This window comes from Vibrio sp. Isolate34 (genome assembly GCF_022397915.1).
Classification (GTDB): Bacteria; Pseudomonadota; Gammaproteobacteria; order Enterobacterales; family Vibrionaceae; genus Vibrio.
Genome location: NZ_JAKEUO010000008.1, coordinates 1 through 115,343 on the forward strand (window position 1 = coordinate 1; position 115,343 = coordinate 115,343).

The 115,343-nt window shown below is 44.0% G+C and carries 94 protein-coding genes (1 of these 94 running past the window's edge); 48 read left to right on the top strand and 46 right to left on the bottom strand.

What is annotated here, in order from left to right:
• Nucleotides 1–239 precede the first annotated feature (239 nt).
• From L1D22_RS10470 to L1D22_RS10485, 4 genes are all read right to left on the bottom strand, one after another.
• Nucleotides 240–989: a sulfite exporter TauE/SafE family protein gene (locus L1D22_RS10470; protein ID WP_239829720.1), complete on the bottom strand. Its 750-nt coding sequence runs from the start codon at nt 987–989 to the stop codon at nt 240–242.
• A gap of 206 nt (nt 990–1,195) precedes the next feature.
• The gene (locus tag L1D22_RS10475; protein WP_050650611.1) at nt 1,196–2,716 is read right to left on the bottom strand and encodes a tripartite tricarboxylate transporter permease; all 1,521 of its coding nucleotides are present in this window, start codon (nt 2,714–2,716) and stop codon (nt 1,196–1,198) included.
• 10 nt (nt 2,717–2,726) lie between these two features.
• A complete protein-coding gene (locus tag L1D22_RS10480) occupies nt 2,727–3,227 on the bottom strand; it encodes a tripartite tricarboxylate transporter TctB family protein (protein ID WP_176681947.1) in 501 nt (166 codons plus the stop codon).
• 247 nt (nt 3,228–3,474) lie between these two features.
• A complete protein-coding gene (locus tag L1D22_RS10485; protein WP_239829721.1) occupies nt 3,475–4,446 on the bottom strand; it encodes a tripartite tricarboxylate transporter substrate binding protein in 972 nt (323 codons plus the stop codon).
• Nucleotides 4,447–5,001: 555 nt separating this feature from the next.
• Between L1D22_RS10485 and L1D22_RS10490 the strand changes: the two genes are divergently transcribed.
• From L1D22_RS10490 to L1D22_RS10525, 8 genes are all read left to right on the top strand, one after another.
• Nucleotides 5,002–5,721: a GntR family transcriptional regulator gene (locus tag L1D22_RS10490; RefSeq protein ID WP_239829722.1), complete on the top strand. Its 720-nt coding sequence runs from the start codon at nt 5,002–5,004 to the stop codon at nt 5,719–5,721.
• 37 nt (nt 5,722–5,758) lie between these two features.
• The gene (gene prpB, locus L1D22_RS10495; RefSeq protein WP_239829723.1) at nt 5,759–6,655 is read left to right on the top strand and encodes a methylisocitrate lyase; all 897 of its coding nucleotides are present in this window, start codon (nt 5,759–5,761) and stop codon (nt 6,653–6,655) included.
• A gap of 159 nt (nt 6,656–6,814) precedes the next feature.
• Nucleotides 6,815–8,017 (top strand): 2-methylcitrate synthase, encoded by a 1,203-nt coding sequence (prpC, locus tag L1D22_RS10500; RefSeq protein WP_239829724.1) that lies wholly within the window; start codon nt 6,815–6,817, stop codon nt 8,015–8,017.
• A gap of 78 nt (nt 8,018–8,095) precedes the next feature.
• Complete coding sequence (gene acnD, locus L1D22_RS10505; protein WP_239829725.1) at nt 8,096–10,750, top strand: Fe/S-dependent 2-methylisocitrate dehydratase AcnD; 2,655 nt, start codon at nt 8,096–8,098, stop codon at nt 10,748–10,750.
• A gap of 9 nt (nt 10,751–10,759) precedes the next feature.
• A complete protein-coding gene (gene prpF, locus L1D22_RS10510) occupies nt 10,760–11,932 on the top strand; it encodes a 2-methylaconitate cis-trans isomerase PrpF (RefSeq protein ID WP_239829726.1) in 1,173 nt (390 codons plus the stop codon).
• 116 nt (nt 11,933–12,048) lie between these two features.
• Nucleotides 12,049–13,953, top strand: coding sequence for a propionyl-CoA synthetase (locus L1D22_RS10515; protein WP_239829727.1), 1,905 nt, complete (start codon nt 12,049–12,051; stop codon nt 13,951–13,953).
• A gap of 159 nt (nt 13,954–14,112) precedes the next feature.
• Nucleotides 14,113–14,592: a GNAT family N-acetyltransferase gene (locus L1D22_RS10520; protein ID WP_239829728.1), complete on the top strand. Its 480-nt coding sequence runs from the start codon at nt 14,113–14,115 to the stop codon at nt 14,590–14,592.
• An 84-nt stretch (nt 14,593–14,676) separates the two neighbouring features.
• Nucleotides 14,677–16,089, top strand: coding sequence for a phosphatase PAP2 family protein (locus tag L1D22_RS10525; RefSeq protein ID WP_239829729.1), 1,413 nt, complete (start codon nt 14,677–14,679; stop codon nt 16,087–16,089).
• Nucleotides 16,090–16,168: 79 nt separating this feature from the next.
• Here the strand turns inward: L1D22_RS10525 and L1D22_RS10530 are convergent, their stop codons facing one another.
• A complete protein-coding gene (locus tag L1D22_RS10530) occupies nt 16,169–16,978 on the bottom strand; it encodes a Cof-type HAD-IIB family hydrolase (protein ID WP_239829730.1) in 810 nt (269 codons plus the stop codon).
• Between the two features lie 185 nt (nt 16,979–17,163).
• Here L1D22_RS10530 and queE point away from each other — a divergent pair, with 185 nt between their 5' ends.
• On the top strand, nt 17,164–17,832 hold the full coding sequence (gene queE / locus L1D22_RS10535; protein ID WP_345772805.1) for a 7-carboxy-7-deazaguanine synthase QueE: 669 nt from the start codon (nt 17,164–17,166) through the stop codon (nt 17,830–17,832).
• Nucleotides 17,833–17,894: 62 nt separating this feature from the next.
• Complete coding sequence (gene queC / locus L1D22_RS10540) at nt 17,895–18,590, top strand: 7-cyano-7-deazaguanine synthase QueC (protein ID WP_239829732.1); 696 nt, start codon at nt 17,895–17,897, stop codon at nt 18,588–18,590.
• Here the strand turns inward: queC and L1D22_RS10545 are convergent.
• From L1D22_RS10545 to L1D22_RS10560, 4 genes are all read right to left on the bottom strand, one after another.
• Nucleotides 18,550–20,583 (bottom strand): tetratricopeptide repeat-containing diguanylate cyclase, encoded by a 2,034-nt coding sequence (locus L1D22_RS10545; RefSeq protein ID WP_239829733.1) that lies wholly within the window; start codon nt 20,581–20,583, stop codon nt 18,550–18,552. The two genes, queC and L1D22_RS10545, sit on opposite strands and share 41 nt — an antisense overlap.
• A gap of 163 nt (nt 20,584–20,746) precedes the next feature.
• Nucleotides 20,747–21,097 (bottom strand): DUF2750 domain-containing protein, encoded by a 351-nt coding sequence (locus L1D22_RS10550; RefSeq protein ID WP_012603863.1) that lies wholly within the window; start codon nt 21,095–21,097, stop codon nt 20,747–20,749.
• A gap of 135 nt (nt 21,098–21,232) precedes the next feature.
• A complete protein-coding gene (locus L1D22_RS10555) occupies nt 21,233–21,850 on the bottom strand; it encodes an OmpA family protein (RefSeq protein ID WP_239829734.1) in 618 nt (205 codons plus the stop codon).
• The gene (locus L1D22_RS10560; protein WP_239829847.1) at nt 21,850–23,115 is read right to left on the bottom strand and encodes a TolC family outer membrane protein; all 1,266 of its coding nucleotides are present in this window, start codon (nt 23,113–23,115) and stop codon (nt 21,850–21,852) included. Before L1D22_RS10560 ends, L1D22_RS10555 begins: the two co-directional genes overlap by 1 nt.
• 445 nt (nt 23,116–23,560) lie before the next feature.
• On the opposite strand from L1D22_RS10560, the gene L1D22_RS10565 reads away from it, so the two are divergent.
• From L1D22_RS10565 to L1D22_RS10575, 3 genes are read left to right on the top strand one after another with little or no spacing between them, the layout of a single operon-like run.
• Entirely contained in the window at nt 23,561–26,737 is a 3,177-nt protein-coding gene (locus tag L1D22_RS10565) for an Ig-like domain-containing protein (protein WP_239829735.1), read from the top strand.
• Nucleotides 26,680–27,252, top strand: a complete 573-nt coding sequence (locus tag L1D22_RS10570) for an Ig-like domain-containing protein (protein WP_239829736.1) — start codon at nt 26,680–26,682, stop codon at nt 27,250–27,252. The genes L1D22_RS10565 and L1D22_RS10570 overlap by 58 nt, the downstream gene beginning before the upstream one ends.
• Nucleotides 27,209–35,752, top strand: a complete 8,544-nt coding sequence (locus L1D22_RS10575) for an Ig-like domain-containing protein (RefSeq protein WP_275665039.1) — start codon at nt 27,209–27,211, stop codon at nt 35,750–35,752. The genes L1D22_RS10570 and L1D22_RS10575 overlap by 44 nt, the downstream gene beginning before the upstream one ends.
• A gap of 201 nt (nt 35,753–35,953) precedes the next feature.
• Here the strand turns inward: L1D22_RS10575 and L1D22_RS10590 are convergent, their stop codons facing one another.
• Together L1D22_RS10590 and L1D22_RS10595 are read right to left on the bottom strand one after the other, a co-directional pair.
• A complete protein-coding gene (locus tag L1D22_RS10590) occupies nt 35,954–37,147 on the bottom strand; it encodes a class I SAM-dependent methyltransferase (RefSeq protein WP_239829737.1) in 1,194 nt (397 codons plus the stop codon).
• 108 nt (nt 37,148–37,255) lie between these two features.
• A complete protein-coding gene (locus L1D22_RS10595; RefSeq protein WP_239829738.1) occupies nt 37,256–38,659 on the bottom strand; it encodes a methyl-accepting chemotaxis protein in 1,404 nt (467 codons plus the stop codon).
• Between the two features lie 88 nt (nt 38,660–38,747).
• Here L1D22_RS10595 and yccX point away from each other — a divergent pair, with 88 nt between their 5' ends.
• Nucleotides 38,748–39,035, top strand: a complete 288-nt coding sequence (yccX, locus tag L1D22_RS10600; RefSeq protein ID WP_239829739.1) for an acylphosphatase — start codon at nt 38,748–38,750, stop codon at nt 39,033–39,035.
• A gap of 51 nt (nt 39,036–39,086) precedes the next feature.
• Here yccX and L1D22_RS10605 read toward each other — a convergent pair whose 3' ends face one another.
• From L1D22_RS10605 to L1D22_RS10630, 6 genes are all read right to left on the bottom strand, one after another.
• On the bottom strand, nt 39,087–39,416 hold the full coding sequence (locus L1D22_RS10605; RefSeq protein WP_017057205.1) for a TusE/DsrC/DsvC family sulfur relay protein: 330 nt from the start codon (nt 39,414–39,416) through the stop codon (nt 39,087–39,089).
• Between the two features lie 179 nt (nt 39,417–39,595).
• Nucleotides 39,596–40,261 (bottom strand): Bax inhibitor-1/YccA family protein, encoded by a 666-nt coding sequence (locus L1D22_RS10610; RefSeq protein WP_239829740.1) that lies wholly within the window; start codon nt 40,259–40,261, stop codon nt 39,596–39,598.
• A gap of 294 nt (nt 40,262–40,555) precedes the next feature.
• Nucleotides 40,556–41,320, bottom strand: coding sequence for an amino acid ABC transporter ATP-binding protein (locus L1D22_RS10615; RefSeq protein ID WP_239829741.1), 765 nt, complete (start codon nt 41,318–41,320; stop codon nt 40,556–40,558).
• A 22-nt stretch (nt 41,321–41,342) separates the two neighbouring features.
• Complete coding sequence (locus L1D22_RS10620) at nt 41,343–42,440, bottom strand: amino acid ABC transporter permease (RefSeq protein ID WP_239829742.1); 1,098 nt, start codon at nt 42,438–42,440, stop codon at nt 41,343–41,345.
• Between the two features lies 1 nt (nt 42,441).
• Nucleotides 42,442–43,647 carry an amino acid ABC transporter permease gene (locus L1D22_RS10625; RefSeq protein WP_239829743.1) on the bottom strand — a complete coding sequence of 402 codons (1,206 nt, stop codon included), beginning with the start codon at nt 43,645–43,647 and terminating at the stop codon, nt 42,442–42,444.
• A 146-nt stretch (nt 43,648–43,793) separates the two neighbouring features.
• On the bottom strand, nt 43,794–44,822 hold the full coding sequence (locus L1D22_RS10630) for an amino acid ABC transporter substrate-binding protein (protein ID WP_017630037.1): 1,029 nt from the start codon (nt 44,820–44,822) through the stop codon (nt 43,794–43,796).
• 481 nt (nt 44,823–45,303) lie between these two features.
• Between L1D22_RS10630 and L1D22_RS10635 the strand changes: the two genes are divergently transcribed.
• A complete protein-coding gene (locus tag L1D22_RS10635; RefSeq protein ID WP_239829744.1) occupies nt 45,304–46,245 on the top strand; it encodes a bifunctional precorrin-2 dehydrogenase/sirohydrochlorin ferrochelatase in 942 nt (313 codons plus the stop codon).
• 168 nt (nt 46,246–46,413) lie between these two features.
• On the opposite strand, the gene L1D22_RS10640 is transcribed toward L1D22_RS10635, so the two are convergent.
• On the bottom strand, nt 46,414–46,896 hold the full coding sequence (locus L1D22_RS10640) for a YajQ family cyclic di-GMP-binding protein (protein WP_017630035.1): 483 nt from the start codon (nt 46,894–46,896) through the stop codon (nt 46,414–46,416).
• A 12-nt stretch (nt 46,897–46,908) separates the two neighbouring features.
• On the bottom strand, nt 46,909–47,967 hold the full coding sequence (locus L1D22_RS10645; protein ID WP_176681133.1) for a 3-deoxy-7-phosphoheptulonate synthase: 1,059 nt from the start codon (nt 47,965–47,967) through the stop codon (nt 46,909–46,911).
• A 206-nt stretch (nt 47,968–48,173) separates the two neighbouring features.
• Between L1D22_RS10645 and L1D22_RS10650 the strand changes: the two genes are divergently transcribed.
• Nucleotides 48,174–49,061 carry a putative PEP-binding protein gene (locus tag L1D22_RS10650; RefSeq protein ID WP_239829745.1) on the top strand — a complete coding sequence of 296 codons (888 nt, stop codon included), beginning with the start codon at nt 48,174–48,176 and terminating at the stop codon, nt 49,059–49,061.
• A gap of 159 nt (nt 49,062–49,220) precedes the next feature.
• A complete protein-coding gene (locus L1D22_RS10655) occupies nt 49,221–49,706 on the top strand; it encodes a DUF4442 domain-containing protein (protein ID WP_239829746.1) in 486 nt (161 codons plus the stop codon).
• Between the two features lie 111 nt (nt 49,707–49,817).
• Here L1D22_RS10655 and L1D22_RS10660 read toward each other — a convergent pair whose 3' ends face one another.
• Nucleotides 49,818–51,173, bottom strand: a complete 1,356-nt coding sequence (locus L1D22_RS10660; RefSeq protein ID WP_017063834.1) for a hypothetical protein — start codon at nt 51,171–51,173, stop codon at nt 49,818–49,820.
• A 28-nt stretch (nt 51,174–51,201) separates the two neighbouring features.
• Here L1D22_RS10660 and L1D22_RS10665 point away from each other — a divergent pair, with 28 nt between their 5' ends.
• A complete protein-coding gene (locus tag L1D22_RS10665; RefSeq protein ID WP_080967362.1) occupies nt 51,202–52,110 on the top strand; it encodes a S1-like domain-containing RNA-binding protein in 909 nt (302 codons plus the stop codon).
• Between the two features lie 368 nt (nt 52,111–52,478).
• Here the strand turns inward: L1D22_RS10665 and rsmF are convergent, their stop codons facing one another.
• The 4 genes from rsmF to L1D22_RS10685 form a co-directional block, all read right to left on the bottom strand.
• On the bottom strand, nt 52,479–53,900 hold the full coding sequence (rsmF, locus tag L1D22_RS10670; RefSeq protein WP_239829747.1) for a 16S rRNA (cytosine(1407)-C(5))-methyltransferase RsmF: 1,422 nt from the start codon (nt 53,898–53,900) through the stop codon (nt 52,479–52,481).
• A 169-nt stretch (nt 53,901–54,069) separates the two neighbouring features.
• Nucleotides 54,070–56,727 (bottom strand): MlaD family protein, encoded by a 2,658-nt coding sequence (locus L1D22_RS10675; protein ID WP_239829748.1) that lies wholly within the window; start codon nt 56,725–56,727, stop codon nt 54,070–54,072.
• A complete protein-coding gene (locus tag L1D22_RS10680; protein WP_239829749.1) occupies nt 56,714–57,997 on the bottom strand; it encodes a paraquat-inducible protein A in 1,284 nt (427 codons plus the stop codon). Before L1D22_RS10680 ends, L1D22_RS10675 begins: the two co-directional genes overlap by 14 nt.
• A 54-nt stretch (nt 57,998–58,051) precedes the next feature.
• Nucleotides 58,052–59,848 (bottom strand): ABC transporter ATP-binding protein, encoded by a 1,797-nt coding sequence (locus L1D22_RS10685; protein WP_239829750.1) that lies wholly within the window; start codon nt 59,846–59,848, stop codon nt 58,052–58,054.
• 89 nt (nt 59,849–59,937) lie between these two features.
• On the opposite strand from L1D22_RS10685, the gene L1D22_RS10690 reads away from it, so the two are divergent.
• The 14 genes from L1D22_RS10690 (at nt 59,938) to rmf (ending at nt 81,422) form a co-directional block, all read left to right on the top strand.
• Nucleotides 59,938–60,429 carry a GAF domain-containing protein gene (locus tag L1D22_RS10690; RefSeq protein WP_017630025.1) on the top strand — a complete coding sequence of 164 codons (492 nt, stop codon included), beginning with the start codon at nt 59,938–59,940 and terminating at the stop codon, nt 60,427–60,429.
• Nucleotides 60,430–60,526: 97 nt separating this feature from the next.
• Complete coding sequence (gene proQ / locus L1D22_RS10695) at nt 60,527–61,150, top strand: RNA chaperone ProQ (RefSeq protein WP_017057223.1); 624 nt, start codon at nt 60,527–60,529, stop codon at nt 61,148–61,150.
• 17 nt (nt 61,151–61,167) lie between these two features.
• A complete protein-coding gene (gene prc / locus L1D22_RS10700) occupies nt 61,168–63,162 on the top strand; it encodes a carboxy terminal-processing peptidase (protein ID WP_239829751.1) in 1,995 nt (664 codons plus the stop codon).
• A 323-nt stretch (nt 63,163–63,485) separates the two neighbouring features.
• On the top strand, nt 63,486–64,169 hold the full coding sequence (locus L1D22_RS10705; protein WP_239829752.1) for a hypothetical protein: 684 nt from the start codon (nt 63,486–63,488) through the stop codon (nt 64,167–64,169).
• Between the two features lie 218 nt (nt 64,170–64,387).
• A complete protein-coding gene (pepN, locus tag L1D22_RS10710; RefSeq protein ID WP_239829753.1) occupies nt 64,388–66,994 on the top strand; it encodes an aminopeptidase N in 2,607 nt (868 codons plus the stop codon).
• 205 nt (nt 66,995–67,199) lie between these two features.
• Nucleotides 67,200–67,418: a DUF2835 domain-containing protein gene (locus tag L1D22_RS10715; protein ID WP_086711486.1), complete on the top strand. Its 219-nt coding sequence runs from the start codon at nt 67,200–67,202 to the stop codon at nt 67,416–67,418.
• Between the two features lie 228 nt (nt 67,419–67,646).
• Entirely contained in the window at nt 67,647–72,488 is a 4,842-nt protein-coding gene (locus L1D22_RS10720) for an NAD-glutamate dehydrogenase (RefSeq protein ID WP_239829754.1), read from the top strand.
• Nucleotides 72,489–72,778: 290 nt separating this feature from the next.
• Nucleotides 72,779–73,789, top strand: coding sequence for a quinone-dependent dihydroorotate dehydrogenase (pyrD, locus tag L1D22_RS10725; RefSeq protein ID WP_239829755.1), 1,011 nt, complete (start codon nt 72,779–72,781; stop codon nt 73,787–73,789).
• Nucleotides 73,790–73,995: 206 nt separating this feature from the next.
• Nucleotides 73,996–74,544 (top strand): cell division protein ZapC, encoded by a 549-nt coding sequence (locus tag L1D22_RS10730; RefSeq protein ID WP_239829756.1) that lies wholly within the window; start codon nt 73,996–73,998, stop codon nt 74,542–74,544.
• Nucleotides 74,545–75,052: 508 nt separating this feature from the next.
• Entirely contained in the window at nt 75,053–77,173 is a 2,121-nt protein-coding gene (gene rlmKL / locus L1D22_RS10735; RefSeq protein WP_239829757.1) for a bifunctional 23S rRNA (guanine(2069)-N(7))-methyltransferase RlmK/23S rRNA (guanine(2445)-N(2))-methyltransferase RlmL, read from the top strand.
• 25 nt (nt 77,174–77,198) lie between these two features.
• Complete coding sequence (locus L1D22_RS10740) at nt 77,199–77,459, top strand: glutaredoxin family protein (protein WP_019823251.1); 261 nt, start codon at nt 77,199–77,201, stop codon at nt 77,457–77,459.
• Complete coding sequence (locus tag L1D22_RS10745) at nt 77,437–79,353, top strand: ABC transporter ATP-binding protein (RefSeq protein WP_176681145.1); 1,917 nt, start codon at nt 77,437–77,439, stop codon at nt 79,351–79,353. Before L1D22_RS10740 ends, L1D22_RS10745 begins: the two co-directional genes overlap by 23 nt.
• Nucleotides 79,354–79,362: 9 nt before the next feature.
• Nucleotides 79,363–81,087, top strand: a complete 1,725-nt coding sequence (locus L1D22_RS10750) for a DUF3466 family protein (RefSeq protein WP_239829758.1) — start codon at nt 79,363–79,365, stop codon at nt 81,085–81,087.
• 161 nt (nt 81,088–81,248) lie between these two features.
• On the top strand, nt 81,249–81,422 hold the full coding sequence (gene rmf / locus L1D22_RS10755) for a ribosome modulation factor (protein WP_010440780.1): 174 nt from the start codon (nt 81,249–81,251) through the stop codon (nt 81,420–81,422).
• A gap of 270 nt (nt 81,423–81,692) precedes the next feature.
• On the opposite strand, the gene fabA is transcribed toward rmf, so the two are convergent.
• Entirely contained in the window at nt 81,693–82,208 is a 516-nt protein-coding gene (gene fabA, locus L1D22_RS10760; RefSeq protein ID WP_029223508.1) for a bifunctional 3-hydroxydecanoyl-ACP dehydratase/trans-2-decenoyl-ACP isomerase, read from the bottom strand.
• 70 nt (nt 82,209–82,278) lie between these two features.
• The gene (locus tag L1D22_RS10765; RefSeq protein ID WP_239829759.1) at nt 82,279–83,931 is read right to left on the bottom strand and encodes a Lon protease family protein; all 1,653 of its coding nucleotides are present in this window, start codon (nt 83,929–83,931) and stop codon (nt 82,279–82,281) included.
• Nucleotides 83,932–84,120: 189 nt separating this feature from the next.
• On the opposite strand from L1D22_RS10765, the gene matP reads away from it, so the two are divergent.
• The 4 genes from matP (at nt 84,121) to L1D22_RS10785 (ending at nt 86,687) form a co-directional block, all read left to right on the top strand.
• Complete coding sequence (gene matP, locus L1D22_RS10770) at nt 84,121–84,576, top strand: macrodomain Ter protein MatP (protein ID WP_239829760.1); 456 nt, start codon at nt 84,121–84,123, stop codon at nt 84,574–84,576.
• Nucleotides 84,577–84,599: 23 nt separating this feature from the next.
• Complete coding sequence (locus tag L1D22_RS10775) at nt 84,600–84,908, top strand: DUF3634 family protein (RefSeq protein WP_239829761.1); 309 nt, start codon at nt 84,600–84,602, stop codon at nt 84,906–84,908.
• Nucleotides 84,909–85,012: 104 nt separating this feature from the next.
• Nucleotides 85,013–85,324 (top strand): hypothetical protein, encoded by a 312-nt coding sequence (locus L1D22_RS10780; protein ID WP_146489727.1) that lies wholly within the window; start codon nt 85,013–85,015, stop codon nt 85,322–85,324.
• Between the two features lie 142 nt (nt 85,325–85,466).
• Nucleotides 85,467–86,687 (top strand): hypothetical protein, encoded by a 1,221-nt coding sequence (locus tag L1D22_RS10785; RefSeq protein WP_239829762.1) that lies wholly within the window; start codon nt 85,467–85,469, stop codon nt 86,685–86,687.
• An 82-nt stretch (nt 86,688–86,769) separates the two neighbouring features.
• Here L1D22_RS10785 and L1D22_RS10790 read toward each other — a convergent pair whose 3' ends face one another.
• Entirely contained in the window at nt 86,770–87,372 is a 603-nt protein-coding gene (locus tag L1D22_RS10790; RefSeq protein ID WP_345772806.1) for a DUF2971 domain-containing protein, read from the bottom strand.
• 323 nt (nt 87,373–87,695) lie between these two features.
• Nucleotides 87,696–88,295 (bottom strand): porin family protein, encoded by a 600-nt coding sequence (locus L1D22_RS10795; RefSeq protein WP_239829764.1) that lies wholly within the window; start codon nt 88,293–88,295, stop codon nt 87,696–87,698.
• 1,018 nt (nt 88,296–89,313) lie between these two features.
• On the opposite strand from L1D22_RS10795, the gene L1D22_RS10800 reads away from it, so the two are divergent.
• Nucleotides 89,314–89,682: a regulator gene (locus L1D22_RS10800; protein ID WP_239829765.1), complete on the top strand. Its 369-nt coding sequence runs from the start codon at nt 89,314–89,316 to the stop codon at nt 89,680–89,682.
• A 211-nt stretch (nt 89,683–89,893) separates the two neighbouring features.
• Here L1D22_RS10800 and L1D22_RS10805 read toward each other — a convergent pair whose 3' ends face one another.
• The 11 genes from L1D22_RS10805 to L1D22_RS10855 form a co-directional block, all read right to left on the bottom strand.
• Nucleotides 89,894–90,787 carry a DUF4435 domain-containing protein gene (locus L1D22_RS10805; protein ID WP_239829766.1) on the bottom strand — a complete coding sequence of 298 codons (894 nt, stop codon included), beginning with the start codon at nt 90,785–90,787 and terminating at the stop codon, nt 89,894–89,896.
• The gene (locus L1D22_RS10810; RefSeq protein ID WP_239829767.1) at nt 90,784–91,893 is read right to left on the bottom strand and encodes an ATP-binding protein; all 1,110 of its coding nucleotides are present in this window, start codon (nt 91,891–91,893) and stop codon (nt 90,784–90,786) included. The genes L1D22_RS10805 and L1D22_RS10810 overlap by 4 nt, the downstream gene beginning before the upstream one ends.
• Nucleotides 91,894–92,421: 528 nt before the next feature.
• Complete coding sequence (locus L1D22_RS10815; RefSeq protein ID WP_239829768.1) at nt 92,422–93,789, bottom strand: zonular occludens toxin domain-containing protein; 1,368 nt, start codon at nt 93,787–93,789, stop codon at nt 92,422–92,424.
• Complete coding sequence (locus L1D22_RS10820; protein WP_017067264.1) at nt 93,789–94,130, bottom strand: DUF2523 family protein; 342 nt, start codon at nt 94,128–94,130, stop codon at nt 93,789–93,791. The genes L1D22_RS10815 and L1D22_RS10820 overlap by 1 nt, the downstream gene beginning before the upstream one ends.
• Nucleotides 94,130–95,722, bottom strand: a complete 1,593-nt coding sequence (locus L1D22_RS10825; protein WP_239829769.1) for a hypothetical protein — start codon at nt 95,720–95,722, stop codon at nt 94,130–94,132. Before L1D22_RS10825 ends, L1D22_RS10820 begins: the two co-directional genes overlap by 1 nt.
• Before the next feature lie 166 nt (nt 95,723–95,888).
• Nucleotides 95,889–96,089 (bottom strand): hypothetical protein, encoded by a 201-nt coding sequence (locus L1D22_RS10830; protein ID WP_239829770.1) that lies wholly within the window; start codon nt 96,087–96,089, stop codon nt 95,889–95,891.
• Nucleotides 96,090–96,129: 40 nt separating this feature from the next.
• Entirely contained in the window at nt 96,130–96,354 is a 225-nt protein-coding gene (locus tag L1D22_RS10835) for a hypothetical protein (protein ID WP_017067261.1), read from the bottom strand.
• Between the two features lie 3 nt (nt 96,355–96,357).
• The gene (locus L1D22_RS10840; RefSeq protein ID WP_239829771.1) at nt 96,358–96,699 is read right to left on the bottom strand and encodes a DUF1293 family protein; all 342 of its coding nucleotides are present in this window, start codon (nt 96,697–96,699) and stop codon (nt 96,358–96,360) included.
• Entirely contained in the window at nt 96,687–97,799 is a 1,113-nt protein-coding gene (locus L1D22_RS10845) for a replication initiation factor domain-containing protein (protein ID WP_239829772.1), read from the bottom strand. The genes L1D22_RS10840 and L1D22_RS10845 overlap by 13 nt, the downstream gene beginning before the upstream one ends.
• Entirely contained in the window at nt 97,789–97,989 is a 201-nt protein-coding gene (locus L1D22_RS10850) for a hypothetical protein (RefSeq protein WP_239829773.1), read from the bottom strand. The genes L1D22_RS10845 and L1D22_RS10850 overlap by 11 nt, the downstream gene beginning before the upstream one ends.
• A gap of 2 nt (nt 97,990–97,991) precedes the next feature.
• Nucleotides 97,992–98,618 carry a hypothetical protein gene (locus L1D22_RS10855; RefSeq protein ID WP_239829774.1) on the bottom strand — a complete coding sequence of 209 codons (627 nt, stop codon included), beginning with the start codon at nt 98,616–98,618 and terminating at the stop codon, nt 97,992–97,994.
• Nucleotides 98,619–98,750: 132 nt separating this feature from the next.
• Between L1D22_RS10855 and L1D22_RS10860 the strand changes: the two genes are divergently transcribed.
• Nucleotides 98,751–99,119: a DUF3693 domain-containing protein gene (locus tag L1D22_RS10860; protein WP_239829775.1), complete on the top strand. Its 369-nt coding sequence runs from the start codon at nt 98,751–98,753 to the stop codon at nt 99,117–99,119.
• Nucleotides 99,120–99,277: 158 nt separating this feature from the next.
• On the opposite strand, the gene L1D22_RS10865 is transcribed toward L1D22_RS10860, so the two are convergent.
• From L1D22_RS10865 to L1D22_RS10875, 3 genes are all read right to left on the bottom strand, one after another.
• On the bottom strand, nt 99,278–101,002 hold the full coding sequence (locus L1D22_RS10865; RefSeq protein WP_239829776.1) for an ATP-binding protein: 1,725 nt from the start codon (nt 101,000–101,002) through the stop codon (nt 99,278–99,280).
• Nucleotides 101,002–102,186, bottom strand: a complete 1,185-nt coding sequence (locus L1D22_RS10870; protein ID WP_239829777.1) for an FIST N-terminal domain-containing protein — start codon at nt 102,184–102,186, stop codon at nt 101,002–101,004. The genes L1D22_RS10865 and L1D22_RS10870 overlap by 1 nt, the downstream gene beginning before the upstream one ends.
• A 116-nt stretch (nt 102,187–102,302) precedes the next feature.
• Nucleotides 102,303–102,668, bottom strand: coding sequence for a hypothetical protein (locus L1D22_RS10875; RefSeq protein WP_239829778.1), 366 nt, complete (start codon nt 102,666–102,668; stop codon nt 102,303–102,305).
• Nucleotides 102,669–102,926: 258 nt separating this feature from the next.
• Between L1D22_RS10875 and ccoN the strand changes: the two genes are divergently transcribed.
• The 10 genes from ccoN to uspE all read left to right on the top strand — a co-directional run bounded on the left by ccoN (nt 102,927) and on the right by uspE (nt 111,905).
• The gene (gene ccoN / locus L1D22_RS10880; protein WP_165903505.1) at nt 102,927–104,354 is read left to right on the top strand and encodes a cytochrome-c oxidase, cbb3-type subunit I; all 1,428 of its coding nucleotides are present in this window, start codon (nt 102,927–102,929) and stop codon (nt 104,352–104,354) included.
• Between the two features lie 11 nt (nt 104,355–104,365).
• Nucleotides 104,366–104,986: a cytochrome-c oxidase, cbb3-type subunit II gene (gene ccoO / locus L1D22_RS10885; RefSeq protein ID WP_004742292.1), complete on the top strand. Its 621-nt coding sequence runs from the start codon at nt 104,366–104,368 to the stop codon at nt 104,984–104,986.
• A 9-nt stretch (nt 104,987–104,995) separates the two neighbouring features.
• Entirely contained in the window at nt 104,996–105,172 is a 177-nt protein-coding gene (locus tag L1D22_RS10890; protein WP_004742291.1) for a CcoQ/FixQ family Cbb3-type cytochrome c oxidase assembly chaperone, read from the top strand.
• The gene (gene ccoP, locus L1D22_RS10895; RefSeq protein ID WP_008221952.1) at nt 105,172–106,146 is read left to right on the top strand and encodes a cytochrome-c oxidase, cbb3-type subunit III; all 975 of its coding nucleotides are present in this window, start codon (nt 105,172–105,174) and stop codon (nt 106,144–106,146) included. The genes L1D22_RS10890 and ccoP overlap by 1 nt, the downstream gene beginning before the upstream one ends.
• A gap of 85 nt (nt 106,147–106,231) precedes the next feature.
• A complete protein-coding gene (locus L1D22_RS10900; RefSeq protein WP_239829779.1) occupies nt 106,232–106,711 on the top strand; it encodes a FixH family protein in 480 nt (159 codons plus the stop codon).
• Nucleotides 106,712–106,716: 5 nt separating this feature from the next.
• Entirely contained in the window at nt 106,717–109,089 is a 2,373-nt protein-coding gene (locus L1D22_RS10905; protein ID WP_239829780.1) for a heavy metal translocating P-type ATPase metal-binding domain-containing protein, read from the top strand.
• Entirely contained in the window at nt 109,089–109,325 is a 237-nt protein-coding gene (gene ccoS, locus L1D22_RS10910; RefSeq protein WP_239829781.1) for a cbb3-type cytochrome oxidase assembly protein CcoS, read from the top strand. The genes L1D22_RS10905 and ccoS overlap by 1 nt, the downstream gene beginning before the upstream one ends.
• Nucleotides 109,315–109,989, top strand: a complete 675-nt coding sequence (locus L1D22_RS10915) for a sulfite exporter TauE/SafE family protein (protein WP_239829849.1) — start codon at nt 109,315–109,317, stop codon at nt 109,987–109,989. The genes ccoS and L1D22_RS10915 overlap by 11 nt, the downstream gene beginning before the upstream one ends.
• An 86-nt stretch (nt 109,990–110,075) precedes the next feature.
• On the top strand, nt 110,076–110,822 hold the full coding sequence (locus tag L1D22_RS10920) for an FNR family transcription factor (RefSeq protein WP_017632474.1): 747 nt from the start codon (nt 110,076–110,078) through the stop codon (nt 110,820–110,822).
• Nucleotides 110,823–110,954: 132 nt separating this feature from the next.
• Entirely contained in the window at nt 110,955–111,905 is a 951-nt protein-coding gene (uspE, locus tag L1D22_RS10925; protein WP_176681181.1) for a universal stress protein UspE, read from the top strand.
• Nucleotides 111,906–112,026: 121 nt separating this feature from the next.
• Here uspE and ttcA read toward each other — a convergent pair whose 3' ends face one another.
• The 4 genes from ttcA to L1D22_RS10945 all read right to left on the bottom strand — a co-directional run.
• Nucleotides 112,027–112,920 carry a tRNA 2-thiocytidine(32) synthetase TtcA gene (gene ttcA / locus L1D22_RS10930; RefSeq protein WP_008221945.1) on the bottom strand — a complete coding sequence of 298 codons (894 nt, stop codon included), beginning with the start codon at nt 112,918–112,920 and terminating at the stop codon, nt 112,027–112,029.
• 297 nt (nt 112,921–113,217) lie between these two features.
• Nucleotides 113,218–113,868, bottom strand: coding sequence for a DUF2987 domain-containing protein (locus L1D22_RS10935; RefSeq protein ID WP_239829782.1), 651 nt, complete (start codon nt 113,866–113,868; stop codon nt 113,218–113,220).
• A gap of 122 nt (nt 113,869–113,990) precedes the next feature.
• Nucleotides 113,991–114,842: a glucosaminidase domain-containing protein gene (locus L1D22_RS10940; RefSeq protein ID WP_239829783.1), complete on the bottom strand. Its 852-nt coding sequence runs from the start codon at nt 114,840–114,842 to the stop codon at nt 113,991–113,993.
• Nucleotides 114,835–115,343: the 3' portion of a hypothetical protein gene (locus L1D22_RS10945; RefSeq protein WP_239829784.1), read on the bottom strand. The gene runs 307 nt beyond the window's last position; the window shows 509 of its 816 coding nt (coding positions 308–816); its start codon lies beyond the right edge, outside the window; its stop codon occupies nt 114,835–114,837. The genes L1D22_RS10940 and L1D22_RS10945 overlap by 8 nt, the downstream gene beginning before the upstream one ends.

Genomic DNA, 115,343 nt, shown 5'->3' on the forward strand with positions numbered 1-115,343 from the left:
CATGGATAGCCTCGGCTTCAAGACCGCAAAAGCATTTAGCCTCAGAGTTCGGTTTAAGAGTTAGTGTAATAAGTGATGCTGTCTGGTGAGACTTTACTATTTTAAAGCCTTCCCAGAATGACGATAGGAAAGTATGATTCGGCATGAAAACGGTAGTTTGTGTATGATTTTTGTTTGGCGACTAAACCATATCACTTACTACCGTTTTTGTTTTTAGTTCCCGCTAATCCGCGATGAACCTAAAAAAAGTAAGCCGTGATTAAGAAACTCGCGATGATCACTGTGTTACGAACATATTGTTGTGGGATTCGGCGAGAGATTTTTGCCGAGTAATAGCCACCAACCAAGGTCCCCATCAAAACGGCCATGCCGGAAGGCCAATCAATCGAGCCATTTACGATAAAAAACACGATTGCCGCGAGTGATGCACAAGCGGAAACAAGCAGCTTAATCCCATTCATCACGTTGATATTGGTGTAACCCGCCAGAGCCAAATAGCTCAATGTGACGATACCTAATCCCGCATTAAAATATCCGCCATAGATACACACGATCAATAGCAATAAAGCTGAAAAGAAGGCGCCAGCGCTGGTGGCGTGTTTGTGTTTTGCTGTCGCTTGTTTCAGCCATTTATTTAATGTTCCACCAAAGGTGAAAAGTAGGGCAGCGAACAGTAATAACCAAGGTACAGATTGAGTAAACAGTGCCTCTGGCGTGTGAAGCAGTAAGAAAGCACCAATACCACCGCCAATCACACATAGAGCAATGGTCAGTTTAAGTTGTTTGGTACCCGATTGGATCTCATGACGCAGTGCGTAAGCACCACTGATGTAGCCTGCACAGGATGCAAAGGTATTGGTCGCGTTGGCTGCGATAGGAGGCACGCCAGCAAACAATAGAGCGGGGAAGGTGATGAAGCTGCCTCCTCCGGCAATTGAGTTAAGCACGCCGCCAATTACGCCTGACAAGAATAGAATCAACCAATCCATAGTTTTAGAATCCAATGCGTTAAATGACTGGTTACCTTACTTGATTTTGTTATTAATATCAGGGATATGTGTTTTTCAGGAGTCGGATTGTGAGTTCGCTACCATCTTAGAGTTGTGTTCATTCTTGAGAGCAGGTACGAAAAAAGGAGCCTGAGGCTCCTTTTGTTTAGTTTAAAGTAAGTGATGTTCGCTTGCTTTATCTGAGTCTAAACTTCAACTGGTTTTGCTCTAAAGCTCTTGAATAGCTTGACCAGAATTGGGCTAGAAAGAACCAATACAGCCAAGATAGTGAACGTCATGGTGATAGGGCGTTCCCACAAGAAACTAAGCTCTCCATCGCTGATCATCAGTGCTCGTCTTAAGTTTTCTTCCATCAAGCCACCTAAGATAAAGCCAAGCAATAACGGGGCGAGTGGGAAGTTGGCAAGCCTTAATGCTATCGCTGCCATCGCCACTAGTAGCATCACAAATACGTCCATTGTGTTGAATGACACTAAGTAAACGCCTGTGATAGAGAAGAAGATGATCATTGGCAGTAATACTGTTCTTGGTACTGCCAGCAACTTAGAGATGTAAGGAATAAGCGGTAGATTCAAGATAACCAGTACGATGTTGCCAAAGTACATCGAGATAATCACCGACCAGAATACATCTGGGTGCTCAACGAACAGGCGAGGACCCGGTTGGATGCCGTAAGCGATCAATGCACCCAGCATGATAGCCGTTGTGCCAGAACCCGGAATACCCAGCGTCAGTAGCGGAACGAATGAACCACTTGATGCGGCGTTGTTTGCAGATTCTGGAGCAACAAGACCACGAATACTGCCTTTACCAAACTCTTTCTGTTTGTCTTTCGGTGCAAGGCTACGCTCCATGCCGTAACTTAAGAAAGCAGCGATGGTTGCGCCAGCACCCGGAAGTACGCCAGTAAAGAAGCCAAGAATCGAAGAACGAATCGAAACCGGAGCAACCTCTTTAATCTCTTCTTTGGTCACTTTCATGCTACCGATGTCAGACATCTTTTTGCTTTCTTCAGCGCTGTTGTCTTGCTCAGGTTTAAGAATACCCATTAGAGTTTCACCAAGCGCGAACGTTGCCATCGCCAACAATAGGAAGCTGAAGCCATCCATCAGATCCGTTAGGCCGAATGTGAAACGCTCAACACCAACACCTTTGTCGATACCTACCGTTGAAAGCATCAAGCCTAAGATAGTCATCATCCATGCTTTGATAACCTGTCCTGGGCCTGCAAACGCCGCTACAGCTGATAAACCTAATAGCATCAGTGCAAAGTAGTCAGAAGACTGGAAGCTCAGTGACACGCTTGCTAGAGCGGGTGCAGCGATCAAAAGCATGATTGCTGAAAGCGTACCACCAGTAAAAGAAGAGTAAGCAGCAAGGGCTAGTGCTTTACCTGCTTGGCCTTTTTGTGCCATTGGGTAGCCGTCGAACGCTGTTACCACAGTAGAAGAACAGCCCGGAGCGTTGATTAGGATTGATGACGTTGAGCCACCAAATACCGCGCCGTAGTAAACGCCAGCCATTAAGATTAGGCCTGATGATGGGTCTAGGCCGTAAGTGATAGGGATCATCAGAGCAATGGCTGAGATTGGACCTAGTCCCGGGAGCATCCCGATGAAGGTACCTACAAAACAGCCCACGATTACCATCATGATGTTCATTGGCATCACAGCGGTAGAAAGTCCTTGTAAAATTCCGTCTAACATAATGTTATCCCTACCAAAGAGTGAAGATTAAACCAGGCTCTAGGTAGATGTCTAAGCCTTGAGTTAAAAGAAGAAAGAACGCGATAACGAAAGGAAACGACGCGCCAAATAAAATAGATTTACGGCGCTCACCCAGTAGGTAGAAGCCCGCCAATAGGAAGAAGCTTGTTGCTAGAACGAAGCCAAGATATGTCAATCCAACGCCATAAAATGCCATCAGTACTAAGAAACCAATAAGTAGCTTCCAGTTTAAAGGTGCGGTTTCACACTTGAGCTTTTTGTCTGGCTGACCAGTCACAAGCAGGATCAGCGACAGCCCGATACCGATGAAAGTCAGCAGGGTAGGCAGTGTTCGCGCGGTAAAGGGTTCATATTCATCACCGGGAAACAGCGGAATCAGGGTGGTTTGGTAGCCGTAGCACAAGCACGCCAGCATAAAGATCAAAGCTCCGAGGCGATCGCCTGAAAGCAAAGATTCCTTACTGAAAAATTTGGTTGGTAAGTCCGACATATCCAACTCCATTTGGGTGGTGTAGAAAAGTAAAAAACCGTACATGAGCGAGTCAATGAAATGTCTGGGATCACTAACCGAAGGTAAGCGAATTACGATGCTTGAACTTAGCAAGCCACTTGCATTTACAACGAATCAGCAAGCGTGAGTAATACGTCTACGAATAAACAAAGGAGTTTGAAGTTAACTCATGTACGGCGAAACAAGGAAAGAGTAAGAGGGCACAAAGACCCTCTATCGTTGTTGGTTATTTCAAGAAACCAAGCTCACGCATTAGGTCGCCCATCTGTTTTTCTTGGTCTTCTAGGAAGGCGTAGAAATCTTTGTCCGCTTTGTAGTTATCGATCCAACCGTTACGGTCACGAACTACTTGCCACTCATCGGTTTTGTACATTTTTCCTAGAGCTTCATTCCACTCATCGATTTTCGCTTGGCTAGTATTTGGCGCCGCGAAGAATCCACGCCAGTTAGCAAATACAGTTTCATTGCCGTATTCAGTTAGTGTTGGAATGTCTGGCGCTGCCTCAAGACGTTTTGGTGCCGTTACAGCCAGTACTTTTACCTGTCCAGACTTAGACATCTCTAGTACTTCACCAAGGCCAGTTGAAAGCAGTTGGGTTTCGCCAGAAAGCAACGCAGCCATCGCTTTACCGCCCGCATCGTAAGCAATGTAGCGAACCTTTTTCGCATCAAAACCTTCGCCCTTGAACGCCGCAGCAACTACAAGGTGGTCCATGCTGCCACGAGCTGAACCGCCAGCAATTTTTACTTTACGAGGGTTTGTTTCGAATTCTTTTACCACGTCTTCCCACGTGTTGTATTTAGAATCAGCAGAAGCAACGATTGCGCCGTAATCGGCAATGGTTGCAGCAACAGGTGTTAGGTCACGAAAAGACTGTGGGAAAATACCCGTTAGAGAGCGCACAACGATAGGTGTTGAGTTCACCATCAGTGTGTCTTCTTGGCGTTGAGCCGTTTCAATTAGGTGTGCAATGGCTTTACCGCCGCCACCACCCGATAGGTTTTGGAAAGAGACATTTTCTACGATGTCTGATTTCACCAGTACATCACCAGTACCACGAGCTGTCATATCCCAACCGCCACCAGCGCCGCCAGGGATTAGGAAGTGGATTTTCTCTACGTCAGCAGCAAAAGTGTTAAAAGAAAAGGTTGCTGTGATGATAGAAGCCGCAAGAGTAGGTTTCAGTGCCTTGAACATGGTTCACGTTCCTTATGTAGGGGATCTCTTCAATGGAGAGAAACTTATGTTTTATATTCAGCTGCTAAACACACGAGTAGGGTATTGCTTAGCAGATGAAGTTAAAGTTAACGGTGTGTTAACGAATTGTCTTTAATGCGGCGATATTGAGAATAAAGAACATTGGGTGAATAAAGTTCATAAAGTTCACGGCAAGGTGAGCTAATGCCTTTATTCGTTGAGAGACATAACGTTTATCGTTGAACTCACTGACAAATATAGGTGAAGCGGTGTTTGGCAACTTAACTTGGTTAGTTGTCGACACATTGCTTTGACCAGCTTCAAGGTAAATAAAGGTTTAGTGAGGTGTAGTTTTATTAAATTTATTAATTAACAACGATTTAGTTTGATTTTGCGCTTGGTTTGTTCGTATTTAAGCTGATTAAGGAAAATACTACCTTAGTCTAAATTGTCGACAATTAACTTGATTGTCGACAATTTAATCGTGTATTTTATGTTCATGTTGTTAAATTGTTGACAGTTTGAGGTCAACAATGAGTAGTGAGCAGAGTGAATATGAATACTGCGATAAAAGATCTCACCTTAAGTACAAATACGAAAACTCGTGTGAACGATAAAGAAAACACCAAGTCAGAAAACCTGACGGAGTATTTGGTTGAAGCAATAGTCAACGGCGAGTTAGCGCCGGGCAGCAAGATCTCGGAGCCTGAGTTGGCTAAACGCTTTGAGGTCAGTCGTGGTCCTTTACGTGAAGCGATCATGCGGGTTGAAGGGCTAGGGCTTATTGAGCGTATTCCTCATGTCGGGGCGCGAGTTATTACATTCTCAGCAGACAAACTGCTTGAGCTTTACGCGGTGCGAGAGGCATTGGAAGGCATGGCTGCGCGACTCGCAGCAATACACATCACACAAGAAGAACTTATCGGCCTTGAAGGATTATTGTCGACACACTCTCAGCATATAGATGAAGTAGAGGGCTCCTCCTATTTCCATCAACACGGCGATTTCGATTTCCATTATCGAATCATTAAAGCCAGCCGCAACAGCAAACTCATTTCTCTATTGTGTGATGAGCTTTATCACTTATTACGCATGTATCGCTACCAATCGCCTAGAGCGCAGTCTCGACCAAAAGAGGCGCTTGATGAACATAAATATATCCTACAAGCAATTCGTAACCGTGATGAAGAGCTGGCAGAAATGCTGATGCGACGACATATCTCCGGTAGTCGACTGCTTATCGAACAACACATTCAATCCAAAGATATGGATTAACAGGCTTACAAATAAACAATTAACAGGGAGCGTCATTATGAAGTTATCAGCGGGAGCAAAGTTCCGAAAAGCTGTACAAGACAACGATCCACTGCAGATCGTCGGCACGGTGAATCCGTACTGCGCGATGATGGCAAAGAACTTGGGTCACCAAGCTATCTACTTGTCTGGCGGAGGTATCGCCAATGCGTCATATGGTTTACCTGATTTAGGTATCACCACATTGAACGATGTGTTGGTGGATGTGGAACGCATTACCAACGCGTGTGATTTACCTTTGCTGGTGGATATCGATACAGGATTTGGCGGCGCATTTAATATTGCACGAACCATTCGAGCAATGGAAAAAGCGGGCGCTGCTGCCATTCATATGGAAGACCAAGTGGCTCAGAAGCGATGTGGTCATCGACCAAACAAAGCGATTGTTAGTCAGCAGGAAATGGTCGATCGAGTAAAAGCGGCAACCGATGCAAGAATCGATGAGAGCTTTGTGATTATGGCTCGTACCGATGCTCTGGCCGTAGAAGGCATAGACAGTGCGATTGAACGTGCGATTGCCTGTGTCGAAGCGGGGGCGGACATGATTTTCCCTGAAGCGATGAATCAACTCGATCAGTACGTGAAGTTCTCGGCGGCACTGAAATCAGCAACCGGTAAGCATGTGCCTATCTTGGCTAACATTACCGAGTTTGGACAAACACCGCTCTACAACTGCAAAGAGCTGGCGCAATCTCATGTCGACATGGTGCTTTATCCACTCAGTGCATTCCGCGCAATGAACAAAGCGGCAGAGAATGTTTACAAACACTTGTTAGTTGAAGGCAATCAGGAAGCACTGTTGGATTCAATGCAAACTCGTAAAGAGCTCTATGAACACCTGAATTACCACGACTACGAGAACAAGCTTGATCAATTGTTTTCGAGTGAAGAATAAAACCAGTTTCAAATATTAAAACATCAACTTAATCCAATAACGTGAATGGTTAGTCAGCCACATCGGGTCCGTGAAATCGAGTGAGATAGTCGTGGTCATCGAATACAAATAGTCAGCACCAAAGAGTGCAGGGCGGCTAACCCAGAGAAGGAGTTCATCATGTCTGTATCTTTGAGTGATAAAGCAACTGTCGATAATGCTTCAACAGTAAACCAACAAGAAAGCGCAAAACCAGCAAGTACACCAGCGATTGGCGGTGCTGGTCTGCGTGGCCAGAGTGCTGGAACCACAGCGCTGTGTACCGTAGGAAAATCAGGAACAGGTTTAACTTACCGTGGCTATGATATTACCGACCTTGCGAATCATGCTCAATTTGAAGAAGTGGCGCACCTGCTACTAAGAGGCCATTTACCAAGCGAAAAAGAACTAGACGATTACAAAACATTGTTGGTTGGCTTACGTGGCTTGCCTCAACCCTTGAAAGCCGCTTTAGAGCTTATTCCTGCCGACGCTCATCCTATGGATGTGATGAGAACAGGTTGTTCAATGTTGGGTAACTTAGAGCAAGAATCTGACTTCTCTGAGCAACTATCGGCAACAGAACGTATGCTTGCGCTTTTCCCTGCCATTATCTGCTATTGGTATCGCTTCAGTCACGATGGCGTTCGCATTGATACACAAGACCAAAGCGAAGCATGTTTGGGAGGTTACTTCCTGAAGATGCTAACGGACAAATCGCCGAGTGAGCTGCATAAGAAGGTGATGCACTGTTCGCTAACGCTTTACGCAGAGCATGAGTTTAATGCCTCTACCTTTGCGGCTCGTGTTTGTGCATCAACACTGTCGGATATCCATTCGTGTGTAACAGCAGCAATTGGCACATTAAGAGGCCCTCTCCATGGCGGTGCGAATGAAGCGGCAATGGAAATGATCCAAGATTGGACAACTGCCGATGAAGCTGAAGCGAACATCATGAAGATGCTTGCGAACAAAGACAAAATCATGGGCTTCGGTCATGCCATTTATCGAGAGAGTGACCCACGCAACGCACTAATTAAACGTTGGTCAAAAGAGTTAGCACAAGAAGTGGGAGACGAGCAGCTTTACGCGGTATCTGAACGTGTAGAAGCGGTTATGAAGCGTGAGAAAGGCCTGTTCTGTAATGCGGATTTCTTCCATGCTTCTGCCTATCACTTCATGGATATCCCAACCAAACTATTTACGCCTATCTTTGTGATGAGTCGCCTTACCGGTTGGACGGCGCATGTGTTCGAGCAAAGAGAAAATAATCGCATCATTCGTCCAAGTGCAGACTACACCGGGCCAGAGCATCAAGACTGGCTACCTATACATTTACGTTAATCCTTTTGTTTCAAGGCGACTCATATATCGAGCTGTCCTTGAGAGCCAATGAATAGAATTTTAGATAATGGTGGATGTATGTCTGATGTGAAAATAGAGAAAAACCAGAGCGTTGAACAAAATATAGGCGTTGAAAATAGCCAATACAGAAAGGTTCTTCCGGGAACTGGCTTAGAATATTTCGATGCCCGTGAAGCGGTAGACGCGATATCTCCGGGCAGCTATAAAACCTTGCCGTATACGTCGAGAGTATTGGCAGAGCAATTGGTAAGACGCTGTGATCCAGCTGCTCTTGAAGATAGCTTGAAACAAATCATCGAACGTAAGAGCGACTTAGATTTTCCTTGGTATCCAGCACGTGTCGTGTGTCATGACATTCTGGGTCAAACTGCTTTAGTTGATTTAGCGGGCTTACGAGATGCGATTGCTGACCAAGGTGGGGACCCAGCCAAAGTAAACCCAGTAGTCGAAACTCAACTGATTGTTGATCACTCCTTAGCTGTGGAACATGCTGGGTTTGATAATGAAGCGTTTGATAAGAACCGTGCAATTGAAGAGCGTCGAAACGAAGACCGTTTTCATTTCATTGAATGGTGTAAAACGGCGTTTAAAAACGTCAGTGTGATTCCTGCGGGTAACGGAATTATGCACCAGATTAACCTGGAAAAGATGTCTCCGGTTATTCAATCTAAACAAGGTATAGCGTTCCCAGATACCTGTGTTGGTACCGATAGTCACACTCCTCACGTTGATGCGCTGGGCGTTATTGCGATTGGTGTCGGTGGTTTGGAAGCCGAGACGGTAATGCTAGGTCGTCCGTCGATGATGCGCTTGCCAGACATCGTGGGCGTTAAACTAACCGGTCAGCGACAAGAAGGCATTACGGCGACTGATATTGTGCTCGCAATTACTGAGTTTCTTCGTAGTGAAAGGGTGGTTTCAAGCTACTTAGAATTCTTCGGTGAAGGCGCGCGTGCATTGACTATTGGTGACCGTGCGACTATCTCAAACATGACGCCTGAATACGGTGCCACGGCAGGCATGTTCTACATTGATGAGCAGACCATTCAATACCTTAAATTGACAGGTCGTGATCCGGAGCAGGTTGAGTTAGTCGAACTTTACGCTAAGCAAACAGGACTGTGGGCGGATGATCTCGATTCGGCTCAATATGAGCGTGTGCTTGAGTTTGATTTGTCGAAAGTTGAGCGAAACCTCGCAGGACCTTCGAACCCTCATCGCCGCTTACCAACCAGTGAACTTGCACAGCAAGGTATCAGCCAAGCTGCTTGGAAAGAGCAACATGCTGAGCAATATAGTGATGACCAAATGCCAGATGGTGCGGTGATTATCGCAGCGATTACCTCATGTACCAATACCAGTAACCCAAGAAACGTAGTGGCGGCAGGGCTAGTAGCTAAAAAAGCCAATCAACTTGGTTTGGTTCGTAAGCCTTGGGTTAAAACGTCATTTGCTCCGGGGTCTAAGGTTGCCAAGCTCTATTTAGAGTCAGCAGGTTTACTTCCTGAACTGGAACAGTTGGGTTTCGGCATTGTCGGCTATGCATGTACGACTTGTAACGGTATGAGCGGGTCGTTGGATCCTGAAATCCAACAAGAGATCATTGATCGCGACCTCTATTCCACCGCTGTGTTATCGGGCAATCGAAACTTTGATGGTCGAATCCACCCTTATGCAAAACAAGCCTTTCTAGCCTCACCGCCATTGGTGGTTGCTTATGCGTTGGCGGGTACGATTCGCTTTGATATCGAGAAAGACAGTTTAGGTACAGACAACAACGGTAAGCCAATTTACCTAAGTGATTTGTGGCCAAGCGACGTGGAGATTGATGCGGTTGTCGGTGAGCATGTTAAACCACAGCAGTTCCAACAAATTTACGTGAAAATGTTCCAGCCAGATGATGAGCAGCTAAGCAGCGAGCCGCTTTATGACTGGCGACCTCAAAGTACTTATATTCGCAGACCACCTTATTGGGAAGGAGCTCTTGCGGGAGAACGAAGCCTTTCAGGTATGAGACCGTTAGCGATTCTTGGTGACAACATCACCACGGATCATCTATCACCTTCAAATGCGATTCTCGCTTCGAGTGCGGCAGGTGAGTACTTGGCGAAAATGGAAGTGCCGGAAGAGGACTTTAACTCTTACGCGACCCATCGAGGCGATCATTTAACCGCGCAACGAGCGACGTTCGCCAACCCGAAGCTGTTTAATGAAATGGTGAAGGACGCTGGAGAAATTGTGCAAGGTTCATTGGCACGAGTAGAACCCGAAGGTCAGGTCACTCGTATGTGGGAAGCAATAGAAACCTACATGAATCGCAAGCAACCTTTGATTGTCGTTGCTGGCGCAGACTACGGACAAGGTTCATCACGCGATTGGGCGGCCAAAGGAGTTCGCTTAGCGGGTGTTGAAGTCATCGTTGCAGAAGGGTTTGAGCGAATCCACAGAACCAACTTAGTCGGTATGGGCGTATTACCCCTGCAATTCAAAGTGGGAACGGATCGACATACTTTAGAACTGGACGGCACTGAGCTTTACGACGTTTACGGCGACATTGAAGCGGGTTCTGATTTGGCGTTGGTCATCACTCGTAAAAGCGGTGAAAAGCTTGATGTGCCAGTGATCTGTAGATTGGATACGGCAGACGAAGTAAGTGTGTACAGCGCTGGTGGCGTATTACAACGCTTTGCCAAAGACTTTCTCGCGCAATAGGAGCCTGTGATGAACATTAAACAGATAAAAGTCCCAGCAACTTATATGCGTGGAGGAACCAGCAAAGGTGTTTTCTTCTTCTTGAATGACTTACCCGAAGCGGCGCAAGTTGCGGGGCCTGCGAGAGACGAGTTTCTTCTGCGTGTGATTGGCAGCCCAGATCCTTATGGTAAGCAAATTGATGGTATGGGAGGCGCGACGTCCAGCACCAGTAAAACCGTCATTGTGTCGAAGAGTGATAAAACCGATCACGATGTTGACTACCTCTTTGGTCAAGTGGCAATAGACAAGCCATTTGTCGATTGGAGTGGTAACTGCGGTAATTTGTCTGCGGCGATTGGTCCGTTCGCCATTCATACTGGATTAGTTGATTCAAGCCGTATTCCTGAAAACGGTGTGTTCGAAGTGCGAGTATGGCAAGTCAATATCGAGAAAACCATTATTGTTCATGTGCCTATCGTGGACGGTGAAGTTCAAGAGTTGGGCGATTTCGAACTCGATGGTGTGACTTTCCCCGCCGCTGAAATTCAGGTCGATTTTCTAGACCCGGCAGATGGGAGTGGGTCGATGTTTCCGACGGGAAATGTGGTCGATTTCTTAGATGTCCCGGAGTTAGGTTGCATCAAAGCGACTTACATCAATGCTGGGATACCGACCATTTTTGTTGATGCTGAATCGGTCGGATATCAAGGCACTGAGCTTCAATCAGATATCAATAGTGATCCAAACGCCTTGGCATTGTTTGAGTCTATCCGAGCACATGGCGCAGTCGCGATGGGACTTATTGATTCGTTAGAACAAGCTGAATCACGCCAGCACACCCCAAAGGTTGCCTTTGTGGCCAAGCCTCAAGCGTACCAAGCTTCAAGTGGCAAGTCAGTTGCTACGGATGATACTGACCTGCTGGTACGCGCTCTGTCTATGGGGCAGCTGCATCACGCCATGATGGGCACAGCTGCGGTTGCCATTGCTTCAGCGGCGAGTGTTCCGGGTACGCTAGTGAATTTAGCGGCGGGGGGRGGCTCTCGTGACTTTGTGACCTTTGGGCACCCATCAGGAACGCTAAAGGTCGGAGCTAAAGCGCTAGAGACAGAAAGTGGATGGAAAATCGAGAGGGCGATTATGAGTCGTAGTGCCCGAGTGATCATGGAAGGTGCCATTCGTGTGCCTTTTCCCAAGTAAAGCGATTGTCGTGAACGGTTAAAGGTTCCGAAAACAACGCTGAGAAAAGAGTGCAACCAAGTGCTACTGCTAAAGGCTAGCCGCTTGGAAAATGGATAAATCATGGAGGAGGCACTATGTCTGCTACAAATCGAATGACTAGAAAAACGGATTACATCACCGAGTATCAATGGGCGAGGGAAGACCCAAACTCATTTTGGGAAACACAATCACAAGCGATTGATTGGTTTGAGTCTCCAAAAACGATATTACAAACGGACGATAACGGTATTGAACGCTGGTTCCCTGATGGCGTGATGAATACTTGCTGGTTGGCTTTGGATTATCATTGCGAAAATGGCCGTGGTGATAAGGTCGCGCTGATATACGACTCGCCAGTTACGGGCATTAAGTTGACTTACACTTACAATGAGCTTCGCGAACAAGTGGCTAAAACCGCTGGTATGTTGGCGGAACAGGGCGTCACCAAAGGCGATCGTGTAGTCATCTACATGCCAATGATTCCTGAAGCGGCTATGGCAATGTTAGCCTGTGCTCGGTTAGGTGCGGTGCACTCTGTGGTGTTCGGTGGATTTGCTCCGCACGAGCTTGCGGTTCGAATTGAAGATGCTGAACCTAAAGTATTGATCACCGCCTCATGTGGCATCGAAATCAACAAGGTTCTACCGTATAAGCCGATGGTTGACCGCGCAATCATGGATAGCCGCTGGAAGCCAGAGAAAGTTGTAGTTTTCCAAAGAGAGCAATGCCTTGCTGAGTTAAACAATGAGCGTGATTTGCATTGGCAACAAGCCGTTGCTAGCGCTGAGCCTCATGAGTGTGTACCTGTTTTAGCAACTGATCCGTTATATATTCTCTACACCTCGGGCACGACAGGCAAACCCAAAGGCGTGGTCCGCGATAATGGCGGCCATGCGGTCGCGATGAAATACTCGATGAGTACCATCTACGATATGCCGCAAGACGGTGTATTTTGGGCGGCTTCCGATGTGGGTTGGGTCGTTGGGCATTCCTATATTGTCTATGCACCTTTGATTCATGGTTGTACGACGATTCTGTTTGAAGGTAAACCAGTGCGAACGCCTGATCCGGGCGCATTCTGGCGAGTGTGTGAAGAATACAAAGTCGATGTTCTATTCTCGGCGCCAACGGCATTCAGAGCGATAAAAAAGGAAGACCCAGAAGGTGAGTTGCTCATCAAGTATGACTTGTCATCACTCAAGTCGATCTTCATGGCCGGCGAGCGTTTAGACCCGCCAACATTGGATTGGGTTGAATCTCATACGAGCAAACCAGTTATCGACCATTGGTGGCAGACCGAGACGGGTTGGGCTATCTCAGCTAATCCGACAGGGCTAGAGTCTTTACCGGTGAAAGCGGGCTCTTCAACTAAACCTGTGCCGGGTTATCAAGTGGAGATCCTCAATGAGTTGGGTGAGCCTGCACAAGCTAACCAACAAGGCTTCGTCGCACTTAAAAGACCGCTTCCACCTGGCTGTTTACCGACGGTATGGCGCAACCATGATAGGTTCGAATCGGGTTATTTAAGTCAATTCCCAGGTTATTATGTCTCGGGCGATGGTGGTTATCTCGATGAAGAGGGTTACCTATTTATCATGGGACGCATTGATGACGTGATAAATGTCGCAGGGCATCGTTTGTCTACTGGTGAAATGGAAGAGATTGTTGGTGGTCACCCTGCCATCGCTGAATGTGCCGTGGTTGGTATTCACGATGAATTAAAAGGTCAGCTTCCTCTTGGGTTAGTTGTTCTGAAAGATGGCGTGAAAGTGGATGGCGAAGACCTTCAAGCTGAGCTGGTGGGTAAGGTTCGAAATGAGATTGGTGCTGTCGCATGTTTTAAGCAAGCCTTAGTGGTCGAGAGGCTTCCTAAGACGCGTTCTGGCAAGATCTTACGCAGAACTATCCGACAGATAGCCGAAGGTGAACAATACGTGGTGCCTTCAACCATTGACGACCCAACAAGCCTAACGGAAATTGCCGAAAAGCTTGGTAAGTAGATTCCAATCTAAATCAAAAATGGTCACTTTATGTGGCCATTTTTGTATTTAAAACACTCAGTTCAAACAACGGATTAATTCAATAGCTTGTATAGACACTCACTGCAAGTAAACTAGACTCTGTTTAGATATTAATTGGGTTTTAGAAGCGTACTTGTCATGAACGTCATTTTAAGGGCTGCAAAGCATACCGATCTCGAGCAACTTAACGAGTTAATGTTCGATCTTCATCACCACCATCACATTGCTTGTCCTGAGCATTTTAAAACAGCAGAAGAGATAGAGCAGGAGAAGAGTATTGCAAGATACTTAGATGACCCTGAATGCTTGGTGTATGTGGCGTTAAGAGGTGAACTGATTGTTGGTTTCATTTCTGGACATTTTTGCGAGCTTATCTCTACTGTGAGCAAACCGGTTCAGATGGGCAGTGTTGATGAACTTTTTGTTTTACCAGAATACCGAAAAGCAGAAGTTGCCCAGATGCTGTTTAATCGTGTCGAGTCTACTTTTGAAGACTACGGAGTGACTCAGGTTTTTGTTGAGGTTTGGGACTTTAATTCACCTGCCAAGGACTTCTATCAAAAAATGGGGTTCACACCTCACATTCAATGGATGAGGAAGGCTTTGAATAAAACATAGACAGCGATTTTGTGTGGATTTAATTACAATAGGCTCGATGCATTAGCAGTCTTTATTTTTTTCTATTATTTTTAGGTAAATTCGTTGGTTATTCGATATTTATTAGTTCTTATTCTGTCTATTTTGAGTACTACTTCCGCTTGGGCGAGCAACACCTTGCCTGATCATATTGCGGGCGCCTTATGTGTAGTGCGTGCTGATAACCAAATTGTGTTGGTTGATGAACTGATCACAGGTCAATTATCTCTGCCGGGTGGCACGGTTGTTTCTGGGGAGCCGACAGCTATCGCAGCGCAACGTGAAACTTGGGAAGAAGCCGGTTTGTCCGTCACCGTTGGTGATGTGTTGGGTTACACCGACAGCGCCGTTGTGTTTGATTGTGTCTCTGATTCTGAAGTGATCAGTTATCAAGCTCGAAATGAGCTAGGTGGTTTTGAACTTCCTATCTGGTTTGCTCCTCACTATGGGGTCGAGGTCAGCAGGGCGATGTTACTTCCTCCTAATGAGTTGGAATCAAACCAGTACCGTTACCCAGAACAGTGGTCTGAGATTAACGAACTGTTTCTTTCTGCGACGGATCAGCCAGTGACTTATGTGACTGAGCTGGTGGGCGCTGCGCCGAAAGTTCACCAAGTCGAATTGAACTGGATTGTTTCACTTCAAAACACGTTCGATAATTTACCGAGTGTGTTTTCTAATACGGTACTTTTGACTGACTTACTCGCAAAGTCTTGGGTTTTCATCATTATCCTTCCGTTGATTGCTTGGTATTTTGGCCGTAATTTTGCGTTGAAGTTTGGTTTCACGTTGATATCAGTAACGCTGCTTACGCTAATTGCCCACCAAGGCTTTGGCTTTCCACGACCGCACGCTTATCTTCCAACACTGAAATTGGTGATGAGCAGTGGCTATAGCTTTCCAAGCCAACTAGCGGCTCTATGGGTTAGTTTGACTTTGTTGGTGCTTTGGAAGCTTAAACGCCTGTTTGAACAGAAATCGTTGTTGATTGTGATAGCCGGTCTACTTTGGATTATGTTGTTTAAGTCTTACTCAGGCAGTGCTTTCTTTAGCGATGTCTTGATGGGAGGCATATTAGGTGCGTTAACAACGTGGCATATCGTGAGGTTAGACACTAAGCCTGATGTTGATATCAGTGTGTTATTGAGCTCTAAAGGTGTTTGGTGGGGGCTGTGCCTACTATCAATTGTTCTAACCGTTATCTGGCCATTGCCAACCTTCTCATTCTGGGTGGCTATTTTGATGACGATTGCTTGTTTGGTGACGTTAACGGATTCAAAACCTTTGGTTGGTCAGTTCTCATTTAGGGTCGTAGCTGGGGTTATTGTGATGTTACTTGCCGGTAACCTGTTGATCAGTTGGGCTGGGAGCTTTGTCTCTTTTAGTGGCATCGCTTCCTTTATTGTCGAAACGTTACGTTTTCCAATATTGATTCTATTTGGTGTTGTCGCATTCCGTCTGCCTTGGGCTAGGAAATAGCTAAACTACTCGTGTTAAATAAAAGAAGGCTGTGCACTGTACAGCCTTCTTTGTTTCAACGATACACTATCGAAAATGCTTATGAGTTGAAGATAAACTTTTCAATCGCAACAGCTACGCCGTGGTCATCATTGCTTGCTGTAATGTAGTCAGCTAGCTTCTTGGTTTCTTCCATTGCGTTATCCATTGCAATCCCAAGGCCAGCGTATTCAAGCATATGGTGGTCGTTTTCAGCATCTCCCATACAGATCACTTCTTCGGCTTTAATACCTAAGTGCTTAGCGATTGCTTCAATACCCACACCTTTGTTTGAATTTGGGTTTAAGAACTCTAAGAAGAAGGGTGCACTTTGCACGATGGTAAACTGAGTCTTTAGTTCTTGTGGCAACTTGCTGATGATTTCGGTCAACTTGCTAGGCTCAGCAACAATCATGGTCTTGATGATTTCGTGATCGTCTTCTAGTTGAGAAAAGTCGAACTCGGTAATGTCTAAACCATTAATGCGTGCTTCAATGCCAGTGTATTCGTTGTTCTCTGGTGTAATTAAACCATGAACCTTGCTGAATGCATGAACGTAACCACCTAGCTGTTTAGCAAGTGCTGCGATTTCTTTCGCGGCTTTACCATTGCTGATCTCGCTGTGAATGATCTCTTTTGTCGACACATTCTGAACCATAGAGCCGTTGTAGAAGAGCACAAAGTCATCTTCGCCGTTGATTGAAAGCTCATCGAGTTTACTTTGCATGCCTTCTAAAGGGCGACCAGAAGCCAGAACCACTCTCACACCTGCAGCACGAGCTTTAGCGATCGCGTCTTTGTTCTCTTGAGAAATCACTTTTTCACTGTTAAGCAGTGTGCCATCCATATCAAGAGCAATCAGTTTGTACATGTTGTTCCTTACTAAAAAATTAAAAGCTAACGAAATCTAATGGGCGAAAGGATAAGGGAACTTGAAACTTCAGGCTAGGGCTTTGATCAACTGATTTATCAGTACTCATTTGTTTGACCAAAAGAGGTAAGTGCTTTAAGGTCTGCGGTTGATTAATTTCATCAAATAATTGAGCTGAGGGAAAGTTGTACAAGATTAATGAAATGTTTGAAACCATCCAAGGCGAGGGCGTATTTACCGGCGTTCCTGCTGTTTTTGTTCGTCTGCAAATTTGCCCAGTTGGCTGTTCTTGGTGTGATACCAAACAGACTTGGGAAGCATTGCCAGAAGATGAAACTAGCCTTGGCGATATCATGGTTAAGACAGAGGATTCACCCACTTGGTCAGCCATTGATGCCCAAGGAATCGTCAATGAATATATCAAGCAAGGTTACACGGCTAAACACATTGTGATTACTGGTGGTGAGCCGTGCATTTATGATCTTGTCCCGCTTACTGAAGCGTTTGAGCAACACGGTTGTCGTTGTCAGATTGAGACCAGCGGTACGTCAGAAGTTAAAGCAACAACTGATACTTGGGTTACTGTGTCACCGAAAGTGGCAATGAAAGCGAAACTGGAAATTTTAGACAGTGCCTTACAACGCGCTAACGAGATTAAGCATCCAGTAGGAACCGGAAAAGACATCGAACAGCTAGATGGTTTACTAGAGCGAGCGGATGTTTCGAGCGACACAGTAATCGCATTGCAACCGATTAGCCAAAAAGACCGCGCGACACAGCTTTGTATTGATACCTGCATTGAGCGCAATTGGCGTTTATCAATCCAAACTCACAAGTATTTGAGCATCGCGTAGTTGGTTAGATCGCATAGTTGGTTAGATTGTAGATAGCTCGTCAGTTTTAGGTAGGAATGAAAATGAAAAAAGCAGTGGTAGTATTCAGTGGTGGTCAAGACTCAACAACATGTCTTGTTCAAGCATTAAAAGAGTATGACGAGGTTCATGCGATTACATTTGATTATGGTCAGCGCCACCGACTAGAAATTGAAGTGGCTGAGTTATTGTCAAAAGAACTGGGTGTGAAAGCACATAAAGTGATGGATGTGACTCTGTTGAATGAGCTAGCGATCAGCTCTCTAACACGTGACGATATTCCTGTATCACACGAGCTTCAAGAGAATGGTTTACCGAACTCATTCGTTCCTGGTCGTAATATTCTTTTCTTAACGCTGGCAGGTATTTACGCGTACCAAATCGGCGCTGAAACGGTGGTTACCGGTGTGTGTGAGACTGACTTCTCTGGCTACCCAGATTGCCGCAATGACTTCGTAAAAGCGATGAACTCTGCGCTAGTACAAGGTATGGACAAGCAGCTGGACATCAAAACGCCACTGATGTGGTTGAACAAGGCTGAGACATGGGCGTTGGCCGACCAATACTCAGCACTTGAGCTTGTTCGCAACAAAACCCTGACCTGCTATAACGGCATTATCGGTGATGGTTGTGGCGATTGTCCTGCGTGTGAATTACGTAAAGTCGGCCTTAATGATTACCTAGATGACCGTGAAAGCATCATGGCTGAGTTGGTTCGCAAACAGGCTGAGAATAAATAACATCAGGTAAGTATATTGGGTCGTTATAGGCATCGATGATGCAGTTCGGGCCATTACTCTTCGCTTGATAAAGTGCTTGGTCAAGAACTGAGTACAAGTCATCAAAGTCACTTAATGCGTTTGAGGTTGCTAGGTAAGCAAAGCTCGCGGTCACATTAAGTGGCTTTTTGCTTTCTGACAAGAAGACCGTGCTTGATATAGCGTAGTGCAACTCTTCAACGCGCTCCCGTACTTCAGAAGGTTTTGTATCGGTCAGCATGATGACAAACTCTTCTCCGCCTAAGCGGCCAAACAATTCACCATTCATCAAGTGTTTTCTTATTTGCTGACTAACATGAACCAGTGCTTTGTCGCCAGTAGGGTGGCCATGTTGGTCATTTATCTTTTTAAACTTATCTAGATCGAGCAAAACAAGAACGTGTAGCTTGTCCTTACCTTGACAGCGTTTTACTCGCTTAATTCTTCGTATTATTTCGGTGCGGCCATATGCTTTGGTCATTGCGTCAATGGCTGCTTTAGCACGAACAGTTCTGTTTACCAATACCGTAAAGCTTGCAGCACACAGCAATAGAATCACAATGATGTTGTACATCCATCTTTGATGTTCCATCTTTTCAATTTGAAGGCGGTCGAGTTTCGTTTGATGTGTCAGAAAGGAGCTTTCTAACTCTTGCTCATATTTTGCGTGTGTCAGGTCTAGTGCTTCAAAGGCTAATCGGTTATCAATGTCTCGTGCTTCCATCTGTATGGACGAGTAGCGTTGGTAGAAGTAAAACGCTTGCTGGTAATCGCCCAGTGATTGATGAATATCAGAAAGTTGAAGAAGAGCCCTTGCGATGTATTTATGTCTAGTCACTTGTTCAGCTAACTCTAACGCTTGTTGCGCATAATTGAGCGCTTCTTCCATGAGTTTTTGCTCTTCGAACATATCGCTGATTGCCAAATAAGCGTTGATTCGAATGACATCGTTGTTGAGCTCGCTGGAAGCAGAAAGAGAGTCGACTAAATAGTTTCTTGCTAAATCATAGTCATTGGTTTGTGTGTAAGCCTTACCCAAACCAAGATTGGTTAGAGCGATACCGTAGCTATGAGATGAGGCACTCAGTAGCACTTTAGCTTGCTTAAAATGGGTAATCGCTAAATCATTTTGACCTTGATTTAGATACAGGTCAGCTAAGCTATGATGCACTTGAGCTTTCATTAAATCGGAAGCATCAGCCCTGAGTACCAGCGCTTCTTCTAAGTACTGCGCCGATTTATCGTATTGCTTTAGTTCTTTGAGTAAATTGCCCACATCATTGTATATTCCTGAAATATCATGCCCTTGTGGGAATACATTGATCAATGCGAGGTAGGTGCTTAGCGCTGCTTGATAGTCACTGCGGAAATGGTGATTGTTGGCGATGACTCGATAAGTCCCAAATTTTGGCAAGACTGGGTCGGCAATGTCATGCAGATCGGATTGAAGAGCGGAGCAGTAGTAGTTCGCTTGATGGTATTTCGCTTGCTCGTTTAGGGATCGGCATAGTTGGTATTTCAGTAGCGCTCTGCCGGTGAAATCACTGCGCGATTGCATCTTCGCCAGCAAAGTCAAAAAGCCTTGTTGTGCTTCTTCATATTGACCTTTGCCGTCTTTCATCAGAGCAGAAATAAACGCTTCTTCAATTGCTTGATATTCGCTGTCATTTGAAGCTATTCCATAGAATGGTTGATCACGGTGACTCATGTATTGATACAAAAGAGACGATAAGTAAAGCTTATCTCCGTAAATCGTTGAGCTCGTATAACGTGTTTGCAGCATGTTTAACGCACGCTCAGGAGAGTGGTTCAAAGTCGAGAGGTAAAGCGCATTCCAATCAGCGTTTGGAGTAGCGTTAGTGTCTAAATTGGAAGAATAAATGGATGACTTGTGGTCACGATCTGAAATCGATACTTGGCTATAAGAATTAAAACTAATGAGAAGAAGAAAGGTAACGAAAGCAGAGTGAATCACAAGAAAGTATCAATCAGATAAAGAACGATATTCTATGATTAATTTGATGTTGCTTCAATTTTTGGGTGGTGTATGTAGGAGGTTGTGCGAGGTGGATCTCTAATTAAACGAGTTTTATCAGAGGTATATCGGCCGTACGTATTCGCACGGCCGATATTGGAAATTAGATGTATAATTTCGCTAGGTCAGAAGGCTCAAGCTCTTTGCCTTCTAGTGTTGCATTCCAGTTAATACCAACAAGAACGCCGTCTTCAGCAAGAGTCAGTAACCAATCTTCTACAAAGATATCTAGTGGAATTTCTAGTACTTCAAAGTCAGCCCACTCTTCAACGTTGTGAGTTTGAGCATCTTCTTTTGAAGACCAGAAAGGCATCACTTCGCTGTTTTCGAATTCACTTGAGTCACATGCTAGCCAACCTTCTTCATTGCGAAGGCCCCATACCAGTTTAGTTTCTTGTGTTTCAGAAACGAAAAGTTCTAGATTTGCTTGAGTATCAGCTGTTAGTTTGCTCATGGATTAATTCTCTATGTTGATAACGAGGCAAGATTAACATTATAGACGGCTTAGGTATATGCTATTCAAGGAATTATCACCATACTGAAACGTTAACTTAAGAGAACGTTTCAGTATGGTAAAGTAGTACTGAAGCTACTTTTTAATTTTAGTGAAGATATGCCACTCTTCTTTGATGTTACCTTTGAATCCAGCCACAGAAGCGACCACTTTTCGGTGAAGTGCATGGTTGATTTCGGTGTCATCACTACTGAACTCAACATCACCATGACCAACGATGTTGACTCTCGAAGGCTGAATGCCGTTACTGATCAGTGCTCGCCTTACATTCGATGCTCGTTGTTTAGAGAGCTTCAAGTTGTGTGCGGCATTACCCACCTTGCTGGCATAACCTTGTAACTCGATGGTCGTGCTTTCGTAACGCTTCAAAAATGCAGCCATCTGGCGTATCTGGGTAAGGAAAACCGGGTTAATTTCTGTAGAGTTATTGGCGAAGAGTATGTGGAGTTCTTTCTTCTCCGACGACTCGAAATATGAACCACAACCGTCGTTATCTATCTCTGCACCCATTTGCGTATCGGGGCATAAATCACGTGCATTGATTACGCCATCGTTGTCATCATCTTGCAGATCGTAAATTTGAGTGACAGGCGGGAGAGCGCGATATTCAAATTCGCCTTCATTGTTTTCAGCTAAAGCATTGGTAGATACAACCATGAAGCAAAGCGATAATACTGTGTTTGTAAGCTTCATTAATATTCCACCTTCTCATTCCATTCTTCAGGGATTTCAACTCGCAAACCAATCAATAGGTTACCAGTTGCGTTCATTACGCGATATTTTGCGTATTGCTCGTCATACTTAGCATCCAAATAGCCTTTACGAGCTTCAAACAGCTCATTCTCAGTGTTAAGTAAATCGAGAAGGGTTCGCTTACCGATGCGGTATTGTTTCTCATATGAGATAACCGTGTCTGATGCCGAGTCTACGTGGTCAGATAGGAACTCTTTCTGCTGGACCGTCAAATCCAGAGCACTCCAGGAAAGACGTAAGCTCTCTTCGACATTGCGGTACGTGCTCTCACGAAGATCCTTGGCTTTGTTCAGTTGGTACGCGGCGCTTTCAGCGCGGTCTTGATCTGAACCACCATTATAAAGATTGTACCTCAAGCGAACCATTGCAGAGAACTCATCACTACTGCCTTCTGTACCACCGGCATCATCACGCCAGGTTTGCGCTGCTTCAAAAGACACAGTTGGGTAGTTGGTGCTTTTCGATTGCTTGTATTGAAACTTTGCAGAATCAACGTCGGCTTGAGCTATCTTGATCACAGGGTGTTGATTGAAGGCTTTTGCTAGGGCGCCATCGACAGTGTATGGAATAGCACCAGCATCAGCACGAGGGAAGGTGAGCCCTAGTGGAGATTGACCAACAAGTCGCTTGAATTGAGTATGGGTATCAAACAGGTTATTTTGAGCCGCGAGTAGGTTGCCATGTGCTTTTGCAATACGAGCTTCTACTTGAGACATATCTGCTGTCGAGCCAATCCCAGATTCGACGCGTCTGCGGATATCGCTGTATATCTCTTTGTGCGTAGCTAAGTTGCTTTCAGAAAGTGACAGCACTTCATAGGCCTTCACTGCGTCGAGGTAGACCTTCGTTACCTCTAGTGCAATGTCTTGAGCGTTAGATAACAGCTGGTAGCGCACTGACTCAGCATCGGCTGCTGTACGGTCGATATCATTCGATGTATTAGCACCGTCCCATATTAGTTGGGTTAGTGTAATCGTTGCTTCTTTACGAGTTAGGTCGGTTGTATCGGCATTCGTGGCAAGGTCTGTGTGTTCGTATCCTATGCCACCGTCTAAATCGATACTAGGACGGTAAGCACCGCCAGATGCATCATTCAGATAGCGTTTACTAATGTATTCGTTGTAAGCACTTTTGATTTCAGGGTTACTTTCTAAAGTGAACGCAACGGCTTGCTCTAGGGTTTGTGCTGTCGTCGGTAAGCTCATAGAGATAGCTAACCCTAATGTTGTCTTTTGAAGCCTATTCAATGTGCATCTCCCTAAAATTAGCTCACATCTAAGTCTTGAATTCGTGCAGTTATATACAAAATTTAGATGAACCGCCAAAAAAATCACGATCGCTAAGCTTGCGTTCGCAAATGGTTGTCAAAATGTTAACCGATCAGTGTGCGTCTTATGGTGCTTTTATACACGTCAATCTTACGTTTCTAAATCTATTATCTTCCGCGAACACAATAACTTATATTGCTGGTATGAGCACTAAGATTGTTATGTGATGTGATCGCCGTCATTAGCTTGTCACTCAACTTGTTAAATACTATATTCATAACTAGGAATTATATGACTTTAAGTGTTATATTTTAACTAATATTATAAATAAATTGTCACTATTTTGACGTTAATGACAAGAAATGCTTTTTTAGGGGTTTATATGGACATGACAACATTGAATTTGACTGGTGCTCTTGCATTGGGCCAGCGCATTGTTATTTCGGTGGATGGTACGATTAAAATCCTAGATGAAGGACAACCGCTACAAGCAGGGGACGTTGTTCTTGAATCCTTAAATGAATCCAATAACGCTCAGGTATCAGTGAAACGTTTTGCGCCAGAAGATGGCGAAGTTGAACTTGACCAGGATATCGCAAATATCTTTGCCGCATTAGAAGAAGGTGAAGACCCGACTGAGTTAGGAGATGAGTTCGCTACCGCTGCTGGTCAAAATGGTTCTAGTTTAGCAACTAGTGGGACCATAGAGCGTGATGGCGAAGAAACAATCCCTGGTACTGAGTTCATCACTACGGGTTTTGAAGCTCTAGGCTTATCTCGTACTCAAAGTTTAAGCCTTCTAGAGCAATTCCGTTCGTTTGAGCAACCAGATAGTCTAGGCACAGACAGCGAGACAATCGGTGACACAACAGCTCCAGATGCGCCAACACTGACACTTGATACGGACTCTGGCTCAGCGGCGGATGATTTCTTAACCAACGACGGCAGCTTCACAGTCGGCGGCATAGAAGAGGGTGCGACAGTAGAATACCTCGTTGACGGGGAATGGACCACACAAGCGCCCACGCCAAGCGAAGGCGCCAACACCATCACCGTTCGCCAAACCGATGCAGCGGGTAATACATCAGGCAACAGCGAGCTGACGTTCACTCTAGACACAACAGCTCCAGATGCGCCAACTCTGACACTTGATACGGACTCTGGCTCAGCGGCGGATGACTTCTTAACCAACGACGGCAGCTTCACAGTCGGCGGCACAGAAGAGGGTGCGACAGTAGAATACCTCGTTGACGGAAACTGGACGACAACCGCACCAGTACCAACGGAAGGTGACAACACGATCACCGTTCGTCAAACCGACGCAGCGGGTAATACCTCTGGCTCAAGCGAGTTGATGTTTACACTTGACACTCAAGCAGCTCAAGGCATCGTTACTGTTGATAACATCACAGACGATGATGTCATTACGGTCACCGAACAGGGTCAAACTATTGCTGTTACGGGCCGTGCTACTGGTGGTGATATTGAGTCTGGTGACAGTGTCACTGCGACAATCAATGGTAACGAGTACACAACGACGGTCAATGAAGATGGCGGTTGGCAACTTGATGTGAGCGGTGAAGACCTTGCCTTAGATACCAATTTTAATGTCATTGTAGAATCAACAGATGCTGCAGGTAACAGCAGTAACTCTACGGGGATCTCTGAGCATAGCTATGACGATACTCCGCTAATCGTCAACCTTAATGTCGATCCAGTTACCGATGATTCAATCATTAATTCAAGTGAGGCTCAGGGGTCTATCACTATCACTGGCTCTGTGACCGGTGATGAATTCTCATCGGGTACTGTAAGCTTGGTTATCAATGGCAACCAATACACGGGTGTTGTCAATCCAGATACAGGCTTATTTGAAATCGAGGTTAATGGTTCAGACTTAGTTGCAGATAGCGATACGATTATTGATGCCTCTGTGTCCGTCGTAAACGACATTGGCCAAGTGGGTGATGCTGAGTCTACCGAGAAATACTTTACTGATACATCTGCAACCGCAGTGATCCGAGTTGATCGCATTACTACGGATGACACGATTAACGCGGAAGAAAGCCAAGGTAATGTGTTCGTATCTGGTCGAGTTGGCTTTGATGCTGGACCGGGAGATACAGTTACTCTCGATATCAATGGAAATACGTACACAACTACTGTTCTAGGCGACAAAACTTGGTTTGTAGAGGTTTCAGGCCAAGATCTTGCCAACGATACCCAATTTAATGCATCGGTTTCTGGTATTGATGACGCGGGAAACCCATATACGGCCACGACTGTTTCAACGCATACGGTCGATCTTGAAGCCAACAAAGGTAGCGTGACGGTTGATGACATCACAGCCGATGACGTGATTAACAAAGCCGAAAGTGGACAAACCATCACGGTTAGCGGTACGGCGAAAGGTGGTGACATCAGCGAAGGCGATGTTGTGACCATGACCATCAATGGTACCGAGTACACCACCACCATGGATGGCGATGGCAACTGGACAGTGGATGTGGCGGGCAGCGATCTGGCGCAAGATGCCGAATTTGAAGTTTTGGTCACATCAACCGATAGCGTAGGCAATTCAGTACAAAGTAAAGTGATATCTACTCACGAGGTTGATACCGATATCAGCACCCCGACCATCGATCTGGTGGCGTCGAGCGACAGCGGCGACAGTGACACAGACAACCTGACTAACGACAAGACGCCGACGTTCGCGCTGGGCAACATCGACAGTGATGTTGCGGGCGAGGACATCGTGGTGCTCAAAGACGGCGTTGCCCTCGACGGCACGCTGGAAAAAGTGGACGGCACGTGGCAGTTCACCCCGAGCGCGGACCTGGCGGATGGCACTTACGACCTGAGCGTGAAAGTGACGGACGATGCGGGCAACAGCGCGACGTCGACCGAKCTTGAAGTCATCATCGATACGGTCGCGTCGGCGACCATCACAATCGATGATGATATCGCAGGCGACGACATCGTGAACGCAGCGGAAGCGGCTGGTGACGTGACCATTACGGGTACCGTGGGTGGCGACGCCAAACCTGGTGATACCGTGACGTTGACGGTGAACGGCAACTCAACCGATTACACAGGCACGGTGAAAGCGGATGGCACTTACAGCATCAATGTACCGGGCAGCGAGTTAGTTGCGGATGCRGACAGCACCATCGTGGCGAGCGTGAGTGGCACCGATGAAGCGGGCAACCCGTTCACGGCGACGACCGAGGCAAGCGGWGACAACAAAGACGGTGGTTACGAGGTTGATACGGGTATCAGCACCCCGACCATCGATCTGGTGGCGTCGAGCGACAGCGGCAAAGAAGACGCTCACGGCAGCGACACAGACAACCTGACTAACGATACGACGCCAACCTTCACGTTCGGCAACATCGATGATGATGTTGAGAAAGTGGAAGTGTTCAACGGCACGACCTTGCTGGGTGAAGCGGTCAAAGATGCGAATGGCNTACGGGTATCAGCACCCCGACCATCGATCTGGTGGCGTCGAGCGACAGCGGCAAAGAAGACGCTCACGGCAGCGACACAGACAACCTGACTAACGATACGACGCCAACCTTCACGTTCGGCAACATCGATGATGATGTTGAGAAAGTGGAAGTGTTCAACGGCACGACCTTGCTGGGTGAAGCGGTCAAAGATGCGAATGGCGTGTGGACCTTCACGGCGACAGACGGTCAGCTGACAGAAGGTGCGAATAGCATCACGGTGAAAGCGACGGACGATGCGGGCAACAGCGCGACGTCGACCGATCTTGAAGTCATCATCGATACGGTCGCGTCGGCGACCATCACAATCGATGATGATATCGCAGGCGACGACATCGTGAACGCAGCGGAAGCGGCTGGTGACGTGACCATTACGGGTACCGTGGGTGGCGACGCCAAACCTGGTGATACGGTGACGTTGACGCTGCAGGCAGAAGGCCAAGACGCGACGACGTACACAGGCACGGTGAAAGCGGATGGCACTTACAGCATCAATGTACCGGGCAGCGAGTTAGTTGCGGATGCNCATCGATACGGTCGCGTCGGCGACCATCACAATCGATGATGATATCGCAGGCGACGACATCGTGAACGCAGCGGAAGCGGCTGGTGACGTGACCATTACGGGTACCGTGGGTGGCGACGCCAAACCTGGTGATACGGTGACGTTGACGCTGCAGGYAGAAGGCCAAGACGCGACGACGTACACAGGCACGGTGAAAGCGGATGGCACTTACAGCATCAATGTACCGGGCAGCGAGTTAGTTGCGGATGCRGACAGCACCATCGTGGCGAGCGTGAGTGGCACCGATGAAGCGGGCAACCCGTTCACGGCGACGACCGAGGCAAGCGGWGACAACAAAGACGGTGGTTACGAGGTTGATACGGGTATCAGCACCCCGACCATCGATCTGGTTGCGTCGAGCGACAGCGGCGACAGCGACGAAGACAACCTGACCAATGACAAGACGCCGACGTTCTCGTTGGGCAACATCGATGATGATGTTGAGAAAGTGGAAGTGTTCAACGGCACGACCTTGCTGGGTGAAGCGGTCAAAGATGCGAATGGCGTGTGGACCTTCACGGCGACAGACGGTCAGCTGACAGAAGGTGCGAACAGCATCACGGTGAAAGCGACGGACGATGCGGGCAACAGCGCGACGTCGACCGAKCTTGAAGTCATCATCGATACGGTCGCGTCGGCGACCATCACAATCGATGATGATATCGCAGGCGACGACATCGTGAACGCAGCGGAAGCGGCTGGTGACGTGACCATTACGGGTACCGTGGGTGGCGACGCCAAACCTGGTGATACCGTGACGTTGACGGTGAACGGCAACTCAACCGATTACACAGGCACGGTGAAAGCGGATGGCACATACAGCATCAATGTACCGGGCAGCGAGTTAGTTGCGGATGCGGACAGCACCATCGTGGCGAGCGTGAGTGGCACCGATGAAGCGGGCAACCCGTTCACGGCGACGACCGAGGCAAGTGGAGACAACAAAGACGGTGGTTACGAGGTTGATACGGGTATCAGCAAACCGACCATCGATCTGGTGGCGTCGAGCGACAGCGGCGACAGCGACGAAGACAACCTGACCAATGACAAGACGCCGACGTTCTCGTTGGGCAACATCGATGATGATGTTGTGGAAGCGGGCATCGTGGTGTTGAAAGACGGCGTTGCTCTAGAAGGCACGCTGACCGAAGAGCAAGACGGCACTTGGAGCTTCACGCCGAGCGCGGAGCTGGAAGACCGCACTTACGACTTGAGCGTGAAAGTGACGGACGCTGCGGGTAATAGCGACACATCAGACGCACTCGCAGTGACCATCGATACGGTCGCCAATGCTGGTATTTTTATCGATACCATCACTAAAGACGGAATCATCAATGATGACGAGGCCCAAGCCAATGTTACTATTAGTGGTTATGTCACTGGTGACGCTCAGCCTGGTGATACGGTCAGCATCTGGTTGAACGAGGGGAGTGGCGATTCATTGGTCGAGGTACAAGTCTCAGAAGTGAAGGATGACCAAGGCCGCTACACATTCTCAGCTATCGTTGCTGGTTCCGAGTTAGCAAATAACAACGCAACATCACCTCAGGTATTTGCAAAAGTTACTGGTACTGATGCTGCAGGCAACACGTTCGAGGCCAGTGAAAACGAATCGTACCAAGTTGACCGTAGTATTGTGTTTGATTTCACTCCTACAGACGGAACCTTTAATGATGGTGATAACATTATTAATTTCACTGAACAAACCAGTGTTAACGTCAGTGGGTTTGTCAACGAATCTGCGACAATAAACTCTATTACATTCACTGACTCTAATGGAGATACCGTGGTTATTGATGGCTCTTCCGTAGTGCAAGAGGTGATTGATAATGGTGATGGTACCTCGTATACCGACTTCGTTATTACGGGCGTCGATGTGAGCGACTTAGAAGACGGAGATTTGTCCGTTGTGGTCAATGCAACAGATGAAGCGGATAATACTTTTGACTCTTTGGCGAAAACGATAGAGAAAGATACCGCTGCACCAGATGCACCGATGATTACCAATATTACCGACGATTCATCTGATGACGATTATTCAGTTGTTACCTTACATGGTACAGGTGAGCCAGGTCTCGAGATTAAGATATTTGATGAAGATGGAAACCTAATTAATCAAAACAATACCGTCACTGTCGATGGCGGGGGTAATTGGTCGTTTGATATTTCAGACTTAACCAATACTCAAGTCAACGACAATGAATTCTTCACGGCTACCCAAGTCGACGTAGCAGGTAACGAGAGCGATGCAAGCGAGACGGTGCATTATTACCATGGTGACTTTGATCCTGCGCTTAATGAAGGCAGTGATGACTTTGTGCTGCTTGGTGAAGGTGACGATGTTCTTAAAGTCAACGAAAATGATGCTAATGATAGTATGGTTGCGGATGGTGGCGCGGGTAATGACAAAGCTGTGTTTGATTTTAGCATTGAACAGGCAAGTATTGTGCTAAATGCCGACGGCTCTGTGACTATCTCTGAGAATACTGGCAGTGGCGACGTGAATACCTTCATCGAGTTTGAAGAGTTCGAATTTGAAGGCGGTGATAAGAAGAACTTTGATGAGCTGTTCTCACCAACCATCGAGATTGATCGAGATGAAGATGATGTAATCAACAGCGATCGTAGTACCATCAATTATACGGTTGGCTTGCCCTCTGGCGCAGTTGCTGGCGCGACGTTGATAATCATGGCGGAAGGGCAAGCAATTGCACAAAGCCCAATCACGTTAACTGATGACCATATCAGTACTGGTTCTTTAAACTTCGACATTGATGCTGCCTTAGTGGATTCAGAGCTTAACGTGTCAGCGACCCTTGATTATGGAAACAACTATACGTTCAGCGATAACGATGCCTTGGCGATGAATGATGCTCCTAATGCAGACGACTTCACAGTTGAGCTTTTAAGTGAGTCAAGCGCTAGCTTTAGCTTCGATGAGCATGTGACCGACAATCAAGATGAAGATGCGCTGACGCTATCAATTGATCAAGAGCCAGAGTTAGGCACTCTGTACATTGTTGATGGTGATGTTCGCACTGAAGTAACAACTGGTACGCAAATTAGTGAAAGTGACGTTGTAGAATATCAGCTCCATGATGATATCAATGAGTTTATGAGTTTTGATGCGTCAGACGACTTTGATGTTGCCGACAACACCGTTTCTGAATTTACCGCAGACAATGGTGTCGTGATCACTGGCGGCCGATTTGAAGGTGTTCGCCCAGATGGCAGTGGTAACGAAACGAGTAGCAAGCTATACAATGGTCAAGAAGGCAGCGTTAAGGCTGGTGCCGAAGGACTGGGAGTTGGCGACCAAGAAATCGATGTGAGTCAGAAAGATTTTATTGCCGTAGACTTTACTCACGTCGGCGGGGGCAACACAGATATTACTATTACACAAGCTAATGTGAAGATCGGTAGTATCTGGGGTAACTATGAAGACGGTGATAGCGCAGACGCTCAGATCCACATATTACTGTTTAAAGGTGGTCAAGTTGTTACAGATGCAAATGGAGACCCTGTTGAGTTTGTTTTCGATGATAGTGTTGACCCGTCTGTCTATGATGGCTCAGGCGAGTTTGTTGCCAATATCCATTATGAGGGCGGTTTTGATGAAATCCGCGTGTTTACCACCAAAGGTGGTACAGAAGACACCAGCGATAACTCAAACATTACCTTACAAGGCGTCGATATAATTGATGCAGCGGTATCAGAAGAGATCGCTTACACCGCCGCGGATAGCGATAAGGGCGAAGATGGCGGTGTGATCACCGTGAGCAGTTCAACAACGGATAGCTCAATAACTACGCCAACGATTGATCTTGTTGCATCAAGTGATACGGGTGACAGTGATACAGACAACATCACTAAAGATACAACGCCAACCTTTGCTCTGGGTAATGTCGACAGTGACGTCGCTGCCAATGGCATTGAGGTACTTAAAGATGGCGTCGTCGTGCAAGGCGATTTAGATCAGATTGATGGGGTGTGGTACTTCACTCCAAACAGTGAAGTTGCTAATGGTAGTCAGCAATGGAGCGTTCAGGTAACTGATGATGCTGGTAATACAGCGACCTCCCTTGAGCTCGAAGTGACCGTTGACACTGGTGCTGCAGCCACGATATCAATTGACGCGATTGCTGGCGACGACATTCTCGATGCGCAAGAGGCATCCAAAGACGTCGTTATTACAGGCCGTGTCGGTGGCGATGCCGAGCCAGGAGATAAGGTGACATTGACTCTAGATGCTGGCGACGGTAGCCCTGTTAGTACGTATACCGGTGATGTTTTATCAGATGGTACATACCGTATTAGTGTTCCGGGCAGCGAATTAGCTTCAGACACCGATGCAATCTTGGTAGCAAGTGTGTCTGGTGAGGATGAGGCTGGAAACGCCTTTACGGCAACGACAGAGGTTAGCGGAGACAATCAAGATGGCGGCTATCATGTAGATAAGGCGCCAGTCGTTAAACCAACTGAAGTTAGCACCGATGAAGACCAATCGATACTCATTACCTGGGACTCTTTGGGTGTGACTGACAGTGATTCCAATGAATCTTCCTTGTCCGTCAGCATTACCACCTTGCCTGATGGTGGTCAGTTACAGTACTTTGATGAGGTTGATGGCTGGCAAGCGGTAGCAGCAGATCAAGAGTTGGATAAGTCAGTATTTGACAACAACCAGGTACGATTTGTACCAGACAACAACCTGTCTGGTAGCAGCCAAATTGGTTTTGAAGCATCTGACGGTGTCAACATGAGTGAATCAGCCACGTTGACCATCAATGTGACACCTCTCGCTGATACACCAAATCTAAGCCTAAAAACGCCAGATCCTGACTTGCCGTCGCAGGAGTTTAATGTTTCGACTTGGGACAATGTGGTCATCGATGATTCGACGTATGGTAGCGGCAGTGGGGTGCCAGGTAGTGATTTGGTTGCGCAGCTATCTCAACTGGATACAGCGGATGCGGCGCAGTCTACGACGGCGAATGCTGAGGATAGTGCGAGTACAGCGACTGACCCGGATCAAGCGGTAATAGTAACTGGACTCGTTTACTTGGAAGCCAACGTGTCTTATGACTTTGTTGGGCGTGGGGATGATAGTATTGCGATTACTTTGGGTGGACAGCTAGTCGATGAGGGCCGTTGGGGCGACTCGAGCGGTGATATTCAGGGTTCGGCGTTTACGCCAACGGAGTCAGGCTACTACCCAATTTCGATTTATCACCATAACCAAAGTGGACAGGGCAACTTTAACGTTGATGTATCTATCAATGGTACTGATCCTGTTGACTTGGCGAATAGCCAGCTTTCAATCGTGACTGACGAAGGTTCAGCGCAAGGTACAGACGTGCGTCTTTCTGCGTTGCAGACTGATGATAATGGTTTCGAGTATTATGAGACATATTCAGTTAATGAAGGGCGTCAAGACACCGCCATTCCATTGTCGGAAATTGATGCATCATTGACTGATACCGACGATTCAGAAACCTTGTCGGTTCTACTCTCTGGTATTCCTGTCGGGGCCACTATCAGTGATGGCAGTAATACCATTACCATAAACGGTTTGACAGATGAAAATGATCAGCCTATTCAGCCAATTACTGTCACTGATTGGGCACTTGATAATTTGACTGTCACTCCGCCACTTGGTAGCCATGAAGACTTCACCTTAACAGTCACAGCGGTGAGTTCTGAGAAAGGCAACGACAGTCAAGCACAAGCATCACTCGATATCGAGGTAGTGGTGCATGAAAGTGAGCCTACGCTAACAGAAAGCGACGCCAATTCTGCCAATGAAGATCAGATGATTACGGGTAATGTGTTAGCGAACGACAGCGATGCTGACGATGTGCTGCAAGTGGTCGGTGTTAGGATTGATGGCATTGACTATCACGTGGATCAGCCGATAACCCTTGATGAAGGTACGTTTACTATCGACGTTAATGGTAATTATAGCTTTGAGCCTAAAGACGATTGGTCAGGCAGTGCTCCGACAATCGAGTACACCACCAATACAGGAGCCAGTGAGTCACTTAATCTTGAAGTTACACCTGTTGCTGATGCACCAAATCTAACGGTGAGTTTTGGTGATTCGACTTACAGTAATACGACAATAAACTCTAGCCTTTATCAAAAGCTAATTTTTGCTGATTCATCGACAAGCCTATCTGATTCAGAGCACGCAGAGTTAGGTCATAGCGATATCGGTAAACAAACCAGTGATATTAAAGTTGGAAAAGACCAAGTCGATCAATTAACTGGTGATATCGGTAGTTGGGTTAAAGATGGCAATGACTGGGTGATGCAGACCAATGGAGATGACGTCTTTGTTGGTGGTCAGGGCAATGACAATATTGTAGGTGGTGATGGCTCGTCACTTGATTTAGGTCTGGATACAGTGGTTTACACTGGTAATCTTTCCGACTATACGTTTGATTTTTATAATAATCATGGGAATACTGACAAACCATATTGGCATGTTGTAGATAAACGCGGTATTGATACTCAAGACGACAATACTCCAGTATCAGAAGGCGAGCACCTTTATGAAATAGAGCGCCTAATCTTTGCTGATGCCATCGTCGAGCTTAATGCAGATGGTACGCACACTGTACTTCAAGAGGTTGTAACAGAGCTGAATATCTCAGCTTCCGTATCGGACCGTGATGGTAGTGAGTATCTTGATGAAGTACGTATTAGTGGCTTGCCGGATGATGCCCAAATCTTCGATAAGGACACGGGTCAAGTTGTTGGTATCAAAGATGGTGATGACTGGGTGATCGATGTAACAGGACAGTCAACTCAGGCTGTGAATTACGACACCCTAGCTGTTAAGTACCAATCAACAGAGACCTTGGACATTGACGTCACTGCCGTGACCAAAGAAGTCGGCTTGGATAGTGACCAAGCTGGCAATACGACCACGGTTAATAGTGGTGCTAGTGCGGATGCTATAGCTGATCAAGGCGGTGATGTGCCAATAACACTTATCTCTCTAGTCATTGATTCTTCTGGATCTATGGATGATGTCCCAAGCGGGCTCTCCGACATGAGAATTGAATACGTGTTGGAGGCATCCATTTCTTTATTAGATAATGTTAAAAGCCAACATGGTAGTGGTGATGTCTTAGTACAGCTCGTTGATTTTGATACGAGCGCATCTTTAGTCGAGAGTGGTAGAGGAGCGAATACCAGTGTTTGGATGACGGTATCCGAGGCGATTTCCATATTGCAAAAAGCGTCAGATACTGTAGATAAGTGGAACTATGATGGTGAGTTCGATCCAGATGGGTGGACTAACTATGATTCTGGCTTGGATGCAGTGATGGAGGGCTATAATGAAAGCCAAGTGACTAATATCAAAGGTGAAACCAATGATGTTATTTACTTCTTGAGTGATGGTGAAAGTAATAGGGGTAATATTGGTTCAGACTGGGCTCAGTTTATGGCGGATAAACAGGTAACTGCAGTTGGAGTGGGCGATCCTAGTCGGGTACCGGCTGACGGTCTTATTAAGGTAGCGGGTAGTGCAGAAAATGTTGTTTATATTCCTGACTCAAAAATCACTACAGATCTACCTAAATTGCGGCCAACTATTGGTGTTTCTGGCTCGTTGCTGATGGCGATAGCGGGGGCTGAGGCGGCTGCCATCGTGATTGATGAGTCGAATGCACAAGTGGCTCAGTTTATTAATCAAGATGGCGATGTATCTGTTGCACCTTCTGGATTAAGCTTCACCAAAGATACTGTCGGTAATGAGCTGGTTGTTGATACCGATTATGGTGTATTCCGTATTGGTTCAGATGGTTCTTACTATTTCCAACCAAGTGACACTGCGCCGACAATTGACGAAGGTAAGGCTGTTGGTTTCGAGATCGTGCTTTTGGTCGAAGATAGCAATGGTCAAACGACTGAACAGTTGGTTACACTGAATGTCAGCCACAATGGTCAGGTTAACCGTGTTGAGTCCTCGTCTTCCACTGCTTCCACTGGCGATGACCAAGTAAGAGGAACTGATGGTGATGACGTCATCCTCGGTCATGCAGGTAATGATGTCCTCGATGGTGGCTTAGGTGATGACTTCCTTATGGGCGGCACTGGGGATGACATCCTAATTGGTGGTTTGGGCAATGATATTCTGACCGGCGGTGCGGATGCGGACTTGTTCAAGTGGGTCGATATGGGTAGCTCAACCGATACCGTTACCGACTTTGATTATGATGAAGGTGACCGCATTGATTTAGCTGACTTATTTGCTGACCTCAAGGATGATCAGCAAGAGCTTGCCGTCTTGCTCGCTTCACTGCAAGATAGTGACCCGCACTCTGGTGAAGGTGGTGGTTACACTGTCACTATTAGTGAGCATGATGACGTAGCAGAGCTGACGATTACGAAAGGTGATCAGACTATGCAGATTGACTTTAATGGAGCGGATACCACGGACATTACTAGCAGTTTGCTAGATAGTTTGAAAACACTAACTAATGATTGACCAGTCAGAGTTTCAGGCGCTTAATCAACGCCTGAACTCGCTTGATTACCCTTGGGCTGTATTTATCCCACGCTAATATAGCTTCAAGTTCAGTGGTTTAGCCTGGATAGGCCGAAAAGAATAAGACCACCATTTTCAATGGTGGTCTTTTTTATGATAAATGTTTGGCTCGGAAGCTTGAGAGCGAGTCAAGGAACTTGATTACAACACCTTACAAGCAAAACCTTTTAGGTAGAAACCTTCTGGGTAGGCTGTGTCTGTTAGGTGGTCGGCTGCTTGTTCGAAGCGCTCTACGAACTTAACAGTTCGGCCTGCGTCTAGTGCTGCATCGGCGATGATCTTTTGGAACAAATCTGTTCCCATTAAGCCAGAGCAAGAGTAGGTGAGTAGAGTACCGCCTGGTTTCAGGATTTGCATTGCAAGCATGTTAACGTCTTTATAGCCGTTAGCGCCTGAAGTTAGGTTGTTCTTGCTTGAAACAAACTTTGGTGGATCCATGATTACTACGTCAAACTTAGTACCTTGGTCGCGGTATTCACGAAGCAGTTTGAAGACGTCGGCGTTAAGGAATACTGCGCGCTTTTTAGAGATATCAAACTCATTCAGTTCAGCGTTCAGCTTCGCCGTATCAAGAGCAAGTTGAGATACATCAGCGTTGATAACACGCTTTGCATCACCTTTCAGTGCGTAAAGGCCAAAACCACCAGTGTATGAGAAACAGTTAAGAACATCTTTGTTTTTAACGTACTTCATCGATTCTTTACGGCTATCACGTTGGTCCATGTAGAAGCCCGTTTTGTGGCCTTCCATAATGTTCACGCTGATTTTTACGCCATTCTCTTCAATCACGATTGATTTAGGTGGCTCTTGACCATGAAGTACACCGACAACTTGCTCTAGGCCTTCTTTTTTACGAACTGCTACGTCTGAACGCTCGTAAATGTTGCAGTCTGGGAAGCACTCGATTAGAGCTTCAACCAATACGCTTTTGTTATATTCAGCGCCTGCACTTAACAGTTGGCAAACTAGAAAGTCTTGATACTTATCGATAGTGATGCCAGGCAAGCCATCAGACTCTGCAGCTGTTAGACGGTAACCCGTTAGACCGTCACGTTCGATGATTTCTTCACGTAAAGACTGTGCATCTTGAATTCGTTTTACGAAGAACGCCTTGTTGATTTCTTCTTTTTCAAATGTCCAAACACGAGCTCGAATTTGAGAAGCCGGAGAGTAAGCTGCTTTTGCAAGCCACTGACCATTTTGAGCATATACGTCTACAGTTTCACCTTGTTGTGGCTCGCCTTCGACCTTATCGATACCGCGTGAAAATACCCAAGGGTGTTTGCGGCGTAGTGATTTATCTCGGCCTTTAGCTAGATGAATTGAAGGAGTCATAATTTACTCTGTTTGTTGAATTTGAAGGAGGGGTATTGTCGGGGAAGTACAGGTGAAAAGCAAATAAGAAAGGGCTGCAGAAGCAGCCCTAGTAACGATATTTAAAGATTAAGCCTTGAGGCCTGTTAATAAGCCTTCCATTGTGTCGCTTTGCTTACGAAGCTGATCAACGTTGGCATTACTCTTACTGATCATTTCACAGATGCTGTCTGATTGATGACGAATCTCTTCGACACTCTGTGCAATGTTGTCAGCTACAACACCTTGTTCTTCAGCTGCGGTAGCTATCTGAGTGCTACTGTCTGAAATCGATAGATTCTTTTCAGCCAGAGAGCCGATTTCAACGTTAACTTCAGACATTAATGTTTGTCCTTCGTTTGCGTTGTTAACCGTCACTTCCATCAGTTTTGTTAGCGATTGGCTGTTACGTTGTAATGATTCAATCATGCTTTGGATTTCAACCGTTGCTTGCTGTGTTCTTCCTGCAAGAGCACGAACCTCATCTGCAACCACAGCAAAACCACGTCCTTGTTCACCAGCTCTAGCTGCTTCAATAGCGGCGTTTAGAGCAAGCAGGTTAGTCTGTTCTGAAATACCATTGATGGTTGTGACAACTTCATCGATCTGTGCAGCATTCGCATCAAGCTCTTCTACTGCTTGCGAAGCCGATTGGATCTCTTGAGATAGACTTGAGATAGATTGTAGAGTATTCGAAACTTTCACTTGGCCACTTTGAGCAACACCTCGAGCATCCATTGTTTGAGAGCTAGAATCGTGTGCAAGGGTTGCCACTTCACGAATGGTTGCTGCCATTTGTTCGGTAGCACTTGCTAGGCTATTCAGGTGCTCTTGCTGATTACCTGAAATGTCTGAGCTTTGCTGCGTTGATTGGTTCAAGTCCGAACTGATTTGCTGCATAAGTGCCACAGATTCTTGTATAGAAAGAACCATGTTTTGTTCACGCTCGGCTACCTTATCGATAGTGATAGCAATTTCACTGAATTCATCACGAACTAAGAAGTAGTTCATACGACAAGTTAAGTCACCATTCGCCAGTGTGTTCAGTGCTTTGTTCATCGAGAACATGGCACCGCCAATGAAGGTCATGATGTAGTAAACACCTAGTGCAATCAGCGTTAGTGTTACCGCGATGATAGATACTTGAGTTGTAGATAGTGCAGACCAAAGGTTTTGATCGTGGTTGGCCACTAAACTAAATGCGCCATTCATGACTGAAACAGAGCCTGCGCCATAGCCTAAAGAGATGCTATCAGAATTACTAACGAGTTGAGCAACTTGCTCTTTCGTGAGTTGACCCGCTTCAATAAGCCCTTTCATCAAGAGCATTTCTTCTTGATAAAGGTGAGCCAGTAATGAATCCGCAGCACTATCTAAAACAAGCGTTAATATAACCAGAGCCAGAAGAGGTAATAAGAAGAGTAGATAGAACTTTTCTTGGATTTTTAGGTGAATGAGATATTTATCAATCCAACGAAATGGGATTTCTTTCATAATCGTTATACTCGAAGTAAGTCCACCAATAAGCGGTGAATGAATAGAAGCTCAACTATATCATTCATATAATTTATGAGGCAACGTTATGGAAAGTTCCCAATTTATTTTTGTCGTGTCAGGCGTAGTTCAGTGTGTTGGTTTTCGTTATCACACCAGCAGACAAGCGCAAGCTTTGAGTATTTCCGGTTATGCTAAGAACCTAAATGATGGCCGAGTTGAAGTATTAGCGGTTGGAGAGGTTGAACAAATTGAGAAGCTATACGAATGGCTAAAAATCGGGCCTAAGAGTGCAGTAGTTGATGGTGTAGCAAAACATCAAGTCGGAGAGAAAGAACGACAAAAGGTGCGTGTTGGGGAGTTTAAAATACTGTAGCTCACTCACTACAGTATTTATATTCAGAAATGATCTAAAGCCGGTTAGTCTTTACAAGCATTTCGCTGGTTTAGGTAGGCCTGCAAGTTTAGTCGCTTGCTTCGCTGGGCCTTTCTTGAATAGCTTGAATAGGTATTTACTGTTGCCTTTTTCTGGGCCGTGAGCCTTTTCCATCGCTTTAACTAGCATGCGAACTGCTGGAGAGGTGTTGAACTCTTCGTAAAAGCTCCTTACAAAATGTACGACTTCTAAGTGCGCATCTGTAAGTTCAATAGCTTCATCTTGAGCAAGAATTTCAATCATACCTTCTTCCCATTGTGTGTAGTCCAATAGGTAGCCTTGAGCATCGGTTTCGATTTGCTTGCCGTTATATTCAAACATGTTTAATCCAGAATCCAGTTAACTATCCAGATAGGGTAATGACCAAGTTTACTTTTCTCAATAGATTTATAGCGATCTCAAGAAATATTGCAGCTATCAAAAGAATTCTGGTGCTGATAGACACAAAAAAGCCCAAGAGCTGGGCTCTTGGGCTAGATATTCTTCAGTTATGGGAGTGATTAGTCGTCGCTACCCATGATGCCTAGAATGCTTAGTAGACTGATGAAGATGTTGTAGATTGATACGTACAAGCTGATCGTTGCTGAGATGTAGTTAGTTTCACCGCCACGAATGATGTTTTGCGTTGTAAGCAAGATAACACCAGTCGAGAATAGGATGAACATACCGCTCATTGCCAATGATAGCAGAGGCATTTGTAGGAAGATGTTTGCAACCATACCTACAAGTAGTACAACGAAACCAGCTAGTAGCATGCCGTTAAGGAATGACAGGTCACGCTTAGTAGTAAGAGCGTAAGCTGAAGCACCCATAAATGCTAATGCGGTACCGCCAAGTGCAGTTAGGATGACATCACCCATGCCTGCGCCAACGTACATATTTAGGATTGGACCAATGGTGTAGCCTAAGAAACCTGTAAATAGGAATGTGAAGACTAGACCCATGCTGTTGTCACGGTTCTTTTCAGTAAGGAAAAGTAGGCCGTAGAAGCCAACTAGCATGATGATAAGACCAGGGCGAGGAAGGTTCATCGCCATAGATACGCCTGCTACAACAGCAGACCAAAGTAGTGTCATAGACAGTAGAGCGTAGGTGTTACGCAACACTTTATTGGTTTGCAGAGCACTTTCTTGAGATGCTGTGCGTGAATACATAGGGCTGTTCATAATCTTCCTCGTAAGGTGACTTCAATAGTTATTAGTACATTTATGGGGGTGAAAGTTCGAAAAATCAAGTCTTTCATTCCTCTTGTATACGTAAAATAATAATCAAAATAGTCGGTTAAGTGTTTTTGAAGGTGTAACAAAGTATTTCTTTAGGCTGTAATTAAGCATAGCTAAGATACGATGTTCAACCTTTGGTCGATCTATTCCGTTACTTAAAACTTTAAAAGCTATCTATAACTTTGAAAAATAAAGAGGCGACCTAAGCCGCCTCTGTAGTTTATGCATCATAACACATTAATGGTGTAAGATTTGGCTTAAGAAGTTCTGAGTTCTGTCCGATTGCGGATTTTCAAAGAAGTCGACAGGGTTGTTCTCTTCGATGATTTCGCCAGCGTCCATGAAGATAACGCGATCCGCTACCTCTTTAGCAAAGCCCATTTCGTGCGTCACACACAACATGGTCATGCCTTCTTCTGCAAGCTCTACCATTACATCTAACACTTCACGAACCATTTCTGGATCGAGTGCTGATGTTGGTTCATCAAACAGCATTACTTGAGGGTTCATACACAAAGAACGGGCGATAGCTACACGCTGTTGTTGACCACCTGAAAGCTGACCTGGAAACTTATCTGCTTGCTCAGGGATTTTTACACGCTCTAGGTATTTCATCGCAATCGCTTCAGCTTCTTCCTTCGGCATCTTTTTGACCCAAATAGGCGCCAGAGTACAGTTTTCTAATACTGTAAGATGTGGGAACAGGTTGAAGTGTTGGAAACACATACCTACATCTCGGCGCACGGCTTCGATGTTCTTTAAATCCTCAGTCAGTTCATTTCCTGAAACGAAGATATGACCTTTTTGATGTTCTTCCAATCGGTTGATACAACGGATCATCGTAGATTTCCCTGAGCCAGAAGGGCCACAGATAACGATTTTCTCGCCTTTCTTAACTTCAAGGTTGATGTTCTTGAGCACGTGGAACTCACCATACCACTTGTTCATGTCTTTAAGTTCAATCATCAACTCTTGCGATCCTGGGTTTAGTTGTTGCGTCATAATACGTCCTTGATCTTATTAACTATCGTTTGTGACCGGTGTGAAGTCTGTTCTCTAGCCATATCGAGTACCTCGACATGCCAAAACAGAACACCCAGAACACTAACGCGACAAATACATAACTTTCTGTTGCGAAGCCTAACCACTCAGGGTCTGTATTCGCTGCTTGGCCAATACCCAACACATCAAACATACCGATGATAAGTACCAGACTGGTGTCTTTAAATAGGCCAATGAATGTGTTCACGATTGATGGAATAGTGATTTTCAACGCTTGAGGAAGAATAATCAGTCCCATCTTTTTCCAATAGGTTAGACCTAGTGCATCTGCTGCTTCGTATTGACCTTTAGGAATCGCTTGTAGACCACCACGAATAACCTCTGCCATATAAGCCGCACTAAACAACACCACACCAACAAGAGCACGGATGAGCTTATCGGTTTCAGAACCTGCGGCTAAGAATAGAGGTAGCATTACCGATGCCATGAACAGCACGGTAATAAGAGGAACGCCACGCCAGATTTCGATGTACACAGTACAGATACTGCGAATGATCGGCATCTCTGAACGACGTCCGAGGGCAAGTGCAACACCGATAGGAAGCGAAACCACAATACCCACTAATGCGATGATCAATGTAACCAGTAGGCCGCCCCATTTATGGGTATCAACAACTTCTAGTCCAAACACACCACCGTATAACAAACCAGCGATTAGAAATGGGTAGATGTTTACGAAGAACAACCAAATCCACGTACGCTTAGGTGTTTTTTCATAAGCCAATAAAGCGACAAAAATGGCTAACGTTGCGTAGAAAAGGCGAGGGCGCCACAGTTCAGCTTCAGGATAGAAACCGTACATGAACTGGTCCCAACGAACACTGATGAATACCCAGCACGCGCCGTCACTCGTACATGCATCGCGAGTCGTGCCGACCCAATCTGCATTTAAGAATGCCCAGTCAAAGGTTGCCCAAAGTAATGAGAATGCGATGTAACCTAAAACCAGTGTCACTACGCTGTTAATAGGGCCGTTAAAGAGATTTTTCCTTAACCAGCCAACCATACCAACTGTGTTAGCGGGAGGCGGAAGATCAGGTTGAAATTGATGTGTGCTCATATTATCTCTCCACCAATGCGACTTTACGGTTATAGATATTCATTAACGCGGAGGTCAATAAGCTCAGAGTCAGGTATACGCCCATGGTCATTGCAATGATTTCAATTGCTTGACCTGTTTGGTTAAGCGTCGTACCTGCGAATACAGAAACTAGGTCAGGGTAACCAATCGCCATTGCTAGCGAAGAGTTCTTGGTTAAGTTTAAGTATTGGCTCGTAAGCGGTGGAATGATGATACGTAAAGCTTGCGGGATGATAACCAACTTAAGTGTGCGAGAACGTGGTAGTCCCAAAGACATTGCAGCCTCTGTTTGACCATGGTTCACCGCATTAATACCCGAACGAACGATCTCTGCAATGAAAGATGCCGTATAGATACTGAGAGCTAACACAAGGGCTGCAAGCTCAGGAATGATGCTGATACCACCCTTAAAGTTAAAGCCTTTTAGCGCAGGGTATTCAGCTGAAATAGGCATACCCATAACAAAGTAAACAACCAGAGGTAAACCAACGATTAAACTCGCTGCGATGCGAAACATCGGCGTTTGTTGCCCAGTCAGTTTCTGTTTGTTGTTAGCCCAAATATTGACTATCACAGTAGCGATAATACCGATGACCAGTGCAGCAATAACGAAGCTGCTTCCTTGCTCTAAAACAGGCGCCGGGAAATATAAGCCACGAACATTCAAGAAGATGGCTCCACCCAGGCTCAGACTTTGACGAGCTGATGGTAGAGCTTGAAGAACGGCGAAATACCAAAAGAAAATTTGAAGTAATAGAGGGATATTTCGGAAGATTTCAATGTAAACCGCTGCACATCGGCTAACTAACCAGTTAGAAGATAAACGAGCGATACCCATACTGAAGCCAAGAACGGTGGCTAAAATAATACCCAGCACTGAAACTAGGGCGGTGTTTAATAAGCCGACGACGAACGTTCGACCATAAGAGAAGGTTTCGTCATATTCGACGAGCGTTAATCCGATACCAAAACCGGCTTCTTGACTCAGAAAGTCAAAACCAGTGGCAATGCCTCGGGCATCAAGGTTGGTAAGGGCATTATTTACGATGGTGTAGAAGAAAGCGCCGAGTGCTCCGATGGCAATGATCTGAAAAACAACAGATCGGAAAGTCGGGTTGTATAATAGGTTGGCACTTTTTGCTTCAGGCTTTTCCTGGGAAGGAGTAAGAGTGTTGTTAGGTTTCATACTGCAATAACCTCAAATCCATTTAACAGTTAGGGCGGAAAAACCGCCCTAAATCGTGTTACTCAAATATTCATTTTCTGTTTGTTGCTACCACACAAGATGTGCGTGATAGCAACGGTTACGAACAAGTAATCACGTAGGTGCTATTAACGGATTGGTGGAGCGTACATAAAGCCGCCCGCATTCCATAATGCATTTACGCCACGAGAGATTTGAAGTGGAGAACCTGTACCAACAGTACGTTCAAAACTCTCACCGTAGTTACCAACTTGCTTAATTACTTGGTAACCCCAGTCGTCACGAATGCCAAGGCCTTTACCTTTAGGACCGTCTACACCAAGAATACGCTTGATGTTTGGATCTTTTGACTTAAGCATTTCGTCTGCATTTTTAGAAGAGATGCCGTATTCTTCCGCGTTAATCATTGCAGAAAGTGTCCACTTAGCAACGTTAAACCATTTGTCATCATCTTGACGAACAACAGGACCTAGAGGCTCCTTAGAGATGATTTCAGGAAGTACCTGTGCAGATTTAGGATCAGCTAGGTTTAGACGTAGTGCGTATAGACCTGATTGGTCTGTTGTTAGCACGTCACAACGACCTGCGTCGAAACCTTTAGACGTTTGTGCTGCTGTATCAAATACCACTGGCTTGTAAGACATGCCGTTGTTACGGAAGTAATCGGCTAGGTTAAGCTCAGTCGTTGTACCTGATTGAACACATACAGAAGCGCCATCAAGTTCTAGAGCACTTGTAAGACCTAGATCTTTCTTAACCATGAAGCCTTGACCATCGTAGTAGTTAACGCCTACGAAGTTCAGACCTAAAGCGGTGTCACGATGTAATGTCCATGTTGTGTTACGAGATAGTACGTCGATTTCGCCAGATTGAAGCGCAGTAAAACGCTCTTTTGCTGTTAGAGGTACATACTTAACTTTGGTCTTGTCACCGAGTACAGCCGCTGCAAGAGCTTGACAATACTCAACATCAATTCCTTCCCATTCACCTTTTGAGTTAGGGTTAGAGAACCCTGGAAGACCTGTACTTACACCACAAGTTAAGAAGCCTTGAGATGTGACTTTGTCCAGAGTGCTTTCTGCCGCTGATGCCGATGTTGCCATCATCGCAGTTGATGCAGCTACTACTGAAGCAAGAAGTGTTAGTTTATTTGTCATTTGTATCCTTCCTTGTTAACCAGGTGACACCTGATACTCGTGCTCGTTTGAGTTTTTCTATATGTGTTGCGTTTTCTATGACCTTGTTGCCCAAATCAAACGAGTTGCATTTTGCAAATGAAACTGTGTGCGATTTAAACAACTATTTATAAGGTTAGGAAAGGATCCGTAGTTTCACAAATGTATAATTTAAAAAGAATTTTGAATGAAATCACAAATCCGAACACATTTAGAATGACCAAATGTTAACTGAATGTAAATAGTGCAAGGGCTCACACTGTTGGTGCAACAAGATTTAGATTTTTATATTGATAATCGACTAGATAAATATTCTGAATTAATCTCACACTGATGAAACATTCGCCTTGAAAAAGATTGAAATTTGGTCAATAAATATTTTTATTACACTTGGATAGTTATGAATATGCTCCAAATTTGGTAGCATGGCTGAATAGTTATTGAAGTCGTCTCAAGGAAGAACATGCGTTATTTCCCAATGTTTTTGGATGTAGAAAATAAGCCAATTTTGGTGGTTGGTGGGGGTGAGGTTGCTTGCCGTAAAGTCGACAGTTTGTTACGAGCTGGAGCAAATGTGACTTTGGTTTCTCCCAAGGTAGCGCCTTACCTAAAGCAGCTTGTTGATGAGAATAAACTTCACTGGGTTCAGAACTTTTATTCGTCGCAGATCATATCGAAAGATTACTTGCAGGTTTGGGCTACAACAGACAACCCAAGCCTGAACCATCAAGTGTATAATGATGCGAAAAAACTGGGTATTTTAGTCAATGTAGTTGATGATTTACCTTACTGCGATTTCATCACGCCTTCGATGATAAATCGCGGAAGAATTCAAATTGCGATCTCTAGCGGTGGTGCTTCACCTGTTTTAGTGCGTAATATTAGAGAAAAACTCGAAACAGTACTGCCACAAAATATAGGTTTGATTGCAGACTTCGGTGCATCAAAACGCAATTCAATCAAAGAGTCATTCCCAACCGTCGATGAGCGTCGTAAGTTCTGGGAGCGTTTCTTGTCATCTAGTTTTATTGAGCAGATAACAGACCGAGAGCAGTTAGAGTCTTACTATCAACAAGCGCTATCGCAAGGTATTGATAGTGAAGGACAAGTAACTTGGATTGAGTTCGAGCAAGACATAGAGCTGTTACCAATGAAAGCTTTGCGTCTAATGCAGGAAGCGGAACTGGTTCTTGCTCCGAGTGATTGCCCGTTTGAGTTTATAGACTTATGTCGCCGAGATGCGGAAAGGGAAAGCTATGCGAATAGTGGAGAGCTGTCTACTAAGCTCGAGCAAGCAAGAGCTGAGAGCTTACGTGTCTGTGTGTTTATTCCACCAGCGAGTGTTGAGTTCAATTTACTGGTAGGCAAAGACCTGAAACTGTCTTCTGCCAAGGTGTTGAGTTAAAAGACAGAGATGCTAGTTGTCTTCAAGCTGGCCCCTAATACGCTAGTCACAACGGCCAGATAAATAAAAAGCCACTTCCGATAAAGAAGTGGCTTTTTGCTATGTTAAATGCCGCATTAAACTGATTAGTGAGCAGCGAACAAGAGCCGCTGCACATAGCCAGATTAATTAATCGCGGAAGTTATCAAACTGGAAAGGTTGACCAAGTTCACCGTTACGAACCAGTGCCATAACCGCTTGTAGATCGTCACGCTTCTTGCCTGTAACACGAACTTTTTCGCCTTGGATAGCCGCTTGAACCTTAACTTTGTTGTCTTTGATTAGCTTAACGATTTTCTTAGCAACATCGGTTTCGATACCTTGCTTGAAGATAACCGTTTGGTGCCAAGTGCGACCTGTTTGGTCTGCAGCCTTCGCTTCCATCGCGTTAGGATCAACATTGCGCTTTGTTAGGTTGCTACGAAGGATATCGCGCATTTGCTTCAGTTGGAAATCGTCTTGAGCAGTCAGTTTTACCGACTCATCTTTGTAGTCGAAGCTTGCATCAACGCCGCGGAAATCGAAACGAGTCGATAGTTCACGGTTAGCATTGTCTACAGCGTTGCGTAGTTCTACTGATTCTACTTCAGAGATAATGTCAAATGATGGCATTGTGTTATGTCCTTAAGCTAAGTTTCTATCTTTAATTGCAGTTGCAAGCATGTCTAGCATAGTTGCAGTATCTTCCCAGCTTAGGCATGGGTCAGTAATAGACTTGCCGTATTCTAGGTTGTTGATGTCAGTCATTGGCTGGTTGCCTTCTTTAATGAAGCTTTCTGCCATTATGCCTGCAATTTGATTCTTGTTAGATTTGATCTGGTCACAAATGTCTTGTGCAACTTCTAACTGCTTACGGTGCTGTTTCTGACAGTTAGCGTGGCTAAAGTCTACAACCAAACGTTGAGGCAGGTCGAATTCAGCAAGTTGCTTACATGCGATGTCTACTGATTCAGCGTCGAAGTTAGGACCCTTATCACCACCACGTAGAATAACGTGACCGTATGGGTTACCAGAAGTACGGTAAACCGTCATGCGGCCGTTCTTGTCTGGAGAGTAGAAGTAGTGTGAAGCATGCGCAGCACGAATCGCATCGATAGCGATCTTGATGTTGCCGTTAGTCGCGTTTTTGAAGCCAACTGGGCAAGAAAGAGCAGAAGCCATTTCACGGTGAATCTGAGATTCTGTTGTACGAGCGCCAATTGCACCCCAAGTGATAAGGTCTGCAATGTACTGACCTGTGATCATATCAAGGAATTCAGTCGCTGTTGCTAAGCCAAGCTTATTGATGTCTAGCAGTAGCTTACGCGCTTTGTTCAAGCCCGTTTCAAGTGCATATGAACCATCAAGGTTTGGATCGGTAATCAGACCTTTCCAACCTACAACCGTACGAGGTTTCTCGAAGTAGGTTCTCATTACCACGAACAATTCGTCTTTGTATTGCTCTTGAATCTGGCTTAAGCGCTCAGCGTAATCAAGTGCCGCTTCTGTGTCATGAACAGAACAAGGGCCAACGATAACTAATAGGCGGTTATCACGACCAGTTAGGATATCTTCGATTTGGCGGCGAGAATTTGCAATACGCTCAGCAACGTCGTCAGTAATAGGGTGTGCATTGCCTAATTCGGCAGGAGTTGGCATAGGACCCAGTGCTTGGGTTCTCAACTCATCAGTTTTTAATGGCATGTGATAGCTTTTTATTCTATTGCGAAGTGGTTAAGATAACGGAATTGAACAGAGGAATAAACTCTCTTGAGTCAAAGTTATCTCAGTTATTGCTAATATTCTTATTTTTATCAGCAGGCCAGCGTCAAATAAGGGATTTTCACTTGTATTAACAGGCAGCTATCGGTATTTTCGTTTGAACACAACATAAAAATGCTGGAGCAGCAATGACTCAAGAAAATCAAAGCACTTTGCACCCAGAACTTGTCTTAGGTGATGTGCTGCCTTCTTATAACGATAATAATAATTCTACCCACTTGTACGTATCTCTGTCTGAATTGGTTATGGACCGAGTTTTCTACCATCCATCGATTGAAGACCATTTAGATACACTTTCTGATATTGAGAAAACCTCTTTAGATGCCATCCTTGGTGGCAAGAGTGTCGAAGAACATTTTGTATCAACACTGGTTGTAGCGATTCAAGCCGCAGTTCTACCTAATCATACCTCAGTGCGCATCGCGTTGAGCAGTGCTGATAGCTACAGCTTCCGTTCGTTGTTAGGCGGAAATTGCGAAGCTGAGGAAGTGAACCCGGCACTGGGTGTTCGTGGTGTAGCTCGCTATGCGACACCAGAATACAGCAAGGCTTTCGCTTTAGAGTGTCAGGTGATTAAGACACTACGTGAGCAAGGCATCAACGTTGAAGTGGTTGTGCCTTACGTTCGTGCGTTAAGCGACGCTGCGAAGATCATCGACTTGCTAGCAGAGCAAGGTTTACCACGCGGTCTTAACGGTCTGAAAGTGCTGTTCTCGTGTGATGTACCGTCTGCGGTACTATTGAGCGAACGTCTACTGCATTACTTTGATGGTGTCGTTGTGAATGTCGACAGCCTAGCGTCTTTCACTCTTGGCGTAGACAAACAAAATGAAGCGCAGCAACATGCTTTCGATCCGCAAAACGAAGCGGTGATTACTTTGCTGGACATGATTGTTAAAGCGACCCTGCATGCGAAGAAGCCAGTATTGTTAGTCACGCAAGGTTTAGTCGATTACCCACGTCTACAAGGTTACATTGCTGACCTTGAAGGTGTTGAAACGGTCGTGACTGCGTAAATCGATTAGCTTGCCTGATAAGCTGATTTAAAGCGCTAATGCTTTGAGAATGAAAGAGATATCATTGTGCGATGATATCTCTTTTTTGTAACATTTTTTTGACATTCTTGTTGCTAGTCGATTAACTGGTCTGATGACTAACTTAGCTAGGTAATTCGAATGTTGACCCCTCTACAAAAAGCAAATTTCTACTTAAGCATGTTTGGCTTTTTCAAAGTCCCACTCATCTGGTTGTGTCGACCAAAACTGCTCGCGCTGGACAACCAACATGTCGAAGTGAAAATTCCGCTTAAAAGGCGTACCAAGAATCACCTTAACAGTATGTACTTTGGCGTTTTGGCTGTTGGTGCGGATGTCGCGGGCGGCTTTCTTGCGATGAGTAAGTCGCAACAGCAAGGTGAAAAGATCTCGTTGGCTTTTAAAGAGGTGACGGGTAAATTTTTGAAGCGTCCTGAGGGTGATGTGCATTTCACTTGTCACGACGGTGAGCTGATCAACACTATGTTGGCAGAAACTATGTCGACCGGAGAGCGAGTCAATCAACCCGTAACCATTGTCGCGACTTGTCCATCTTTACATGGTGACGAGCCGATGGCTAAGTTCACGCTAACGCTCTCGATTAAGAAAGTCCCATCCAGAAAATAGTCATCAAAGAAATAGGTGCTGGGTAAGAAGTTATGGGGGAATTCTCGAAGTGTTGAAACAACGGTATGTGAATGGTTTCCACATACCGTTATAGAGAACTTTATAACGGCTCTATGACTCTTGAGTGATTTGCTCAATATCAACGATTTTGGAACGGTTCATAACGATTTTCCAACGGTAGTAGGTTGGTTCGTTATCATGGTTGTTCTCTTTGATGATCAGGTTGAGAAGATGACGTTTTTCTACTGATTCGCGGCTAACTTGCCCTTCATTCAACCGGTAGATCTTGTTCGAACCCTTATCCATCAATCGTGTCAGCGCTCTCAGGCTGATTGATAACGTTTCACGAGTCTCCTCATAACCACTCATAAAGGTCGAGGTCGACATCTCAGTATGAGATCGGTAATGCAAGATTTGCTCTTCACGTTGCACCACACGCTTTTTACGGATCGACTGAATGCGATCTGCAAGCTTAGAAAAGTTTGCGTAGTCCAACCATTCCAGTTTATGTCCAACAGATTTATTGGTCGTTGGGTCATAGTAGCGGCGCTTCCATTTCGGTTTACCTTTACGCAGCCAGCGCCAAAGGATGTCTCTCAAGTCATCTTTGAAGATCTCACGCAACGCGTAGATGAAAGACATCGCCACGATGAAAGAGGCGGTAATCTCACCAAGAAAGTCACGAGCCAAGATCACAGTAGTGGTCACGACGACCATCACCAAACCGGTTGCAATGCCTTTCACTGCACGCTTAACGTTCTTGCCCATCGATGTCGTCTTTTCTTTAAGCACGATAGGGTGTTCAATTAAACGACGCAGCAAGCGCATCTTGTTACTCAAACGGGTAACATCTTCTCGAACTCTTGCTGAGTTGTAGCGGTTTAGTTTACGGTGCGCGGTCTCTTTATCACAAAGCGTTAAGAGTCGTTCTTTAATCGTTGAATACTCACTGCCACGTGGCATGTGTGAAACCAGAGATAAGAACTTTTGCTCGGTGTACCAAGATAGATAGTTATCGATATTAGCGTAGTAACGTTTAAGGTTTTCTTCGTAAGGGATGCTTCGGCGTAGCTTCTTCAAGATATCTAAAGCCAGTTCAATAACTTCATCCACTTCATCAGCCGTTACGTCGTCACTATCTGTCTTGTTTAAGCTGCTCACGGCCTTATCTAAAGCAATAACGTATTGATATGCGAACAAACTCAAACTCACACGGTACTGAGTCGTTGATAAGCGCCCCCGTTTTGCCAAGCGACTGTGTACCAAAGGCAACAGTGTTTTATCACTGTAATATGCACGCTTTTGAGTGATCGAGCTGTAAAAAAATGCGCTTTCAGAAAGCACTTCAGGAGTCAGTCCAAGTTCACCGGGAATGAATAGATAAACGTCCATGTCGAGCTTTTTTGTTTTAGCCATGGCATGGTTAATTTTAAGTGTTATCGCATCTTGTTTATCAACGGTGATCAACGATGGCTCCTAGAATGTAAAAATATGAATGAAACTAGCGAAAGCATATCAGAGATCACGTATAATCTCCGCCAAATTTAAAGTAGAGACAATCTTGATGATTAATATTGGTCAAATAAACAACTTAGAAGTAGTAAAACAAGCAGACTTCGGTGTATTCCTTGACGCTAGCGACTATGGAACCGTGTTGCTGCCGAAACGATTTACTCCTGAAGGTGTTGAAATTGGTCAAAAGTTAGATGTTTTCTTATACATTGATTCTGACAACCAGATCGCTGCAACGACCGAAAAACCGATTGCTCAAGTAGGGCAGTTTGGTTTGATGACCGTTGAAGGTGTAAACAGCACTGGCGCATTCATGAGTTGGGGCGTGAAAGGTAAAGACCTACTGGTTCCTTTCAGCGAGCAACGTGGCCGTTTAAACGAAGGTCAGTCAATTTTAGTATATGTATATATTGATAAAGCATCTAGCCGCATTGTAGGTACAACAAAGTTCAACAAGTGGTTAGACAACACGCCTGCGACTTATAAGCAAAACGAGCAAGTGGATCTTATCATCGCTGAACGTAGCCAATTGGGTTACAAAGCAATCGTGAATGGTGAGCACTGGGGCATGATTTTCCCATCTGACATCATCGGTAAGCTGTTCATCGGTAAAACCTTGAAAGGCTACATTAAAAATGTTCGTGAAGAAGACGGTAAGATTGACCTGTCTCTTCAGAAGATTGGTGTGGCTAAGATGGATGATCTAAGCACTAAGATTCTAGATTTGCTTGAAAAGAAAGGTGGCTTCTTGCCATTGAACGACAAGTCTTCACCGGATGCGATTTTCTCTGCATTCAGAACCAGTAAAGGTACGTTCAAAAAGACCATTGGTGGTTTGTACAAGTCTGGTAAAATCTCGATCGACAAAGAAGGCATTCGCTTAACTAAATAAGCGGGTCTGTCGGTCAAAAAGAAGCCCAAACCTTCCTGTTTGGGCTTAGGGGAAAGGGCTCCGAAGAGCCTACGCTAATCGTTTTAATTGTTTATCTAATAGATTGAAGTCTAGTTTAATTTTTCTGATATGCGATTTTTGATAACACAAATAGTGACTTGAATTGATGTTTTTGTAATTAAGCGTTGATTCAACAACCTTTTTATTTGCGTTGCCTGAGTTAGTCTCTCCAAAAATAGATTGAATAGAAAAAGCCCAAACAACCTGCGTTGTTTGGGCTTTTTGTTTGTTCGTCTTTATCGCTCTGTTCAGGGATAGAGCATGTGCTAAAAGCTAAAAGCTAAAAGCTAAAAGCTAAAAGCTAAAAGCTAGAACAGGTTCTTATCGCGCACTAGCTCACGTGGTAAACCGTTCTTAACTCGGTTGCCAACCCATTTACCAAGGCCAATGATCGCACCGTTGTATTTAACCAGTACTTCGCCTTTACCTGATAGACCTTCAGGGCGAACATCTCGTCCCATGAACCATTCGCGAGCATCTTCGATAGTCAGTTCTACAATGTTGGCTTCGTTGCCTGTCGCGAGCGTAGTCGCCACTTGGTGTTGCCAGCGGTAGCCCTTTTTATGGGTTTCTGCGATCTTGATGCCCATGCGAGAGAAACGGAACTCACCAATCATCGGCTCTAACGCTTCAGGGAATAGCCATACGTCTTTGTCGCGTGTCCATACTTGAGTATCGTTTGGTAACTCAATATCTAACGCAGTTGAAAGTTGTTCAGCCACTTCTTGTTGCGCTTTTTTCGATGCTTTCTCGAATGGAAACTTACCTAAACGCTTTTTCACTTCTGGTGGAGTTACAGACGCCAGCTTGCGAATACGTGCAACGAAGAAGCCTTCAGAGTCATAAACCTGAGGGAAGATGTGTAAGAAGCCTTCTTCTGTCGTTGTCGCTTTAGCATCTTCAAACAGTGATTCTAAAGATTCAAATTCAACCGCGTCACCAAAGGTTTCTTTTAGGTGATGACACACTTGTTGGTTCTCTTCCGTGCTTAACGTACACGTTGAGTAAACCAGAACTCCGTTAGGCTTAAGGGCGTGGAATGCACTTTCGATGAGGTCTTTTTGGGTATCTGCGATGTCAACAACAGATTGATAAGTCCAGTTCTTCATTGCGTCAGCGTCTTTACGAATTGTGCCTTCGCCAGAGCAGGGAGCGTCTAACAACACAGCATCGAATTGTTCTGGTAGCCATCCACCAAATACACGGCCATCAAAATTACTGAGCGCTGCATTTCTTACGCCGCAGCGTTCAATGTTAGCGTGAAGCACTTTAACTCGGCTTGCTGCGTATTCATTTGCAACCAACACGCCACGGTTATTCATGAGTGCTGCAATCTGCGTGGTTTTAGAGCCTGGAGCCGCAGCCGTATCTAGCACTGCTTGGTAGTTTTCTTCGCCTTGGAAGAGTGCAGAAGGTGGCATCATTGAACTGGCTTCTTGGATGTAGAAAAGACCAGACATGTGTTCTGCCGTATTACCTAGAGGCGCTTCACTTTCATCGGCTGTAATCCAAAAACCTGTTTCACACCAAGGTACAGGTTCCAGTTCCCAGCCTTTCTCTTTTGCTCGTACTAGGAAGTCTTCAACACTGATTTTCAGTGTGTTGACTCGAATACTTTTACGAAGTGGTTTTTGGCATGAGGCAACAAAAGAAGCCATATCTAGGTGACTAGGCATGATCGCTTCGATGTGCGTTAGGAATTCTTCAGGAATATATACGTTAGCGTGCAAAAGAGTATCTCGAATTATTGCATTAATGCGGGGAGTTTAAAGCAAAATGAGGTCGTCCTAAACCATATTTACGGCAAACAACAAAAATGCAGCCGAATGGCTGCATTTTGATGAAGAATTAATCTTCGTTAAGCTGTATTAATTTGCATGGAGCTTTTGTGGATTCACTCTATGGGCGAGGAATCGCGGTTCTCCACGATTTCCACTCATCTTCTGCTTGAGGATATAGGTAGAAAGACTGATCTTCGCTTGCCACAGGCTGAAGTTCACTCGTCGGAGGCGTTGAGAAGGTAATTCCGCCTCTTAATAAACTGTCTACCGTTCCGGCTTTGATGTTTGCACCAGAGAGACCGATAGAGACATCGACACCCGACACGTTCCAGAACACTGTGTTTGCGCGGATCAGATACGCGTAGTCAGGCTCTATTTGAATCGTAGAGATGATGCGATCAGCAAACTCGCCTAGTTGAACATCGATAACACTACCGATTTCTAGTTCACGGAATAGGATAGGTGTGCCTTCGGACACCGAGCCTCGCGTTTCGCTTTGTAGCTGGAATATCTTGCCTTCAGGCTGAACTGGCCCTTTGCTAAGCTTAAATTTCGTACTTCTGTCACCATTGCCCGGATCTACGTTGATGTGCTTAGAGAGAAGCGCAGAGACGTTTTTGATGCCATTAAGGCCGATCTCAGGTTCTGCCAACCAGAAGTGACTGTTCGCCACGGCAATCTTGTCAACGTACTCAGGTAAGATTCGCGCGGTAATTTCAATGCCGCCTTTATTGAAGTTAGGAATCACCAAAGTAACCTCACCAACAGTGACACCTTGGTATTTGATAGCCATACCCTTGCTGACTTCTTGATCGCCAGAAGAGGTGATAGTGATCGCACGTCCGAATTTACGAGCTGATTTCGAATCGCTATAAAGCTTCCACACATCGCCCAGTTTGTTGTCGATACCCGGCAGCGAATCAAACGCGATACCACCTTGTATCAATGTTTTAACAGGCGCGGCTTTAATGCTGATTCCAGATAAAGATGCATCCACTTCTACACCTGAACGGTTCCAGAAAACTGTGTGCTTATTGATTAAGTGTGTGTAGCGGTTTTCAATCGTGACTTTAATTCTCACGCCACCATCAGCCAATTGGAAATCTGAAATGCTACCCACTTGAAGGTTCCGGTAGAGTAGTGGACTGCCTTTAGAAATCGAAGGTAATTCACTCGCAAACAACGACAGCGTTTTAGAACCCGATTGGTTGAACTTCGCTATCTCTGCCAGTGATTTACTTTGGAACAGTTGGTAGTTGCCTCTAGCTTGATCTTTGCCTTCACTTACAAAGCTGATTGAGCCTGTTAGAAGCTGTTTAGCAGGCGGAACGGTCACACTCAGGCCTGATTCTGTTAACTCAGCTGTCGCGCTGCCAGTAACGAAGAATCTGTTGTTGCTTTTGATAAGGTGCGCGTATTCGTTGTCGATCAACGCATCCATGAACACTTCGTGTTTGTCGCTGCCCGTGCCTACACCGTCTACCAAGCCCACTTTGATGATTGAGCCAACCGCAATGCCTTTGTAAAGCAGTTGGGTACCGACATCCAAGCCGAATGAATTGTTTGAAGTTAGACGAATCGCGACTGACTTCTCTTGCTCTTGGCTGTACTCGGTTTGACGAATCGCAGTAAAGCGGCGTGCTTTTTCACCTTCACCAGGTACTAATGTTAAGAAGTTACCTGTGACCAAGTTGGCGATGTTCTTCATGCCCGTCAGCGATAGCTCTGCTTCTTCAAGAACGAATTTACTGCCACTGTTTAAGAAGTCACTGAATGCAGGTTGGATTGCCGCTGAAGCAACTACGTGCTCACGACCTTCGCTTAACGACAAATCGGTAATTTGACCAATTTCGATACCGCGGTACATAATTGGAGCACCCGTTGCGCTGATCTTATTGTCATCGGGTACGGCGATCTTAATTGAAATACCACGCCCCGCTGTTTTGAGATCAGGGTAGAGCTTGAACTTGGTATTCATTTCTACCGGCTGACCATCTCCGGGTGAATCCACTGCGATAGAACCCCCTAATAACGCACTGAGGCTTTCTAAGCGAACATCTACGCCCGAGAATCCGATACTTGCGCCTAAACCGCTCACGTTCCAAAAACGGCTTTGGTCAGTGATGATATGACTGTATTCGTCTTTAATCGCTGCTTGGATCGTTACTGATTTACCGCTTTCGTTAAGTTGGTAGTTGTAGACCTCACCGATCGGAATCTTACGATAAACAATTTGAGAGCCGACAGATACGCCACCCAAATCTTTTGTTGTCAGTGATATGTTCAAGCCATCGGCAGCTAATAAGTCAGAAGGCGCAGATTCTAAAGCTTGGAAAACAGTTTCTGGCTCTTGTTTCGTTTCACTTGGGTGAATCGCAATGTAGTTACCGGATACCAACGCATCTAGCCCAGAAATTCCAGACAAGCTTGCGGTCGGCTTCACTAACCAAAAGCGTGTACCTTTTGAAAGCAGCTTTTTCGCTTCAGGGTAAATATCAGCATCAACGTAAATATTGGACAGGTCTTTGGACAGTGTAATGTCACGAACCATACCTACCTCTAAGCCTTGGTAGCGAATGGTGGTGCGTCCTGCGATTAACCCTGCTGCATCCGAGAAGTAGATCTGCACACGTTGCCCAGCATCGTGAACCGATTTCATTACCAACCAACCGGCGAGAGCGACGGTAAGTATTGGCAGAATCCACAAAGGTGAGATGCCTTTGTTTTTCCTAACTTCTGGTGAATATGACGTTTGTGATTGGTTATTGTTGTTCATTCACTGACTCATCTTTAGAGGTATAGTTATCCCAAATTAGCCTAGGATCTAAGCTTTCCGCTGCGAGCATCGTCAGAACAACAACAACGCCAAAAGCGACTGCACCATAACCTGGTGTGAAGTTTAAAATTTGTCCACGGTCGACCAATGTCATCATGATCGAAATAACGAACAGATCCATCACGGACCATTTGCCTACCCATTTCACGATGAAATAGACGGTCATTCGTTGTCTGTGATAAAGCGCTCGCTTCATCTGAATACAAATCAAGATGTAAGCCAGCCCAAGGATTTTGGCTACTGGGACGACAATACTCGCCACGAAGATGATTATCGCAATACCATACATATCGCTGTTAATCAGAGAGGCAACGCCGGAGATAATCGTATCTTCGAGCCTCTGCCCGTTAGTAATAAGAATAGAAATAGGAATGACGTTGGCAGGCACAATGGCTACTGACGCGGCAAACAACAATGCCCATGTTTTTTTAATCGAGTAAGGCTTGCGGTGATAGAGGTCGTGATGGCAACGAACGCAACTATCGCCTTCCGGTTGAGATAGGTGACAGTTATGGCAATGAACATTCTTCGTTTCGGCAAACACGTAATCAGATTCTTTAGCCCATGCTTCCCAGTAACGTCTTACACTAATCCGGCTAACTAATAGCACGCTAAATAGTTGCAGTAAAATGAGCCCAATCAAGCCGGGACCAACAAAGATGTCGGAGTAGTCTTGTAGCTTAAAGCACGAGATCGCCACACTCACTAAGAATACATCCAACATCATCCAATGCTTTAGGGTTTGGATAATGGCTAATGAATAACGAAACGGCGTAAAGAGTCCGAAACGAAGTGACAGGTGGCTGATAAGTACAGAAGTACAGACCAGCAAGGGTGCGATGGAACTACAGAATAGGATTAACAAGCCAAGTAGCGGGAAGCCTTCACCCATTAAGGTAAACACACCAGATGGCAGAGTTGCAGGTATCATCACCCCAATTAGGCGGATGCTAATGAAATCAAAAAAATGAGAAGGGATAAAGAGCAACAAACAAGTAACGGCGATTGCTAGGTTCCCAGACAGGCTAGGGGTGCCGCCTCTATAAAGTTGAGTACCACATCTTGGGCAATAAGCGGATTTCCCTAAAGGGATGTCCATTTTATCGACGGGGAGTTCGCAGCCCTGACAAAGGCGCACTGAGCTGCTATCGCATTGATGTTTAGTTGATAAGGGGTTGGTAACGGATGGGGAGGTCACGCGACCTCCCAAGTTGAAACGTCAGTCAGGCTCGATGCCCGACTTAAAGGCTCAGAACCACAAACATCAGGCGTGCGATTGCACACTGCCGTAGAGTGTTTGATAAAGTCCTTGTTGTTCAACCAATTCACCATGTGTTCCCGTCTGTGTGACTTGCCCATCTTCTAAAACATAGATTAGATCGGCTTGTTTCACCGCTGATAATCGATGAGCCACTATCAAAGTTGTGCGATCTTTCAAAAACTCGCTTAGAGCTTTATGCAGTGCCGACTCTGTGGCTGTATCCAGTGCGGAGGTCGCTTCGTCAAGAATAACAAACTTAGGATTGCTCAGCACCATACGGGCTATTGCTAGACGTTGTCGTTGACCGCCAGACAGTCGAACTCCGTTCCTACCAATTTGTGTATCCAAGCCATTACTCAGTTGCTTAATAACATCTTGCATTTGAGAGACTTCAAGCGCACGCCATAGCGACATTTCATCGTATTCAGCGCCAAGGGTCAGATTATGCCTCAATGTGTCGTTAAAGAGTATAGGTTGTTGTAAAACAACGGCAATTTCATTACGGATAATATCAAAGCTGATGTCATCAGTTTTTTCGCCGTTATAGCGTATACAACCTGAATCGGCTTGATAAACCCCAATCAGCAATTGGATTAAAGTCGATTTACCGCCGCCACTTGCACCCACCAGAGCGACCTTTTTCCCAGCAGGGATGTGCAGCGATAGGCTATTTAAAACAGTGTTTTCTAATGTGTAAGAGAATGTAACGTTTTCGATGTCTACCGTCACTTCTTGGTTTTCATTGAAAGGGTTTACCTTACTCACCGGACGATGCTCTTCTTCTAACTTAAGAAGATCATTGATTCGTTGTAGTGCCGCCTTCGCGCTATACCAAGAGAATTGAATCCCTAGCAGCTCTTGAACCGGGCCCAACATAAACCACAAGTAACCGAATACCGCGAAGATTTGACCGATGGTTAAGTCACTGAATAGCACCATTAACATCGCGACAGCGCGGAAAAGTTCAAAGCCTAATAGGAAGAGCAGAAACGAAACACGTCCAGCCGCTTCAGATTGCCATGCGTATTTATCGGCATCGATTCTTACTTGGTTCGCTTGAACCTTCAATTCATCAAGGAAGATTCGTTCTTTATTGGCAGCACGTAGCTGATAAATGCCATCTAAGGTTTCAACTAAGCGATTCTGAAAACGTTCGAAAGACTTGTTTTCGTACTTTTTAAGATGCTTAACCTTGCTGCCTAGTTTACGAGAGAAATAAATAACAACAGGATTGACCAGTAGAATAAACAGTCCTAAACGCCACTCTAACCATAACAACACAATCGCAGTGCCGAACACCGTTAAGAAGCTGATCAGGAACTTAGAGAGCGTTGAGCCAATGAACTTATCGATTGTCTCTATGTCTGTTATTAGGTGAGCATTAATACCTCCGCTGCCTTTGGTCTCGTATTGTCTAATACTAATGCGACCAAGCTTATCTATCATCTTGCTACGCATTTGATAGGTAATTGTTTTGGAGACGAGTGTAAATTGACGCCCTTGTAGAATGTTCAACGCTTGGCTAACGGTACGCATGATAATGACTAACAGCAAAGTCAGTGCAATATAGCCAGTGGGTGTCTGCAACGATGTTGGAAGTAGGTGGTTCATCATTTCTAAGCCAGAAGCCGGCTTATCAAGTAATACTTCATCAACCATTAATGGCATGAGCAACGGGATAGGGACACTGATGAGAGTTGCAAGTATGGCAATAATGTTAGCAAACAGTAATTTGGACTTGTGTTTTTTTACTTGAGTTATTAACCAAGAACGGCTAATAGTGTCTTCTGAATTGTTCATTGTAATGAGAATAAGTCCTATTTAGTTTGATGGCCGCATTCTACTGCGTTCTCTTGATAATGGAAGTCTCAATTTAATTGGAAGTTAATATGAAAATAGAACATTACCAACGCTTAACCAAACAAGCCGTTGCATTAATTGAATCAGAAACCGATCTAACTGCTAATCTTGCTAATATCAGTTCTTTATTATTCATGGAATTGGATGATTTGAATTGGGCGGGTTTCTATTTAATGAAGCAGGATCAAGCTAAGGAAAAAGACGAACTTGTACTGGGTCCTTTCCAAGGTCAACCTGCTTGTGTGCGAATTCCGGTAGGGCGTGGAGTGTGCGGAACTGCGGTTGCGACGAATACAGTTCAGCGCATTCATGATGTTCATGAGTTCGAAGGTCACATCGCTTGTGACGCTGCAAGTAACTCAGAAATCGTTATTCCGTTCTCTATTGGTGGAAAAATAGCGGGTGTTCTTGATATCGATAGCCCAAATGTTGGCCGTTTTTCTCAAATTGACGAGGACGGATTGACATTTTTCATGGCAGAAGTGGAAAAGCTGCTTAATTCGCACGCGAACAAGGCATAAATTATTCTCTTACTGTGGTTTTTCCCAAGCATCTCTCTATAATACGTAAAAATATTTTCTTAATGCTCGCGGAAAACCGCAAAAACCAGGAACCCACATGGAAAACACTGAAAAGTTAAAAAACAGCAAAGAAGTTATCGCATATATTGCTGAATGTTTCCCTAAATGCTTTACTCTAGAAGGTGAAGCGAAGCCACTTAAAATTGGTATTTTTCAAGATCTTGCTGAACGTCTAAATGAAGACGAAAAAGTAAGTAAGACTCAGCTTCGTGCAGCGTTAAGACAGTACACATCATCATGGCGTTACCTGCACGGCGTAAAAGCTGGCGCAGAACGTGTTGACCTAGACGGCAACGCGTGTGGCACACTAGAAGAAGAGCACGTTGAACACGCTAAAGCTACACTTGCTGAAAGCAAAGCGAAAGTTCAGGCTCGTCGTAAAGAACAAGCACAAAAAGCTCGTGAAGAAGGCAAAGCGAAACCTAAGGCGAAGAAAGCTCAACAGCCTCGTCGTCAAGCGCCTAAAGCACCAAAAGTAGAAAAGCCTGTAGAAACACGCGCTTTGAACGCTGACGAATTCATCGCTGGCAAAGAAGTAAATGTGAACATGGGTAAAGGAAACATGGCTGCGACCATTGTTGAAATCAATAAGGAAGATGTGCGTGTTCAGTTAGCAAACGGCCTACAAATGGTTGTTAAAGCGGAGCACTTGCGCGCTTAAAGGAGATACTCCTACGCATGAAATGCCGTTCAAAATTGACACTGATTGCTGCTAGCTTTTGGCTAGCAGCTTCAGCTCAGGCTCTCGAAGCCAAATTAGATCAGGACGATTTACCTCTACTCGCTCCTGAGGTCCAACACGAAACTGCTAGTAAACGTGTTACTTCTCGATTTACTCGTTCTCACTATAAACACTTCAATCTCAACGATGATTTCTCTCAAGCTATCTTTAATCGTTACTTAGAGATGCTGGATTATAATCGTAATATCTTCACTCAAGCTGATATTGACTCTTTCTCTGCGTCATCTAAACAAATTGATGATCAGCTGAAATCGGGCAATAACCAGATTGCATTCGATGTTTATAATCTGTCTATGCAGAAGCGTTTTGAACGTTTTCAATATGCATTGTCTTTGTTAGATACTGAGATTAAGTTTGATACCGATGAAAGTATTGAGCTCAATCGCAGTGAAGCAGAGTGGCCAAAAGATATCGCTGAAGTGAATGAGCTTTGGAGAAAACGCGTTAAATATGATGCGTTGAATCTAAAACTTACTGGTAAAGAGTGGCCAGAGATTCAAGAAGTTTTGGAAAAGCGTTACAACAATGCGATGAAGCGTATTACGCAGTCGCACAATGAAGATGCTTTCCAGATCTACATGAACGCATTCGCGCGTGAAGTTGATCCGCACACCAGTTACCTTTCTCCAAGAAATGCAGAACAATTCCAATCTGAGATGAATCTATCTCTAGAAGGTATTGGTGCTGTGCTTCAGATGACAGACGACTACACCGTTATTCGCTCTTTAGTCGCTGGTGGCCCTGCGTCTAACAGCAAACAATTGAGTGATGGCGACCGCATTGTCGGTGTTGGTCAAGATGGCGAAGAGATTGTTGATGTTATCGGCTGGCGTTTAGACGATGTAGTGCAACTTATCAAAGGCCCGAAAGGGACTAAAGTTAAGCTGCAGATCTTGCCAGATGGTAAAGATGCAAAAAGTCACGTTGTCACAATTGTTCGCGATAAGATTCGTTTAGAAGACCGCGCTGTTAAATCAGAAGTGATCGAGAAAGACGGCAAGAAGATTGGTGTACTAGAAGTACCAAGTTTCTACGTTGGCCTTTCTAAAGATACCGATAAACTGATCACTGAGCTTAAAGAGCAAGGTGTTGAAGGTATTATTGTTGACCTTCGAAACAACGGTGGCGGTGCACTGACTGAAGCAACTGAACTCTCTGGTTTGTTTATCAAAGAGGGGCCTGTTGTTCAGGTTCGTGATAGCTACGGTCGTGTTAAAGTGAACAGCGATACTGATGGCCAAATCAGTTACCAAGGCCCGTTAACGGTATTGGTGAATCGCTACAGTGCTTCAGCATCTGAAATCTTTGCAGCAGCGATGCAAGATTACGGTCGTGCAATTATCTTGGGTGAAAACTCTTTCGGTAAAGGCACGGTGCAACAGCATCGCTCTTTGAATCATATTTATGATTTGTTCGATAAAGAGTTAGGCTACGTTCAATACACAATCCAGAAATTCTACCGAATCAATGGTGGTAGTACGCAAAACAAGGGCGTAGTGCCTGATATCGCTTACCCAACGCCAATTGATCCTGCAGATACTGGTGAAAGTGTTGAAGACAACGCTCTTCCTTGGGACAGCATCGACAAAGCGAAGTACTCAGTGTTACAGCGTAACGATGAGCAGATCGCAGCGTTGACGGCTAAACACCAAGCTCGTATCGCAACAGACATGGAATTTGGCTTTATCGCGCAAGATATTGAAAAATATAAGGCAGATAAAGACGACAACGACCTTTCTTTGAATGAAAAGGTTCGTCAACAAGAGAGTGATGATGCGGATGCGCTTCGCCTAGAGCGTATTAACCAACGTCAAAAAGCCGCTAAGTTAGAGGTATTTAAAACGTTGGATGATATTCCAAAAGACTACGAAGCCCCGGATGCGTATCTTGATGAATCAGTTGCTATCATGCTGGATATGATCAAGAAATAAACAAAATACCTGTTATAAGGTGATTGTTTAAAGACGTACTATTTAAAAAGCGAGCTTAGGCTCGCTTTTTTTGTACCTGCGTTCTTGCTTAGAATAATGTCACGTTAACTGCATGCTTCCTCGCTTTTTAACTTGTTCCATAACCACTGTTATTTGATTTTCGACTGTGAAGTGCACCGTAAAAATAACTAAACTTAAGTATTATTTTTCGAGTGATAATGACATTTAAGTTACTTCGCACTTAAAATTTAGTGACTTGGATCATATTTTTTCGCTTTCTATTCATTACGTGCCTAAGCTTAAAGAAAACGAGGGGGACGCTTATGAAATGGATTCTACTATTTTTATCTTGTTTAAGTTTTGTTGCTTTTGGGAGCGAGGTCGCTTCGAGTAGCCAACAATCAAAAAGTGATAGTAATCTATCCCATTTTGACCTTCCTTTACTGCTCGGCGATTGGTATTTGATGAATCCTGATCCAGAGCAAGGTAGTGAAAACTTTAGAGCGATCAAGCTCACTCTTGATTCAAACTACTCATTCACTATCGATATCCAAAAGAAAGACTACAGTGTCGATCATTGGGAAGGTTTGTATAACGCCAATGAAGACACGATTATTTTGGGTTTGAATACCTCAGAACCTCAGGTTTACGCGTACAGCAGTAATCACAACATGCTGAATCTTAACGGGGTTATGTTCACCAAGGCCTTGCCAAATGCATTGGCGGGAATCTGGTCAAGTGCCGAATTGTCCGGAAGTGATTTACGTGCAAGTAACATTCAAAAAATGGATTTAGTCCTTCAACCAGACTTCATATTCATGTTCCGAGTTTCCGATGAAGAAGGTGGTGAAGTCATTCGTCGCGGGGTGTATTACACCGAGGGCGACCAACTAGTGTTACTTTATGAAAACGGTGAACACGGTACTCGATATACACTGAACAGCGATGTGTTAACGCTGCAAGGTGAAGAGGGAGATATGTTTGCGGTGCTCAATCGCATTCGATAATCGAGAGTTTTAGCAGTAAAGTCGTACTCGTTGATAATATTGTGCACAGTTCATTTCTTAGGCGTTCCTATCTGATTTGATTGATAAAATAGCAAAACATGGAGGCATTTTCTTACAATGCCTCCTTTTTTTAATATTCCCCTTGTTTTATTGGCGCTCAACCTTTAGATATATACAGTTAAAAAATAATTACGTATAACGATCAAAAGGAACCCGTCATGGCACATACACCTCAAGCCAAGTATCGTAAAGATTATCAATCACCATCTCACACGATTTCTGAAATCGATCTTACTTTCGATTTGTACGACTCAGCATCCATCGTTACGGCTGTTTCTAGTGTTAAGCAGGAGAAAGACAGCGCGACATTAGTACTTGATGGTGAAGGCTTGAAGTTGGTTTCTGTTTTGGTTGAAGGCAACGAATGGACTCAATACGAGCAGTCTGAAACTCAACTTACGCTGAATGACCTTCCAAAAGAATTCACTCTCACCATCGTTACTGAAGTTAACCCTGAAGGGAACAGCGCACTTGAAGGCTTGTACAAGTCGGGTGGCGCGTTCTGTACTCAGTGTGAAGCTGAAGGTTTCCGCCGTATTACTTACTACATGGATCGCCCAGATGTGTTGGCGAAATTCACCACAACGGTAATCGCAGACAAAGCAGAGAACCCATTCTTATTAAGTAATGGTAACCGTGTAGATGAAGGCGAAGCTGAAAACGGTCGTCATTGGGTGAAGTGGCAAGACCCACATCCAAAACCAGCGTACTTGTTTGCTTTAGTTGCGGGTGATTTCGATGTACTTCGTGACGCATACACCACACAATCGGGTCGCAAAGTTGACCTAGAAATCTTTGTTGATAAAGGTAATCTAGACCGTGCAAACCACGCGATGGTTTCTTTGATTAACTCAATGAAGTGGGACGAAGAGCGTTTCAATCTTGAATACGACTTAGACATCTACATGATCGTAGCGGTTGATTTCTTCAACATGGGTGCGATGGAAAACAAAGGCCTAAACGTATTTAATTCTAAGTTTGTTCTAGCAAATGACCAAACCGCAACGGACACAGATTACCTAGGTATTGAAGCGGTAATCGGTCATGAATACTTCCACAACTGGACCGGCAACCGAGTGACTTGTCGCGATTGGTTCCAGCTGAGTTTGAAAGAAGGCTTAACGGTATTCCGCGACCAAGAATTCTCGTCTGATCTTGGTTCTCGCGCAGTAAACCGTATCAACAATGTACGTATCATTCGCGGTCCACAATTCGCAGAAGATGCTAGCCCAATGTCTCACCCAATTCGTCCAGAAAAAGTGATAGAAATGAATAACTTCTATACTTTGACAGTGTACGAAAAGGGCAGTGAAGTGATCCGTATGATCCACACATTGTTGGGTGAAGATGGTTTCCAAAAAGGCATGAAGCTGTACTTCGAACGTCACGATGGCACGGCCGCAACATGTGAAGATTTCGTAGCAGCAATGGAAGACGCATCGGGTGTTGATCTGTCTCAGTTCCGTTTATGGTACAGCCAGTCTGGTACGCCAACGCTGTCTGTTGAAAGTCACTACGATGCAGATAAGAAACAATATACGTTAACAACTCGCCAAGTAACGGCACCAACGCATGAGCAAACTGAAAAGCAGCCCCTGCATATCCCTCTAGATATCGAACTGTACACAGCATCAGGTGATGTAATTGAGTTACAATGTAACGGAAAGCAAGTTCATAACGTACTTGATGTGAAAGAAGCGGAACAAACCTTCGTGTTTGAAAACGTTTCTGAACAACCAATCCCATCACTGCTTCGTGAATTCTCTGCGCCAGTGAAATTGGAGTACGACTATTCAGATGAAGAGCTTATCTTCTTGATGGTGAATGCACGCAATGAGTTCTCTCGTTGGGATGCAGGTCAAATGCTATTAGCGAAGTACATTCTGAGCAACGTTGAGAAGGTTCAACAGGGTCAAGCGTTTGAGCTTTCTGATTCTGTTGTTGATGCATTCCGTGGCGTACTGCTGAGTGATTCACTAGAGCCTGCGTTTATTGCAGAAATGCTTTCTCTACCAAGCCACAATGAAGTATCAGGTTGGTATGAGCGTGTTGATATTGATGCGGTCGCATCGGTTCTTAACTCAATGAAGGTAACACTGGCTACAGAACTTGAAGACGAACTGGTTGCGGTTTATCACAGCAATGCACTAGCCGAATACACAATTGATCACGATTCGATTGGTAAGCGCACTTTGCGTAAAGTTTGCCTAAGTTACTTAGCGCATACAGAGCAGGGTAACGATTTGGTTGTTGCAATGTACCAGCAGGCAAACAACATGACAGATACAATGGCAGCGATGGGCGCGGCAAACAGCGCACAATTGGCATGTCGTGAAACTTTGATGGCAGATTACAGCGACAAGTGGAAACACGACGGTCTTGTTATGGATAAGTGGTTTGCTCTGCAAGGTACAAACCCAAGTTCAAATGCGCTTGATGTGATCAAAGAATCTATGTCACATCAAGCGTTTAGTTTGAAGAACCCGAACCGAATTCGTAACTTGGTTGGTTCATTCTTAAACATGAACCCGGTACAGTTCCATGACAAGTCTGGTCAGGGGTATGCGTTTTCAGGTGAGATCTTACGTGAACTAAACAGCAGTAACCCACAAGTTGCTTCACGTCTGATTGATCCACTTCTTAAATTCCGTAAGTACGATGATGAGCGCCAAGCGCTTATCAAGCAGGAACTTGAGACATTGAAGGGCATGGATAACTTAGCAAAAGACTTATTTGAGAAAGTAACAAAAGCACTAGAAGCTTAAGTTAAGCGTTCTCAAGGTTAACGGTTTACTTATAACTGTTTATTTATAAAGAAAAGTCATCAGTGGTAGAGAGTATCTGCCACTGATTTTTTGTTTCTGCTTCATCGAATTTTCGATAAGCTAGAGCAGTTTCAAGCTCAGTTTCACCGTCAGACATCGTTAAGTGCCAAAACATTCCGGCACTGTATATTTATACAGGTATCGTATGAATCACTATATTTTCCAACTTAACATCTCATATCAGCAGTTTTTGGCCAGTTATTCTGGTGCGGCAAGTAAAGTTCAAGTGATAACAACAACCGGATTACGTTTACAGTTGCCTGCAACTCGGTTCAGACCATTTCTTACACAAATAGGGGTTAGAGGGCAGTTTAGACTGACAACTGACCAAAAAAATAAGTTTATTAAGTTAGAAGCTCTGTAAACCTTGGCGTGCCTAGTGAGTTAAAAGGAATCTTAATCACATAATCAAACATTTCACCTCTTACCACCTCCAAAACAATTAACTATTTTTCAATAATGCTTTTACAATAAATGAATGCATTACCTTTGCTTAACTCGTTAGTAGAAAAGCGCTCAATGGCACGATTCAAACACCAGATTAAGTGATCCCCCTAATAATAAAATATAATTCTAATTGTGGAGTGTGACTATGACCGCACGTGAAACTGTGGTTCCAGTTTTACTTGAAAAAGTTTACAAGCTGATTCAAGACAAACTTGACCTTGCTCATCGACCTCTCGTAACTCAACTTGCTCAACACTTGTTTAGTAACGTTTCTCACGACGACCTAACTCAGAGAAACGAATCCGATTTATACGGTGCTGTAGTTAGCTTATGGCATCACATCAATGAAAAGAAAGCCGATGAAATTTCTGTTCGTGTTTTTAACCCGACAGTAAGTCGCCAAGGCTGGCAGTCTACTCATACTATCGTTGAGATAGTGGTACCAGATAGCCCATTCCTCGTTGATTCTGTAAAAATGGCATTAACTCGCCTCGACCTCTCCTCTCACCTTATGCTTCACAACCCAACTCAAATTTCTCGTTCTGACTCAGGAAATGTTGTCGGTGTGAGTAACGATGAAGGTGTATTCCAATCGCTTTTCCATATTGAGGTTGACCGTCTTAGTAGCAAAGCTGAGATGACAGCACTTAAAACGGAACTGTTGGATATCTTTACGGATACTGGCCTTGTTGTTAACGACTGGCTAAAAATGGTTGAAAGACTGAAAGAAGTCACCAACCAAGTTGAAAAGCAAAAAGAGACAATTCCGGTAGACGCTCAACGCTTCGATGAAACGCTGGCTTTCCTTCGCTGGTTAGGCGAGCACAACTTTACGTTTATGGGTTACAAGGAATACGACCTTGTGTCTGTAAATGGTGACACTGAACTGCAACCGACTAAGGAGCAAGGCCTTGGTTTGTTCGCGAATTCAGATCGCGTACGCAACGTTAAGCTGTCTGAGTTTTCTGACTCGGCACGTTTAGAAGCGAAAAAACCGTATGTACTTATCGTAACGAAGGGCAACACGGCTTCACGAATTCACCGCCCAGCTTACAATGACTACATCGGTATTAAGAAATTCGATAAGAACGGCAAGGTAATTGGCGAGCATCGCTTCACTGGTCTTTACACTTCTGCTGTTTATAACCAAACCGTTGAAACGATTCCTCTAGTTCGCGAGAAAGTAGAGCGTATCTTAGACGCGAGTGGTTACCGTGAGGGTTCTTACTCTTACAAAGCTCTGCACAATATTCTTGAAAACTACCCACGTGATGAACTGCTTCAAGCTCGAGAAGAAGAGTTACTTGAAGTGGGTACAGGCGTAGTTCAAATGCAAGATCGTGATCTTCTGCGTTTGTTCGTTCGCAAAGACCCGTTTGGCCGTTTCTTCAGCTGTATGGTTTACGTAACAAAAGATCGTTACAACACTGAACTTCGCCGTCAAACACAACGCATCTTGAAGCAGTACTTTGGTTGTGAAGAAGAGGTTGAATTTACAACGTACTTCTCTGAAAGCCCACTGGCGAGAACGCACTATATTGTTCGTGTTGATAACAACAACATGGATGTGGACGTGAAAACAATTGAGCAAAATTTAATGGAAGTATCGTCTACTTGGGATGACCGCCTGTCTGAATCAATCATTGCAAACTTCGGTGAGAGCAAAGGCCTTCCATTGTCGAAAGAGTACATGCGTGCATTCCCACGCTCGTACAAAGAAGACATGATGCCAGGTTCTGCAGTAGCGGACATCGAGCGTTTAGAAGCACTGAGCGAAGACAACAAACTGGGCATGCTTTTCTACCGTCCGCAAGAAGAAGCGGCAGATTCTAAAGCCGTTCGTTTGAAGTTGTTCTACCACAGCGATGAGCCAATTCACCTTTCTGATGTGATGCCAATGCTTGAAAACTTTGGCCTGCGCGTTATTGGTGAATCACCTTATGAAGTGCGTAAAACCAACGGTGTGACATATTGGATCCTTGATTTCTCTATGCTACACAAGAGCGACAAGACCATTGATCTTCGTGAAGCTCGCGATCTTTTCCAACAAGCCTTTGCGGCAATTTGGGCGGGTGAGTTAGACAGCGATGGTTTCAACCGCTTGGTATTGGGCGCTGGTCTTTCTGGACGTGAAATTTCAATCTTACGTGCTTATGCTCGTTACATGCGTCAAGTGGGTTTTCCATTCAGTCAACAATACATTGAAGATACATTGTCTCATTACCCTGAACTAGCTAAAGGGTTAGTAAGCTTATTCGGTAAACGTTTTGACCCTAAACTGAAGGGCAGCGCGAAAGGACAGAAAGACCTTATTAGGAAGATCACTGAACATCTGGATCATGTTGAGAGCCTGGACGATGATCGTATTATTCGTCGCTACATGGAAATGATCACTGCAACGCTTCGTACTAACTATTACCAAGTCGATGAGAACAAGCAGTCTAAACCTTGGTTGGCTTTGAAAATGAGGCCAAGTGAGATTCCAGATATCCCTGCGCCGGTTCCTGCATTTGAGATTTTTGTCTATGCACCGGATATTGAAGGTGTCCATCTACGCGCCGGTAAAGTTGCTCGTGGTGGTCTTCGTTGGTCAGATCGTCAAGAAGATTTCCGTACTGAGATTCTGGGCCTAGTTAAAGCACAACAAGTTAAGAACACGGTAATTGTACCTGTGGGTGCTAAAGGTGGTTTCGTTTGTAAGCGTCAACACACTATGTCTGGCCGTGACGAGATTTTCGCGGAAGGTCAACGTTGTTACAAGCGCTTCATCCGTGCACTACTAGATGTATCAGACAACATCATTGAAGGTGAAGTCATCCCACCTAAGAGCGTTGTGCGTCACGATGAAGATGACCCTTACTTGGTTGTTGCTGCCGATAAAGGTACGGCGACATTCTCAGATCTAGCAAACTCGGTCGCTGAAGAGTACAACTTCTGGCTAGGTGATGCATTTGCGTCTGGTGGCTCTAACGGTTACGACCACAAAGCGATGGGTATCACCGCAAAAGGTGGCTGGGAATCGGTTAAGCGTCACTTCCGTGAAATGGGTATCAACTGCCAAACGACAGATTTCACTGCGATCGGTGTGGGTGATATGGCGGGTGACGTGTTTGGTAACGGTATGCTGTTATCTAAGCACATTCGCCTACAAGCTGCGTTTAACCACATGCATATCTTTATCGATCCGAATCCAGATTCAGCATCAAGCTGGGTAGAGCGTGAGCGTCTGTTTAATCTGCCTCGTTCAAGCTGGGAAGATTACAATAAAGACCTGATTTCTCAAGGTGGTGGCATCTTCTCTCGTCAAGCGAAGTCTATCTCTCTAACACCTGAAATTCAAAAAATGCTAGGTACCAAGAAAGCGTCAATGGCACCGAATGATTTGATCAAAGCGATCTTGTCTATGCAGGTTGATCTACTTTGGAATGGTGGTATCGGTACTTATGTTAAGTCTTCAAACGAGACTCATACCGATGTCGGTGACCGTGCAAATGACGTGTTACGTATCGATGGCCGTAACCTAAAAGCTAAGGTTGTTGGTGAAGGCGGTAACTTGGGCATGACTCAACAGGGTCGTATTGAATATGCGTTAACGGGTGGTCGAGTGAATACCGACTTCGTTGATAACGTTGGTGGTGTTGACTGTTCGGATAACGAAGTAAACATTAAGATCTTCCTAAATGGTTTGGTGTCGAATGGTGATCTCACCGTTAAGCAACGTAACCAAGTGCTTGAGTCAATGGAAGACGAAGTTGGCGAAATCGTACTCGATGATGCTTACTGCCAAGCTGAGTCAATATCTGTTACTGAGCATCAAGGTGTCGGCTTAGTGAAAGAGCAAATCCGCTTCATCCACACAATGGAGAAAGCGGGGTACTTGGATCGTGGTTTGGAATATATCCCAGATGACGAAACGCTTCTAGAACGTGAGAAGCAAGGTCAAGCACTAACAAGACCTGAACTATCAGTACTGATTGCTTACGGAAAAATGGTGTTGAAAGAAGATCTCGTGAGTGATGATATTGCGAATGATGAGTTCCATGCTCAACAGTTGATGCAATACTTCCCAACCGAGTTACGCCGTAACTACTCTCAACACATGGATAACCATCCACTTCGTGCTGAAATCATTGCGACAGCACTGGCTAACCAAATGGTTAACGAAATGGGTTGTAACTTCGTGACTCGTTTGCAAGAAGAGACGGGCGCAAACATTGTTGATATTGCGAATGCTTACGCAGCATCTCGTGAGATCTACGGCTTGGGCAAAGTGCTTAAGAGTATTCGTGAACTGGATAATATCTCAAGTTCTGAAGCTCAATATGAGTTGCTTTACCACGTGCGCCGCACGCTGCGTCGTCTAGCGCGTTGGTTGCTAAGAAACCGTACTGGCAAACAATCAGTGAACGCCTTGATTGAATTGTACCAAGGTGATGTGGTTGCTATTACTGAGAAACTGGATGAAAACCTAGTCGCTTCAGAAGTAGAAGAGCACAAAGCAATGGCTCAAGTATGGATTGACCAAGGTGTAACGGCAGAACTGGCGAATTCAGTGGCTCGTTTGTCTAGCTTGTACTCAGCACTGGATATATCCACAGTGGCTCGTGAAACGGGTAAAACAGTACAGCAAGCGTCTAAGCTTTACTTCAACCTTGGCGACCGTTTGTCTCTGCACTGGTTCTTGAAACAAATCAATGGCCAAGCGGTAGATAATAACTGGCAAGCGCTGGCACGTGCGGCATTCAGAGAAGATCTGGATTGGCAGCAACGTCAGTTAACTGGCCAAGTTCTTAACTGTGGTTGTGGTTCAGACTTAGATGTTATTAAAGCATTGGACGACTGGATGGAAAGCAACTCAGTTTCTCTACATCGTTGGGAAAGCATCTTGAACGAATTCAAAGTGGGTTCTGTTCATGAGTTTGCTAAGTTCTCAGTGGCGTTACGTGAGTTGATGCTACTGAATCTAAACTGTATGTCGAAAGACTAATAGTTAGATAGAAACGAAAAACTATAAGGGCAGGCCATTAGGTCTGCCTTTTTCGTTTGGCTAAACAGCTTTTGCTGGATTCATTACAATTGAATCTGATGATTGAGGCATAAAGAATATTCCAAATGGATAATCTGAGCTTGAAACGGTAACGTTTGCTTAATAATGAACCTCATTCGTTAGCAAACTCGATTATCTTACCCTTACAGTCAGTAATAGATTGAATAGTTGGGTAAATAAGTAAATAATATCGCCCCGTTTACACGGGGCTTTTTTCTATCGGAGGCACAATGCTTTACCGTCTAGCCAGAACTGGCTTTTTCCAACTTGATGCCGAAAAGGCACATGATCTTGCAATTCAAAATTTCAAACGCTTCACAGGCACACCTATTGATCTTTTGTATCGCCAACAATTACCTCACCGACCTGTAGAGTGCATGGGTCTTAATTTTAAAAACCCAGTTGGCCTTGCGGCTGGCCTAGATAAAAACGGCGAATGTATTGATGCATTTGGCGCAATGGGTTTTGGTTTCGTTGAAGTAGGGACTGTGACTCCTCGTCCGCAAGCGGGTAACGACAAACCTCGTTTGTTCCGTCTTGTTGAAGCAGAAGGCATCATCAACCGCATGGGCTTTAATAACCTAGGCGTAGATAACCTTGTTGAGAATGTTAAGAAGTCGAACTACGACGGCATCTTAGGCATTAACATCGGTAAGAACAAAGACACACCAATTGAAAAAGGCGCTGAAGATTACTTGATTTGTATGGAGAAGGTATATCAATACGCTGGTTACATTGCTGTGAACATCTCTTCACCAAACACTCCAGGACTTCGCTCTCTTCAATACGGCGAAGCACTAGACGATCTATTGTCTGAACTGAAAACGAAACAATCTGAACTAGAAGAGAAGCATGGTAAATATGTACCTCTTGCTCTTAAGATTGCTCCGGATCTAAGTGACGACGAAATCAGCCAAATTTGTGAATCATTGATCAAAAATAAGATCGATGGTGTGATCGCAACAAACACAACATTGGATCGTTCAATCGTTGAAGGCATGAAGCATTGTGACGAAGCGGGTGGCCTAAGTGGACGTCCAGTTCAATCTCGCAGTACTGAAGTTGTTCGTAAACTTTATCAAGAGCTTGGTGACCAACTGCCGATCATCGGGGTAGGTGGTGTTGATTCGTATGTTGCTGCAAAAGAGAAAATGATGGCAGGCGCTAAGCTTGTACAAGTTTACTCTGGTTTCATTTACAAAGGTCCAGGCCTTGTAGGCGACATCGTTAAAAATCTTTAAACGACAAGACGCTTTTATTTCTGAAAAGCGACAATCTGGCATCGTCTTAATAAAAGAGACACTGTAACTCACTGAGTTGTAGAGAAAAGCGACAAGAAAGAGGAATTCATTTCCTCTTTTTTTTTGCCTATTGCTCCGTAAAATTACTGTAATTGAAGGTAATTTTGCGTTTTACCTAATGGAATGGTTCAACAGTGTGAGACGAAATGATGCTTAAACCTAGCGATACATGGAGTTGGTATTACGATGAGCAGCAATGTTCATTAATGCTAAACCTCGGAGAGGATATGATTTTCAAAACGAATCTGGTCCGCAATAAGCTGGTGGACTGCGCGTTTCGAGATAATGAATTCACCGTTGATGATGCATCTTCATACCAAACCTTCAAAGAACAAATTTCTGGCTTAGAACTGTCTGAGCCTCGCCAAGCTGAATTGGCACTTTATTGTGTGGCAGCAAAGCGCTTCCATAAGCCTGTTCAGCCTAAGAGTTGGTTCTTCGACTCACAAGGCTCTGGCCATGAATCCCCTCAAGAAGGGGATATTGTACAAATGAAAAACGAGCATAGCTTAGGATATTTCATTGTATTAGAAGTGGGAGAGTGTGCGAGCCTATGTGCATTTGTCGACCTAGAAGAGTTCCTGTTAACGCCTTCAAAAGGGCTTCGATTTGGAGACTCAATTAAGGTGATGCACGATAGAATGATAGACGCGAACGCTATCCTTCATCAGAGACACATAGCGATGGTAGGTTAACCTCCAATCTAGTACATCATTTCTACCACGCATCGCAGCACACAAACGTATAAACTTTCCTCAGAATCGGCTTAATAGCCGATTTTTTTGTGCCTAAAAAACCTCATCCTGATAAATACATTACTGCTTAACCATTTAAATAGTGAACTTACGACTATTTTTTTCACCTTAATTTCTGCCTGTTTTCATCGCCAGAAGAGTAAATTTACCACCTTTATTCCCTGTTTTTGGTCTTTTGTAGTTAAATTTCACCCATGAATCGCCATTGGTATATACCAATTAAAGGGTGAATATAAATTCACATTGCTTCTTTGGTTAAGAAGTGGTCAGAAATGGAGTTGGTTTGATAGGTCTTGTGTTCTAAGGGGATGTGGGTAAGCGATCGCTTCAAGACTGTGCATTTGCTAGCCAGTTAGTCGAAAGATTCAATGAAAAGACGCGTTTAGTGTGATGCTCTAGTTACAAATTCAGGTATAATCGAGCTCATTTTTATCAATAAAAGAACACTATGAATCAATATCTAGCGGTTACCTCAAACGGCCTTGAGAATTTATTAGTTGAAGAACTAACCCAACTAGGGATTACAAACGCAAAACCTGTTCAAGCAGGTGTTAAATTCAAAGCGACCAATGAGCAAATTTATCGTTGTTGTTTGTGGAGCCGTTTGGCTTCTCGATTTGTACGTGTCCTTTCTGAATTCACTTGTATGGACGACATGGATTTGTACCTTTCAACCACTGCGGTTAACTGGGTAAATCAATTCCATAGCTCTAAACGTTTTGTTGTTGACTTCAATGGTACGAACAACGAAATCCGCAACAGCCAATACGGTGCGATGAAAGTAAAAGATGCCGTTGTTGATTGCTTCGAGAAGAAGTCTTTACCACGTCCTTCTATCAGCAAAGAGAACCCAGATGTTCGTATTCACGTTCGTCTACACCGTGATAAAGCGATTCTTGGTGTTGATATGGTGGGCAGCGGTCTTCACCAACGTGGTTACCGTCCAGAATCAGGTCGTGCTCCGTTGCGTGAAACACTAGCTGCTGCAATCCTTCTTCGTAGTGGTTGGGATGCAACGAAACCTTTCTTAGACCCTATGTGTGGTTCTGGTACGTTAGTGATTGAAGCTGCAATGATGGCTGCAAACCTAGCACCGGGTGTTAAACGTCAGAAATGGTGTTTTGAATCACTAGAAGATTTCGAACCTGAGCTTTGGGCTGAAGTTAAAGCTGAAGCGAATGTTCAAGGCCGTCGTGGCGTTAAGAAAGTAGAATGTAAGTTCTATGGTTACGACAACGATGAGCGCATGATCAAAACAGCGCGCGACAATGCTCGTCGTGCTGGTGTAGAAGATCTGATTGAATTCGAAGTAGGTGATGCAGCAAAACTTAAACGCCCTACGGAATTTACTGATGGTGTGATTGTTTCTAACCCACCTTATGGTGAGCGTCTGGGTACAGAGCCTGGCCTAATCGCACTTTACACCGCATTCGGTGCGCAGCTTAAAGCGGAATTTGGTGGCTGTAACGCATCTATCTTCTCTAGCTCTGACGAGCTACTAAGCTGCTTACGCATGCGTGCAGACAAACAGTTCAAGTTGAACAACGGTGCGTTACCGTGTCACCAAAAGAACTACTCAATTTCAGATCGTCCGATGTCAGAGCGTCCAACCGGCGAGCAAGAACAACTAATTGCACCTGATTTCGCGAACCGTCTTAAAAAGAACATCGGTAAAATTGGCAAGTGGGCTAAGAAAGAGCAATTAGATTGTTACCGTATCTACGATGCTGACTTACCTGAATACAATGTAGCGATTGATGTATACCCAGGTCACCTTGTGATTCAAGAATATGCAGCGCCTAAAGATGTACCGGAAGAGAAGGCAAAACGTCGCTTAACCGATATCATCCGTGCTTCTATTCAAGTAACAGGCGTTGAAGCAAACAACGTTGTGCTTAAAGTGCGTCAGAAGCAGAAGGGTCGCTCTCAATACCAGAAACTGGCTCAAGACTCATCGAACCTAGAAGTGAACGAATACGGCGTGAAGCTGATTGTTAACCTTCACGACTACCTAGATACTGGCTTGTTCTTAGATCATAAAATCACTCGTCGTCGCATCGGTGAGATGGCCGCAGGTAAAGATTTCCTAAACTTGTTTGCTTACACCGGTAGTGCATCTGTTCATGCTGCAGTAGGTGGCGCTCGTTCTACAACTACTGTTGATATGTCTAATACCTACCTAGAGTGGGCGAAAGAGAACATGGAGCTTAATGGCCGTGTTGGTCGTCAACATCAATTTGTGCAAGCTGATTGCTTACAGTGGTTGGTTAAAGAGCAGGGTTCTTACGACCTGATCTTTATTGATCCACCTACGTTCTCAAACTCTAAGCGTATGGATCAATCTTTTGATGTTCAGCGTGATCACATTCAATTGATGGAAAACCTTAAGCGTCTTCTTCGTGAAGAAGGCACGATTGTGTTCTCTAACAACAAGCGTCACTTCAAAATGGACTTGGAAGCTCTGGATGAATTAGGTCTTAAGGCTCAGAACATCTCTGCTAAGACGCTTCCATTGGACTTCTCTCGCAATAAGCACATTCATAACTGCTGGTTGATTACTCACAAGTAGTTAAGAGATTGTATAAGGATATATAGTGCTGACTCTCTACAGTACAGAAGGGTGCCATCTATGTGAGATGGCATTCCAACTCACGGAACAGTTAAATATTAGCCATCACGTCAACGTTGTCGACATTGCATTCGATGATGAGCTCTTTTCCCGTTACGGGGTCACTATTCCGGTGCTCAAATTTGAAAGCTCTGATCTTTCTCAAAGCTCAGAGCTTAACTGGCCATTTGGCTTGTTAGAACTTAATGATTGGTTAAAGAAGAATGGCATTACTTACAATTCATAATGGGCAATTAGCGTTTGGCGATCACCCATTATTAGATCGTGCGGACTTCGCGCTGCAAGAAAACGAACGTGTGTGTTTAGTAGGGCGCAATGGCGCTGGTAAGTCGACACTGATGAAAATCCTATCTGGGAACATCATCATGGACGACGGCAAGATGCAAATCACGCAAGATGTGGTTGTGTCTCGTCTGGAACAAGATCCACCGCGTAATGAGCAAGGTACAGTTTATGACTATGTTGCTGGTGGCCTTGCTGAAATCGGCGAACAGCTGAAGATCTATCATGATCTTCTGGATCTCATCGCGACAGACCCAAGTGAAAAGAATCTAAACCGCCTTACTCGCGTTCAAGAACAACTGGATCATGCTAATGCATGGCGTTTTGAAGATCGTGTAAGTAATGTATTGGCGGCACTTAAGCTGACCGCTGAAACCAAGCTGACAGATTTGTCTGGTGGTTGGCAACGTAAAGCAGCACTTGCTCGTGCACTTGTATGTGACCCTGACGTGCTTCTGCTCGACGAACCGACTAACCACTTGGATGTTGCGACCATTGAATGGCTAGAGGGCTTCCTGAAAGACTTCCGCGGTTCAATCATCTTTATCTCGCATGACCGTGCGTTCATTAAGTCGATGGCTACGCGTATTGTTGATCTTGATCGCGGTAAATTGAGTTCTTTCCCGGGTGATTACGAAAACTATCTTGTTGAGAAAGAAGAAGCGCTTCGTGTTGAAGAAATGCAAAACGCCGAATTCGATAAGAAGCTTGCTCAAGAGGAAGTTTGGATTCGTCAGGGCATTAAAGCTCGTCGTACTCGTAACGAAGGCCGCGTTCGTGCGCTTAAGAAGCTACGTGAAGAACGTTTGAACCGTCGTGAAGTGCAGGGTAAAGCCGTTATCCAAATCGATGATGGTCAGCGTTCTGGCAAGATTGTATTCGAAGCTGAAAATCTTAACTTTGGTTTTGAAGGCAAAGAGATTGTTAAAGACTTCAGCTTTAACATCATGCGTGGCGATCGTATTGCTCTGATTGGCCCGAATGGCTGTGGTAAGAGTACGGTACTTAAACTGTTGCTTGATCAACTTAAGCCAGACTCAGGTCGTCTACATTGTGGTACTAAGCTTGAAGTCGCTTACTTCGATCAATACCGTGAAATCCTAGACCCAGAGAAGTCGGTGATTGATAACCTTGCTGATGGTAAGCAAGAAGTGACTGTCGGCGGCCGTGAGCGCCATGCACTAAGCTATCTTCAAGATTTCTTATTCTCGCCTAAACGTGCTCGCACGCCTGTAAAAGCGCTATCTGGTGGTGAGAAAAACCGTCTGTTATTAGCTCGTATCTTCCTAAAATCGAACAACTTGTTGATTCTCGATGAGCCAACCAACGATCTAGATATCGAAACTTTGGAACTTTTAGAAGATTTGCTTGCCAACTATCAGGGTACGCTTCTTTTAGTGAGCCACGACCGTCAGTTTGTTGATAACACAGTGATGACAAGTTGGATTTTCGAAGGTAATGGTGTTATCGAAGAATTTGTTGGTGGTTACCATGATGCTCAGCAGCAAAGAAAGCAGGCATTAGAGTACCGACAGGTTGAAAAGCCATCAAAGCCTGAGAAAGTAGTTGAGGAAACTCCCAAAACTGCGCCAGTTAAGGCTAAACCTAAGAAGTTATCGTATAAGCTACAACGAGAACTAGAAGCGCTACCAATGCGTTTGGAAGAATTGGAAACTCAAATTGAAACTCTTCAGGAAGAAGTCAACGATCCTAGCTTCTTTTCAAAATCTGTAGAGCAGACACAACCAGTTTTAGATAAGCTATCTGCAGCAGAGCAGGAGCTTGAAGTTGCTTTTGAGCGCTGGGAAGAGCTCGAGGCGCTACAACAGGAAAGTTAAGAAGTAATAATGACTTGTACTAAATTTAAATTAACAACAGTTGCAGCCCTAGTTTTGGCTGCAACTAATGCCAACGCTGCACTTTACAAGGTAGTTGAAGTCACTCCTTCGATTACCGGTGCATCTGAGATTTTTGGCGTAGCGATCCAGCCTGGTAGTGCTACCGACGGAACGGATGACCTTGCACTAGGGTGTTTTGACTCAGCTGCAACAAACTGTGCTGACACTACATTCAAACTTGCTGGTGAAACTCGCAATACGGTTGAAGCGGTAAGCTACCGCGAAGAAGTGCCTTTCGCTATGGATGCTCCATTTCAATACATCCAAGAGTTTGATGATTTCGAAAACTATTGCTACCGAGAACTAAGATACTCTACATGTGAGAGTTGGGCTCAAAATCGTTGGAACGACACTTGGAGCAAGGAAAGAAATGATCTTACTCATGTAAATGCGAAAGCGTTTGTTGAAGGTGGGGATACTTTTGAAACTCGCAATACGGTAATCAATTCTTTAGATGAGAATGCCCAACCTGTGGGGATCAAATCCAAAGATGATATTCGCAATAATGCATTGTTTACGACGACAGCGGCGCCAACTGGAGCTTCAGAAACTCGTGCTTGGAAAGCGATAACGGCAAGCAATGGTACCGTTTACAATGTAGGTAGTGTCTCTGAAGAGTTTGATCCGACTGACACTTCTGAACCAGATAAGGCGTTTGCTTCTAAAGCGGCAATTTGGGATGGTACAACAACAAAAGAAATTGATTGGATCAGAAGTGGTAATGCCCAACAAGGCGATTATTTTGCTCAAGGCAGTATGCGCTCAATCGTTGAATCAAACTCTGTTTTCTATGGTGTTGGCTATAATACGGCTGATGGTAGTGGTGATCGACAAGACATGAATGCCAGTATTTTTGTGAGTGACTCTCTAGACCTTACTAGTGCAACATGGACGACTACACAGATTAGCGGTGCAGAGGTAAAATCTGGTTCATCGAATGACGATGCTAGATACAGTAACTCCGTTGCGACTGATATTAACCAGAATTTGTTTGCTGTTGGTTATTCTAAGCGTAATGGTTATGTGCCAGAAAGTGGTAGTGCGGGTAACAAGATTTTTGTTGTAACTGATGCTAAAAACCCGACAGCAACGTATTTGTCTGGTGGTATCTTCTTCGGCGGTTCGAGCGGTGAAGCTAAAGCAGTTAACAACTTTAATGAGTTTGTTGGCCAAATAGATGCAGAAACCACTCGTGAGGTTGATGGTAGTGAAAGAAGACACAGAGGCTTTATATATCCTTATAACGTATCTTCATCAACTGAAGCTCGTCGTGTAGACATCTTTAATGGTCAGGCTTGGTGGCTAGATGATCTAACAAATGGTGCAAACGTAGATGGGCAAGATTACTCTGATGCTAACAACTATTTCCGTGTTATTGATGCGACAGATATTAATGATGCTGGTGTAATCTCTGCAACCGCAATTAAGTGTACGGTTGGTGGCAAGGCACAAGCATATGACACAACTTCTCACAACTCATACTGTGGTGGCGCTGCGTCTAACGCGGTAGAAGAGGTGGTAGCCGTTAAACTGGTTCCAATTGCTGGTGCTACTAAAGCTGATATCCAAGCTCGTAGTGCCGATTCAGAAAAAGTTGATCGCCAAGGTGGTAGCCTAGGTTGGTTAACTTTGACTGTGCTTGGTCTGTTAGGGTTCCGCAGAAAATTTAAATAATTTTATCTCTTGAGCCCGAGTTCACAATTCTGAACTCGGGCTTTTTTTCACCTTGAGAAAAGTGAAAATCTGATCGATTCTTAAAGTTGGAGTCACAAAAACTCCGCGAAGTTGTAATCATTGTATGTTAGTAAATGAAACACCCGTATGAGGACTGCACTATGAAGAGACAAAAGCGTGATCGACTAGAACGAGCACAATCTCAAGGTTACAAAGCTGGTTTAAATGGTAGGTCGCAAGAAGCTTGCCCATATAGCCAAATGGATTCTCGGTCTTATTGGTTAGGTGGTTGGCGAGATGCCAAAGATGATAGAAATGCAGGTCTCTATAAATAGATAGGGCGCAACGAATTCAAGGTCAGGGCTCCATTGTTGATTGCAACAATTGGAGCCTTGTTAGTTTCTGAGAGACAAAAAGGTAATTAGAGCCGATATGTGCTGGAGACGGTCTGATCGCTCTTAGTGAGTTCACTAAGTAGATATAGCTGGTGGACTGACATTAATTCCATTACTAAAATGGCAATGTGCCTTAACGCACTATAACTAAATATATTGAGGTAAAAATAAAGCAGCCATGGGCTGCTTTATTAAAAATCTTATATTTAATTAGAATGCTGACGTATCTTGGAAAAGGCCAACTTTCAAATCTTTAGCAACATAGATCTCTTTACCATCAACCAGTACGCGACCATCCGCAAGGCCCATAACTAGGCGACGGTTAACAACGCGCTTCATGTGAATTTCGTAAGTCACTTTTTTCGCAGTAGGTAGAATTTGGCCTGTGAATTTCACTTCGCCTACGCCTAAAGCACGGCCTTTACCTTTGCCGCCAACCCAACCAAGGTAGAAGCCAACGAGCTGCCACATTGCATCAAGCCCTAGACAACCAGGCATTACAGGGTCACCAGGGAAGTGACAGTCGAAGAACCATAGGTCAGGAGTAATATCCAGTTCAGCAAGAATCAAACCTTTACCGAAATCACCTTCAGTCTCAGACATTTTAGTGATGCGATCCATCATCAACATGTTCGGTGCTGGTAGTTGAGGACCTTCTGGCCATAATTCGCCTTGGCTTGATGCTAGAAGCTCTTCGCGAGTGTAAGAATCACGTTTGTTTTGCATTATCAATTACTCCGATTTTTGATAGGTGCATTTTAGTGAACAGGTGTACGCTAAACAAGTCCGATCAGTACTAGACAAACCAGTTTTTAATGCGTCCAACAATTCCAATAGGGTGCTCATGTCTTTCAAAGTTTTCAATACGTTCCGCGATTTTACTCAGAACGCTTTCTTGTTCGTCGTCTCTAAATGGCTTGTTCATAATCAGAGGAATAGCTTCATCTACATTAGACACAGACCAAATGTGAAATTCTTCATTTTTGATGCTTTCAATCAGGTCAGGCTTTAACGCAAGATGCTTAAGGTTCGATTTTGGAAGGATCACACCTTGTTCGCCTGTTAAGCCTTGGTGCTTACATACATGATAGAAGCCTTCGATTTTCTCGTTAAGTCCACCAACGGCTTGTACTCGACCAAATTGATCAACGGCACCTGTAACGGCAATTTGTTGGTTAATCGGGTATTCAGACAAAGCGCTCACCAGAGAACACAGCTCCGCAAGAGAAGCACTATCGCCATCGACTTCGCAGTATGATTGTTCAAACACCACTGAAGCGGCATACGGCAGGGGATCTTCAAGATTCAGTGCACTGCTTACGAATGCTTGCATGATCATCATGCCTTTTGCATGAAGGTTACCGCCAAGTTCAGCTTTACGTTCAACATCGGCAATATCACCATCACCAAAGTGAATAACACACGAAATTCGAGCTGGCTCACCATAAGATATCGGGTGTCCCGGAACATCGATGACAGTCAGACCGTTAACTTGACCAACTTGTTCACCTTCAGTTTCGATAATGACTTGGCCATCTCGAATATCATCAAGGGCGCGTTCTGGGAGGTATGATTCACGGTTGTATTTGTGCTGCTGAGCTTGTTGGATATGGTGGATGTCAATTTCACCATTGTCAGCCTCAATCAAAGCTTCATTTAGTAGCGCGTTGTGCCAAATAGGACACAGCGGAATATAGCTTTGATCTTCAGTTTCTCTTGCGCCAGCGGTGAGAATTCCAGTCAGCGCTTGTTGCGTAATCTTTGGCAGCTCATAACGCTGTTGAAGCCACTTAAGGTATCCAAGGTATTGAATTAAAGTCTCTTCTGAAATTTTAACATCTTGCTCTATTTCACTGAATAGACAAAAGCCCGTTTGAATATCGCTGTCTAGATAATCAAGGTCACCTAATTGAGCTCTGTCTCCAACCACAATCAATTTAATGTTGTAGGTAAGAGGTAACGTCGGGGATTGATTCAAGTGTTCAGGGTTGCTGTTGATTGGTTCTACGGCCTCACCAAGAAGCGCAGATTTCAGCAATAACCAGCTTCCTGGATTTGCCAAGATCAAGTTTGCTGAAACGATCAGATAACCATTGTTTGCTCTAGCCAACAAGCCAGGTTTTGTCGCAATCACTTTGCCATCTTTTGATTGAACTTGATCAAACAGAGAAGCAGCATTTAAAGATTCAGTTTTTATAACTGGTAGAGTGTGGTCATCTAAAGCTTTGACTAAAGATTCAACAATCATTTGACGATAGATCGAGTTGTCCGGAGCGTTTACGAGTAAAACACGCGAAAGGTTAGATAAGCGGACAAAGCGTGTTAGCGCGTCTTTGAATCTATGTTGAATGTCTGAAAACGGGAGAGGCGAGATGTCAGGGAATTGCTCTAATTGAGCGCTATATTCTTCGTACTGAGGCGTAACATGTCGCCAATCTACTTGAGTCATTTAAGTTTCTGATTATGATAATGTGGTAGGGAGTATATAGAAAAACCGATCTCGCTTGTAGCTCTATGTTGTAGTTACTAATCACTAAGCGAATATAAGTATGATATTGGTCTATTCTTTCAAGACAATAATTGTTAAACAGCTCATTATGGGTTACGCTGTCACCAAGGTTAACTATCGAGATTAGACATGAAATATCAGCAACTTGAAAACTTGGAATGTGGTTGGAAATGGAACTATCTGGTCAAAAAATGGAAAGAAGGTGAATCGATCACCTGCCATATTGATTCAAGTGAAGCTGATGTTGCTATACAAGCCTTATTGAAGCTCGAACACCAGCCGACAGGCGTTCTTGAGTGGATATCGAACAACATGTCTCCAGAGCTCGATAACAAGCTTAAACAGGCCATTAGAGCCAAGCGTAAGCGTCACTTCAATGCGGAACAAGTTCACACTAAGAAGAAATCAATCGACCTAGATTACCGCGTATGGGAAAAACTTTCCCAAAGAGCAAACGAATTGGGTTGTACGCTATCTGATGCTATCGAATACTTAGTTAGCGAAGCATCTCGTAGTGAACAAGCCAGCAAGACAGTGACCAACCTTAAGGAAGACCTGAGTAAACTTCTTTCTGACGATAAATAATCATAAACTGTAATGGTGACATTATGATGTACGTAATCTTAATTGGTGCAGCGTTGGTCTTTTGGTTAGTTGTTATTGATAGACCAGTACTAAAAATAAAATTCAACGATGGGGCGATCGAGCAAGTTAAAGGTCATCTACCACCGAGCTTCAAGCATAACCTTCATGAGATTGGTCATAACAACGCTTTTAAAGGTGAGTTAAAAGTATATGCGAAGCGCTCGGGCTACAATCTTAAGTTTACCAAAGACATACCTAAAAACGTTCAACAGCGTATTCGCAATGTGTTCCCGCATAATGGTTTTAAGTCTAAAGGCTCAAAGAAAGCGTAATTGTTGAGAAATACGCCTTACTTGGTAAACCCTCATACTTAGTTAATCCTTCACTTTCCTTAACTATCTGCATACTGTTCTCACTTCCTAACAGAGAGAACAGTATGAGATATCTAATATTCTTGTTGTGTTTTGTATCCCCATTCGCATTTCCTGATGATGCATTGGTCAACCCTGTAGCCAAAAAGATCAAAGTCACTGTTATGAAAGGCTTCAACAAGAGTAAAGTTGATTTCGATGGCTATTGCGATCTAATGATTGAGATGAAGCACTCTAAAGGCTATACAAGAATTAAGAGGGTGAGAACATCGGGCGATAGTAAGGTTTGTAAACAGGCTAAAAAGCACCTACCAAAGGAGAGAAAGTTCAAATACAGTTTCCCAGAAAAGTATATTCGTCTCCATATCGCAAATTAACGGGGTTAGTGCACTATAACTAAATCACCTCAATTTTATTGAAACAATTTCGTGAACCAATCTCTAATTTCTATTAATATTAGTTTTATTATAAAGGCAGCATATGCCGATAAAAGGCAATTAGGGCAAAGGAAAGTTACGGTTGTTGTTAGCAAATAAAAGTTACTCCCCCGAAGTTATTGAGATCTCAAGGAAGGTCACAATCAATGTTGAAGCTCGCTTTAATCGATGGTTAATCTCACCAGAATATAAGCTTGCGCAATCGACAGTAGATACGTTACTAAGTTTGGAAAATAGGTATTGTGATAGCGTCATATTTGATGAATCCGACCGTATTTCTCATAATCAACGTATTTTATTACGTTGCGAACAAGACCGAGTGAATGCACGTCGCGAGAAGGTGGCAGCTAAACAACAGACATTGCGATATGTGATTGACGATGTCAGCGATGCGGCATCGGCATTAATGTTAGAAAAGCTGCAAGGAACCTTAATCAGTTCATTGTTTTCAGAATTACCAGACTACAATCAGTTCGCTAGTGTTGCCTATTCACCGTCTTTAAACTTTTCTAAACTCCATGAAATATCAGCGAAAAGTAGACCGCTGAGCTCAAGTTTAATCGAGTTTGTTTCTAACCGTGAGTTTACTGAAAAGTACGGCAAGAAGTCTAAAGTGATTCTCGATCCTAAAGTGGCAGCACGCCAAATTGGCATTGAGAACTGTCGCTTATTATTCCCTCTGTTAATGAGCCAGCAATTGATTAAGTGGAACGATGGCAACATCAAACACATCACGCCAAAGGTGTGGCAACACTTAGTCGTTACGTCCAATGCAACACGAATCCGTCTTCAAGAAACATCGGTTAAAGAACCCAATGTAGGGATTCTACTTGGTGTTTTGAGATCTCTACCTTTATTTTTGATTTGTAACCATTTTTCTTCAACTTTTGAAGACGCATTGGTGAAAACCATGATCGAATACCGAGACGCAAGTGACAAGCACGATGAATATTATGCTTGTGCTGAGATTCTTCCAAACACTCAGTTTCTTGAGTCCATGGTAGGACAGCTAGAACTTAAGCTACTTAAAAATCTTGTTGAATTTATTGATTGGAGCCCAAGTAATCAGTTTATTAAGAGAGCACTTCTTGAGGAAGTGAATGACATTCCTGTACTTGAGAGGACGATCTATGGTGCGGCTCTGGCCCAGGGAAGAAAGTTCTCTATTTTCGAAGCTTTAGATAACAGCGAGTTATTCAACGTTAAGCACCGACCTTACTGGTTTTCTACTGTTCAAATGTCTTTGGCAACGATCGAAAAAATGCAAGATCGAGTGCTCGGCAAATTGACGAATACTATGTAGTCAAAGAGGGCCCACATTGAAAGTGTGGCTCTCTTTTTTTGTTGCACTGTCACATTTAGTGCTTCGATTTATATAGGTTAGTCTAGGTGACGACTTCGAATGTATATGAATCTCGCTTCGCGACAGCCTGTTTAACGGGGATTCCAAGGCTTTGACATGTCATCAAGACCTTTAGCTTTCTGTCTGCAGGGGCGTGCTCTGAAAGGATAACAGCGCTTAAACACTCTTTATTTAGATACAGCTTATTTCCGATGATCTCTTCATCGGACAACACCCAACGAAATTCCTTTTCATAACACCAGTTTGAATGTTTAACTTTAAAGATGTCCGTTCCCCGCTTTGAAGTTTTTGATTCATTTAATGACGCTAAGCTTAATATGCTTGGGTCGTCTTCATATTGGACTTCAAAACAGTTGAGGTTCAGCTCTCCGTTATAGTGATTGAGGTCATACTCGATACACATACCTTTGAAGTTGTCGCCATATTGAGACCAAAGTATTGGATGGTTATTCGATTGGGAGAAGCACATAACCTTGAAATTATTCTGAAGTCTTGTGTCGGGTAGAAGGTTGAACTCAAAAGGGTTATTAAAGGTTTTAGCGTAATCAAACCACAACGAGCACTCAGATATCGACTGTATGTTTCTATCGTGGAGTGATCTGAACTTATAAAGTTTAGGCAACATATCAAACACCTAGTTTACAAAATTGCTTGATGTTAACACTTTAACTCACAATAGAAGCCTGAATGCATAGCATTTGATTGCCCAATCACTTAATTTAATCATATAACTGTTTGATAGATCAAAATTTAAACACTAAATGGTGGTCTGTTTAAGTCTTTTTTGCTGTGTGGAGCTAGGCAATAAATCTCTTGGATTTTTCGAATAAGATACAATGTAACTTTATTCGTGGAGAAAGTTACTCTATAAAGTCGAAATCGAGTAGGGAAAGTGAATGTTTAAAAGCCGAACTCAAAAAGAACGGCTTAATTTGAATTGAATCTGGATTAGAAATGGTACCTTGCGCCGATGTAAGCCGTTTGAGATGAAACATCGACGGAGTCTATTTCAACACGCGCATTTCGGTAACCAAGATGAATATCGATACGGTCTGTAATGATCGCACCAAGCTCACCGCCAACCTGATAAGCCGCTTCAGATTCCGAATCTGACATTCCGAACGCTTTTGCTTCCATATCCATAGAACCAACGCCCGCTAATAGAGACACATACAGATCTAATACGTCACCTTTAACAATAAACTTAGGCTTAATATTTATAAAGAAAGCTTGTCCTTCAACATCCATTACGTCGCTATAGTTAACTTTTCCGATTTTACGGTACTCGGCCTCCAATCCAAGTTTAACAACATCGTGGGTATTGAATTCGTAGCCGCCAACTAAGTTATAGCTGAAGTCTGATAAATCAGATGAATCTTCAATTGCGCTACCACGGTATTCTAATTCCGTTTCATTATAAAAGCCGACGTCAACACCTGCATAAAAACGACCATTTTTCCTAGAAGAGTTCTCGTTGTCACTTGCAAACGCGTGTGAGCTGACACCAAAAACGGTGAACAAGGATAGGGCGATCATACTGATTTTCATATTAAGCCTTTTAGATTATGAGTTATTTTTAATTCCAGAAGATGTTAACAAACAAAAGAGACACTAGTTAATGTGAAACCTGTCTAAATATCTGATTTTAAATACTTACTAGTAATAGATATGTCAGCATCTCAGTTGTAAGACAAGCTATGTTGGCCTAGACAGTACGAATAGGATTCGTGTTGCGTTGTAACTTTTTTAAACTGAGACCGCAAGCTTAGGTCGAAATGGAGTTACTTAATTAGGCTTGTCATTAACAATAAGGCTTAACAAAACTAGGAAGCTACTGATCACAAGTGATGTTGGTTGATAGAACTTGGTAGTTAACACAGTCTTTATAGAAGCTTGCTAAAGAATACGTTGGGTTTTCTCGAGTACTTATTAGCAATGTGAGAAGAAGTAGCCAGCTTTCTTAGTTCGTTGGTAATAAGGGGTCAGTAAGCAATTTTTGATCTGAGTAATTAGTTTTAGAAATAGAGTTTCTTTTTTGTTGTTGGCGTTCAACGCATCTATCGAGGTTCAGGATTAATTTGAATCGGCTTTGGAGGTTGGACGCTGCAGAATGATTGTTCGTTAGAAAATATAACTGGATGATGGACAGGTCAAAACAGAACTCAGCGTGTGGAGTTACTAAGAAACACGGTCGCGTGTGTGAAATCTGGAATAAAACCAAGAGCGATGTACGATGTACACAAGATTCGCGTACAGTACCGCGAGTTATAGGTGTAAAAAGAAGCCGCCGTAAGTTAGAACATTCAGAACAAATGTTCTCGATGATAAAGTTTGTGTTCAGAATGAGATAGACGTTGGCTAGACATATAATTATTAGCTTAAAGGCCTCATAGAGAATATTGGCGAATTTAAGAAGCTGACTTACCAAATGTAACGGTTTAAGGAGAAACGATGATAACAATGCCCTTAGAATTGATAATATACCACTGCGTATTATGTCTGATTATGTTTAATGGTGCATATCTTATAAAATCAGTGCAACCTCTTGTATTTAGAGGTTTTATCATTGAAGTATCGCGAAATGAGTAAGAATTACATTTTTCGAGAGTTAGAGTGCCAAATGACGAAGGAAGAGGTCGCTGAACTGTGTTTTAAAACTGTGAGAACCGTCACAGGTTGGGATGAGGGAAAACCAATACCTCCTGAATGCAAAAGACTTATGCGGATGGCCAAAGGTAGAGAACTTAGCATTAGTGAAGATTGGGGGCAGTTCAAAATGTTATACGACAGGATGGAGCTGCCAACAGGCCAAGTGGTTAGGCCGCAACAAATATTGGCAGGAATTGCACTATTGGGGATTCAATCTGAGTTAGAGATTAAGACTTCAACACATTTACTGGGGCTTGCTAGAGCGATAGCAAGTATCAAGAAATAGGATTAGAAAAGTATGGTTTTCTCAAGGGCAGCTCAAAGCCTAGTTACCTTAATTTTCACGAAGTGATCTTTGTTGATAAGGTTGTTTTGACTGGAGTGAAGACACGTCCTGTTTAGATATCTAGTCCTCCTTTTTGGTCATATCAAGGAGAAAGAAGCCGAACCTTTATCGAGAGGGTTCGGCTTTTTTATCGTGTGTTAGTTTATTCGTTCTATGCGTATTTTAATTTGTATGTTTCGATATCTGAAACTATCTTTGGAAAGCAGATCACGTCTGGGATGTTTCGCAGTGCGACAGCAGTTTCTAAGTTTAATACGTTTCTACGACATTCTTCTATCAGAATCTTCTTTTTGTCCGCTGGTTGAGAGTCAGATATCTTATCTATGACTGGTTTATTTAACGAAATTATAACTCTGTTAGCTAGTCGCTTCATTTGAGCTTCGAAATTGTGCCCACGGTAGAATAGAAATAAGTTATCTGGGGTTATACCGATTTGATTAAACTTATTGCAATCAACACACGAGATGTCTACTTCTGGAGCTTGGGCAACACCTGTATGTTTCGCATTAAGTATCAGCTTCTTAACGGCCTCTCTTGAACCGGATTCAAGTAACTTAACAAAACTTGGATAGTATTGATTACTCCATTCACTAATTAAGGCTTCAAAACACGGAATGTCTTCTGTCGCATAGTTACCGGCAATATTACAGCAAAGGTCTAGAAGCCCCTTAGGATGATAGTATAAGTTCTCAATAGAATATGCATAAGTTTGAAAGCAAAACTCACTATTTAATACATCCTGATTTAGTTCGTAATAATTGTCATAATCTGAATCTACGCATACTAAATAGTATTTACCAAGTTTGATTTTTTTTTCGTTCAATAAGCTAAGGATAGTACCTTTACCATTCGCTTTAGCTTCGACACCAACAGCGTCGATGTTAAACTTGGTTATACCATTTTCTAAAAATACTTTGCCCCAAAACCTTTTATCGTCAAAACCCTCGACATAAATATTAATGACAGGGGTTTCTCCAAATACACTATATGCTTCTTCTAGGTCGTCATCCTCATCAAAATCAGAGCCACCTACGTTGATATTCATTTTATACCAACCTCAATACATCTACTTCTCCAACCGTCTTTAACAAGTGAAGGTGAGTGTGTAGCAATAATTAACTGACTATCGGGAGCTATGTCACGCAGGTCTTTAATCAAACGTTTTTGCCATCTTACATGCAATGAAATCTCAGGCTCGTCTAATAGAAATACTTTTACACGATCTCTGTAGTAATAGGTGGAGAAAAGTAAGTAGATTATAGTTTTTTCACCGCGTGATAATAAACTCCAATGAATAGGATCTCCAGAGTTTGCATCAGCTAAAGTGTATTTATTTTGTTCATCTCTAACTAGATACTTTTCACTATCTTCAAAGTATGAATTTAATATTTCTACAATAGATTCTATTTCTTGAGAGCGTTTTGACGCGTAATTATATTCTTCAGAAAGAAGAAGATTGGCAAGATTATTACCCGAGCTTCTAAGTTCTTTCGCTACTAGTTTATCTAAGTGCGACTCGAGAACCTGCATGAAATCTCGGCAGTATGAGAACCTCTCGTCGATCGAGCTTTTATACAGTTTCCAATAATTGCCAACGAACTCCACACTAGCATTATCTAAATTATGCATGCTTTGGCGGTCTTCTTGGAATAGAAAAGCAAGAGGAGCTTTAGTCAGAGTGTCATGTAGACCATCTTCATTTACTTCTTCAGGGATATCGACTGTCTTCAGCCAACGTTCACCCTTTTCATTATTGGTGTAGCTTACATAATTTGTTGAAAAGCCGTTACTGTGTAGCGTGAAGTGATCTTGCAGCGTACACAAAAATTCGTAGTCGTGGGTGTTCTCCACTGACTCCAAGCGTTCCATTGTTGTATTATCAAACTCTTTATCGTCAACCGATGCTGGGATGAGTAGTGTTGTCATATCGACATTGTTTGAAAAAGATATTTTAGATGACCAAAATCTATTTTTTGAGGTAGATGGTTTTCTATTTTTTGTTGCGCTATTTAGGCTGTCAAAGAGAATGTTTAGCAAAGAACTTTTCCCAGAGCCGTTAGAGCCTGTGAGCAGCGTAACGTCCTCATAGAAAGGGATCGTTATCTTTTCTTTGCCCCATAAGTTTAAAATTTCAGCACTAGATATAAACACGGTAGTTCCTAAATGTTATTGCTTTCACCACATATAGTGTAGAGCGATAATGTTAAAAACATTTTGCCATAAATTATTTGTAAACTATAGCAAAATGAGCTTAAAACAAACCTGAGAGTTCCAATTCTATACGATGAGCTGAAGCTAAAGAGCTAAGCCCTTTAAACCATTCCAATTACTTCAAAAATAAAAGCAATGTTATGGGATGTCTTTTAGCTATTACGAATTTACCCCCGTGATACAACACGGGGGTTGCGTTCCTCGCTTCGCCGTCACTCCGCGCTCAGTCTCGCTTGTCGCTCCTTACTCGTTCGGAAACGTCCTCAGCAAAGCTATAACCTAAATAGATATGTATGAGGGAATACGAACCAAAAAAAGCAAAGATCGCTTGGCAGGATGGAAGGGGTTCGTGTGGCTTGACACTATCAAGCCACAAGTTGATTTGATGAACGTTTGTGGGATGGTCTCTTACTCGCTGCGCGAGCGCGTTCTGTATTGTTCGCGCGCTCACAATGAAAGCCTTAGAGATTAGAATAGTTGGACGTTTGCTCGACTTATTTCAGCTTCTACCGTTGCGGTTGTATGTGGCTTGCACGTAATCAGCTTAGACAGCTGGCCGCGCTTCAACCTCAACAAGCACGCATCTATCACTTCATAGTTCACGTCATACGTTTTTAAGAATCGTTCATTCAAAGAGTACACGCCATCGTCGGCCAAAACCTCTAGGCTCAAATCAATGCGCGAAGCTCCATTCTTATGAGCAAAGTTAATTCCGGTAACGAACGCTTTCTTGATACCGTCAAAAGGTAAGATGCTAGCTATAGGAACAACCTCAGAAATACCATTGAGATTGCTTTGATGATTACCCCCAGAAGAACGTACACCACTAGCACTTTGAACACTCGACTCAGACGAGTTCGAATCTTCCCCAAGTACGGCACTTTCAAGTTGTACCGTTTGCGCTTCCTCCATTTCCTCATCAGAACTAATAACGCGATTGGATACCTCATAAGCTACATACCCCATACAGAAAATTGCTAAAAGAAAAATACCAATGGCCTTTGGGCTACGAAAGACGGTGTTCATCGCTCCGGCTTGTTTGGCAATGCCGGTTCCCGTGGACTTGTAGAGTAGAAATGAATCCAGAGGGATTTTTTTGTTGGTGATGTTGATGTCTTTCGTTTTTGGTATGACTGGCGTAGACACTGATTTGTCATGCTTCCAAATTAAAGGGTCGCGTTTACGCCAAAAGAATTGGTCGCGGCCTTTGTGGAAGAAATTCTGCTCGCCACATGCCTTGATTCCTGAATCGATTTGTTTCCAGTCTGGTGACAACAGCTCGATATCCCAGTTATATTTGCGGTGACGCATGAAGCCTTCGTTGAAGGTGTGCGGATAGATGATCCTTCCTTGATCATCATATTCAGCGATTCCACGGTCATCGATTTCCGACTCTTGTAATGCATCCATGTCAGCAGGTGTATAACGAGAATAGAAAAAGCTGAGATAAGACTCAGGCAGTAGGCCATCGTTGCCGCCATCCTTAGAGATAAAATCCTCGACAGGTTGGTAGCTCACTTTTCGCATGTCAAAGCCGATGTTCTTAGAAAAGATATCCTGGCACTCATCAATCACAATCAAGGCTCCAATGGGACACCAACAGAAAAAGTGCGTCCATAAATGAACGCCTGCATTATCGCGTGATGACACTCGAATTAGCTTAGAAGTGGAGGGGAACTTGATATCAAAACGTTCTTCAATCACCTTTAAAGGCTGCATGCCCTCCATGTTAGTTACAACCACTTTGCCTGCTTTCAAGGCTTGATAGATTGAGAAGTAAGCAGTATATGCCGACTTGTAAGAGYCATTTGCTCCGGTTCGAATTGTTATGGCCATTAGCGTGTCATCCTCATTACAAACGCCGTAGTAAAGAAGTTGGCGAGAATAGAAAGACCTTGAGGGATGCCAAACTTAAACGCGTAAAACCGAATCTCATCAGGCATAGCATTAAAGGTGGCCGCTAAGATGTCATTAAAGCCAAGTTCTTCTAGCAGTATCTTGGCCGAGTTATAAGAGAGCTTGATAAACTCCAATTCTGCTTTGAGTTTTAACTTGAGTACGAATAGCTGAATGTAGCTGAACAAGTCCATTGTCATTTGAGGGATAGACTGAAAGAAGTCATAGATGAATTGGAACTGCAAAGAGATCCAATTGAAAAATGCGTAGATAGTTTCCATTATTCACCTCCTAACATGCGAATACCCATCAATACGAACATAAACAAAATGACCGCTTTGATGATTTCCGCGTTATCAAGTAATGCAGAAAGAACGCCCGTCTTGAAACTGTGTGATTGGCCGTCGATGTTAAGGTCAAGAACGTGCTCTTGGTATTGACCGTCGTTGAACGATTCGGTATCAAACGACAAGATATTCTTGAATAAGTCCATTTGAGTGGACAATTCGGTTCTCAGTGAATCAATATCATCGGTAACTTGTTTGGTTGCTTTTTCACTGATGAGAAAGCCCGAGCCATTAAAATCAGAAGTAGGGACGTTGAACGTATTACCTGAAAGCAGGCCGTTCTTTAAGTCATTAATGTCAGCTCCAATAGCGTTGATAGTGTCACCATAATCCCCACCGCCATCGATACCATCAATCTGAGAAGACAAAGCGCTGAGTTGATTGTCGAGAGAGTCGAGTTTTCCATCGACAGCAGTAACTTGCTCAGACAGGCCAGATACATTAGTTGTCATCTCTTTTTGAGATTTTTCCATACGTTTGAGTATTTTCTGATTGGTATGAGCTTTAGCAGCATTGCGTAATTGTTGTTGATTGGTCGCACTCAAAATGGCTTCTGAATTGTCTAAGTTGCTTATTCTTTCGAATATTCGATTAGAAAGGGTGAGGTTTTCAGAGGTGTTGTTCTTAACCTGCCAAACGTTGTAAGCATTATCGTTCATCATAGTTTCTAAGTTGGTGAACTTAGGACTCAAGTCAGTAACGAACTCGTCAAGGTTACGTTTCATTTTAGAAGTTTCGTTTCGAAGCACCGTGCCTAATCCGGTGATTTCAGCGTGGTTCTTAACGACTAGCTGGTTGTTGAACATGATATCTTGTCGAATCGCAACAATGCCATTGACGATAGTCTTATTCAGCCCTCCATTATAATAATTTAACGCTTCATTAAACTGATTACGATTGATGCCTGTTCGTACCAATTTATCGATGACTCCAATAAGGTCATTTTGGTTTCCGGCTAGTTCTCTTACTGAATTCGACCACGCTCTAGTGTTCATACAATCCAAACCACCAACACAGTTGTAGTTCTTGATTTCTTTCAGTTCAATCAGCTTGTCATAGTCGGATTGAATTCGATCGGGAATACCATCTTCATCTGTGTCAGCAACCACGTTGTCATTGGTATCAGGATTCGCATCGGAGTGGTTTGGTATACCGTCACCGTCCCAATCTTCCTCGCTGTCTAAGATACCATTCATGTTAGCGTCACCCTCCCAAGGGAAAGGTTTCGCAGAGTCACCAGAAAAGCTATCACCGCGAGAGCACTTTTGACCTGTGAACGTGAATGAGTTGCTCCACATGCGTTTGGTCGGGTCAACGCTCACTGAGATTGAGCCTGAGTTAAGCACACAGGCTGAACCATATTGGCCAATACACGCAGAGGTTGGGCTTTCGCCCCATATGTAAGCATCATAGGTATAGGTTCGAGATTGGGACTTCAAAACCTCGCACACCGAAGTACAAACACCGGATTTATCGACTTCACCTAAAGGGCAGTCAATCGCCTGTGCGTAACCGCTTAGAGTCATGAACATTATCAAGAGTGCGTTTCGTATTATTCTCATAATCAAACCCTAGATATAAAAAAGCCTCCAAATCAGGAGGCATTGATACCCGTATATACGCCATATACGAATGACATAGCCATAACCACTCCCAACAGAATGGTTACGACTTGAGAGGCTAATTCACCCATTAGCCACGCATTGCACCCATGATTGCGCGAAGACCAAAGCCAAGCGCGCCAAGGCCGATAAGACCAACGACCACAAGACCGTAGTTAGATTGACCAGAGCTGACCGCACCGTTGATAGCCGTTGTTACTGCTGAATCATCCGCGAAAGAAGACGCAGATACTACTAGAGCTGAAGTTAAAGCCAATAGACGTGTTTTCATAAAATGTTCCTTTTAAGAGTGTATTACTTAGAGTTGTGTCTTAGCCTTTGCCAAGACTTTTTAAAATTCGTCCGAGCACATGACCCGAAACGAAAGAAAATAAGATCCAACCGGATACCGTTGAATACAATTGAGCGTTGATATCTAACGATTGAGTAGATGAAATGTAAGCCGCATATTCATCTTTACTCAGCATCACGAACTGACAATCTAAGGCCTTAGATGCCTTGAGATAACCGTCTTGAGTTGTCGTAATGCAGTTCATGGGTTATGCCTTACGCATGAATGAATCGAAGTGTTTTTTTACTTCGTCATCGACAGGAACGAGCTTGTTTACCAAGATATCGAGTGGATCATTTGGGTTGGCGCCAAAGCTCAGTTCGTATTCACGGTTAGCAACAAAAGCGCGCGTTTGGATAAGTTGACGTGCGTATTCAACATCAATTTTCAGAGCTTGTTTGTTGTATGGGATGTCTGTTGAAAAGCCGATGCCCGTTTGTTGAAACTTCTCGTTGTCGACTTCTTCAACAGCACGTAGGACAGACAGCTCAGCGAACTCCATATTAGATTTAGGGAAACGCTTGATAGAGATACCAGTTATTGTAGGCATATTCTTGACTCCAAAATTTCGATTTTCTGTTTAGTGTATTCGTCAGGAATGCCTAACGAGGTTTCAAAGTTGGCGCGTCTATGATGCGCAGGAATGAGCATTCCGAATGCTTCACCCAAGTCACCCTCAGTCATAGCCACAATTTCAGATAGCGCTTTGCCACATTGGCGACGAACCCAAGCAATACGAGCGAAGAACTCTAGTCCTGCTTTTTTCTTGTTAAGTTCAAGCTTCATTGGTTCAGCAGGGTCGATACTGGCCGAGAAGTCACATAGACCAGCAAAGGCCGAAGCAGGCGAGGCGAGTAGTGCCAAATCGCACTTCTTCAATTCCACTTCGTTGCGGTACCAAATCACTTCAGGGTCAGCGATGTTTTGTTCAAACTTCTTGTTGTAGATACGCCAGTAAACTGAAGACGTACGAGAGCCAACAAGAACCGCTTCTTCTGACACTTCACCCGATTGTGAAACGCGCTTATGAGGAACCATTGTCGGGCCACGGCCACGAGAAGCAGTGCGGAATGCTCCCTCATAAAAACATTTCTCAGCATACTTGCAGTCAAAAATTCCGGTGTAGTCATCCACGCAGAGGTCTAAGCGGGCTAGGCGAGTGATACCTAAGAGAGACAACCACCAATGCAGCTTTTTATGTGAGGTGAAGTCGAATAACTTCGCACAACCAGTACCATTGATTTGCACGTAGACCGTGTCATTGTTGCCGCCAACACCGACCAAGCCACACTCAACAGTTCCGGTAGAGTCGTAAATCACCATCGAGTCTTCATAACCATGCAATCCACGGCCACGCATAGGAGACAAACGGAAGTTAAAGACTTTCGCCATGAACTCATCAAACCTATCAGCTAAAACCTTACGACACTTGTTACGGTGTAGCTCAATTGATTTTTCTATAGCTTCTGGTGAGTTAAGACGGCCTTTAACGGTTTGCTTCTTAAACTCAGGAAACTGCAAGTTGATAAAGTCTTGTTCGTTAGAGCTATCCAAATGCCTAAGCGAACCGTACGAAAAAGAGAACGCTAGGTGATCCACTTGAACCGGACGAATTTCATCATGGAACTTATGTGGTTTTTTAGATGGCATGGAACACGCCCTTAACCAAAAGCTCTTGGTAGTTCTCGTCAGTGATTTCAACAACCTGAAATGAGGCCATTCCGTAGTGAGCTTCCATGAACTGGAAGAAATCACGCGGAGTTTTAAAGAAGTTGTGGCCCCAAGGAAAGTAGGCGTTGATGCCGTGATTGGGTTCGTTATCGAAGTAGATTGAATCCATTACTAGCACTCCAAAGCCAATAAATTGGAAGTAGGAGACTGATCCATACTTTTTACCGTGCCGGTTTCTTTGAATTGGTAGCAAAGGCCTGTTATCAAAGAGCGGACAAATTCAAACTGTTCGTAAGTGCAATGCTTGTCTTTCAACATAGAAAGGATTTCCGTGACGGCGTCACCAGAAAACTGTACGCCATTATCAAGACGTTGGCCTAAACGGAAGATATTGAATTGGCGCAAATAAGCGCGGATAGACTTAGCTAAGTTCGGCTGAGTGCGAGAGCTTGATGTAATCGACAAGATGCCATCAACGAGAGCGTACCTAAAAGAACCAATGTGCTTGGCCGTCAAAATACTCTTAGATTTAGAAACTTGGCGATTTGCTTGTTTAATCGATGCTTGATTCTTTTCAAACTCAACCTGACGTACGCGCTGACGAAGAGCAAAGTCATGTTTGGACTTAGAGAGCTTCAGTTCGTTGAAGTAGCTGATACAGGTAAAAGCAAAATCCGTTAACTCGCCATCAGTACCATACATTGATTCACCGAAGTTCTTACGAAAGAAGACACCAGTTAGACGTGGACTAACTTTAAACTCATTTTCTATTAAAGTTTTGACGCTACCAATCAACATAAAAGCCACCATAGTTAATCAACCAAGCAGGTTGAGTTGCGATATGTGGCAATCCTAGTTGCGACGAATGGCAATTACAAGATGCGATTTATGGCAACTTTGCAGCTACAATGAACAAAATGGAGGTGCCCAATGTACTCATCAGAATTAATTAATGCCTATAAAAAGGCGAAAAACTACGTACAAGACAAGCAAGTTGCACACGACTTGAACCTTGATCCGCCGAAGATAAGTAAAATTAGAAAAGGTGTTCGCCAACTAACTGATTCAGAAGCGGTTTTTTTAGCTGAGAACTCAGGTATAGATCCAGAGTTAGCATTGCTAGGTTGTCACGCTGACCGTAACGAAAATCCAGAGATTAAGCAGATGTGGGAACACATTGCAAAAAAGTACAACGGGCTAGGATTAAAAGCGATTTCAATGACTTGCGCAGGATTAGCGTTGATGGCAGCCACCCCAAATAAAGCACTAGCCAACTGCGTATTATGTATATTATGTTAAATGCGGTTTGGTAATCATAAGGCAGAGTTCGATATACGATGCCCTGCCTTCGTTCCTTCGTTTCTAGCCAACTGGTACTGTGTATTTAACCATAATGGTTATTTACCATAAAATACCTAATAAACATATTTCCTAATCTTCGATTAAGAATACGTTTATTAGATCTCAAGCATTAATCTATCTATAGCTTCTGTTATTTCTTTTGTTCTTACCGGTTTGGTCACGAAATCATTCATACCGACATCTAAACATGAACATTTATCTTCAACCGATGTGTGTGCCGTTAGCGCGACGATTGGTGTTTGTATGTTTGCTTCTCTCATGTATTTGGTTGTGGTTAAACCGTCCATTACCGGCATTGAAACGTCCATCAGGATAATGTCTATCGAGTCGTTGTTGTCTTCGACAAATCCTATCGCTTCTTCGCCATTACTTGCGATAAAAACTTCATGACCCTGTCTTGTTAGAATGAGCTTAATCACCATTTGGTTTGTTGGATTGTCTTCAACAACCAGCACTGAATATCGGCTTCTTAGTTCTCTTGAACAGACATCATCTTCCAGTTGATTGCAATTGTTAGCCACTCTGGTGAGCACTGGCAATTGGACTTCGAACTTAGAACCTTTCCCAAGCTCACTTTCCACTGATATATGTCCACGCATCAATTCGACCAATCTCTTGGTTATTGCCAAACCTAAGCCTGTGCCACCAAACCTTCGTGTGATTGTACTATCTGCTTGCACAAACGGGCTGAACAATGACGATAGCTGTTGCGAACTAATTCCAATACCGGTGTCTTCGACTGCTATGTAGAATGAGCTCTGTTGGTATTTTATGGATACATGAACGTGCCCATGTTCCGTAAATTTGATGGCATTGCCTATTAGGTTAAACAAGATCTGTGCTAAACGGCTCGGGTCTATATAGTGAAGTTCACCCTCAGGGATATCACTAGAAATCGTGAGCGTTAGACCTTTATCGTCTGCCGCCTTCTTTTGTTCAGACAAAACAAAAATTACAGTGTCTCTTACATTGCTCCATTGTGGCGCTAATGAGAAGCACCCGGATTCTATTTTGGAAAAGTCCAATACATCACTGATGATCGCTAGCAAAAGCTCAGACGATGTACTCATATTTAGCAGTATAGACTGTTGTTCTGGCGTTAGCTGAGTCGATTTTAAGGTGTCGATTAGCCCAATGATGGCGTTCAATGGCGTTCTTAACTCGTGACTCATCATGGCCAGGAATTCTGACTTGGCCTTATTGGCTCTTTCTGCATCTTTCCTTGCTGTGACGAGCTCTGCGGTGCGTTCTCGAACGGTCGCTTCAAGCTTTTCTTTGTTTTCAATATCGAAAACGGCACGTTCAATCAGAGGTCTAAAACGATTTAGAGTTGCTTTGGTTTCAATGCTGAAATGTTTGGTGTTGGAGTGGATAAAGATGATCACAGACTGTGTGAGTCCGCTATCAATTCCGGTAATCAGAACGGAGTTAATCTGGTCGAGAACAATGGGATGCAAAGAGTTGAATTCACCCAGTGATTTGGGTTCAAAAAGGATGGCGCATTCTCCATTGATGACTCGAGATAACTTACCGCGATCCGTCCAGATCATCTGTTCGAAGACTTTGTTATTGGTTAACAGGGTCTTGAAACTGCCTTCATTCCCTACCCTTGATACCACGATAAAGTCATCAAACTTAATGTATTTTTTGAGCACAAACTCAAGGCTAGAAAAGATCTCGGAGATGTTACTCGCCTTACTTATCGCAGAGATGGTTGATAAGATCACTCTATTCTCTTCGGCCAGTTTTCGCTCTCGGGCTTTCAGTTTTTGCAGTTCAATACGTGCTTCTTGCAGCGCTTCTTGACCTTCCGATCCCATTACTTCTTTAACCTATAAAACGTTGCTGACGACACCATTAAGTTTCCGTGTGCATTCTCACCACCAGAAAGCCTACCTTGTTCACCAAAAGTGAACGGACATATGTACGGAAGCCCATTAAGTACTTGATTTATTTCATCACAAACTTCGTCCATGTCTTGCTTTAGATTAAGCATTGGGCCTGCGCAAAAGATGTTGATTGCTCCGAGTTTCTCTTCGAGATCCATATCGTTGTAATAAGAAGAATGAATGATATTAGCGGCACGGCTTATTAACTGTTGCTTAGAGCCCTGCATTAAGTAGATGGTGTCGCCTTCACTGATGTCGGTGAAAAGCTCGATCCCATTGCACTCTGTTTCTCTAATCGAGTGAGATAGTTTGAAATATGGGTAGTCATAAGACGAACCGACCTTTCTGCCCAATGGATAAACAGACGACTTTTCAAAGATATAGCCATCATCGCTGCCACCTAAATGGAAGTTTGTCCATTCGTTATAAACAGTGACTGCAGGCCTATGGTCTATTTCTAATAATATTCTGTTTCGTACTTTGGTCACGGTACCTGAGTAACGTGTAGGTGTGTGACCAGCACTGAATGAGGAATAGATAGATTGGGATGCAAATACGACGGTTAAAGATACACCATTGATAGAAAGTGACTCTTCGGTAAAGATGCTCCAATTTCCAGAAACCTGATTGTCCGCCGCGCTGCCTCCGATAATGGGTACCTCGGTACCGAACTTATTATCGATGGCTGCCATCACCTTCTCTTCGTTGCCTGGTGTGGAATGCAGCAAGATAAGATCGGGTATTTCGCCTTCACGATTGGCGTTTTTAAGTGCTCTATCTATCGCGTTGAAGGTGCTTTGTTCTATAGAGTTGCCAAAGTGTTCGATACCCGTCCCATAGGCGTTGATGCCTGAATCGTAAATGATAAGGACGCCAATAACCGGGCCAGAATGGAACCCAGTTTCGGTCATAATACCGTGACAAGTGGTACAGCCATGGACGGGAGTGTTTGGGAGAGCATCTACGAAATATCTCTGCACAGCGAGCGTGGAGTACTCTTCCGTGCAGTAACAAATGAGGCAAGCGATATTCTCAGGGTTTTCTACCCCTTGAAGCAGTTCATCTACTGCGATTTTATCGTCTAGGGAATAAGAGACTTTTGATAGAAATTTCATAGATTTCTGGAAACTTTATTAATGTCTTCTTTATAACACTTTAATGCATTGTGTTTCACTGATTTGGTAGATATTTTTATCAAAAGCGCTGAGGTGTGTCCAAGTTTTCGCTCTTATTACTCTTTAGAGAGGTTTACAGAAAATGTGCTTATCTGTTGTGGAAATGTAACTGTTATTGAGGAGCTATTATCATCGGTTTGTAACAGCCAATTTGAAGGCCCTTTATCTTCCAAAATTCCGCTTTCATTGTAGCTAATGATAAATTTGCCAGTTTTAGATGTTTCGATCGAATACCCTAGCTTATCGTCTGAAATTAAAACATTATGATTATCAATACCAAATTCACAAGGTTTTGAAACTATACAGTTGACTGTTTCGTTATTATCGTATGTTACTGTTCTCCAAGTAAATGCAGCTATTAAAATAACCAACATGACGATAATTTGAACAAGCCTGCCTTTTGTTAGCTTTTGTGCCGCCATTATAATCTTTACTCCTTGTTACAAAGTTCAAAGTTTTTAAATAAAAATCCAATTCCAGACCAAGCGTAAGGTTACTACTCTGTCATTGATTTGTTAATTCAAGTATAGTGTCGCGTTGAAAATGCCACTTTTTTTTAAAATCAGCAAGTGGAAATAAAGTCCTGAATAGGCTGCATTTCCTTTTCTAATTTGGGTGGCATTACGACGTGAGTCGTGTTGGAAGTAAAGTGTAGTAAATAAGAAATTGGAAGCATGCAAATGAGCCAAGAAAAGCAGCTTGAACAAAACTACAACTATACGGTCGTCCGTCAGTTTACCCTAGTTACAATTTTGTGGGGTATTGTCGGTATGGGCGTTGGTGTTTTGATTGCCGCTCAATTAGTTTGGCCACAGCTAAACTTTGATACGCCGTGGTTGACGTACAGTCGTTTACGTCCCCTGCATACTAATGCGGTTATTTTTGCGTTCGGTACAAGTGCGCTGTTTGCAACATCATATTATGTTGTGCAACGTACCTGTCAGACGCGTCTCTTTGGTGGCCCTCTCGTAGCCTTCACCTTTTGGGGTTGGCAAGCGATTATCCTGTCGGCTGCAATTACTCTACCGTTAGGTTTAACCTCTGGTAAAGAATATGCAGAACTAGAATGGCCAATCGATATTGCTATTACTCTTGTGTGGGTAGCTTATGCAATCGTGTTCTTCGGAACCATGATTAAACGTAAGACATCACACATTTACGTAGCGAACTGGTTCTTCGGAGCCTTCATCATCACGGTTGCCGTGTTGCACATCGTTAACAGCCTAGCTGTTCCTGTATCTGCGTTTAAGTCGTACTCGATTTACTCCGGTGCAATTGATGCAATGGTGCAATGGTGGTACGGACACAATGCGGTAGGCTTCTTATTGACAGCTGGTTTCCTAGGTATGATGTACTACTTCGTTCCTAAACAAGCTGGTCGCCCTGTTTATTCTTACCGTTTGTCGATCGTTCACTTCTGGGCGCTTGTGTCTCTGTATATCTGGGCTGGTCCTCACCACCTACACTACACTGCACTTCCAGACTGGACTCAGTCTCTAGGTATGGTTATGTCTTTGGTTCTGTTTGCTCCTTCTTGGGGTGGCATGATCAACGGTATCATGACTCTATCTGGTGCGTGGCATAAGCTTCGCTACGACCCTATCCTACGTTTCCTAATCGTTTCTCTATCATTCTACGGCATGTCGACTTTCGAAGGCCCAATGATGGCAATTAAAACGGTTAACGCACTATCTCACTACACGGACTGGACTATCGGTCACGTTCACTCTGGTGCGTTAGGTTGGGTTGCAATGGTTTCTATCGGTTCGGTTTACCACTTAGTTCCTAAGCTATTTGGTCAAGAGCGTATGTACTCTGTATCTCTAATCAATGTTCACTTCTGGTTAGCAACGATTGGTACGGTTTTCTACATTGTTGCAATGTGGATCTCTGGTGTGATGCAAGGTCTGATGTGGCGTGCAGTTAACTCTGACGGTACATTAACTTACAGCTTCGTTGAATCTGTAGAAGCGTCTTACCCGTTCTACTTTGTACGTTTCCTAGGTGGTTTCATCTTCCTATCTGGTATGTTCTTAATGGCATACAACACGTACAAAACTGTTTCTGCACCTAAAGATAGCCTTAAAGCTATCGCTCAACCGGCTTAAGGAGATTTAGAATGAGCTCAAATTCAAATAATCGCCATGAGTTGGTAGAGAAGAACGTTGGCCTACTAGCGATCTTGATCGTTATTGCTATCAGTTTTGGTGCTTTAGTAGAAATTACCCCTCTTATCTTCCAAAAGCAGACAACTGAACCTGTAGAAAACCTACGTGTTTACTCTGCTTTGGAAATGGAAGGTCGTGATATCTACATTCGTGAAGGTTGTAACGTATGTCACAGCCAAATGATTCGTCCTTTCCGCTCTGAGACTGAACGTTACGGCCACTACTCTGTAGCCGGCGAAAGCGTTTGGGAACACCCTTTCCTATGGGGCTCTAAGCGTACTGGTCCTGATCTAGCGCGTGTTGGTGATCGTTACTCTGATGAGTGGCACCGTGTTCACCTTATCGACCCTCGTGAACTTGTTCCTGAATCAAACATGCCTGGTTTTCCATGGCTTGCTGAGAATGTACTTGATGGCAAATTGACTCAACAGAAGCTTGAACTCTTCCGTAATCAATTTGGTGTTCCTTACACAGATGAACAAATTGCTAACGCTAAACAAGATGTTGAAGGAAAAACAGAGATGGATGCAATCATCGCTTACCTTCAATCGCTTGGCCACGCAATGAAATAAGGAATAATTATGGACATTATTACATTTCAAAGTGTTTGGACTGTGACTGTTTTTGCTTGCTTCATCGGCATCGTTTGGTGGGCATACGGCAAAAACCGTAAATCACGTTTCGACGAAGACGCGAACCTAGTGTTTGCTGACGACGAGCCAGCAACAAGTTCTAAAAATGAAGGAGTGACAAAGTAATGAGTACATTCTGGAGTATCTGGGTTAGTGCGATTACGATTGGTACCCTAATTGGTTGTGCTGTCTTACTTCGTTGGTGTTTTAAAGATAAAACAGGCGTTGAAGAAGGTCATGATATGGGCCATGAATACGATGGTATTCGTGAGCTTAACAACCCACTACCAAAATGGTGGACATACCTTTTCATCAGTACGATTGTTTTTGCAGCGGTTTACCTTGCTCTATACCCAGGCCTTGGCAACTTTAAAGGTCTACTAGGTTGGACAAGTTCAAACCAAGAAGTTCGTAGCATTGAAGAGTCTCGCTCTGCAATTGCTGCTGCGCAAGCAAACAAACAGTTAGATGCGTACGCGAAAGAGCTTGATGATGCAGACACCTACTTCGGTGAAGCATTCAGAAAGCTAGCCCACGACGAAAACGGTTTACGTTCAATCCCTGACATTGCATCAGACGCTGACGCAATCAAAGTGGGTCAACGTTTATTCTTGCAAAACTGTTCTCAGTGTCACGGCTCTGATGCACGTGGTCAGAAAGGTTTCCCTAACCTAACTGATGACGCATGGCTATATGGCGGTGAACCTGAGGCTATCGTTACAACAATTATGCATGGTCGTGTTGGCCAAATGCCAGGCTGGAAAGACGCGCTTGGCGAAGAAGGCGTAAAAGAAGTAGTTAGCTACACTCTTAGCCTTTCTGGTCGTAGCGTAAACGCACGTGAAGCAGAAGCTGGTAAAGCTCGCTTTGTAGTGTGTGCAGCGTGTCACGGTACTGATGGTAAGGGTAACCCTGCTGTTGGCGCACCTGACCTGACTGACCGCGATTGGTTGTTTGGCGATTCTCGTGCAGACGTAACTGAAACAGTTATGTACGGACGTTCTGGCGTTATGCCTGCTTGGAAAGACATTCTAGGCGAAGACAAAGTACAACTGGTTTCATCTTACGTGTGGAGCTTAAGCAACTCAGATAATAAGTAACATTTCAATAACAGCCTCTTTCTAAGAGGCTGTCTTTCCTTTATTTTATAACCTCTTCTTTTTATTCTTTTTTGAGATCTTTTTTATGGTAAAGCCTTGGTATAAACAGTTTTGGCCGTGGTTCTTAATCGCGTTGCCAGCAACAGTAGTTATTTGGACCATTATGACGGTTATTGTGTTTACACAGAACTCCGTAGACCTAGTGACTGAGGATTACTATAAAAAAGGAAAAGGCATTAATGTCGACATTTCAAAAGTAAATATCGCCAAAGAGCTAGGCCTATCAGCTTCACTCAATGAGAAAGGTAACTCTGTTATCATCACATTAGACAAAGGCAAACTTGATCATTTCCCTGCTATTAGTGCAATGTTTGTTCACAGAACACTACCAGACCGCGATTTCACTCAGCTACTAACCGCTGATGCGAGAGGCAACTACACCTTGACTCTAGACCACGAAATGCAAGGTCCGTGGTTCATTGAGTTGACGCCGCATGACGAAGAATGGTTAGTTCAAGGTCGCATGAACTTCCCGATTGAAACTCCTACTCAACTAACGAACTAAAGCTTATGTGTGAATCCTGTTATCACTGCGGTGAAGATGTACCAGCGGAAACGGATTTTGAAGTCGAGATCTTAGGATCGCCTCGTAAGATGTGTTGTCCGGGCTGCGAGACTGTAGCTCAGACAATCGTTGATAGCGGTTTGGTTTCTTACTACCAATACCGTACCGCTCCCGCTGAGAAAGCGGATCTAGTGCCAGAACAACTTCTGGCACTCAGTCATTATGATAATGAAGACGTTCAATTGGAGTTTGTAAGGAACTCTGAGAATGTTTCTGAAGTGACATTGTCACTAGAGGGGGTTTCATGTGCAGCATGTGCATGGCTAATAGAGAAACAAGTCTCTTCAAAACAAGGTGTTGGTAGCATCCGTGTGAATACCACCACTAACCGTGCGCTACTTAGCTGGGACAACACGCAAGTTAAACTGAGCGAGTTGTTATCAGCAATCCATACCCTTGGCTACAAAGCGGCGCCCTTCGAGGCAGACCAACAAGAAGCAGCCTATCACCGCTCAATGAAGAACTACTTGTATCGCCTAGGTGTCGCTGGTCTAGCGACCATGCAGGTGATGATGCTGGCAGTAGCGCTCTACCTTGAAGTGTTTGGTAATCTTGAGCCTGAGTTTAAAAACTACTTCCGCTGGGTCAGTTTAATCTTCGCGACACCGGTTCTGCTCTACTCTGCGTTACCTTTCTATATCAATGCATGGCGAAGCATCAAAGGCCGAACGTTGGGTATGGATGTACCTGTTTCGATTGCTCTTTTGTTTGCCTACGTGGCGAGCTTGGTGGCAACCGTGACAGAGAAAGGAGAAGTTTTCTTCGAATCTATTTCGATGTTTACCTTCTTCCTTCTGCTTGGTCGTTTCTTAGAGATGAGAGCGCGTCGTAAAGCGGCGGCAGCGAGTGGTAATCTGCTTAAGCTTGTTCCTGCAATGGCGACAACGTTAGATGGCGACCAAGTTCCAGTAAAAACTTTAAAGGTAGGCGATCAGATTCGCGTATTACCGGGTGAGCATATTCCTGCAGACGGTAAAGTACTTTCTGGTCGAGTTCACATTGATGAATCCATGCTGACTGGCGAATCTATCCATGTCGTGAAAAACGAAGGCGATACTGTCTTTGCGGGTACATTGAATGGTGATGAATCGTTTGAACTGGAAGTGATGACGTCTAAAGCAGATTCAGTGATTTCCAATATTGTACGCCTACAAGATGAAGCGCAATTGTCTAAGCCTCGCATCGCAGAGATTGCGGATATTGTGGCTCGTTACTTTGTAGCGGTTATCTTGATTATCTCTTTCGGTACTTGGTTCTACTGGCACCAAACTCGTCCAGAAGATGCATTCTGGATCATGTTGTCTGTACTGGTAGCGACTTGTCCTTGTGCTCTTTCATTGGCGACACCGACTGCAATTACTTGTTCAACATCCCGTATGGGCAACTTTGGTATTTTACTGCGTAAAGGCCACGTATTCGAAACCTTGTGTAAAGTGAATCACTTGATCATCGATAAGACGGGTACATTGACTGAGGGTGATATTCGTATCAGCCGTGTGGAAACTTTCTCAGAGCTTGATAAAGAGACGTGTTTAAAAGTGGCTGCGAGCCTAGAACAGCATGCTAACCACCCTATTGCGAAAGCATTCAAGACTCACGTGTCAGATGATGTTGAAGTCGATTCGGTAAACAACGTTATTGGTTCAGGTATTACTGGTGAGTGGAACGGTCAAGAAGTTGCGATCGGTAGTAGCGAGTTTATTCTTGGTGAAGTTCAACCAACACAAAGCAACGGTATCTACTTGTCGATGGCTGGACGTCATATCGCTACCTTCACTTATGAAGACCCGATTCGTAAAGAAAGCATCGAGTTCATCCAAAAATTCAAAGAAGCGGGTATTAAAACGACCCTGTTGACTGGCGACTCCTTGATTAACGCGAAGCCTGTAGCTGAAGATATTGGGATCACCGATATTGTCGCGAACGCGAAACCAGAGGATAAGCTTGCTTACCTTAATTCTCGTGACGAAAAGGACATTACCATGATGGTCGGCGACGGTATTAACGATGCGCCTATTCTTGCAGGGGCTCACCTCTCTGTTGCGATGGGCGGTGGTACAGATGTAGCTAAAGCATCGGCTGATATGGTTTTGTTGGGCGACAAACTTGATAGATTACTTAAATCGCGTACATTGGCGCTAAAAACGCGTAAGATAATCCGCGAAAACCTAGCATGGTCATTGGGTTACAACCTACTCATCCTTCCATTGGCTGTCGCTGGTTTGGTTGCTCCATACATTGCCGTTGTTGGCATGTCTGCAAGCTCTATTATTGTTGTGTCTAACTCGTTAAGGCTTTTAAAAGAGCAAGGTAAATAATGGAAAGTTTATACATACTCATTCCAATCGCGATCGTACTCGTGTGTATCGCTGTTGGTATTTTTCTATGGGCCGTTAAGAGCGAACAGTTTGAAGACCTTGAGCGCCAAGGCCACAACATTCTGTTTGATGAAGACGAAAAGGCTCACAACTATTCGGACAACAAGCCTGTTAAGAATGAAAAAGCCAATACAGAAAGCCAACCTAACTTAGATAAAAAGAATGATGACGCCTGATTGGATCGGAGCTTTTGTTGTTGGATTGATCGGCGCGGGACACTGCATGGGAATGTGTGGTGGTATCGCGTCACTTCTTTCGATTGGTAACACGAAGCCTTCCCCTGTTATCCCTCTCCTATATAACCTTGGACGCTTATTAAGCTATGCCGTGATTGGTGGCGTGATAGGTGGAGCAATCTCTTCGATTGGCCAGCTCAGCGATTTTAATGCCTTGCTCGGTTGGTTGCGTCTATTTGCTGCTGTCTTTATGATCATCTTAGGTTTATACATTGGCAAATGGTGGTTTGGCTTGTTGTTCTTTGAAAAAGTCGGACAGAAGCTTTGGCGTTATATCTCTCCAATCGGTAAGTATTTTCTTCCGCTCAAACACCCAAGCCACGCCCTGCCTTTTGGTTTTATCTGGGGTTGGCTTCCATGTGGTCTTGTTTACTCAATGCTAACGTGGGCTGCGGTATCGGGAAGCTGGTACAACGGAGCGGGTATCATGCTTGCCTTCGGTTTAGGGACGCTTCCAACGATGCTGACCGTTGGTATGGGCGCTAATTTCCTCAAGAAACTGCAACAAGCTGACTTATTTCGCCAACTAGGCGCAATTTTAATCCTCATTTACGGTTTCTATACCGGTTATATGGCATTGCAGCTCATTATTTATACCGTATAGCCATCCTTTAAATCCGGTTTTTTTACTACCCAACTGGATAAAGGAATGCTAAAATATTGACGTATATCAAATAGTGAAAGATTGTTATGATTTCTGAAAAGCCTGTGACGAAACGTGTTCAGTCTGGCGGCTGTGCAATCCATTGCCAGGATTGTAGTATTAGCCAGCTCTGTATTCCGTTTACTTTGAATGAATCTGAACTCGATCAACTTGATCAGATCATTGAGAGAAAAAAGCCTATTCAAAAAGGCCAAGAGTTATTTAAAGCCGGTGACGAGCTTAAATCTCTATATGCTATTCGCTCTGGAACGATCAAGAGCTACACGATTACCGAGCAAGGTGATGAGCAGATTACTGCATTCCACCTAGCGGGCGATCTTGTTGGCTTCGATGCGATTACTGGTGACCTACACCCTAGTTTCGCACAAGCACTAGAAACTTCTATGGTATGTGAAATTCCATATGAGATTCTCGATGACCTATCAGGAAAAATGCCTAAATTGCGTCAGCAAATTATGCGCCTGATGAGTAACGAGATTAAAGGTGACCAAGAAATGATTCTGCTTCTTTCTAAAAAGAACGCGGAAGAGCGTCTTGCTGCATTCCTTTACAACCTTTCTACTCGCTTCTCTCAACGTGGCTTCAGCCCACGCGAGTTCCGCTTAACGATGACTCGTGGCGATATTGGTAACTACCTTGGTTTGACTGTTGAAACAATCAGCCGTCTTTTAGGTCGTTTCCAAAAAGCAGACATCTTGAGCGTTAAAGGCAAATATATCACTATCGAAGATCACGATGCGTTGATGGAACTTGCTGGCGTTTCAAAAGAATAGTCTAGATATCAATGATGTAGTTCAATAATGAGCTACATCATGTTTCTCTCTTAAAACCTCTTTTATTTCTCTTAATCTCCCCATAACTACGCTACATTATTTATATGTTCGGTCTGAAAAGTAGGCTTAGTTATGAGTATCTATAACAAAATTTTAGTTGTCGCAGACATTAATCACGATGAGCAACCTGCTCTAGTTCGTGCTATCCAACTTGCCAAGAAAAGCACCTCAACAAGCCACATCACTTTCTTTTTGTCGATATACGACTTCTCGTATGAAATGACATCTATGCTCTCTGTCGATGAGAGAGACGCAATGCGTAAAGGCGTGATTCACCAGCGCGAAATCTGGATGAATAAAGTCGCAGAACCTTACCTTGATGATTCCATCGAATTTAACGTTCAAGTGGTTTGGCATAATCGCCCATACGAAGCGATCATTGCTGAGGTCTACAGTGGTGGACACGACATCTTGATTAAAGGGACGCGTAAACACGACACCTTAGAATCAGTTATCTTCACACCAACTGATTGGCACCTGTTGAGAAAGTGCCCTAGCCCTGTGCTACTGGTTAAAAATGATTTCTGGCCCGATAACGCGAAGATCTTTGCTTCAGTTCACGTAGGCTCAGAGACAGAAGCTCACCTAGAACTTAACGATACGATGGTTGATAGATTACTTGAGATCACTGGGCGTTTGGATGCTGAACCACTCTTGGTTAACGCTTATCCTGTGACACCGGCGAATATCACTATCGAACTGCCTGAGTTTGATCCTACGTCTTACACTGACGCCGTTCGCGGTCATCACTTAACCGCAATGAAGGCACTACGCCAGAAACACGGTATGTGTGAAGAACAAACAGTTGTTGAACAAGGCTTACCAGAAGATGTGATTCCACGTGTCGCGTCTGAAAACAACGCTGCAATGGTGATCTTGGGTACAACCGGTCGTACCGGCTTATCTGCGGTGTTCATCGGTAATACTGCGGAGCATGTTATCGATAAGATTAACTGTGATGTTTTGGCGCTTAAGCCCTCTGGCTATGTGAGCCCACTCGACCCTAACCTTTCGAAAGGTTAATGCGTTTAAGCAGACAAACTTAACGGCGAGTTCAACTTATAAAAAACGCCTCAAGCATGGCTTGAGGCGTTTTTGTTTGTCTGTTGTAGGCGCATCTATTGCTCTACAACGAATATTCATATTATACGTTCGTTACGTCGATGAACATTGACTCATCGATGTTAGAAGATGAAATTTCAGCTTCTTGGAATTCGTACTCTTCACGCTCGCCACTACGGTCTAGTGGAAGGTTTACGAAGTCAAACAGTTCGCGGTCAGCCAGCTGGCTTGGGCTAACGTTTTGAATTGATTTAAAGATCTTTTCAACACGGCCTGGTGTCTTCTTGTCCCAATCAATCAGCATTGCTTTAATGCTTTGACGTTGTAGGTTTTCTTGCGAACCACATAGGTTACAAGGAATGATTGGGAACTCTTTGTGTTCAGCGTATTTGATTAGGTCTGTTTCACGACAGTAAGTCAGTGGACGAATAACAACGTTACGACCATCATCAGAACGTAGCTTAGGTGGCATAGCCTTTAGACGAGCGCCGTGGAACATGTTAAGGAACATAGTTTCAACGATGTCATCCATGTGGTGACCAAGAGCGATCTTAGTCGCGCCAATCTTCTCAGCGAACGAGTACAAAGTACCACGACGCAGACGAGAACATAGACCACATGTTGTCTTACCTTCTGGGATCTTCTCTTTAACTACTGAGTACGTATCTTTATCTACGATGTAGTAAGGAATGTTCAGCGTTTCAAAGTATTCAGGAAGAATGTGCTCAGGGAACCCAGGTTGTTTTTGATCTAGGTTTACCGCAACAACATCAAATTTGATTGGTGCTGCTTCACGTAAACGTAGCAAAATATCTAGCATCGCAAATGAATCTTTACCGCCACTGATACATGCCATTACCACATCATTCTCTTCGATCATGTTGTAGTCGATGATGGCATTTCCAACATTTCTTCTCAGACGTTTCTGAAGTTTGTTGAATTCTAGTACTTCTTTTCTATTATCGTTTTGGTTCATTGCGACTCTCACACCGTCGTATTACCGACTGTAGATTGCTAGTGGGACTGTTTTAGGGCGTGGATTATACGGATTTTTATTTCATGTTGAAATAGTAACGGCAGGATAAACAAGGTGACTGGTTGAAAGATGCCACTTTATCTAGTGATAACCGCTCATCTTTCATAAAAAATGAGCTTCAAAAGCGCAAACCACGCTGGTTGTAGGAAAAGAAAAGCAGCCTAACTTGGTTTGAGTTGGCTGCTTTACCTTGTTTTGTTTAGATTAACGCCGTGTGGTCAATCGCCTAACCCAAGGCTATTGAGCCGGAATGTAAGGTAACACACGAGTTGTCGCTTCTGGTAACGTGATGCTGTCACTTCCATTGAGTTGTTCTAGTGTAAACTTAGCGCGCCCTTGGGTAATTGGGAGCTGCTTGCCGTTAGAAAGCGTTATGTTACCTTCAAGCTTGTCTGCAAACTCAAGCGTTAACCCTTGGATGTCCGGGGTGAACCAGCTTGAGAACATACCGCTTACGTCTTCTAACATTGCTTGCATCTGTGGTAACAGGTTTTCCAGCTGTGCAACCTCAACCGTTCCAGCTAAAGGTGCTTTAGTCATAACAACCAAAGAGTATGCGCACTCTTGTTCTTTTGTTTGCACAAAAATAAGCGGGTTTGCCGAACGAAGGTTTTGGTCAACAGGTAGAAGTAGCTCGTTAGCTGGAGAGACTTTCAGCTCTTCATAGTGTTCTTCTTTTTCCATCCAAGCTTTGCTGATATGACAGGTTGTTTGGGCTTGCTGATCGACAAAGAAGACCGCAACTTTAACGTCATCGTGCCCTTCTTTGGTGTTGTTTTTAAGCTGTGTGTAAAGTTTAGAATAGGTAAACATGTATTCTTGCGCTGCAGCAGGTAAAGAGATCCCTAGGCTTAGAGAAGCTAATAAAGCGAGTGCTGTCTTTTTCATTGTTATAGTCTTGTCGAAGTTGAGCGTTTATAAATAGAAAGAGCAGCCAATGAGCTGCTCTTTATGTGATGTTATTTGGTCAAACTTACCGTTTAAGCTCGCCAAATGACTATCAAATCGAGTTACTTTTTCCAGTATACCTCGTTGTGACGAATCATAGCTTGTAAATCAGTCACATAGTCTGAACCTCGCTCAGAATATTTTAGCAAGCCGTTGGTGAGCTCTGTTGCGGTTTCGGTTGTTAACAGATCGTCGCCCTGTGCCGCTAGTTTTGCGCGAATTGCTCTTAGGTCTGCATAAGCACGGTTTCGGTTTAGGTTCATGAAGTAACGGTGTACAGACTCTTGGCTTGAAGAGAATGTTGCCACTTCATGTGAGCTACCTTCGTTACGTTGTAGCGGAACTAGGCCACAACCTTTGGTGTAACACCAATGACCAAAATAGTTATTCGCTTTAGTGGCGAAACGAGATGTACCCCAAGCCGATTCATTGGCCGACTGAGTTAATACAAGCGCTTCAGGTAACACGTTTACACGATTCAACATTTCTGTCAGCCAAGCATCATCTAAGCCTGATGAAGGTACAGGCAGGCTATACAGCTTCCCTAGTCGCTTTGCGTATGACGCGTCTTCAGAATCAACATTGCTCAATTCTGTTTCTGAAAGCTTGGTTAGAAACGCACGTTCTTTTGTGATTCGCTTGTTTTCGATATTGATACTTGGGCGAAGGTATGAAAAGAAGGTGTCTTTCTTTTCATTTACATCTTCAATCGCTGCGAAATCTGGCTTATCAGAAGAGACGGTCAGGTCACCAAAGTTTTGCTCTGAGTCTGGAGCCTTTTGCCCCGCTCGCCTGCGCTCTTCTTCTTGTTGGTAAAGCATTGGGCCAACTAACGAGATCGAGCCAACTAGGGCTAATGCTGTCACTTTTAGCGCAAGTGATTTACTTGCGCTTGATTTAGAGTTGTTATGCATCGAATACCTGTGGGTCTTTGTTATTGCTACCGTCGTGGTCGTCGTCGCTCTTTGGTCTGTCTGACGCAATCAGTTTGAGTTTAATGCCAAACATCTCACGGTAAAGAATGCCTTTCACGTGGAAGAAGAAAGGTAAAACGAAGATAAGGCCAATGCCGTACATCATTGCCGCGACAATGAACATCAGCATTACTAATAGGTAGATAGAAGCAACGGTAAAGATTTTCTTATTCACAGCACGTAATGAAAGCAGCAGCGATTGCATTGGCGGCACTTTCTTATCACAAATCAGCAGAATTGAATGGCTGAACGCAAGTGAGAAGTAAATCGACAGAAATGGCAGAATCATACCTGCAATACCTTGAAGCATCAGACTGAACAGAGTCACAAGAATTACTGGAATCGTAAATTGTAAGCCTTTGCCAATGTGACGTACTTTGGTCTGCAGCCCAGCTGCGTGGCTCATCGCCATCAAACAGATACCTGCATAGATAGGCGCGC

Coding starts and splice junctions, on each gene's coding strand:
- L1D22_RS10470 (WP_239829720.1), bottom strand. CDS start 989: ATGGATTGGTTGATTCTATTCTTGTCAGGCGTAATTGGCGGCGTGCTT.
- L1D22_RS10475 (WP_050650611.1), bottom strand. CDS start 2,716: ATGTTAGACGGAATTTTACAAGGACTTTCTACCGCTGTGATGCCAATG.
- L1D22_RS10480 (WP_176681947.1), bottom strand. CDS start 3,227: ATGTCGGACTTACCAACCAAATTTTTCAGTAAGGAATCTTTGCTTTCA.
- L1D22_RS10485 (WP_239829721.1), bottom strand. CDS start 4,446: ATGTTCAAGGCACTGAAACCTACTCTTGCGGCTTCTATCATCACAGCA.
- L1D22_RS10490 (WP_239829722.1), top strand. CDS start 5,002: ATGAATACTGCGATAAAAGATCTCACCTTAAGTACAAATACGAAAACT.
- prpB (WP_239829723.1), top strand. CDS start 5,759: ATGAAGTTATCAGCGGGAGCAAAGTTCCGAAAAGCTGTACAAGACAAC.
- prpC (WP_239829724.1), top strand. CDS start 6,815: ATGTCTGTATCTTTGAGTGATAAAGCAACTGTCGATAATGCTTCAACA.
- acnD (WP_239829725.1), top strand. CDS start 8,096: ATGTCTGATGTGAAAATAGAGAAAAACCAGAGCGTTGAACAAAATATA.
- L1D22_RS10515 (WP_239829727.1), top strand. CDS start 12,049: ATGTCTGCTACAAATCGAATGACTAGAAAAACGGATTACATCACCGAG.
- L1D22_RS10520 (WP_239829728.1), top strand. CDS start 14,113: ATGAACGTCATTTTAAGGGCTGCAAAGCATACCGATCTCGAGCAACTT.
- L1D22_RS10530 (WP_239829730.1), bottom strand. CDS start 16,978: ATGTACAAACTGATTGCTCTTGATATGGATGGCACACTGCTTAACAGT.
- queC (WP_239829732.1), top strand. CDS start 17,895: ATGAAAAAAGCAGTGGTAGTATTCAGTGGTGGTCAAGACTCAACAACA.
- L1D22_RS10550 (WP_012603863.1), bottom strand. CDS start 21,097: ATGAGCAAACTAACAGCTGATACTCAAGCAAATCTAGAACTTTTCGTT.
- L1D22_RS10555 (WP_239829734.1), bottom strand. CDS start 21,850: ATGAAGCTTACAAACACAGTATTATCGCTTTGCTTCATGGTTGTATCT.
- L1D22_RS10560 (WP_239829847.1), bottom strand. CDS start 23,115: ATGAGCTTACCGACGACAGCACAAACCCTAGAGCAAGCCGTTGCGTTC.
- L1D22_RS10590 (WP_239829737.1), bottom strand. CDS start 37,147: ATGACTCCTTCAATTCATCTAGCTAAAGGCCGAGATAAATCACTACGC.
- L1D22_RS10595 (WP_239829738.1), bottom strand. CDS start 38,659: ATGAAAGAAATCCCATTTCGTTGGATTGATAAATATCTCATTCACCTA.
- yccX (WP_239829739.1), top strand. CDS start 38,748: ATGGAAAGTTCCCAATTTATTTTTGTCGTGTCAGGCGTAGTTCAGTGT.
- L1D22_RS10605 (WP_017057205.1), bottom strand. CDS start 39,416: ATGTTTGAATATAACGGCAAGCAAATCGAAACCGATGCTCAAGGCTAC.
- L1D22_RS10610 (WP_239829740.1), bottom strand. CDS start 40,261: ATGAACAGCCCTATGTATTCACGCACAGCATCTCAAGAAAGTGCTCTG.
- L1D22_RS10615 (WP_239829741.1), bottom strand. CDS start 41,320: ATGACGCAACAACTAAACCCAGGATCGCAAGAGTTGATGATTGAACTT.
- L1D22_RS10620 (WP_239829742.1), bottom strand. CDS start 42,440: ATGAGCACACATCAATTTCAACCTGATCTTCCGCCTCCCGCTAACACA.
- L1D22_RS10625 (WP_239829743.1), bottom strand. CDS start 43,647: ATGAAACCTAACAACACTCTTACTCCTTCCCAGGAAAAGCCTGAAGCA.
- L1D22_RS10630 (WP_017630037.1), bottom strand. CDS start 44,822: ATGACAAATAAACTAACACTTCTTGCTTCAGTAGTAGCTGCATCAACT.
- L1D22_RS10635 (WP_239829744.1), top strand. CDS start 45,304: ATGCGTTATTTCCCAATGTTTTTGGATGTAGAAAATAAGCCAATTTTG.
- L1D22_RS10640 (WP_017630035.1), bottom strand. CDS start 46,896: ATGCCATCATTTGACATTATCTCTGAAGTAGAATCAGTAGAACTACGC.
- L1D22_RS10645 (WP_176681133.1), bottom strand. CDS start 47,967: ATGCCATTAAAAACTGATGAGTTGAGAACCCAAGCACTGGGTCCTATG.
- L1D22_RS10650 (WP_239829745.1), top strand. CDS start 48,174: ATGACTCAAGAAAATCAAAGCACTTTGCACCCAGAACTTGTCTTAGGT.
- L1D22_RS10655 (WP_239829746.1), top strand. CDS start 49,221: ATGTTGACCCCTCTACAAAAAGCAAATTTCTACTTAAGCATGTTTGGC.
- L1D22_RS10665 (WP_080967362.1), top strand. CDS start 51,202: ATGAAACTAGCGAAAGCATATCAGAGATCACGTATAATCTCCGCCAAA.
- L1D22_RS10675 (WP_239829748.1), bottom strand. CDS start 56,727: ATGAACAACAATAACCAATCACAAACGTCATATTCACCAGAAGTTAGG.
- L1D22_RS10685 (WP_239829750.1), bottom strand. CDS start 59,848: ATGAACAATTCAGAAGACACTATTAGCCGTTCTTGGTTAATAACTCAA.
- L1D22_RS10690 (WP_017630025.1), top strand. CDS start 59,938: ATGAAAATAGAACATTACCAACGCTTAACCAAACAAGCCGTTGCATTA.
- proQ (WP_017057223.1), top strand. CDS start 60,527: ATGGAAAACACTGAAAAGTTAAAAAACAGCAAAGAAGTTATCGCATAT.
- prc (WP_239829751.1), top strand. CDS start 61,168: ATGAAATGCCGTTCAAAATTGACACTGATTGCTGCTAGCTTTTGGCTA.
- L1D22_RS10705 (WP_239829752.1), top strand. CDS start 63,486: ATGAAATGGATTCTACTATTTTTATCTTGTTTAAGTTTTGTTGCTTTT.
- pepN (WP_239829753.1), top strand. CDS start 64,388: ATGGCACATACACCTCAAGCCAAGTATCGTAAAGATTATCAATCACCA.
- L1D22_RS10715 (WP_086711486.1), top strand. CDS start 67,200: ATGAATCACTATATTTTCCAACTTAACATCTCATATCAGCAGTTTTTG.
- L1D22_RS10720 (WP_239829754.1), top strand. CDS start 67,647: ATGACCGCACGTGAAACTGTGGTTCCAGTTTTACTTGAAAAAGTTTAC.
- pyrD (WP_239829755.1), top strand. CDS start 72,779: ATGCTTTACCGTCTAGCCAGAACTGGCTTTTTCCAACTTGATGCCGAA.
- L1D22_RS10730 (WP_239829756.1), top strand. CDS start 73,996: ATGATGCTTAAACCTAGCGATACATGGAGTTGGTATTACGATGAGCAG.
- rlmKL (WP_239829757.1), top strand. CDS start 75,053: ATGAATCAATATCTAGCGGTTACCTCAAACGGCCTTGAGAATTTATTA.
- L1D22_RS10745 (WP_176681145.1), top strand. CDS start 77,437: ATGGCATTACTTACAATTCATAATGGGCAATTAGCGTTTGGCGATCAC.
- L1D22_RS10750 (WP_239829758.1), top strand. CDS start 79,363: ATGACTTGTACTAAATTTAAATTAACAACAGTTGCAGCCCTAGTTTTG.
- rmf (WP_010440780.1), top strand. CDS start 81,249: ATGAAGAGACAAAAGCGTGATCGACTAGAACGAGCACAATCTCAAGGT.
- fabA (WP_029223508.1), bottom strand. CDS start 82,208: ATGCAAAACAAACGTGATTCTTACACTCGCGAAGAGCTTCTAGCATCA.
- L1D22_RS10765 (WP_239829759.1), bottom strand. CDS start 83,931: ATGACTCAAGTAGATTGGCGACATGTTACGCCTCAGTACGAAGAATAT.
- matP (WP_239829760.1), top strand. CDS start 84,121: ATGAAATATCAGCAACTTGAAAACTTGGAATGTGGTTGGAAATGGAAC.
- L1D22_RS10775 (WP_239829761.1), top strand. CDS start 84,600: ATGATGTACGTAATCTTAATTGGTGCAGCGTTGGTCTTTTGGTTAGTT.
- L1D22_RS10780 (WP_146489727.1), top strand. CDS start 85,013: ATGAGATATCTAATATTCTTGTTGTGTTTTGTATCCCCATTCGCATTT.
- L1D22_RS10790 (WP_345772806.1), bottom strand. CDS start 87,372: ATGTTGCCTAAACTTTATAAGTTCAGATCACTCCACGATAGAAACATA.
- L1D22_RS10795 (WP_239829764.1), bottom strand. CDS start 88,295: ATGAAAATCAGTATGATCGCCCTATCCTTGTTCACCGTTTTTGGTGTC.
- L1D22_RS10805 (WP_239829766.1), bottom strand. CDS start 90,787: ATGAATATCAACGTAGGTGGCTCTGATTTTGATGAGGATGACGACCTA.
- L1D22_RS10820 (WP_017067264.1), bottom strand. CDS start 94,130: ATGGAAACTATCTACGCATTTTTCAATTGGATCTCTTTGCAGTTCCAA.
- L1D22_RS10825 (WP_239829769.1), bottom strand. CDS start 95,722: ATGACTCTAAGCGGTTACGCACAGGCGATTGACTGCCCTTTAGGTGAA.
- L1D22_RS10830 (WP_239829770.1), bottom strand. CDS start 96,089: ATGAAAACACGTCTATTGGCTTTAACTTCAGCTCTAGTAGTATCTGCG.
- L1D22_RS10835 (WP_017067261.1), bottom strand. CDS start 96,354: ATGAACTGCATTACGACAACTCAAGACGGTTATCTCAAGGCATCTAAG.
- L1D22_RS10840 (WP_239829771.1), bottom strand. CDS start 96,699: ATGCCTACAATAACTGGTATCTCTATCAAGCGTTTCCCTAAATCTAAT.
- L1D22_RS10845 (WP_239829772.1), bottom strand. CDS start 97,799: ATGCCATCTAAAAAACCACATAAGTTCCATGATGAAATTCGTCCGGTT.
- L1D22_RS10850 (WP_239829773.1), bottom strand. CDS start 97,989: ATGGATTCAATCTACTTCGATAACGAACCCAATCACGGCATCAACGCC.
- L1D22_RS10855 (WP_239829774.1), bottom strand. CDS start 98,618: ATGTTGATTGGTAGCGTCAAAACTTTAATAGAAAATGAGTTTAAAGTT.
- L1D22_RS10860 (WP_239829775.1), top strand. CDS start 98,751: ATGTACTCATCAGAATTAATTAATGCCTATAAAAAGGCGAAAAACTAC.
- L1D22_RS10865 (WP_239829776.1), bottom strand. CDS start 101,002: ATGGGATCGGAAGGTCAAGAAGCGCTGCAAGAAGCACGTATTGAACTG.
- L1D22_RS10870 (WP_239829777.1), bottom strand. CDS start 102,186: ATGAAATTTCTATCAAAAGTCTCTTATTCCCTAGACGATAAAATCGCA.
- L1D22_RS10875 (WP_239829778.1), bottom strand. CDS start 102,668: ATGGCGGCACAAAAGCTAACAAAAGGCAGGCTTGTTCAAATTATCGTC.
- ccoN (WP_165903505.1), top strand. CDS start 102,927: ATGAGCCAAGAAAAGCAGCTTGAACAAAACTACAACTATACGGTCGTC.
- ccoO (WP_004742292.1), top strand. CDS start 104,366: ATGAGCTCAAATTCAAATAATCGCCATGAGTTGGTAGAGAAGAACGTT.
- L1D22_RS10890 (WP_004742291.1), top strand. CDS start 104,996: ATGGACATTATTACATTTCAAAGTGTTTGGACTGTGACTGTTTTTGCT.
- ccoP (WP_008221952.1), top strand. CDS start 105,172: ATGAGTACATTCTGGAGTATCTGGGTTAGTGCGATTACGATTGGTACC.
- L1D22_RS10900 (WP_239829779.1), top strand. CDS start 106,232: ATGGTAAAGCCTTGGTATAAACAGTTTTGGCCGTGGTTCTTAATCGCG.
- L1D22_RS10905 (WP_239829780.1), top strand. CDS start 106,717: ATGTGTGAATCCTGTTATCACTGCGGTGAAGATGTACCAGCGGAAACG.
- ccoS (WP_239829781.1), top strand. CDS start 109,089: ATGGAAAGTTTATACATACTCATTCCAATCGCGATCGTACTCGTGTGT.
- L1D22_RS10915 (WP_239829849.1), top strand. CDS start 109,315: ATGACGCCTGATTGGATCGGAGCTTTTGTTGTTGGATTGATCGGCGCG.
- L1D22_RS10920 (WP_017632474.1), top strand. CDS start 110,076: ATGATTTCTGAAAAGCCTGTGACGAAACGTGTTCAGTCTGGCGGCTGT.
- uspE (WP_176681181.1), top strand. CDS start 110,955: ATGAGTATCTATAACAAAATTTTAGTTGTCGCAGACATTAATCACGAT.
- ttcA (WP_008221945.1), bottom strand. CDS start 112,920: ATGAACCAAAACGATAATAGAAAAGAAGTACTAGAATTCAACAAACTT.
- L1D22_RS10935 (WP_239829782.1), bottom strand. CDS start 113,868: ATGAAAAAGACAGCACTCGCTTTATTAGCTTCTCTAAGCCTAGGGATC.
- L1D22_RS10940 (WP_239829783.1), bottom strand. CDS start 114,842: ATGCATAACAACTCTAAATCAAGCGCAAGTAAATCACTTGCGCTAAAA.